Origin of the sequence: Nocardia sp. NPDC056100 (assembly GCF_042266325.1) — a bacterium.
Taxonomy (GTDB): domain Bacteria; phylum Actinomycetota; class Actinomycetes; order Mycobacteriales; family Mycobacteriaceae; genus Nocardia.
This window is the reverse complement of the sequence record NZ_JBHJVY010000002.1, coordinates 1,472,046-1,585,985: the sequence shown is the minus strand read 5'-3', so window position 1 is coordinate 1,585,985 and position 113,940 is coordinate 1,472,046. Positions and strand designations below refer to the sequence as shown.

Genomic DNA, 113,940 nt, shown 5'->3' with positions numbered 1-113,940 from the left:
CCCGGGTCACCGGCACCCTGACGGCCTCGGACGGACGACTGGTCGCGGTGTGCCAACCGGTCGAAGCATCGCTCGCCGCAGGAGCTTTCGCGGCGGGGGAGTACGCACCGGAATCGGCCGACCTGCTGTTGCAGGCGGCACTGATACAGGTGCACGCGGCCACCGGACTCAACAGCCTGCCGACGGCGATCGGTGCGGTCGAGATCTACGACGCACTGCCTCGAACCGGTGAGTTCCTGGTGGTGGTGGATCCCCTACAGGTGAATGGCTCGGTAGCGAAGGGTGCGGTCACGGCCTGCACGCCCGACGGGCGGGTACTGCTGCGCTTCGATGCGGTGCAACTGGTCGCCGACGCGGCGCTGGGCGCGAAATTCCTGACAGATCAATCGGATCGGACAGCGTGACTTAGCATGTCGGACACATACAGCGGCACACCGATCGCCATTGTCGGCATCGGCTGTCTGCTCCCGGGCGCCAATACGCCCCAGCAGTTCTGGGACAACCTGCTCACCGGCGCGGACCTGCGCCGGCCGGGCGGTGCCGAGACCTTCGGCACCGACCCCGCCACACCCGGCGGCTGGGGTGACGAGACGCACGGAATCACCTCCGTACGAGGCGGTTTCGTCACCGAGCCGGTCATGGACCACGCGGGACTGCGCATCGACGCGCAGCTCGTCGAGGACCTGGGAGCGGTGGTCCGGTGGCCGCTGTACGCGATCCGGCAGGCGTTGACCGACGCCGGGATCGCCGAGGACGACCCGGTGCTCGATCGCACCGGGCTCGTCCTGGGCAACTACTCCTTCCCCACCGAGGAATCGGTCCGACTGTGCCTGCCCTTCTTCGAGGAGGGCGTCAGCCGTGGTTTGCGACAGGCCGGACTGTCGTTGCCGGACAATGGATCCGGGCCGTGGCAGCCGCACGAACAGGTGCGGTCGCTGTGGCCGTCGGGTCTGCCCACCACGGTCGTCGGCGATGCGCTCGGATTGCACGGGCCGCGGCTCGCACTGGACGCGGCGTGCTCCTCTGCGCTGTACAGCATGAGCCTGGGCCGCGACTACCTCGCCACCGGTGCCGCGGATGTGGTGCTCGCCGGTGCGGTGTGCGCCCCCGATCCGACGCTGATTCACCTGTCGTTCAGTGACTTACACGCCTATCCGGGCAATGGGGTGAGCCAGCCTTTCGACGCGGCTTCCACCGGCATCGTCACCGGCCAGGGCGCGGGTGTGTTCGTGCTCAAGCGGCTGGCCGACGCCGTGCGCGACGGCAACCGCATTCACGCGGTGGTCGAGTCCATCGGCCTCGGCAACGACGGTGCGGGCGCACATCCCTTGGTGCCCAACATCTCCGGGCAGCTGGCCGCATACCGGCAGGCGTACGACGACCGGGTCGACCCGCGCACGGTCGACTACATCGAATGCCATGCCACCGGTACTCCGGTGGGTGATCCGATCGAGTTGCGGGGGCTCACCGAATTCTTCGGCGCGGCGGGCATTCCGCTGCTGGGTTCGGTGAAAGGCAATGTGGGCCATCTGCTCACGGTCGCGGGCTTCACGAGTGTGCTCAAGGCGATCATGGCCATGCGGCACGGTGTCATCCCCGCGACGCCGACGCAGACCGAGCCGATTCGGCCCGCGGGCGCGGAGTCCGCTGCCGATCGCCTCGTCACCGAGAACCGGACCTGGCCCGACAATGGCGATCGTCCGCGCCGGGCAGGGGTGTCCGCATTCGGATTCGGCGGCACCAACGCACACCTGGTGCTGACCGACACCGTGCGTCCCGGGCCGGAATCGGCCGATGTGAACACCACGCCCACCTCGTCCGGCGCGAATCTCGCACCCGGCTCGGCCGCGAGCGACGCGCTGGGATCGACTGTCGCGCACCCGGTTCGGATGGCGATCACCGGCCTCGGCGTGCGCGTCGGGGAAGTCGCCGGTCTCGCGGCGCTGCGCCGCACACGGCGTGCGGGTCGACCGGCGTTGACTACGCGCCCCGAAACCCGCTGGTACGGCTCGGAAGCGCTCGGGATCGAGGAGCTGGAACAGGACTCGGCGGCGGGCTACGCCGACAGTGTCGAGGTCGATGTGCGCGGTTATCGGATGCCGCCCGCCGAACTGCGACAGGCCAATCCGCAGCATCTGCTGCTGTTCGAGGCCGCGGATGAAGCCCTCGCGGAGGCCGGATTGACCGCCGCCCCGAACCGGCCGGATCGGCGCATCGGTGTTGTCGTGGCCATGGAAATGGAACCGCGTTCGCACGCACACCGCGCCCGCTTCGATATCGGCGCGCACGTGCGGGCCGAGTGCGCCCGCACCGCAATGGATCTCACTGCCGACGAGCTTGATCGGCTCGAGGCCGCCGTGCGCGCCGGACTGCACGATCCCATCGGCGCGAACGAGGTATTGAGCTACATCGGCAATGTGATGGCCGCGCGCATCGCCTCCGCGCACAATTTCACCGGTCCGGCTTTCACTGTGTCGGCCGACGCGACCGGCGGCGCTCGCGCCCTTGAGGTCGCCGGACTGCTGCTGCTGGATCCCACCGTGGAAGCGGTGCTGGTCGGTGGCGTCGAACTGGCCGCGGGCTATGAGAACACCCTGGTCCGAACAACTCTCGCCGACGGTGTGCGCCCGATCCTGGGCGACGGCGCGGCGGCGGTCGTGCTGACCCGCGCCACCGACGACTCCGCACTCACCCTCGACGCGGTGGCCACCACCGTCAACGGCGTCGAATCGATTGCGCGCCAAATCCGCTCGACACTGGCCCACCACGGCCTGACACCCGAAGACATCGGATACCTTGAACTCGCCAGCGGCCTGGACTCCGCGAGCCTGACCGACCTGACCCGCCTGTACGGCGACCGCGGTGCGGATGCCCCCGGCTGTGCGTTGGCCGGGCACCTACCACTGGTCGGCGACACCCAGCAGGCGAGCGTGCTGGTCGGCGTGGTCGCCGCCGCACTGAGCCTGCGCCACCGCGAACTACCCCCTGCCACACCGGAGCTGCGCGAGATCGCCGGTACCGCCGCCGAATTCACCGACTCCGCACTGCGCCTGCTCGACGCCGCGGTCCCGTGGCTGGGATGCGGCGTCGACGACCGCCTCGTCGCCGCCGTGCACGCGGTCGACGGCCCGCGCACCGCACACATCGTGCTATCCGCCGCTCCCGCACGCCCCCCGGTCGAGACGATCGACTGGCCGGGCGCGACTGCCCCGGTGCTGATCCCGCTCTCCGCCGACAGCGGACCGGACTTGGCTGCCGCCGCGCTGGATTGCCTCGCGGCGCTCGACGCCGGAGTCCCGGTGATCGACCTGGCCCGCGACCGGATCACGGCCGCGCGCCCGCAGCTCGATGACGCCGCGCGCTCGGGGCTCGAGACCGCCGCGCTCTCGGAGCGTCCTGACGCCGCGCGCCCGGGCCGCTATACGGCCGTCATTGTCGCGACTGACTCGGAGGGAGCGCGTCGCGAGCTCAATGCGGCAATAAAGCATCTTCCGGAAACCATTGCTGCGGAGCGTGATTGGACGACACCCTCGGGTAGCTATTGCACCGCGCGCCCGGTCGGTGCGCAGGGCCGGATCGCCTTCGTCTATCCGGGCGCGTTCACCGCCTACCCCGGAGCGGGCCGCGACCTGTTCACCGCATTCCCCGGCCTGCTCTCGGAGTTCGAACGCGACGCCCGAGCACCGTGGTCGGAGTACAAGCATGCGGCCGTGTTCCCCAGCGGTACACTGGGATTCGACCGCACCGCCCTCATGCGGCACGAGGGCGAGCTGATCGAGTCGATCCCGACCATGCTCGCCATCGGCACCAATGCCGCGGTGCTCTCGACTCGAATGCTGCGTGACGCCCTGGGCATTCGCCCGGACGGCGGTTTCGGCTACAGCCTGGGGGAGAGCAGCATGCTCTTCGCCATGGACGTGTGGGACGCCGCCGTCCGCGATGACGCCGCGCTGAATCGCTCGCCGCTGTTCATCGATCAGCTGCGCGGCCCCAAGCGACTCATCAGGTCGCTGTGGCAGCTGCCCGACGAGACACCGGACCGCGAAGTCTGGACCACCCAGGTCCTGCTCGCGGATGCCGAGCAGGTGCGCGCGGCCCTGGCCACGCTGGACCGGGTCTACCTGACCCACGTCAACACCCCTCGGGAAGTGGTGGTCGCCGGTTTCCCCGAACAGGTTCGCGAGCTCATCGCAACACTGGGATGCAAGGCCGCCAAGGCTCCGGCGAATCACGTCATGCACTGCGCCGCAGTAGAATCCGAGCGAGCCGAATTCGCCGCGCTCAACGACCACCCACTCGGTGCCCCTGCCACCGGCCTGGAGCTGCTCTCCAGCTTCGACTACGCCACCGTGGATATGTCCGACCGCACCGTCATCTCGGACCGCATCGCTGAAACCCTCTGCACCACGGTGGATTTCGCCAAGCTCACCGAGAACGCGTACGACCGCGGTTTCCGGGTGTTCATCGAAGTCGGTCCCGGGGCCACCTGCACCCGCTGGATCGGTGAAACCCTCGGCGCGCGCGAGCATGTCGCGGTCGCGGTGGACCGCCGGGGCATGTCCGTCGGTCAATCGGTATCCGCGGCCCTGGCCCGGTTGGTCAGCCACGGTGTCGACGTCCGCCTGGACCGCCTGTTCCCCGCCGCGCCCGCCGCACCGGCGCGCCCGGCCTTCCGCGCCACGGTCACCTGCGGAGGGGAATCCCTCGTCGAGCGGGTGCGCGAGCGCGCCCACCCCATCCTCGCCGAATCGAATGCGCGTCGCGCCGCTCAGGAAGTCGAGGCGCAGTTGCTCATGCCGATCACCATCGAACCCGATGCCATCATCATCGAGGGGGAACCCTTCGTGTACCTGCCGCAACGTCGTCCCGCCGTGGCTGCCACCCCGTCCCGATTCATCCCCGCGCCCGCCGCCGCGTTGGCCGCGACATCCCAGCCCCCGGCCTCCACCGCGCACCAGTTCACTCCGGGTGCGGCGGCGGTGTCCCAGTTCGCCTCCGGGGCCGCCGCCTCACCCGCTGCCGCGTACGCCCCCGGTGTCAATGCGCCGCAGCCTGCTTCGCCCTACGTGGTCGCGGCGCGCACCCGCGTCCTGCAACCGATGCGCCACAGCGTCACCTACGCTCACGAGTCGTTCCTGCGCGTGCAGGGCGCACTCGCGCACGCCAGTCTCGACGCCCTCGAAGCGAGCCGCGGATCGGTGCCACCTTCCGATACGCTCCCGGCCGCACCGTCACAGCCCGCCCGCCCGGTGATCTGGGATGAGGCGCAACTGCTCGAATTCGCCTCGGGCCGAGTCGAGAACGTCTTCGGCCCCGACTTCGCGGTCTATGACACCTACCCGGTCCGCGTCCGATTGCCTGAGCCGCCGTACCACTTCGTCACCCGTGTCACCGAAATCGACGGCACCCCAGGCGTTTACGAGCCGTCCTCGATCACCACCGAATACGACGTCCCGGTCGGTGCCTGGTACACCGTGGACGGCCTGGTGCCCTGCGCGGTCACCATCGAAGCCGGACAGTGCGATCTACTGCTGATCAGCTACCTGGGCATCGACTTCCGCAATCAGGGCCAGCGCGTCTACCGGCTGCTGGACAGCGAACTGGTCTTCCACGGCGGCCTGCCGCGCGAGGGCCAGACCCTGCGCTACGAGATCAATATCGCGCGCTTCGTCTGGAACGGCGACAGCCTGCTGTTCTTCTTCAACTACCGCTGCTACGCCGACGGCGTGCTCATCCTCGAACTGCTCAACGCCTGCGCCGGCTTCTTCTCCCCGCTGGAGCTGGAGAACTCGCTCGGCGTGGTGAGCAATATCGCGGACCGCCGACGCCGCGAGGCCATGACCCGCACCTGGTTCAAACCGCTGGCCCGCACCGATCGCACTGCCCTGACCGGCACGGACCTGGAACTGCTCGCCCAGGGCCGCCCCGCCGAGGTATTCGGCCCCGCCTGGGACCAGACCGCCGACGGCTGCAATCGTTCACTGCGCCTGCCGGATTCGATGCTGCGCATGATCGACGAGATCACCGAGATCGATCGCCTCGGCGGTCCGTGCGCACTCGGCGAGATCAGCGCCGTGAAATATCTCGACCCCGAGGGCTGGTACTTCAAGTGCCACTTCCCCGGTGACCCGGTGCTCGCCGGTTCACTCGTCGCCGAAGGCGGCGTGCAGCTGCTCCAGGTGTACGCGATGTACCTGGGCATGCACCTGGTGCTGCCCGATGCCGAATTCCAGTCCATCCCGGGACTGAAGACCCAGGTGAAGGTGCGCGGCCAGATCACCCCCGGACAGCGCCAGATCCGCTACCACGTCGAGATCACCAAGCTGACCATGCTGCCGCGCCCGGCCGTGATCGCCGATATCACCGTGTACGACGGCGACAAGGCGATGATCAGCATGCAGAACTTCGGTGTGCAGGTTCGCGAGAAGCCCGGCACCCCGTACCGGCCCGAAACCGGCGGCATCCCAGCGTTTCTCGGCCGCCGCAACGCCCACGGCGAACCCGCGTTCATCAACGAGCTGCACCTGGCGCACGCCGCCAAGGGCGATCTGGCCACCGCCATGGGCCCGGAATTCGAAATCTACGCCGACCGCAAGGCCCCCTATATCCCCAACGGGGACTTCAGGTTCGTGGACCGCATCATGCGATTCAGCGGCGTGCGTGGGCAATTGAGGTCCGGTTCCACCATGGAGACCGAATACGACTGCCCGCCCGAAGCCTGGTACTTCCACGAGAACGCTTTCCCGGGCATGCCCAACTGCGTCTACATGGAATCCTCGCTTCAAGCCGCGATTCTGCTCGGCTACTACCAGGGTGCGAGCCTGGCGACCCCGGACCAGGAACTCAATATCCGCAACCTGGACGGCACCGCCAGCCTCGTCAAGCAGATCGACTTGCGCGGCAAGACAATTCGCCAGCACACGCGCATGACCTTCAGCCAGATCATGCCCGGCACCTCGCTCCAGAAGTTCGCGTACGAACTGTTCGCCGACGGTGAGCTGTTCTACCGCGGTGAGTCCATGTTCGGCTTCCACACCGCCGACGCCCTGTCCAACCAGGTCGGCCTGGACGGCGGCAAATACGTCGGACCGTGGCTGGACGAGCAGGAAGAGCTGCCCGCCAACGCGATTCGCACGCTCGCCGTACGCGGCCGGGACGACTGGTTCACCCGGTCGGGCCTGCGCTTGGCCGATGGCCACCTGCGCATGGTCGACACCGTCGACATCGTCTCCGGCGGCGGCAAGTTTGACCGGGGCTACCTGCGCGGACACCGCGAAATCGACCATGACGACTGGTATTTCGAATGCCACTTCTACCGCGACCCGGTCATGCCCGGCTCGCTGGGCGTCGAAGCGCTGATCCAGGCCCTGCAGGTCTACGCCATCGAACAGGGCATCGGAACCGAACTCGACGATCCGGTCTTCGCCATGCCGCTCGGTGTCCCCATGACCTGGAAGTACCGCGGCCAGATCTTGCGCACCGAGGGCCCGATGACCTTCGACCTGCACATCAAGGAAATTCGCCGCGAGGACGACCGCACGCTGGTCATCGCCGATGCCAATGTCTGGAAACCGGGCATGCGCATCTACGAGATCACCGATATCGCCGTCGAGGTGCACAACCGCCGAGAGGACGAACGATGAGTATCACCGTCGGAACCGAACACGCCGTCGAACCCGCAGTCCACACCACCGTCCAGGGCTGCTACGACACCCTCGTCGACCTCGACGCTCCGATCTACGTCGTGCACACCGCGGACGGTAACGGCATCGGACTGAGCACCCACCGCCCCCTCGATGACGCGACCGTGATCGCCGCCGTCGGGCCACTGTCCCCGGATCGCCTGGGCTCCGCGGCTTTTCGCGCGCACCACGGCGTGAAGTACGCCTACATGGGCGGTGCGATGGCCGGTGGTATCGCCTCGGCCGACTACGTGATCGCCCTCGCACGGGCCGGATATCTCGGTTCGTTCGGCGCGGCGGGCATGCTGCCCGCCCACGTGGAGGCCGCGCTGCAACGCTTCGCCGCCGAGATTCCCGGACTTCCCTACGCCGCCAACCTGATTCACAGCCCCAGTGAAGCCGAACTGGAGCGCGCGGCGGTGGAGCTGTTCCTGCGCTACGGCGTGCGCTGCGTGGAGGCGTCGGCGTTCATGGATGTGACGCCCAATATCGTGCGCTACCGCGTGGCCGGGCTCGCCCGCTCGGCGGACGGCGGTCTGATCATCGGAAATCGGGTGATCGCCAAGGTTTCTCGTGCCGAGGTGGCCGAGAAGTTCATGCGGCCCGCACCCGAGGCCATGGTGGCCGAACTGGTCGCGGCCGGACTGGTCACCGCCGAGCAGGCGGAGCTGGCCCGGCTGGTACCGCTCGCAGATGACATCACCGCCGAGGCCGACTCCGGCGGTCACACCGACCGCCGCCCGCTCACCACACTGTTCCCGTCGCTGGTGCGCCGCCGTGATCAGCTGCGCCACGAGCTGAACCTGCCGGTGCGCGTGCGGGTCGGAGCGGCGGGCGGTATCGGCACCCCGATCGCCGCGGCAGCCGCGTTCGCCATGGGCGCGGACTACATCGTCACCGGCTCGGTGAACCAATCCTGCTTGGAGGCGGGCACTTCCAGTGAAGTGCGTCATCTGCTCGCCCAGGCCGGGGTCGCCGATGTGGAGATGGCTCCCGCCGCGGACATGTTCGAACTCGGTGTGGAGCTTCAGGTGCTCAAGAAGGGCACCATGTTCGCGATGCGCGCCAAGCGCCTGTACGAACTGTATTGCGCCTACCCGGGTTTGGACGCGGTCCCGGCCGAGGAACTGGCCAAGCTGGAGCGCCAGATCCTGCGCCGCACCGTCGATGAGGTCTGGCAGGACGTGGTGGAGTACTTCACCCGCCGCGATCCCGATCAGCTCACCCGCGCCGCCGGTGACCCGAAACGCAAGATGGCCTTGATCTTCCGCTGGTATCTCGGCATGGCCTCGCGCTGGGCCGTGGTCGGCGACGGTGATCGTGGTCTCGATTACCAGATCTGGTGCGGGCCCGCGATGGGCAGCTTCAACGAGTGGGTGCGCGGGTCCTACCTGGCCGCCGCGGAGAACCGCCGCGTGGTCGATGTCGCCCGAAACCTGTTGCACGGGGCCGCCTTCACTACGCGCGTGCAGCAGCTGGCGCTCGCGGGTGTGCGGCTGCCGCTCGATTGCGGCGACTACCGTCCGGCCCCGGCCGAACAGATCGGTGACGAACTGTGACCGCCGTCGTCGAAACCACCGCCGTTGAAACCGTTGCCGCCGAACTGTATTCGGCGGCGGCGGAACTCGACGCCACACTCGGGGATACCGACGACCCGCACAACGCGTGCGGATTCGCCGCGATGATCACCCGGGCCGAATCGGGCCGATTCCCCGACGCGCTGTCCGACGCGGTCGGCCCGCTGCTGCGGCTGGCATACGTGCCCGAATCCGCGGGCGGTGAACTGGTGCGCTACGACGAGACCTACGCACTGGTGCGCGTGGCGGCCCGGCGCGATCTCACCCTCATGCCCGCCACCATGATCGATATCACCGCGGCCACGTGCGTACTGCTCGCTGGTTCGGAGGCGCAACGCCGCTGGGTCGTGGACCTGCTGCGTCGTGGCCGCTCCATCGGCTTCGCGTTCTCCGAACCCGAGCACGGCAGCGATCTACTGGCCAATACCTGCGCGCTGACCCGATCCGGCGACCACTGGCGGCTCGACGGGGTCAAATGGCTGGTCGGCTTCGGCCGCGAGGTCGAGGCGGCCCTGGTGATCGCGCACACCGGCGGCCGGGGTCCGGCCGCGTTCAGCGCGGTCATCCTCGCCGACCCGCTCGACGTGCCCTCTCGCACCACCGAACCCGGTGCCTCGATCCGATTCCAGCGGGTCGCCGGCATGCGCGGCGCGCGCTACGCCGAATTCCACTTCGACGATATTCCCGTCGAGGCCGACGCACTGGTGGGACCGCTCGGTCGCGGTATGGAAACCGCCATGAAGGCCATGCAGATCGTGCGCGCCACCAGCACCGCCGCCAATCTTGCCGGTGCGGACAGCGCGCTGCGGCTGACCCTGGACTTCGCACGCGGGCATATGGTCGCCAATCGCCCGGTCGACAATCACGCACCGAACCGCCGCGAACTCGGCACCGCGGCAGCGGCATTGATCGCCGCCGATGCGGCCGCGCTCGGGTGCGTGCGGGCGATGCACACCTTCCCGGAGGTGCAGAGCCTGTGGTCGGGCACCCTGAAGACGGTGCTGACCGGACTCTCGGAAGAGGTGTTCACCCGCTGCGCCGATGTGCTGGGCACCCGCAGTGTGCTGCGCGAAGGCGCGGCGGGCGCATTCGATGTACTGCGCGCTGACAATGCCGCGGTGCGGTTCTTCGACACCAGCCCGATGGCGAATCTGCGCCTGGTGTCGATGCAGCTGAACTGCTTCGCCGATCCCCGGCCCGCGCCGGATGATCGCGAATTGCTCGCCGCCACCTTCGATTTGGGGCGCGAGCTGCCGCCGTTCGATCTGGGACGGTTCACGCTGTCCGCGCGCCGCGATGTGGTGATCGGTGCGCTTTCCGGCGTGCTCGCCGAGATGCGGGCGGTGCTCGAACCCACGGCGCTGGATCGCGGCATCCTCGAAGGCGATGCGACCCAGCTGCTCGAGGAACTCGAGTTGCTCGAACTCGAGGTGCGCTCGGCCGTGGCCGATATCCGCCGTCTCGGCGAACTGCCGCCCGTGCAACGCGGTGTCGCACAGCTGGATCTGGCCCGCCGCATCAGCTATCTGACCGCCGCCGCGTCCTGCGTACACCTGTGGTGGTTCAACCGGGACCGCTCGCTGTACCGCTGCCCGCCCGGTGCGGTCGGCTGGCTGACCGCCGCCGTGGCCCTGCTGCTCGACCGGTCCAGCGAGCGCACCGCACGACTGCCGATTCCCTTGGCGGGCACCGCGTTCGCGGTCGTCTCGCGCCTCAGCCAGGAACGGCGGCTGTTCTCCGCCGTGCCGATCCCCTTGGCCGGACCGCACGCCGATCCGGTGCGGGAGAAAGGACACCCGCTCTCATGACCGCCCAGCACAACCTCACGATCGCCGAACAGCTCGAACGCGACCTCGGTGACCCGCACGACCCCGCGAGCCTGCTGTCCTTCCAGCGGATCCTGCGCTACGACGAGCTCGAGGAATTCCCGCACGAACTCGTGGGTGAACTCCAGCGGCGCGCGGTGCACGAATACTGCCTGCCCGCCGAATGGGGCGGGCGCGCAGGCGATGTCGAGACCGGATTCCTGCTGCTGCGCCTGGTGGCCCGGCGCGACCCCACCACCGCCAGCGCGCTCATGCTCACCGATCTGGCCTTCATGCCTACCTGGATCGGTGGCAGCGACGAACAGCGCCTGCGGTTCGTATCGATGATCAACAATGGCGCGAAGATGGCCTGGGGCCTGTCCGAACGGCACCACGGCAGTGATGTGCTCGCCAATGACACGCACGCGGAGAAGGTCGACGGCGGCTACCTGCTCACCGGCGAGAAGTGGCTCATCGGTATGGCCACCCTCGCCGATGTGGTCACCGTGCACGCCCGCACCGGTGCGCGCGGCGGTCCCGGCGACTGGTCGGTGTTCGCGATCGAAAAGCGTTTGTGCTCAGCGGGTTCGGTGCGGGAGGTGCCGGGTGAGCGTCTGCACGGGCTGCGTGCGCTGGATCTGAGCGGTATCCGCCTGGACGAGGTCTTCGTCCCCGAAAGCCACCGCATCGGCACCGAAGGCCAAGGGCTGGAACTGGTTCTGAAGAGCGCCCAGGTCGCGCGCACCACCATCAGCGGTATCGCGCTCGGTGCGGCCGATACCGCGCTGCGGGTGACATGCGATTTCATCGTCACCCGCGAGATCTTCGGCAAGACCGTCGACCAGATCCCGTACACCCGCCGCCAGATCGCCGAGAGCTTCGCCGATCTGCTGCTGGCCGAGGCGGTCGCCACGGGCGGTGTGCGCGGACTGCAAGCGTGCCCCGAACAGGCCGGTGTGCTCTCGGCGATCGTCAAGTACTTCGTGCCGACCTCGCTCGAGCGCACCCTCGCGCAGCTGTCGCTGGTGCTGGGCGCGCGGCTGTACCTGCGTGAACATCCGCACTACGGCATCTTCCAGAAGATGTTGCGCGACATCCTGGTATCGGTGTTCGCCGATGGCAATACCGTGGTGAACCTCAAGAGCGTCGGCGCGCAGCTGGAGACGATTCTCTCGCGCGGGCAGACCGCGACTCCGGAGCAGCGCGAGGCCGCCGCGGCCAAGGTCGCGCTGATGTACGACATCGACGCGAAGCTGGAGACCTGGGTTCCTGCGCGACAGCAGTTGTTCTGCCGCGACGGCGATATCGCGCTGGTGGCGCTGCCCGCGGCCATCGAGCGACTGCGCGAGCTTGCCTTGACCCGCGACGGCGAGCAGCGCGGCTGGCTGGAACGTTCGGCCGACCTCGCCGAACGGCTACTGGGCCAGGCGGATCGGCTCGCGGCCGAGCAGCGTGACGCCCAGCAGCGCCTGGGCCGCGACTACGGTTCCTCGGCCGAGCTGTATCGCCTCGCCGAACAGTACTGTGCCCTGCACGCCGGTGCGGCGATCATCCACCTGACGGTCAATTCCGCTGCGGCGCTGTCGGATCCGTTCCCGGACGGCGCGGTGCTGCTGCTGTGCCTGGAACGGGTGTGGCGCATCTTCCACCCCACCGAGACCAGCACCGGCGTCGCCGAGATCGATCGCGTCGCCGAGGTGCTCCTACTTCTGCATCGAGACCGGAAGCTGTTCTCGCACTGGCAGATCCAGCTACAGGCATCCGGCGACGCCGGAACCACGGAATGAATGGAATTGGCATGGTGTATTCGATGACCACGCGGCATGCGGTGTCGTGCGGGGCCGAACAGGTGTGGGACGTCCTATTGGACTACGCCTCTTTCCCGGAATTCATGACCGGCGTCAACGAGGTCGAGATCCTCGATGACGAGCAGGGCCGGCGCACCAGCAGCTGGGTGGTCGAGCTCAAGGGCTCCGAGATGGAGTGGGAGCAGGAGGATGTCATCTCCGTCGAGACCCACCGCATCGAATTCCGCCAGACCGACGGCGATCTCGCGGTCTACCACGGGTACTGGCAGGTGCACCCCGACGCGCTGGAACTGAGCGTGCTGTTCGATATCGGCATGCCGCTGGTCGCGGAAATGATCCATCCCGCCGTGGCCAAGGCGCTCGAAGGCTACGCGGGCTCGGTCGTGGCCCGGGCCGAGCAGTAGGGGAGTGCGATGAGCGATATCAAGGCATCCGACGCCAAGGCCACGTTCAAGCGGGTCAAGCGGCACTTCTCACCGTCGATGGCATTGGCGGGCAAGTTCACCGGACAGGGTGCGGTCGAGGCCGGTTCCAATGGCTGCCGGATCACACTGTCCGACGGGCGTGAAGCGCTGGACTTCGGCTCCTACGCGGTAGCGCTGCTCGGACACCGTCACCCCGCCGTCGTGGACGCCGTTCGCGCACAGCTGGATTCGATGCCAACCTCTACCCGCTCGGTGCTCAACCCGGTGCCCGCACTGGCCGCGGAAAACGTGGTCGACTATCTCGGTGGCACGCTGCCGAAGGTGTACTTCGGCGGCAGCGGAGCCGATGTGGTCGAGGCCGCGGTCAAGCTCGCCCGCGTTGCGACGGGCCGGAGCACGGTCATCGCGGTGCAGGGGTCCTACCACGGCAAAACCCTTGGCGCGCTTGCACTTACCCACCATCCCCGATTCCGCGGCAATCTCGACGCGCTGCTCGGCGGTGCGGTGCACGTCGATCCCGAGGACGCCGAGGCGGTCGCGCGGGTGCTCGCCGAGACCGAGGTGGCCGCGCTGATCTTCGAACCGGTGCAGGGTGAGAACGGTGTCACCGCACTGGATCCGGAGATCCTCGAACGCTGGTGCGACGACGCCAAGGCCGCCGGGGCCTTCGTCATCGCCGATGAGATCCAGGTCGGGCTGCGCCGCTGCGGTGAGCGCTCCATCGCGCTCGCGGCCGGATTGCCGGTGGACGCCGTGCTGCTGGGCAAGGCGCTGGGCGGTGGCATCGTGCCGGTGTCCGCGCTGGTGTGCTCGGAAGAGCTGTACGCGCCGCTGGCGGCCGATCCGGTGCTGCACACCGCGACCTTCTCCGGGCATCCACTGTCCACATCCGCCGTGATCCCCGCACTGACCGCGATCGAGGAACACATCGCGGACGGTGTACGCATCAGCGCCGAAATGGCCGCCGGGCTCGCCGGAATCGTTGGTGATCACGACACCGTCGTCACCGATGTGCGCGGCCGAGGTCTGCTGTGGGGCATCGACTTCCACACCCCCGAATTCGCCGGAGAGGTACAGGTCGGATTGGCCCAGCGCGGGCTGGTCGTCTCGACCTGCCTGAGCCGTCCCGAGGTACTGCGCCTGATCCCACCGATCGTGGCCACCTCGGCGGATGTGGCGCAGGCACTGTTCCTGCTGCGCGGATCCATCGAACAGGCATGCGCCGCAACGGCGTGACGAGAGCGCGGAGGACCAGGACATGACATCCCTCGAAATCGAAGGCGACGCCGAACAACTCGCCGCCGACAGCGTGCTGGCGGCGGATATCCGCGGCTTCATCCCGCGCACCTCCGCTGCGGCGGCGCGGTCGGTGCTGCTCACCGGCGCGACCGGCTTTCTCGGCGCGTTCCTGCTGCGCGAGCTGCTCGCGGCAGGCCTGACCGTGCACTGCCTGGTCCGCGCGGACTCGGTGGAGGCGGGCCGGGAACGATTGCGCGCCAACCTCGCAACCTACGACCTGACCGCCGCCATCGCGATGGAGCGGATCGAAATCGTGCCGGGCGATATCACCCTGGAGCGATTCGGCCTGTCCGAGAACGACTATCGCGATCTCACCGGTCGCGTCGAGGCGATCTATCACACCGCGGCCAAGGTCAATTTCCTCACCCCGTACAAGTGGCTGCGCAAGTCCACCGTCAGCGGAATTCACGAGGTGCTGCGCTTCGCGTGCGCGTCTTCTGCTCCGCTGCACCATATTTCGACCACGGGCGTGTTCAGCGGCCAGACCGGTGACAACACCACCCCGCGCGGCGAGCAGCATCGCACCGGTCCCGCGGCGGGCATGCCGCTGGGCTACACCAAGAGCAAATGGGTCGCCGAACAGCTGATCGCCCAGGCGCGCGAACGCGGTGTACCGGTGACCGTGCACCGGCCCACCCAGGTATGGGGCGATTCGCGCTCCGGCGCCTGCCAGCGCAATGATTTCGTATGGCGCTTCGTGATCGGCTCGATTCAGGCCGGTGCGTACCCGCGCAAATTCCGGCTCAAGATGAATCTGGTGCCGGTCGACTACGTGTGCGCGGCCGTGGTGGCGATCTCCCGGCAGGACACCGCGATCGGCGGCATTTATCACCAGATCGGGCCGGTGGCAATCGATTCCGCCATGATCCGCGACTTCATTCGCGCCGCCGGATACGACCTGCGCGAGGTCAGCATCATCAAATGGATGAAGGCGATCACCGCCGACGTCGAGAACGTCATGTTCCCGCTGCTGCGCACCACCATGCTGATGGAGCACGAGGAACAGCCGCCGTTCGACGATGAGATCACCCGCCGATTCCTGCACGGAACCGGACCCGATGGCGGCGATGTGAGCTGCCCGCCGATCGACGCGGCACTGTTCACCACCTACGCGGAATTCTTCGTCCGCAGCGGGTTCCTGCCCGCACCGTAAGACACTCGAGCAGCAGGAGAGTTCGATGACCATCGTATCGTTCGCCACCCAGCGCGATACCTCCGCCACCCTCACCCGCCGCGAGCGCGTGATCGTGGCCCTGGCGGCGCAGGGCATGCCGAATCGCGAGATCGCCGAACGATTGTTCATTTCGGTACGGACAGTCGAAAACCACCTGCAACGTAGTTACATCAAACTCGGAATCCACAGCCGACAGGAACTCGGCGACGCCGCGGTGCGCGCATCGGCCGCCGTATGAACGGAGGGGTCATGGCACAGAGCGAATCCGTACTGGGTGCGCTGCTAGAGCCGATTCGATGGCGGGTGCGCGCGGCGATGCTCGCACAGGGGCTCGGTGCGATCGCGGGGGTGCTGCCCTTCATCGCGATCGCCGAGCTGGGGCGGGTGCTGGTCGGCACCGGGCCGGACCGTGCGCACGATGCGTGGCGCTGGGTGCTGGTCGCGGTGGTCGCGCTGCTGGTGCGCACGATTCTGCTGCTCACCGCGGGCGGCATCACCCACTTCGCCGACAATGAACTGCAACTCCATATTCGGCGGCGGTTGGTGCAGCGGCTGCGTGAGGTGCCGCTGGCGTGGTTCTCCGACCGGAATTCGGGGACCGTGAAGAAGGTCGTCACCGATGACGTCGAGGCGATGCATCATCTGGTGGCGCATTCGATGCTCGAGCTCACCTCCGCGGTGGTGGTTCCGGTGACTTCGCTGGCATACCTCGTGTGGGTGGACTGGCGGATGACGCTGGTGACCATCGCTCCGCTGGTGGTCGGGTTGGGGCTGTACACCATCACCATGGCGGCGATGGGGCCGCGCATGGGGGAGTACGACCAGGCGATGACCGAGATCAATAGTCGCGCTGTGGAATTCGTGCAGGGGATCGGGGTGGTGAAGATCTTCGGGCAGACCCGGCGGGCGCATGCGCGCTATGCGCGGGCCGCGGACGATTTCGCCGCCTTCTTCACCGCGTGGGTGCGCTCGACCTTGAACTCCAAGACCGCGGCCGAAGTGGTCTTGTCGCCGGTGGCGGTATTGGCGGCGGTACTGGGCGGCGGAGCGATCTTCGTGACGCAGGGCTGGTTGACCGCGGTCGACCTGCTGCCGTACGCGCTACTGGGGGTGGGCCTGACCGCTCCGGTACTGGCGCTGTTCTACGCCAGTTACGAACTGCGACTTGCCAAGTCGGCCGCACAGCGGGTGAGCGAGACGCTCGCCGCCGAGGTGCTGCCGGTGGCGGCGAACCCGCTTGTGCCGCAGGGCAACGACATCGAGTTCGACGGGGTGCACTGCTCCTACGACGGCGACACCGAGGTGCTCGCCGGTATCGACCTCGAACTCGCTGAGGGGACCGTGACCGCGCTGGTCGGACCGTCCGGTGCGGGTAAGAGCACCCTGGCGACGCTGGTGCCGCGATTCCGAGATGTGAGTGCGGGTGCGGTCACCGTCGGCGGTGTAGACGTGCGCGAGATCGCGCCGTCGGAGCTCTATCGCCGAGTCGCCTTCGTATTCCAGGATGTTCGGCTCACCCGCGACACCATCGCGGCGAATATCGCCATGGCCCGGCCCGAGGCCGACCACGAAGAGATCGAGGCGGTCGCGAAGGCGGCCGGGGTGCACGAGGAGATCGAGGCGCTGCCGCGCGGCTACGACTCCATCTACGGGGTGGACGTCCAGCTGTCAGGCGGGCAGGCGCAACGGGTGTCGATCGCGCGGGCGCTGCTCGCGGACACCCCGATCATCGTGCTCGACGAGGCCGCGGCTTACGTCGATCCGGAATCGGAAGCGGTTGTGCAGGAAGCACTCTCGCGACTGACGGCGGGCAAGACCGTGCTGATGATCGCGCACCGGCTCTCGACCGTGACCGGGGCGGACCAGATCGTGGTCCTGGACGGCGGTGTGATCGCCGAACGCGGTACGCACCGCGAACTCGTCGAGGCCGACGGCCGCTACGCCCGCATGTGGGCGGCATACGAACGCACCAGCGAGAGGACCGGGGCATGATTCGCAAACTGTTGAAAGCCGTTGGCGCCGAGCATGACCGGGCGCTGCGGCGGATGCTCGCCGTACTGGTCGCCGGTGCGGTGCTACAGGGCATCGCGTTCGCGCTGCTGGTGCCGATCCTGAAGGCGCTCTTCGGATCCGATCCCGGATCGGTATGGCCGTGGGTCTATCTGCTGCTCGGCGTCACCGCGGCGTACTCGGTGGCGTACTACGTGAGCATGCGCCTGGGCGTGGACGTCGGTTCGGCGCTGTCCAAGAGCCTGCATCAGCGGCTGGGCGATACCGTGTCCACGCTGCCCCTGGGCTGGTTCGGGGCGGAGCGGGTGGGTCAGCTCGGTCAGCTCGCCACCAAGAGCGTCATGGACATCATGGGCGTGCCCGCGCATCTGCTGCGGCCGCTGGTGACGACCGTGGTCACACCGCTCACCGTGGTCCTCGCCATGTACCTGTTCGACTGGCGGCTCGCGATTGCGCTCACGGTGATGGTTCCGCTGATCGTGGCGGTCTATCGCTGGAGTGTGACGCTGAGTGCGAAGGCTGATGCCGGGCGTGCCGAATCCCGGTCCGTCACCGGTGGCCGGGTCGTCGAATTCGCTCAATTGCAGCCGGTGCTGAGGGTTTTCGGGCGAGGTGAGAGCGACGGGTTGCTCGATGACGCGCTGCGCACCGATCACGCCGCGTCCCGGCGGGTGCTTGCCGCCACGGTGCCCGGCCTGGTCGGATTGAGCGTCGCGGTGCAGACGACCTTCACCGTCGTGATCGTCCTGGGCGTGTACCTGGTGCTCGACCGCGGCCTCGAGGTCGCGACCCTGCTCGCGGTGCTGGTACTGGCGGCCCGATTCACCGAGCCCATCGCCGAATTGGCGATCCTGGGCTCGACCCTGAAGTCCGCCACCGGCGCCCTCGATCGCGTCATCGCGCTGCTGGACGAACCGGTGCTGCCCGAGCCGCTCACGCCGAAAGAGCTGTCCGGCAATGAGATCCGCTTCGAGAAGGTCGAATTCGGCTACGGCGACAGCTCGGTCCTGCGCGAGGTGACCTTCACCATCCCCGAGGGCACCACCACCGCCCTGGTCGGCCCCTCCGGTTCCGGAAAGACCACCATCGGCCGCCTGATCGCTCGCTTCTGGGATGTCAATGAAGGCCGAATCCTCCTGGGCGGTGTAGACATTCGCTCCCTGGCCGGCGCCGACCTCATGTCCCGAATCTCCGTCGTCTTCCAGGACGTCTACCTCTTCGAAGACACCATCGAGGAGAACATCCGCCTGGGCCGCCCCGGCGCCACCGACGCCGAAGTCCGCGCCGCCGCCGACGCCGCCCGAGTCACCGAAATCGTCAACCGCCTCCCCGACGGCTGGTCCACCCGCGTAGGCGAAGCCGGTGCCTCCCTGTCCGGCGGTGAACGCCAACGAGTTTCGATAGCCCGAGCCATCCTCAAGAACGCCCCCATCGTCATCCTCGACGAAGCCACCGCGGCCCTGGACCCCGAAAACGAACAAGCCGTCCAAGAGGCCCTGACCACCCTCACCGCCGACCGCACCGTCCTGGTCATCGCCCACCGCCTGCACACCGTCATGCGCGCCGACCAAATCCTGTTCCTGGACAACGGTTTCATCGTCGAACACGGCACCCACCCCGAACTCATCGCATCCAAGGGCCGCTACGCGGGCTTCTGGGCCCAACGCGACCGAGCCCGCACCTGGTCCCTGACCTGAGCGGCCCAAGTCGCTAGTGGTCGACGTATTGTCCGAGCATCAACCGGCCCACTCGCCCGCCCAGCCCCCCGCAACGCCGCCACCACCGTGGAATGCGGCGGCGCACCGACAAACACGCCATTTATGGTGAAGACCCCTCAGCTCGCTGTTCCCCACAACAGCATCACTGCGCTTCTGGCGCTGCGGATTTGACGGTGCCGGGCGCAGCGAGTCGGCCTCCGCATCTGTCGGTCACGTTTGCTTGAATACCGGCAGTTGTTCGCGGTATTGAAGAGGGGGGCCGATGGCCACTGGGATAGAGCGTGATCGTGGCGATCTGGATGAGGATGCGTGGGAGGTACCCGCGGCCTGGAGTGTGGTCTCGCCGCCGGTGCGCGGGTTCGGGACGGATCGATCGTTCACGCCCGCTCCGAGCGCTGTCGAACTGTACGGCAAGCTGATTGGGGATCGACAGGACGCGCTGCGTAATGCGCTGGCGGCCTCGTGGCCTGCCCGGTCGGCAGAGGCCGGGGCGGCCGCGTTGGCCGATCCGGGCTCGGCGACAGCGGTCGGGGCCGCTGCGCTGGCGGTGGTGGCAGAGCGTGAACACCTACACGGTGACGGTTTCGACTGGGCCACGATCGTCGACGCGTGGGTGGCCGAGCGCGGTGTGGTGATCGCCGCCGAAGCCGCGGTTATCGCGACCACGATGATTCGCGCGTACCGCGACGGACCGGCTGGCCGTGGTTACGACCTGACGCCTTTGTATGCCGGACGGTATTTCTACCACTTCAGTTCGCTGACCGCTTTGCAGCGCGCACGCGAACACCTGGCTGCCGCCACCGACCTCGACTACCGCGCCGTCATTGCTCGGCTCGGCGAAATACGTTCTGCGTCAGGGATACTTCAGGTCCGCATTGCTACGAGCTATCTGGTGCCGACGGAGCAGTCCTGGGTCGCTGCCGACCTCGACGAACCGCCTGCGGACGACTATTGGCCTCACACCATGTACGCGTGCCTGGCCGGTGCCGTGACGACAGCACCTCAACTGGAGACTTTCATCGCGCGTTTGCGGCCACGCAATCGTGGTTCGGTGCCGACCGCCGAGTACATCGGTATGGCCGCGCGCGTCGGCCCGGAGGCAGCCAAAACGATTGCGGCGGTTGCCTTCGTGGATCACCTGACCGGATGGTATCGGGAGAATACGGCCGACTTGGCCGACATACTGTCGTATCTGCCCACGGACGAGGCGTTCAGCCTGCTGTCGCAGAATCTGGACCGGTACGGAGTGCCGACCGCGGCAATGGCTGCGGCACAACGTTTCCCGCGCCGGGCCATGCGGCTGCTGTCGGCGGGCTCCGAGCAGTCGGCGGCAGTCGGCACACTGCTGCGGATCCATGCCTGGCGGCATCCGCACCTGGCCGCGGAATTCGGCGTTCGGCTGCCCGATGTTCCGGTTGTCGAACCAGCGGAGTTGCCCGATGTGTTTCGCCCGCGCCGGAAACCGGCCGCGGTACCGCCATGGTTGACAGTGCCGGTGCTGCCGCCACTGCTGACCGTCGATTCCGCGCGGGCCCTGCCGGAGTCGGCAGTGCACGTCGTGTGTGGGTTGCTGGCCAAGCGAACTCCGGATCACGCTGCGGTCGAGCAGCTTTCGGCGGTTGTCGATCCGATGTCGATGGCAGGCTTCGTGTGGGGTCTGTTCCAGGCGTGGGTGTTCGCCGAATACCCGGCGGGTGGAATATGGACATTGCGCGCTGTGGGTTTGTTCGGTGACGACGAGGCCGCACGGCTGCTGGTGCCGCTGATCCTGCAGTGGCCGCGGCAGTCGGCGTCGGCCCGCGCGGTCACCGGTCTCGATGTGCTGGCCGAGATCGGCACTCCGGCCGCCCTCGGGCACCTGCGCGACATCGGCCTGCGCGCCAAACAGCGCGGATTCCGAAAGACCGTGCGGGCCAAGCTCGATGCCGTCGCGGCCCGGCACCACATCACCACGGACGAATTGGCCGATCGGTCCATACCGACATTCGGTATTGGCAAGAATGGCCGACTCACCCTGGACTACGGATCGCGCGGTTTCGTCATCGATCTCGATGAACAACTCAGACCCGTCGTCCTCGAGGGCCGCCGAGCGGATGACGGCTCCTGGACAGCGGGCCCGCGCCGCAAAACACTGCCCAAGCCCGCCGCGCAGGACGACCGCGCCCTGGCCGCGGCGGCCTACAACCAGTTCACAGTGCTGCAGGCGGAAGCGAAAAAGGTTGCTCGCGAGCAGGTTCGACGCTTGGAACAGGCCATGATCGCGGGACGACACTGGTCGGAGCAGGCATTCCGGGAACTGTTCGTCGATCATCCGATGCTGCGCCAGCTCGCCCGCCGACTGGTTTGGGCCACGTTCGGCCCCGACGGCGGCATCCAGCAGTCTTTCCGCATCGCTGAGGACCTCACTCTCGCCGACGTGAACGACGACCTGGTCGCCATCGCCGACGACGCCGAGGTGGGCATCGCCCATCCGCTGCAACTGGCCTCATCCGCCTCCGCCTGGGCATCGATATTCACGGATTACGCCATGCTGCAACCATTCCCGCAACTCGATCGGTCGTTCTGGCCCCCGGACTCCGCCGTGTTCGCCACGGGCCTGAGCGGATACCACAACCTCGACACCGCACCGGGTCGCCTGCTGGCGCTCTCGCACCATGGCTGGAGACGGGAATCCTCCGACGGCGCCATCGACCGAATGGTGCGACCACTCCCGGCCGGTGGGTCGGTCCATCTTCGGATCTCCCCGAGCCTCGAATGGCGCGACCTGATGCGGTATTCCACCCACACCATCATCGGCGTCGAGCTGACCGGCACCCATCTGCATGCCGTCGACCCGGTCACCGCGTCGGAGCTGATCCGCGAACTCGAGGCACTCCGTGTTGGATGAGAGCGACAGATCGATACCGGTTGCAGAGCTGCGTCACACGGATCAGTCGGGCAACCAGGCCCGATCGGCGTGCTCTCACTCGCTGACTGTGAACGGGACGAGGTAAGGGGAGACGCTGCTGAGTTTTTCGCAGGTTTCCTCGAATTCTCGGTCGGGGGTGGATTGGGCGATGACGCCCGCTCCGGCGCGGAGCCAGGTGGAGTCGTCGGTTTGGTAGACGGCGCGCAGGACCAGGGTGGCTTCGAGTTCACCTGCGGCGGAAAACGTCAGTACCGCACCGGAATACAGGCCGCGGGCGGTGTTGTCGAGGCGGAAGATGGCGTCGACGGAGGGGCGTTTGGGGATGCCGGAGGCGGTGACGGAGGGGAAGAGGACTTCGAGGGCGTCCCAGGGGGTGTGGTGGGGGGAGAGGTGGCCTTGGACGGTGGAGGCGAGGTGTTGGACGCTGCCTCGTTCGCGGACGGACATGAAGTCGGTGACGGTGAGGGTACCGGGGTTGGCTACGGTGGCTACCTCGGTGCAGGAGGCGCGGACCGAGACCGCGTGTTCGACAATCTCTTTGGGGTCGGATTCGAGGTCGGTGCGGGCGGCGGAGTCGGAATCCCGGCCGCGGCCGAAGGCGCGGGTGCCGGCGAGGGGTTCGGTGGTCACCGTGCCGTCGAGGTCTACGGCTACCACCAGTTCGGGGCTGAAACCCGCCGCTTCGAGACTGCCCAGGCGCAGCAGGAAAGAGCGGGCGGGGGTGTTGTGGGCGCGGCCGAGGCGGTAGGTCTCGGCGAGGTCGACTTTGAAGGGTACGGGGACGCGACGCGAGAGAATGACCTTGTCGTACTGGCCATTTCGGATCTCCCCGATGGCGGTCGACACTCGCTCGCGGTATCCGGTCTCGTCGAGCGTGACATCGATCGGGCGGGCGGTCGGCATGGGCTCGGCAGGGGTGCCGAGCACATTCGCGATGTAGGCGGATTCGGCGTCCGATGCGCCCGCCACCGTCGTGCCGAGCTCGGTCAGGACTACCTCGATGCGCGGAAGCATCAAGTGCGCCAGCTGGATTCCCGGAGCGAGATGATGCTCCGCGTCGAAGGAATGGGCGCAGAATTCGAAACCGATCCAGCCGTAGACGGTTCCGGTCGCAGCCGTCGGATCGCTCATGCGGAGTTGGTCCAGGGTGCGTTCGAGCACCGTGACCGGACGGCCGGTCCAGGGCTCGTCGGTGACTCGGCCGCCCGCGATGACGCGGATGCGGTCGGTGTCCAATTCGATGGTGGCGAGCGGGTCGGCGGCGAAGACCACCGCGCCGGGGCGTTCGTAGACCACGTATTCGCCGAATAGCCCGGATCGCGCCAATCGGCTGACCGCGGCGACCTGGTCGGCGGTGGTTCCGGGCGCGGCGAACTCTGTTGTTGTCACGTGCGTACTCCGTCGTTGAAATCGGTGTCCCGGCGAAAAGCGCTGGGTCACTGGTACATGAGGGCTTTGTCCCACGATTCGTGTGGGCCGAAGAGGTAGCGCGCCTTGAGAATGTCGCGTTCGGAGGTCAGGACCTCGGTCGGCACGAGGGTGCCGGGCGGCAGCGCGGTGAGGCGGTGCGGGATGTCGAGGGATTCGGAGATCGCGGCGCTCAGTTCACGGGTCGCCTTATCGCGCACATTGTCCGGGGCTTCGAATTCCAGGATCACCGCGTCCGGGGTGGCCTGGGCGCGCCAGAACATCACCTGGTAGTCGAGCGGAAGCCCGAATATCAACTCCTCCAATTGATTCTGCGTCACGGTGCGGCCATTCACCGGATAGCCGAACCCGGCCCGGCCGAAGACCCGCACCGTGGGCAGGGCCAGTCCGCACGGGCACGGGGAGTAGCTGATCTCGACGTCATCGGCGAGGTTGTAGCGCAGCAGCGGCATGGCTTCGCGGTAGAGCGGCGTCACGACCAGCTGGCCCCGGCCCGCCGAGCGAATCTCGCCGGTATCGGGCGAGTACACCTCGAAAATCGCCCGGTCCGCCCACAGATGCAGACGTCCGTCCGGACATTCCCCCGCCACCGTACCGGTCTCGGTCGAGCCGTACTCCTCGACAATCGCTGCCCCGCCCCAGATTTCACCGAGCCGACGTTTGCGCGCCGCCGTCATCGGCTCCGCCGCGACGAAAAGCGCACGCAGTGAAGGGAAGTCGACCTCCGGCCGCAACCCGACCGCCCGCGCCGCCGCCGCGATCATCACGGCCTCGGTCGGATTGCACCAGGTCAGACTGACCTCCAGCGCGGCCATCAACCGCACGATGCGCGAGAGCGGCAGCGCCAGCGAGCGCGCGTCCCCCGGCACCACGGTCGCCCCGCGCAGCCGCCCGGCCGCCTGCGCCAGATGCCCGGTGATGACCAACGCGTACGGCGTGCGAACCAGGAACGTGTCCTCGGGAGTGATCCCCACCCATTTGCGGGCATATCGCTCGGCCAGATCAACCCAGTCGTTCTCGGTGTAATACGACGCCGTCGGCTGCCCCGAAGTGCCGCTGGATTCGTGATAGGTGGCCAATTCCCGCCGGTCCACCGCGAGCAGTCCGAAGGGGTAGGAATCGCGTAGATCCTGCTTGCTGGTGATCGCGACGGAATCGAAATCCGCTGCTGTAACAGGTGCCCCGCCCGCGGCATAACGCCGCGCGTAGAACGGTGATCGCAGCGCCCGATCGAACAGTTCCGGCAGGCGGGACCGCTGTAGCTTGGTGAGTTCGTCGAAGTCCGACCAATCGCCGAGTTCCGGGCGCTCACGAGTTTCGGTGCGGTCGGCCGATAGTTGCGTCATGAATACTCCTTCAGCGAAACACATTCATGACTACCCGGTGCACCCGCCGCTGCCCAGAGGGTAGGCTACTCAAACTCCGTCGCGGCCTACTCAATTTGCGGAATGTTTTCCCGTGCACAGAAATTGAGTACCGACTACTCATGATTTCTCGGCACTCCTAGTGGTCGTATGGTGCTCATGCGGACCCAAGACCTCTTCCTCGCAGGCATCGGAAGTCAGGTGCCGGAACTGATTTCGACCGAAACGGCCGTCGCCGAGGGCCGGTACGACGAGGCGGCGCGCAAGGCCTCGGGCCTGCTCTCCATCGCGGTGAGCCCAGATACCGCCGCACCCGATCTGGCGATCGACGCCGCGCGGATCGCACTGTCGGCCAGCGGACATTCCGCCGACGATATCGGCGCGCTGCTGCACAGCTACACCCACCACCAGGGCCCCGACGGCTGGTCCGCGGCGCACTACATTCTGAACAACACCGTGGACCGCCCGGTGCCCGCCATGGAGATCAAACAGGGTTGCCTGGGCATGCTCGCGAGCCTGGAGGCCGCCGCGAATCGCTTGGCGGCCAACCCTTCTCACGATGCGGTCCTGATCACCACCGGCGATAACTTCTCCACCCCGTTGGTCGACCGCTGGCGCGCCTCGAAACTGTTCGTGCTCGCCGACGCCGGATCCGCCGCCGTGGTCTCGCGCCGCACCGGTTTCGCACAGGTCCTCGCGGTCGGCTCCCTCTCGGACTCGTCGATGGAGATCCTGCACCGCGCCGGCGAGGACCTCTTCCCGCCCGGCGTCACCCGCGGCATCGGCCTCAACTTCGACGACCGGGCAATGAAGGTCCGCGAGCAGTGGGCCGCGGGCCAGGCCCCGCCCATCCGCAACTTCGGGCTCCGGGTGGCCGAGATCGCGGGCCGCACCCTGGACGAGGCGGGCGTCCCCATGGACAAGGTCGCCAAGGTCTGCCACATCGGCTTCTCCCGCGACTCCCTCGAGGCCATGTTCCTGCTGCCGCTGGAAGTCGAAGAGCACCAAGAGGTCTGGGACCACGCCCGCACCATCGGCCACACCGGTGCGGCCGATCTGTTCCTCGGACTCGAACACGTATGGCGCACCGGGCAGGTGCAGCCCGGCGATCACGTGCTCATGATCGCCGCGGCCACCGGTATGGAAGCCGGTGCCGCAGTGGTCGAGATCCTCGCTCCCGCACCGACCGAATAGGAGATCGTGATGCTGGCCGGATGCACCCCGTGGCCCGACGACACCGCCGCTCGCTATCGCCGCCTCGGCATTTGGCGCGGCGAAGCCCTCGATACCGTATTGACGCGCTCGGCCGAACGCGACCGCGATGCCATCGCCCTCGTCCACGATGACCGCCGAATCTCGTTCGGTGAGCTGGATGCCTGGGTGACCCGGTTGGCCGCGGGTTTCGCCCGAAACGGCGTGGTCCCGGGTGATCGAGTGCTGGTGCAGCTGCCCAACATTCCCGAATTCGTCGCGGTCGTGTTCGCGCTGGTGCGGGCGGGCGCGATTCCGGTGTTCTCGCTGATCGCGCACCGGCACACCGAGATCAGCCACCTGGTACGGCTGTCGGGTGCGACGCACTATGTGTTCCCGGACGCGCACCGCGGCTACGACCATCGCGGACTCGCCACGCGAATCAAGGACGAAAACAGCGCGCTTCGAACGCTTTTCGTCATCGGTGAGCCTGTCGACGGAATGACCACGGTTGCCGACCTGGCGGGCGCGGACACCTGGACGCCCCCGCCCGCCGACCCGTCCGATATCGCGTTCTTCCTGCTCTCGGGCGGCACCACCGCCCTGCCGAAACTCGTGCCCCGCACGCACGACGACTACCTGTTCCAGGTGACGCAGGCGGGCACCCTGTGCGGACTCACCGACAAGGATGTCTACCTGGCGGTGCTGCCCATCGAATTCAACTTCGCCTGGGGTTGCCCGGGTGTGGTGGGCACCCTCGCTGTCGGCGGCACCGTGGTGCTGGCCGACACCCCGAACCCCATGGCCTGCCTGCCGCTGATCGAGCGCGAGTGGGTATCGATCACCTCCCTGGTCCCCTCGGTCCTGACCCTGTGGCTGGAAACCGCCGAATGGACGACCTCGGATCTGACCAGCCTGCGCCTGGTTCAGGTCGGCGGCGCGAAGCTCGCCCCCGATCTGGCCGCCCGCGTCATGCCCGCCCTCGGCTGCGATCTGCAACAGGTCTTCGGCATGGCCGAGGGCCTGCTGTGCTTCAACCGCGCCGACGATCCGGTCGAGGTGAAGGTGAACACGCAGGGCAAACCGATCTCCTTCGCCGATGAGATCCGCATTGTCGACGGCCTCGAACCGGTGCCGCTCGGCGAGGTGGGTGAGTTGATCACGCGCGGCCCGTACACGATTCGCGGCTACTACCGGGTCCCCGAGCACAATGCCCGCGCGTTCACCAGTGACGGTTTCTACCGCACCGGCGATCTGGCCCGGCTCACCCCGCGCGGCGATCTGGTGATCGAGGGCCGCATCAAGGATGTGATCATCCGCGGCGGCGACAAGGTCAATGCCGCCGAGGTCGAGGACTATCTGCTCGCGCACCCGGCCATCGCCGCGGCGGCAGCGGTCGGCCTGCCCGATGAGCTACTCGGCGAACGCATTTGCGCGTTCATCGTCCCCTGCGGTCCCACCCCCGCGCTCGCCGAACTCCGATCGGCGATGCACGCGCGCGGCGCGGCCGATTACAAACTGCCCGATGAGGTCCGAGTCGTCGGTGAACTGCCGCTGACCCCGCTCGGCAAGGTCGACAAGAAAGCGCTGGCGCGCGTAGAGGAAGGAGTGCCGTCATGACGAACGGTGCGGTGCAAGCGATTTCGGCCATTCCCGAGGAACCCGAGCTGCGAGCCATGCTGGCGGCGGCGCTGGAGCTGGCCGATCCGGCCGAGCTCGACGCCGATGCGAATCTCGTCCTGCTGGGTTTGAGTTCGCTCGAGGTCATGCGAATGGTCGGGCGCTGGAACAAATCCGGGGTGCGCGCGGATTTCGACGCTCTGATCGAAACCCCCACGCTGCGGGCCTGGCTGATCTACTTCACCGAATTGGCGCAAAGCTGATGGGCGAGAAAGCGATTCTGCTCGAAAACGGTTGCGTCTATCCGGCCGACACCGGCGGTAGCGTGATCCCGCGCGGCTCGGTACTGATCGTGGGGGAGCGCATCGCGGCGGTCGGCCCGGCCGAAGACGTCCGCGCTGCCGTCGCGGCCCTGGACCAGGACCTTCGCGAGAGCCTGGAAGTCATCGACGCGCGCTCGATGATGGTGCTGCCCGGTTTCGTCAACGCGCACTGGCACGACATGTTCGCCATGGGATTCCCGCTGCGCGGTGCACTGCGCCCGGCCTCGGACCGCGCCGACGAAGTCGGATTCTTCGGTGGCGGTGGCGATATGCACACCATCTCCCGCACCTTCGATTCGTTCGACGGGCTGATCGCGGGTCTGACCGCCGATGAGGCGTACGACATCGCCAGATATTCGATGTGGACTCAATTGCGCGGCGGCGTCACCACCATCGGTGACGTCGGCTCACTCAATCGGCCGCTCGAAATGGTAAGAGCCGCACAGGATCTGGGTATCCGGCTGAGCACCACCACGTGGGCGGGCGATGCGATCTGCCCGCCGGGCGGCGACCGATTCCAGCGCACCAAGGACACCGACACGGTGCTGTCCGCGGTCGAAGACCTGCTGCGGCACTGCGCCTCCGACACCACCGGCCGCATCCGCTGCCGTCCGACCATCGCCTACGTCACCAATATGACCGATGAACTCGGCCGCGGCTTCGCCGATCTGATGCGGCGGCACGATGTCGGCTTCGCCACCCATGTCGGCGCGGTACGCAATGAGCCGGACACGCTGCGCAAGTACTACGGCACCTCCGGCGTGCGCCGACTGCACGACCTGGGCCTGCTCACCGACCGATTGATGGCCGCGCACTGCGCCTTCGTCGACGACGAGGAACAGAAACTGCTGCTCGCCGCCGGAGTCCACATCAGCCATTCGCCCGGAAAATACGGTCCCGCAGGCGAATCCACGCTCACCGAAAGCGGAGTGGTGCCGGTACTGCGCCGCGCCGGACTCGATGTATCGCTCTCCACCGACGGTGCGTCACTGCCCAATGCCGGTATGGCCGAGACCATGCGGGCCGTCTGGCAGATGTACAACGAGATGGCCGCCAGCCAAATCGACGTGCTGCCCACCGACGCGCTGGCCATGGCAACCCGCATCGCCGCCAAGGGCCTGGGCTGGTCGAAGGAGATCGGCAGTCTCGAGCCCGGTAAACAGGCCGACCTGGTGCTGATTCGCGCCGACGACTGGCGCTACCTGCTCAATCCCCGTCCGCTGGAAAGCTTTCTGTGGCTGGGTGGTTCGGCCGATATCGACACCGTCATGGTCGCGGGCCGCACCCTGATCGCCCAGGGGCAGCCGGTCGGCGTGGACTACAACGAACTGCGTGACCGCTACCTCGACGCGCTGGCCGGTTTCACCACCCGCTGCCTGCGCGTGCCCGGCGACGTGGTCACCGGCGTGCTCTCCGGAGTGGTGCGATGAAAGTCGCCCTGGTGACCGGAGCCGCGGGCGGTATCGGCGCGGCGATCGTCCGTGAACTCGCCGCGGCCGATATAGCGGTGGTGCTGGTGGATCGCGATGCGAGCGAATTGGACAGGGTAACAGCCGGATTGACCGGTCGCACGCTGTCGATCGTCGCCGATGTCAGTTCGATCGAACAGGTCGAAGCGGCGGTGCTCGAAGCCGAGGCCACCCTGGGACCGATCGACTTCCTGGTCAATGTCGCCGGTGTGCTGCAATCGGGCTGGATCACCGAAATGTCCGACGCCGATTGGTATTCCACCCTGGCGATCAACGCCGGCGGCGTCTTCAATGTCAGTCGCGCGGTGGCGCGCGGCATGATCAGCCGCACCGGCGGGGCCATCGTCACGGTGTCCTCCAACGCCGGATCGACCCCGCGTGTGGGCATGGCCGCCTACGCGGCGTCCAAGGCCGCCGCCACCATGTTCACTCGCTGCCTGGGCCTCGAACTCGCGAAGTACGGCGTCCGCTGCAATGTGGTCGCTCCCGGATCGACCGCCACCCCGATGCTGACCGACCTGTGGAAGGACGAGGCCGGGGAACGGGCCGCGATCGAAGGCGTCCCCGAATCGTTCCGAGTCGGAATTCCCCTGGGCCGCATAGCGCAACCCGAGGACATCGCCGCGGCCGTGCGCTTCCTGCTCTCCGACGCCGCATCCCATATCACCCTGCAGGAGCTCGTCGTCGACGGCGGCGCGACGCTGGGTACCTGACCAACCGGAGGACCGTCGCCGTGGCGATATCACCCATAGCCCCCTATCCCATGCCGACCGAGTCCGCTCTGCCCGAGAACATGGTCGACTGGCCCCTCGACGCGCACCGGACCGTCCTGCTCGTACACGATATGCAGCACTACTTCCTCGCGCCCTTCGACGACGCCCATGAACCACTGAGCACTCTCATGCGCAATGTGCGCTGGCTGCGGGGACGCTGTGCGCAACTGGGCATTCCGATCGTCTACACCGCACAGCCCGGCAGTATGACCATCGACCAGCGCGGTCTGCTGCTGGACTTCTGGGGACCGGGCATGTCCGCCGATCCCGAACATCGTGGCATTCCGGTCCCGATCGCACCGGCCGTCGGCGATGCCGTGCTCACCAAATGGCGGGCCAGCGCCTTCCATCGCACCGAACTGCTCGAACTGATGCGGATTCACGACCGCGACCAGCTGCTGATCTGCGGTGTCTACGCCCACGTGGGGGTCATGCTCACCGCCGCCGACGCGTTCGCGAACGATCTGCGGGCCTTCGTCGTCGCGGACGCAATCGCGGACTTCACCCCCGAATTCCACCGCATGGCAGTGGATTACGTGGCGGGCCGCTGCGGGCGTGTGCTCAACGCCGCACAGGTGGCCGCCGAGTTCGCGCGTTCCGAGACGAGAGTGTCTTGAACTCGCTCGAACAGCAGCTGATCGACGAATTATCTTGCGGTGGCGCACCGTTCGCGCTGCTGTGCCGTTCCGAGGCCGAATCGGGAGCGGTCATCGAGCTGCTGCGCGGTGAGCTGCACGACGTCGCGTCCACGGCGGAACTGCCCGACACCGCATCCGGCCCCTCGGACAGTCACGAACTGCTGGCGATCCTGCCCTACCGCGTGGTGGGCGAACGCGGCTTCGCGCACCGCCCCGATGCCGAGCCCATCTCGTATCTGCGAGTCACCGAACAGTTCCGCCTCGATCGGGACCGCTTCCGGGCTGCGGTCCCCGACCGCGACATCGAGGTCGCGGACGGCGAATTCGACCTCGGCGATACCGAATACGCCGACCTCGTCGCCCGCGTGATCGCCGAGGAGATCGGTCGCGGCGCGGGCGCGAACTTCGTGCTGCGCCGTACCTGGCAGGGCCGGATCCAGGACTGGGATGTGCGCACCGGTCTGGCGCTGTTCGCGCGCCTGCTGGCCGGTGAACGCAGCGCCTACTGGACCTTCCTGGTCTACACCGGCGATCGCATGCTCATCGGTGCGAGCCCCGAACGGCATGTCAGCCTCGATCGGGGTGAGGTGGTGATGACCCCGATCAGTGGCACCTACCGCTATCCCCCCGGCGGCCCGACCACCGGCGGCGTGCTGAACTTCCTGGCCGACGGCAAGGAAGCCAACGAGCTGTACATGGTGCTCGACGAAGAGCTCAAGATGATGTGCCAGCTGTGCGACGACCCCTATGTCCGGGGCCCGGAACTGCAGGAGATGGCGCATCTGGCGCACACCCGCTACGTCATCTCCGGCCGCAGTGATCGCGACTATCGCGAGGTGCTGCGCGCGACGCTACTGGCCCCGACCGTGACCGGCAGCCCGCTCGAGAACGCCTGCCGGGTGATCGCCCGGTTCGAGCCGGACGGACGCGGCTACTACGCCGGGGTGCTCGCCCTCATCGGCCGCGACGAGCTCGGTGCGCGGCGCATGGATTCGGCGATCATGATCCGCACCGCCGATATCGACCGATCCGGCGGTATGCGAATCGGCGTGGGAGCCACCGTGGTTCGCGATTCCGATCCGGCCGCCGAAGCGCAGGAAACCCGCGCCAAGGCGGCCGGACTGCTGAACGCCCTCCAGCACAATGTGATTCGGCCGATCTATCCCGATGTCGGCGGCCGCGACGCCGTACGCCGGGCGCTCGCCGCGCGCAACCGCCCGCTCGCGCCGCTATGGCTCGCACCCGCCCCGGCCTCGCCGGAGTACGCCGGTCGCACGGCGGTCATCATCGACGGTGAGGATACGTTCACCGCGATGGGCGCACGGCTGCTGCGCGCACTTGGATTCGCCGTCACCGTAACCAGATTCGACGCACCCGTGGATCCGCTGGGCTTCGATCTCGCGGTCGTCGGCCCGGGTCCGGGCGATCCCCGCGATACGCACGACCCCAAGGTCGCTCGGCTGCGCGCGCTCACCCACGAGCTGCTCGAGAACGACAGGCCGTTCTTCTCGGTATGCCTGGGTCATCAGGTGCTCAGCGGGGTCCTGGGCCTGCCGGTGCGCCGCCGATCGGTATCGAACCAGGGTGTGCTGCGGGTGATCGATCTGTTCGGGGCCGCCGAACCGGTGTACTTCTACAACGCCTTCGAAGCGCACAGCGAGACCGACCTCTTTGTCACCGCACACCGCGCCCGCCCGGTGGAAGTGGCCCGTGACGTGCGCACGGGCGAGGTGCACGCATTGCGCGGCGACGGGTTCGCCTCCCTGCAATTCCATCCCGCCTCGGTCATGTCCCGCAATGGTGCGCGGATCGTGGGACAACTGGTGTCGGGACTGTTAACTCCGGCTGAACTGTCCGCCGCAGCGGTTGATCAGGTAGGTGAGTGCTCACTAAACTAAGGACATGAGTTCATCGGCTCGAGTGCGAATGTCAGCGGCCGCGCGGCGCGAACAGGTGTTGGCCGCGGCTATCGCAGAATTCGCCACCGGTGGCTTTGCGGCGACGTCAACGGAGTCGATCGCCCGGCGGGCCGAGATATCGCAGGCCTATCTCTTCCGATTGTTCCCGACCAAGAAGTCGATCTTCCTCGCCGCGACGAATCACGCGTTCGACGCGGTCGAGGTGGTCTTCCGTTCGGCGGCCGCGCAGAGCGGGGAAGCCGACCGCTGGGACGCGATGGCGGACGCCTACATCGAAATGTTGAGCGATCGCCAATCGCTGGTCTTCCAATTGCAGGTATACGCCGCCGCGGGCCTCGACGATGAGATCCGCGATCTGGCCCGAGACCGCTTCCACCGCCTCTACCAGCTCGTTCGTGACCTGTTCGGCACCGATTCCGGTGGTGCGCTCGACTTCATGGCGCAGGGCATGCTGCTCAATGTCACGAGCGCGCTGGATCTGGAACTGCTGGAACCGCCCGCCGACGAATAGCATCCCATTCTCGGTAGGTTCCTGGCGTATTCGTATTCATGTGACACGCGAAATATCCTCACAAGGAAATACCGATGACAAACACGGACAATCGTCGCGTGTTGTGGACCTTCGTGGTCAGTGGAATCGCGATCTTCATGGTTTCGCTCGACAATCTTGTGGTCTTCAATGCCCTGCCGACAATTCGGACCGAACTGCACACGGGCCTCGACGGCCTGCAGTGGATTATCAATTCCTACACTTTGACCGAAGCGGTATTGCTGCTGGCCGGTGCGTCACTCGGTGATCGGTTCGGCCGCAAGCGCATGTTCATCGCCGGCCTGGTCGTCTTCACCGCGGCCTCGGCGGCCTGCGCGCTGTCCACCTCCATTGAAATGCTGATCGCCGCGCGGGCGGTGCAGGGCCTGGGCGCGGCCATCGTCATCCCGCTCACCCTGACCGTTCTCATCCAGGCGGTGCCGACCGCCAAACGCGGTGCGGCCATCGGAATGTGGAGTGCGGTAAGCGGTTTGGCGGTCGGTCTGGGTCCGGTCGTCGGCGGCGCGATCACCAATAGCGCGTCCTGGGAATGGATCTTCTGGATCAATGTCCCGATCGGCGCGGTCCTCATTCCCCTGGCGATCAGTGCATTGGCCGAGAGTTTCGGCCCCGATACCCGACTGGATCTGGTCGGCAATGCGTTGATCGCGGCGAGCCTGTTCGGGATCGTCTTCGGCCTGATTCGCGGTAACGATCACGGCTGGACCAGCGCCGGTGTGCTCGGCTCGCTGCTGGCCGGAGCGCTGCTGCTGATTCTGTTCGTGGTCTGGATCAACCGCACGCCCGAACCGATGGTGCCGCCGGTGCTGTTCACCAGTCGCGGGTTCTGCCTGACCCTGCTGGCAGGGCTCGGCATGGCGGTCGGCATGTTCGGCGCGGTCTTCTTCCTGGTGCAGTTCCTGCAGACGGTGCAGCACTATTCGGCGCTGTCGGCGGGCGTGCACACCCTGGCGTGGACGGCCATGCCGACATTGACCGCTCCGATCGCGGGCGTACTGATCGACCGGGTCGGCGGCAAACCGCTGCTGATCGCGGGTCTCGCACTGCAGGCCATCGGTCTGGGATGGCTGGCCGCGGTCACCACCGCCGACGTCTCCTATGCGGTCCTGGTCCCGGCCTTCGTCATCAGCGGCGCGGGTATGGGTCTGTTCTTCCCGCCCATCGCACGGCTGGCGCTGGAATACGTTGCCCCGCAATACGAAGGCGTCGCCTCCGGATTGTCCAGTGCGGTCCGCTATTTCGGCACCGTGCTCGGAATCGCGGTGCTGGGCGCGATTTTCGCCACGCACGGCAGCTACGCGAACCGCGACTCGTTCACCGCCGGATACCTGCCCGCGCTGTGGTGGGCGTGCGCCTTCCTGGCGGCCTCGACGGTCATCGCGCTGTTGTTGCCGCGCCGTCCGGCCCCGGCCGCCGCTGCGGACGTAGCGGCCGAACTCGAAACACCCGATCTCCCCGTCATCGAAAAGTCCACGGCTCATTGATCTTTCACGCTCGAAAGGGGTAATGCCATGTTGGAACGATTAGGACACTTCGTCCACAGACGCCGACTCGCCGTGCTGTTCGTCTCGGCCGTGATCGCGATCCTGTCCGGCGGCTACGGCCTGGGCGTGTTCGGCGATATGGTGCCGAACGGCTTCGAGGCGCGCGGCTCGGAAAGTCGCCACGCGGCCGAGCTGGCCGACAAATCATTCGCCCAGCGCAGCCCGGACGCGGTGATCGTCTACCGCAGCGCCGACCGCACCGTGGACGATCCCGGTTTCCGCAGCTCGGTCGAGAATGTGCTTACCGCGCTGCCGGATTCGGCGGTCACCGGATCGGTCGACTTCTGGCGCTCGGGCCTGCCCGAACTCGTCAGCCATGACCGGCACGCGACCTATGTACTGCTGAACTTCGTGGGCGGCGACGACAACGCCAAACAGGACAGCTACCTGAAGATCAAGGACAAGCTGTCCGCCCCGGGCCTGGAGACCTTCCGCGGCGGCAACACTCCCGCCGGATACGAGGCAGGGGACCAGGTGGGCAAGGACCTGGGCATGGCCGAAGGTCTGTCCTTCCCGGTGCTGTTCATCCTGCTGGTCATCGTCTTCGGCGGTTTCGTCGCCGCCAGCCTGCCGCTCGCGGTCGGCGGTCTGTCGATCCTGGGTTCGATGGCGGTACTGCGCATCTTCGCGCAGTTCACCGATATCTCGGTATTCGCCATGAGTCTGGTGACCATCATCGGCTTGGCCGTGGCCATCGACTACGGCCTGTTCATCGTCAGCCGCTTCCGCGAGGAGATGGAGCAGGGCCGCACCGGCGCCGATGCGGTGGGGCGCACCCTGGCCACCGCCGGGCGCACGGTGGCGGTCTCGGGCATCACCGTGGCGGTGGCGTTCGCCTCGATGAGCTTCTTCCCCTTCGTATTCCTCAAATCCATGGCCTACGGCGGTATCGCGGTGGTCCTGCTGGCGATGTTCTTCTCCCTGATCGCGCTGCCCGCCACGCTGGCGCTGCTCGGGCACCGGATTAACGCGCTGTCGCTGTGGAAGCAGCGCCCGGGCGCATCCGGGTCGACCGGATTCTGGGATCGGCTCGCCCGCGCGGTCATGCGCCGTCCGATTCTGGTCGCCACGGGTGCCATCGCACTGCTGCTGGTGCTCGCGGCCCCGGTGCTGCGCATCGAGTTCGGTGTGAACGACGCGCGGCAGCTGCCTGATTCGGCGCAGGGCCGTCAGGTCTACAACATGCTGGAGAAGGATTTCCCGGCCGGTGGTGCCAAGACGATCGATGCGGTGATCCAGCTGCCCGGTGCGGCAGATCAGCCGGATCAGCAAGCCGCGCTGGCGGATTACACGCAGCGGCTGATCGCGGTGCCCGGCGCGAGTCGCGCCGAGATCACCGGTGTCGGCGGCAGTGTCGCGCGCATCTCGGTGGACTACGACGGTGCGGCGGTGTCCAAGCCGAGCCGGGAGCTGTTGCACCGCTTGGAAGATCAGCCCAGACCGCCGGGGTCCACGGTGTACTTCGGTGGTGAGACCGCGACCTACGACGACACCCTGAACAGTCTCGGCGATGCGCTGCCGGGCATGCTGCTCTATATCGCGGTGGCCACGTACCTGCTGCTGTTCCTGGCCTTCGGCTCGGTGCTGTTGCCGCTCAAGGCGATCGCGATGAACCTGCTCTCGCTCTCGGCCACCTTCGGTGTGCTGGTGTGGGTGTTCCAAGACGGTCACTTCTCGGATCTGCTCGGATTCCAGCCCACCGGCAATATCGAACCGAACATGCCGATCATGTTGTTCGCCCTGATCTTCGGACTCTCGATGGACTACGAGGTCTTCCTGCTCTCGCGAGTGCGCGAACAATACGACAAGCTCGGCGATCCGACCGCGGCGGTGGCGACCGGTGTGCAGCGCACCGGCCGGCTCATCACCAGCGCGGCGCTGCTGATGTGCGTCCCGCTGGCCGCGATGTCGTCGAGCAAGATCCTGACCATGATTCTGTTCGGCGTCGGCATGGTGGTGGCGATCGTCCTCGATGCCACCGTGGTCCGAATCCTGCTGGTGCCCGCCATCATGCGGCTGCTCGGCCACCTGAGCTGGTGGGCCCCCGGCCCGCTGCGCCGCATCTACGACCGTTACGGCATTCACGAGTCGGACGGCGATATCGAAGCACCCGAACCCGACGCCACACCCGAGCTGGCCTCGACCTCCTCGGTGTGAGGGTTTCGGTCCATCCCCAATTCGGTCTGCCGACACAGGAGTGGCGATGCCGCAGAAGATTCGAATGATCAGCGAGTTCTCCTTCCCCGCAGCGGTTCTGCACGCGGCACTGGTCAGTGCCGAGTACTGGCAAGCCCGGGTCGAGGAGCTCGACGGCCCGCACGCCGAGCTGTCGATCCACCACGACGATGACGGAACGCTGGTCGCGTCGATCTCCAAACCGGTTGTCACAGAGCGAATTCCCCCGCGACTGCTGCGGTTCTGGCCGTCCGGGTTGCGGCTGGACTACTCCGAACACTGGCCACTGCTGGTGGACGGGGTGGCCCGGGCCGAGATCAGCGGTGGTATCGCCTCGGTCGGCTCCCTCACCGGAATCTGTGAGCTCAGTGACGGCGCGACCGGGTGCCTCTCGGAGTACTCGGTCACGGTGGAATCCGGAATTCCCATGGCGGGCAAGCTGATCGCGGGCGCGTTCGCCAAGGGCATCATCGAGGATTCGGGCGCGGTGGACGCCTTCACCGAACGCTGGCTCCGTATGCGGCAGGAGCGGGTGTGAGCACCGAAGACGCGTTCGCGCGCTGGACACGGCGCATGCGGCGGGCCGAACCCGGCCGGACGGCACTGGTGTGCTTTCCGCCGGGAGGCGGCGCGGCCGGGGGATACCGGGCCCTCGCGAACCACATCGGCTCGGGCACAGGCGTCTACGCCGTCCAATACCCGGGCCGTCGAGATCGCCTCCGCGACACACTGATTCCCTGTCTGATCGAACTGGCGGACGAGGTGACCGCGGCCATCGAGCCGCTGTTCGGCGGCGAGCTGGCGCTGTTCGGGCACAGCATGGGCGCGACCGTCGCCTTCGAGACCGCACGACGTCTCGAGGCACGGGGGCAGAAGGTGACCGCACTGTTCGCCTCGGGCCGGACAGCACCGTCCGAGCCGGTATCGGACCGGCTCGCCGATACCGGCGACGCCGCGCTGATCGCCGAAATGGAGCGTCTGGCAAACGATCCGGCGTCCGTGGCGGTCCTGCGCACGGATCCCGCACTCGCGGCGGCGGTTCTCCCGGCGGTGCGCAATGACTACCTCGCCATAGAGAAGTACGGGTACACACCCGGAGAACCCTTGCGCTGCCCGATAATCGCCCTGACCGGCGAGTTGGACCCGGTGGTGACACCCGCCCAGGTCGAGCGCTGGAGCACCCACACCACGGGCTGGTTCGAAATGCACACCTTCCCCGGTTCGCACTTCTACCTCGACGCCCAGCCCGCTGCGATCGCCCAGGTGATCAACAGCTGTATCTGATCCGAGCGCGCTTGCCGCTGTATTTCGGCAGCGGCAGGACAGCCCGCGAGAGGAGCAGCGGTGACCCGCACCCGGTTATCGGCCGAGGAGCGCCGTCGGCAGATCACCGTCGAGGCGATCGAGGAATTCGCCGCGAAGGGATTCGCGGCGACGACGACCGATGCCATCGCACGTCGCGCCGGTGTCAGCCAACCCTATGTATTCCGGCTGTTTCCTTCCAAGACAGCGTTATTCATCGCGGCGTCGCAGAATGTATTCGAACAAATGGGAGCGCAGCTCGAAATTATCGGTCGCGATTCGGCGACCACCGCGGGATCGCCCTGCGTCACGGCCTGCCGTGCCGCGCTGGCAGACGGGGTCAACTCGCTGTTCCTGGTGCAGCTCTACAGCGTGGCCTGCATCGACGATGAGGTTCGAGCGGTAGCGGCACAGGGGTTTTCGCAATTGTGCGCGCATTTGCTGGCATTGCTGGAAAACGATATCGCGCTGGTGCGCACCCTGGTCGCCCACGCGCTGATGTCGCGTATTCATATCACTTTCGAGGTATGCGACTACCCCCAAAGGGGACTCCAGCTCGCGTGCGAGCCCACATAACCTGAGACATAAGTTATTTCGGACAATGAAGGTTGGATATGACTGAGGACGATGGCTCGGCCGGTGCGCGGCAACGCCTGATCACGCGTCGCATCGCCGGAATTCTCTTGCTCGTTATGCCGTCGGTGGAATTCGGCGGATACTTTTTGACACTGGTCGACACCGGCAAGGTGCCCCAGACCGCCTTTCAACAGAGCTTCGATCGCGCCGGGCACGCACACGCCGGTGTGCTATTGATCCTGTCGCTGGTCACGCTGCTGTTCACCGAGTCGATGCGACTGTCCGGCTGGTACGGCATGGCCACCCGAGTGGCGATTCCCGTTGCGGCCGTGCTGGTCTCGTCCGGATTCTTTCTCTCGGCGCTCGGCCAGGGACGGACGCAGCCGAACGCGTTCGTCACGGTGCTGTGGCTCGGTGTGGTCGTACTGGCCGCCGGGTTGATCAACCTCGGCGTGAACCTGTTGCGCCGCTAGCTTTCTCGATTTCCCGTTCCGAAGTTTTCCGGTTGGAGTCCTGCCATGTTCACGCGCATCGCGATCGTCAATCGTGGGGAGGCGGCTCGCCGCCTGATTCACGCTGTCCGGGAATTCAATTCCGAACATCGTGATAGTGCGCCGCTACGGACGATCGCGCTCTACACCGAGGGTGAACGGCACGCGGGATTCGTGCGAGCCGCCGACGAATCGTATGACCTGGGACCGGCTGCGGCGCGGCCTTACCTGGATCTGGCGGTGCTGGAACGGGCACTGGTCGAGACCGGGGCCGACGCGGCGTGGGCCGGTTGGGGTTTCGTGGCCGAGGATCCGGCGTTCGTGGAGCTGTGCGATCGGCTCGGGGTGCGGTTCCTGGGTCCGAGTGCGGCCGCCATGCGGTCCCTGGGCGACAAGATCGGCGCGAAACTGCTGGCCGAAGACGTCGGCGTGCCCGTCGCGCCGTGGAGCCGAGGCCCTGTGGAATCGCTCGAGGCGGCATTGGCGGCTGCTGCCGATATCGGGTATCCCCTGATGCTCAAGGCAACCGCCGGTGGCGGCGGACGTGGCATCCGGATCGTGGCCTCACCCGAGGAACTGCGCGAGGCGTACACCCGCACCAGCGCCGAAGCCGAGCGGGCCTTCGGCAGTGGGGTGGTGTTCCTGGAACGGCTTGTCGAGGGCGCGCGGCATATCGAAGTACAGATCATCGCGGACGCTCACGGCACCGCCTGGGCGCTCGGGGTGCGCGACTGCACCGTACAGCGGCGCAATCAGAAGATCATCGAGGAATCCGCGTCGCCGCTGCTGAGCGCGGAACAGATTGCGACGGTGAAGGATTCGGCCGAGCGACTGGCCTTGACCGTCGGCTATCACGGCGCTGCCACGGTGGAATTCCTCTACCAGCCCCAGGAACGGCTGTTCGCCTTCCTCGAGGTCAATACCCGGCTCCAGGTAGAACACCCGATCACCGAGCTGACGACCGGCTTCGATCTGGTCAAAGCCCAGATCGAGATCGCTGCCGGGCTGTCGTTGCGCGGTGAGCGACCGGCCGAGCGCGGGCACGCCATCGAGGCCCGGCTCAATGCCGAGGACGCCGATCGCGATTTCGCCCCCGCGCCCGGGCGTATCGAACTGCTGCGCTGGCCGTCGGGCCCCGGCATCCGCATCGACACCGGCGTGGTCGAAGGTGATGAGATCCCACCGGATTTCGATTCGATGATCGCGAAGATCATCGCCTACGGCCGCGACCGGAACGAGGCGCTCGCCCGCCTGCGCCGCGCGATCACCGAGACCACCGTGGTGATCGAGGGCGGAGCGACCAATAAGAGTCTGCTGCTGTCGCTGCTGGACGCGCCCGCGGTCGTGGAGGCCACCGCCGACACCCGATGGGTCGATCGCGCACATGCGGCCGGTGATCTCTCGCCCGTGCAGCAGCCTGGTATCGCACTCGCGATCACCGCCATCGCCGGGTATGAGCGCGATGAACAGGCGCGACGCACCCGACTGTGGGAAACCGGTCGCGGCGGCCGACCGCAGGTATTGGATGAGGGGATTCCTGCTCTCGAGGTCGAACTGGCCGGTCGCGGCTATCGGGTGTCCGCGTCCCGTCTTGCGGCCGACCGATACTGGATCACCGTCGGCGACACCGGTTTCCTCGCCGAGCTCGACCGTCGTGACCGCTACTCGTGCGGTCTGCGGGTCGGCGACCGCGATTATCGGATCGTCACCGCGGTGCACGGCACTGTGCGCATGGTCGAGGTGGACGGTATCGCCCATCGGGTGAGCCATGACGAGGGCGGCGCGGTGCGCGCGCCCGCACCGGCGCTGGTGGTCGCCACCCCCGTATCGGTAGGTGACGAAATCGTTTCGGGAGCGCCGGTATTGGTGCTGGAGAGCATGAAGATGGAGACCGTGCTCCCGGCCCCGTTCGACGCACGGGTGCGCAGGCTGCTGGTCTCGGTCGGCAGTCAGGTGACGACCGGCACGCTGCTGGCTCAGCTGGAGCCGGTGGGGGAGGGCTCGGCACAGATGTCGACCGAACCCGTCGATCTGCTGCTGCCGCCGTGCGTCCACGACGGGTCCGGGATGCGGGACGCACGCACCGCGCTGAGCGAGTTGGCCGGTGAGATAGCGGGTTTCGACCGCAGTGACGAACAGGATTCGGCGCTGGAGCGATACCTGCGCGAACGCGATCGGCTCGTGGCAGAGCAGGGCGCACCGCTCGCGGCAGAAGCGGCGCTGATCGACGCGTTCTGCGATCTGGCCGAATTGTTCGACCCGGCACCGGAAGCGGATTCGCACCGCAGCCATCGCGAACAACTGCACACCTACCTGCACAGCCTCGATCCGTGTGCCGGAGGGCTTTCGGCCGGATTCCAGGCCGCGCTGACCGCGATCCTGCGGCGCTACGGTGTCGACGGGACCGACCGCACGCCCGACCTCGAAGCAGCCGTCTATCGAATCATCTTGGCAGGCAAACGATTCGAAGACAGCGCCCACATCATCCAAGAGCTGCTCAAGGTATGGCTCGGTGAGCCGCACCCCGGTGACGACCCCGCCATTCGCGCCGCACTGGCTCGGCTGACCCGCGTCGGCGCGGTACGCACACCGATCCTGGCGGAGCTGGCCCGCAGTGCCGAGTTCCGCTGGTATCTGCAACCCGAGGCGCAAGAGGCCCAGGCCGCCGCAGTGTCTGGCGTCGCCGACGAATTGCGCGCGCTCGCGGGAACACCCGAGTCGCCCGAACGCACGCGGCGAATCACCGCGATCGCCGATATCGCCGAATCGCTGGACCACATTGTCATTTCGCGATTGCGGCAGGACGGTGTCGGTCCCGCCGAACCGATCCTCGAGGTGCTGTGCCGTCGCCGCTACGGTGAGCAGCACCTGGGTGCGGTGCGCGCGGAAACCGTTGCGGGACGGGCTTTCGCGGTCTGCGACTATCTGCTCGAGCTGCGGCCGGACCATGCGGTGCCGACCACCTGCGTTGCCGCCCTGGGCCGGATGAGTGATCTCCGGGAAGGCCCGACGGGCGCGCTCGCGACCGCATTGCGCGGCCTGCTCGACCGAGCACCCGAGGATCACGTGCACGTGGTCGATCTGCTGCTGTCCTGGCCGTACGCCCCCGCTTCGATCGAGGAACGCGCGAGCGGCCTGCTCGAGGTGCTGCGCGATACCGGACTCGCGGCGCACGCGCGCCGCATCACCGTCGCGCTCGCTCCGTCGGAGGGGAACTCGCTGGAGCACTTCACCTTCCGGACGCGATCCGGAGAACTGGTGGAGGACACCGTGATTCGCGGTGTGCACCCGCTGGTCGGGCGGCACCTGCACCTGTGGCGACTGCGCGAATTCGAACTCGAGCGCAAGCCCGCGCCGGCGGACATGCTGGTGTATCATGCGGTGGCCAAGGACAACCCGCACGATCAGCGCCTCGTCGCGCTCGCCCAGGTCCGGCGCTTCGAACCGATCCGGGACGGTGCGGGCGCGATCCTGACCGTGCGTGGCGCGGAAACGGTGCTCAATGCCTGCGCGGAGGTGGTGGCGCAAACCCGGCGCGAAATCGACCCAGTCGGAACGCGACTCGAACTCAATCACGTCTGGCTCGATATCCGCCCGGTGATCGATATCGATACCACCGCGCTGGCGGATTGGCTGCACGCGACCGCACCGCAGATCGTGCGGGCCGGTATCCAGGAAGTCGTCGTGCACGGGCGGATTCGCCGCCCCGACGGCTCGTACGAATTCCAGGTCACCCGCTTCCGCTACGACCTGACCGGCGGCACCGAGGTCACCATGGACGCGCCGCCATCGGAACCGCTCGCACCGCTCGACGACTACGACCAGAAGGTGCTGCGGGTGCGCCGTCGCGGTGCGGTGTACCCGTACGAGCTGATCGACCTGGTACGCGGATCCGGCGGCGGATTCACCGAACTCGATCTGGACCCGGAGGGTTCCGGCCTGATCGAGGTGGATCGGCCACGCGGCCGCAACACCGCGGGCGTGGTCGCAGGTGTGGTCAGCACCCCCACCGCACTGCATCCCGAGGGCGTGCGTCGCATCGTCCTGCTCGGTGACCCCTATCGCGAACTCGGCGCGCTCGGCGAACCCGAATGCGCCCGCATCGAAGCCGCGCTCGATCGCGCACAGCGCGAAGGTCTTCCGCTGGAGTGGTATTCGCTGTCCTCCGGTGCCCGAATCTCGATGGAGTCCGGCACCGAGAATATGGACTGGGTGGCGCGGGTGCTGCGCGCCATCGTGCGGCTCACCCAGAACGGTGGCGAGATCAATATCGTCGTCGCCGGCATCAATGTCGGAGCGCAGCCGTACTGGAACGCCGAAGCCACCATGCTCATGCACACCCGGGGCATCCTGATCATGACCCCCGCCAGTGCGATGGTGCTGACCGGTAAGCAGTCCCTGGACTTCTCCGGAGGGGTATCGGCCGAAGACAATTTCGGCATCGGCGGCTATGCCCGCGTCATGGGCCCTAACGGCCAGGCCCAGTATTTCGCCCCGAATCTGCCTGCCGCGCACGAGATCCTGATCGGTCACTACGAACACACCTACGTGGCGGCCGAAGAGTCCGGCCCGCGCCGGGCCGAGACCACCGATCCTGTGCACCGTGACGTCACCGTCTTCCCGCACAGTCATCCCGACAGCGACTTCACCACGGTCGGCGAGATCTTCTCCGCCGCAACCAATCCCGATCGCAAGAAGCCGTTCTCGATCCGCGCGGTACTGCGCGCGGTATCGGACCAGGACCACCTGCTCACCGAGCGCTGGGCCGATATGGCCGAAGCCGAAACCGCGGTGGTGGCCGACGGCCGCATCGACGGACGCTCGGTATGCCTGATCGGCATCGAATCCGCCGTCGTCGCCCGGCACGGCTTCCCACCCGCCGACGGACCGGAATCCTTCACCGCCGGAACACTTTTCCCCATGTCCTCGAAAAAGGTCGCCCGCGCGATCAACGCCGCCAGCGGCAATCGCCCCGTCGTGGTGCTGGCGAACCTCTCGGGTTTCGACGGCTCCCCGGAATCGATGCGCCGCCTCCAATTGGAGTACGGCGCCGAAATCGGCCGCGCCATGGTGAATTTCGAAGGCCGGATCGTATTCTGCGTCATCTCGCGCTACCACGGCGGCGCGTTCGTCGTCTTCTCCAAGGCCCTCAACCCCGAGATGACCGTATTGGCGGTCGAAGGCTCCTTTGCCTCGGTCATCGGCGGAGCCCCCGCCGCCGCCGTGGTCTTCGCTCGCACCGTCGATGCCCGCACCGCCCAGGACCCCCGAATCCGCGATCTCGAACAGCACATCGCCAGCACCGACGACCCGGGCAAACGCGCCGAACTGCTCACCGAACTCGCCGAATCGCGCACCTCGGTCCGCGCGGAACAACTGTCCGCACTGGCCGCCGAATTCGATGGGGTGCACAGCATTCAACGTGCCGTACAGGTCGGTTCCGTCGACGCGGTCATTTCCGCCGCCGAATTGCGCCCCCGTATCGCCGCCGAAATTGCGCGGGTGTAATAGCCGTCACGTATTGCGCTGGGACAAATGTCCCTACCGGGTTCCTGTCCGCAGTCTTAGCGTTTCCTTGTCAAACACTGAATGTTTCAGCGAATTCGAAGCAGTAGGGGTTGAAAGGGGAATCACGTGATCAAGGTCAAGTATGCGGCGGTAGCGGCGCTGGTGGCGCTGGTGGCGGTGGCATCGGTGGTGTCGGCCGGAACGGCGAACGCGGCGACAGGATCGGCCGGTGACGTGATTCACTACAACGCCTCGGCCACCGATCGTTCGGCAACCATCTCCACCGATATCGGTTCCATGGACATCGCCGACGGTGTCTTCGAAATCAAGGCTCCCAATGGCGCCGTGGTCGCCGGAACCCAATTATCGTTCCGCGTGGACGATTTCGTCTTCCCCATTGCCGCGACCATTCGCGACAATTCGGCAACCCTCACTCCACTCTTCGACCTACAGCACGCGAGCTATCAGCCCGTCGCCCTGCCCTATCAGGAGGGCGCACCGTGGAAGACTCCCTACGACCGGGAGCAGGCCGCGTGGAATCGCATGAAAGACACCATCACCCTCGGCGCGACCATCGGCACCCTGGTCGGCGGAATCGGCGGTGCCGCCGTCGGATGCGCACTCGGTGGCATCGCGGTCGGCGCGGGCGCCAGCATCGCCACCGGCATCATCGGCGGCCTGTTCTTCTTCCTCCCGGGCGCTGTTGTGGGCTGCCTGGCAGGTGCCGCCGCCATGGGCGCACTGGGCGCGGTCGCGGGCATGATCCTGGTAACCGCACCGGTGGCCATAGCCGCAGCGGTGCAGTACTTCACCACGATCAACGAACCATTCACCCCGGCGCCTGCGAAATAACGTTCTGCCTGCTCTGCCCCTTCGGCCGCACAGCCGAAGGGGCTCTTCGATACCCGCCCAGCGGTTTTCAGCGCTTGGCGCAGGTGAACTGCACGACGTCGATCAGGCCGGAGCGGAAACGATCGGCGCATCCGGTGAGGTAGCGCATGTAGGTGTCGTAGTTCGCCCGTCCGCACATGTCGACCGCCTCGTCGCGGTGATCCTGCAGGGCTTCCGCCCAATGATCCAGTGTGCGTGCGTAATGCGGTTGCAGCGCGTGCATGCGTTCGACGTCGAAGCCGCCTTCCTCCGCGTATTCCTTGACGCCCTTGAACGCGGCGCTGGTGGGGAAGGGCAGACAGCCGTTCGGGAAGATTTCCTTGCGGATGAACTTCAGGAACTCGACGTCGTCACGGGTGTAAGAGATTCCGCGGTCGTGGAGATAACCCTGGGTATTCATGACTATGGTGTGCAACAGCATTCGGCCGTCGGCGGGCATGGCGGCGTGGGCGAAATCGAAAAAGTCCGGATACCGTTCCTTCCGGAAATGTTCGAACGCGCCGATGCTGACAATTCGATCGACCTGTCCGTCGAATTCTTCCCAGCCTTGTAATCGCACCTCGGCGTGCCTGCCGCCGCCCGGGCGGCGGGCGAGCTGAGACTGGACATAATCGTGCTGGTTGCGGCTCAGTGTCAGGCCGATGACGTTGACGTCGTAGGCGTCCAGGGCGCGCAGCATGGTCGCGCCCCAGCCGCAGCCGACGTCGAGCAGGGTCATGCCCGGGCGCAGATCGCACTTGCCCAGTGCGAGATCGACTTTCGCGCGCTGGGCCTGTTCGAGGGTGTAATCGTCCTGGTCGAAGTAGGCGCAACTGTAGGTGCGGGTCGGGTCGAGAAACAGTGCGAAGAACTCGTCGGACAGGTCGTAATGGGCCTGAATATCGTCGAAAAACGGCGTGTGACGGCTCACGGGTGAATTGCCTCCGGATCGTAGGACAAACGGCGAGTCATTCAATTACCTACGAGTCGGTTTGTCAGATGAAAACGCTTGGTCAATTGATGTGATCTGTATCACGTTTGATTATTCGGAAATGCGATCCGCCCGGTCGAGCAGATAACGCTGTTCCGGCAGGCTCGTCGTGCGCCGGGCGGCGAGCAGATATGCCTCTCGCGCGGCGGAGTTGTCTTCAGCCAACTCCAGTAGGTGGGCGCGCACGGCGTGCAGGCGATGATGACCGGCCATGCGTGGGTCGGCGTCCAACTCGGCCAGCAACTCCAGCGCCGCGCGCGGTCCGTCGGTCATCGCCACGGCGACCGCGTGATTGAGGGTCACCATCGGATTCGGCGCGATTCGGCCCAGGATCCGGTAGAGCGTGCGGATCTGCTGCCAGTCCGTGTCCTCGGCCCGGGCCGCTTGCACATGCAGTGCCGCGATTGCCGCCTGGAGTTGATACGGCCCGAGCGGCGAGCGTCCCATGGCATCGCTCACCAGGGCCGCGCCCTCCTCGATTCGCGCTGTGTCCCAACGGGTTCGGTCCTGTTCGGCGAGCGGGACTAAACCTCCGCCGGCATCCACCCGAGCCGAACGCCGGGCGTCGGTCAGCAACATCAGCGCGAGCAGGCCCGCTACCTCACCATCGTCGGGGAGCGCGCGATGTACCGAGCGGGTGAGCCTGATTGCCTCGGAGGCGAGTTCATCACGTCGCAGCGCCGGTCCGGAACTGGCGGTGTAGCCCTCGTTGAAGATCAGGTACAGCACATGCAACACCGCACCCAGCCGCTCGGTGTACTCCTCGCCGGTGGGAATTTCGAACCGCGAGCCCGCCGCCCGAATCCGCTGTTTGGCCCGGCTGATTCGCGGGCCCATCGTGGCCTCGGGTACCAGAAACGCACGCGCCACCTCCGCCGTGCCGAGCCCGCCCACCGCGCGCAGGGTGAGCGCGATACGGGATGACTCGGTCAGCGCCGGATGACAGCACAGAAACAGCAGGGTGAGCGTGTCATCGTGGTTGCCCGCCCTTGAATCATCAGGTGCGGCAGCGAGATACGCCTCCGGACCATCCCGAACAGCGGCGGCCTCCTCGCGGCGGCGGCGCGCCTCCTCACTACGAATATGGTCCACCACCCGGCGCGAGGCGACCGTGACCAGCCAGGCGCGCGGATCATCAGGCATCCCGTCCACCGGCCACTGCCGCACCGCCGCGAGCAGCGCCTCCTGAACCGCGTCCTCGCAGGTATCGAACGCCTCATAGCGTCGCAGCAGCGCCCCGAGAACCTGAGGTGCCAACTCGCGCAACCGGTTTCCCAGGTTCTCGGGGTCCACGCTCACATCTCCCAACCGGCGGGTGTCATGAGCGGCCGGATCTCCACCGCGTCGAATTGCGTTGCGGGATAACGTGCGGCCAATTCCACCGCCCGGGCGAGGTCCTCACAGTCGAGCACGTAATAGCTGCACGCCCGGGCCCCCATTTCGAGGTACGGCCCCTCGGTGAGCGACGGCTCCCCATTCCTGACCCGCACCACCGTGTACGTCGACGGGTCGGCGAACACATGCCCGTCGACCAGTTCCCCGGACCGCCGCACAGTGTCCGCGAAATCCGCCTCCTGGGTCGAATGAGCCCGAGCCGCTTGCGAATCCGAAGCGTCGAGATACACGTTCAGCAGGAACTTCACGGCGTATCCAGATCACCACGATCGCTGGCGAACACCACTCGGCGCACCTCGATCCCGAGACCTTCGACCTTGGCATCGGGAATCATCCCCGCCAACTCCAGCGCGCGTTCCCGGCTCTCACACTCGACCAGGTAGTAACCGCCCAGGTACTCCTTGGCCTCGAGGTACGGTCCGTCCGTCACCGTCCGCGCACCGTTCCGGACACTGACCACCACGCTCTCGGAGACATCGGCCAGCGCCGCCGTGCCGATCATCTCCCCGGATTCGCGGATCGTATCCATGAACGCCCCGTGCCCGCTCATCACCTCATTGCGCTCCTCATCGGTGAGCGCGTCCCAGATCAACGGGTTCGAATGCATGATCAGCATGAATTTCACGATGTTTCCTCCTGGCCGATGCGATGCCCCGATGGCGCCGCTCACCCATGAGTCGGAGCAGCCCACTCGATCTTGACATCCCACCCGGGCACAATCGCCGCAAATTTCGCGAGTCCGCTCCGACCACAGGGTGAGCGTGCCGAACCCGGCACCCACGGACGAACCGGAGACACCATGACCATCCCCCGCATCGGCATCGGCCTGCCCAGCTTCGGCCCGCACAGCGGGCCCGAGGCGATCACCCTGATAGCCCAGGCCGCCGAGCGGTTCGGCTATCACGCCATCTCGGTCAATGAGCGACTTCTGCTCCCGGTCGCACCGACCACGAACCTCAAAGACGGTCTGCCGGAGTCCTACGTCTGGGATCCCCTGGAAGTCCTGACCTGGGCCGCCGCCCACACCAACCGAATTCGGCTGACCTCGGGGGTCGTGAACTCACTATTCCAACCCCCGATCGTGCTCGCCCGCCGCCTCGCCACCCTCGACCGCCTCTCCCGCGGTCGCCTCGAAGCCGGTATCGGTCAGGGCGGCGGCGGAGCAGAGGACGCCTCCTGGATGATCCCCGAAGAATTCATCGCAGCGGGCATCCCGCGTACCCACCGCGGCGCGGGATTCATCGAACACGTCGCCGCCATGCGCGCCTGCTGGGGACCGGACCCCGTGGAATTCACCGGCACCCGCTACCGAATCCCGCGCTCCACCGTCGGCCCGAAACCCTGGGGCGACACGATCCCCCTCTACTTCGGCGCAATGGTCCGCTCGACCATCGAACGAGCCGCCACCGTGGCCGACGGCTTCATCACCGTCGGCCTGGACTGGACCGAAACCCCCACCAGAATCGCCTGGTACCGAGACGCGGGCGGCCCCGGCCCCGTCATCCTCAACACCCTCCAGACCTACCCCGGCGGCGAACCCGCCACCCCCACCGTCTTCACCGACACCATCTGCGCCGACCTCGACCGGGCACAGAAGGCGGGTGCCGACGAAATGCACCTGACTCTCAACCTGGCCTCGGTCCACCCCGAACGCCAGATGGAACTGCTTGGCGCACTTGCCGACACGCTCGGTCTGGAGGCGCAACGCGTCGCACCGAGCTAACCGGCACAGGCCGCGTCTTCCTCAGAGGTCGTACAGCGTGCACGACGAACTCACAGTGTGGAACCACGCCACGACAGATTCAGCTGGTTCGTGCCTATCGCAGAGCGAAACGCGCACAGTGCTGGGCCGCAAGCGGTTTCGAAGGCGGCCGCCCGAGACGGTGGCTGCCAGGATTGGTCACCGTCGAATGACGAGTACCAGATTTCCGGTCCGCTGGCGGATTTCCAGGCCAGATGCAGGCGGCCGTCATGGGCGGCGAGTGCGGGTGCGAGATCGGAGTAGGCGTCCGGGGGATTGGCTCGTGATGTCCATGAGACGCCATTGGTGGTGCTCCACAGGCGAATCCACTTGTCATCGTCGAGCATTGCCTTGGTTCCGCGATGCGCGAGGTAGAGGGTATCGCCCAGCACAGCGAGCGCGGGGCTCTCCACCGACGCCATCCCCGCCAGCATCATCGGTGCGCTCCAACCGGTTTCGTTGTGAACGGCGGAGTAGAGATTCTGGTTCGAGGTGATCAGATGTTCACTGCCGCGCCAAAAAGCTTGCAGGACACCGCGAAATACGATCAGGTTCGGGCCACGCGAGGTCTCCGCGCCACCGAGGATCTGCTGGTCCTCCCATTTGTGACCGTCGGCGGAGGTGGACCAGTAGATGCTCTGATCGTGGTGCTGCCCCTTCCATGCCAGATAGAGCGTTTCGGCTCCCGCATCGGGCAGGGCGCAGAGCGCGGGCCGATCGGAGGTGCCGACATAGGGCAGGTTCCACGGTTCGCCCCAGGCCAGGTCGTCGCCGGTTACGGAGAACCAGATGCTGTCGGTGCTGTCCTGCGCACGCCATGCCATGTGCAGGCGATGCTGGAACACCGCCAGTGCCGGGCCGGTGGGCGAGGTCGCGCCGGGAACAGGCGCTTGATCGGCCCAGGCGCCCGGCTGGGCTGTGCCGGAAGTCCATAGTCGAGTGTCGGGTTGCGGACGAGATAGTGGTGACATCAGAACTCACCGCAGCTTTCTGCGCTGGAGCGGTTGGAGTCGAGCGATGCGACGACGGCATTGTGCGTCCGAGGGCATCAGTCTAGTTGCGGCACCCAGTGATCACCTGAAAATGGCTCGCGCAGAACATATTTCGATAATTTGAGACCGCCTGGTCGGTTCGTCGTCAACCGCGTCCGGGCCAGAACGTGCTGACGGCGTCGAGGGGAGGTTCGCTCACCATGTCGTTCCTCCCTCCGATGGCGCGGGAACTCGGTGCCCCGGGCAGCCACGGTGCCCAGCCCGGATCGCCTTTCCAGAGGAAGGCCCGCCACGCGTCGACCAGCGTGGTCTGCGCGGCCAGATGAGCCGGGGTAGCCGCGTCGACCTGGGACAGCTTGTCGAAGATGAACAGCAGGTCCGAGCCGTGGAACGCGCCCATCTGCGGGCCGCACGGTTCGTCCTCCAGGAGGAAGTGGTGGGCGGTCCCGCCCGCCGCGAGCTGGGCCCGGACCAGGTCGATCGCGGGTCTGCGGTAGGCGGCGTCGCTCAGGAAAGCGACTCGAAGGTCCGCTGGATCGGCGGAGCCGATGCGGGCCTGGTACGCATCTGCCAAAGCGGCTGGGTCGGTGACCCCGATCCGCCGCATTTCCTCATGGAGTTGCGTGAGGGGAACCTCGAAGCCGTCACCGGCAAGGAGGCGGAATATCTGCACCTCATCGCGGGTGGTGCCGACCAGCAGTGCTACTTCACCGGTGAGCGCGTGCAACGGGTGAACGGGAACCACGGTGCCGTCCACGACGGTGCCCCAGGCCCGCCCACCCGGCAGGTTGCGCTCTCCGATGTCCCCCGATACAACGGTGCTTTGCAGATCCAGAATCGATTGCAGTGGGACGGAACGCAATTGCCGCGGTTCGTCGACGTGCAGCGCGTCGAGCAGGTCGGCCGCCATGACGGCGGCCACCTGCCGGTCGATGATGCGAGAGGCATTGCCGCTGTGCAGAATTGCCTTGCCGAACAAGCCGCGCGCGCTCGGCATACCGAGCAGCGCGCCGATCGAGAACGCCCCCGCGGACTGCCCGCCCACGGTGATGTTGTCCGGATCGCCGCCGAAGCCCTCGATATTGCGCTTCACCCAGCCGAGAGCGCAAACCTGATCCTGCAGTGCGAGATTCGACGAATACCCTTCCAGAAACAGGTGACCCAGCGCGGCGAGACGGTAGTTGATCGTCACCACGATCGCGCCGGTCAGACGGGACAGCGCCGATCCATCGCTGTACGGCGGATTGGCAGACCCGGCCTCGAGACCGCCCCCGAAAATCCACACCACCACCGGGAGTGGTTCGCTGCTCGGTGCCGGAGTCCACACATTCAGATACAGGCAGTCTTCCGACGTCGTGGTGATGGCCGCTGTCGGAAACGTGGGAAACGTCGACCCTCCGTCACCGGCCAGCCCGCCCGTGCCCTGCGCCGGGGCCGGGGGAAACTGCTCGGCCGAACGGACATCGGCCCAGCGCTGAACCGGTTGAGGCGGCTGGAAGCGAAGCTCGCCCACCGGCGGCATCGCGAACGGAATGCCACGAAAACACCGGCCATTCCCATCCGCGACGCCCCGCACCGCGCCCTCGGCCGTATCGACTACCAATCGGTCTTCCATCACACCGCCCTGGATCGTGAACCGAATCAAAGGTCAGCATCTCGGCAACGTCGCTCGAGGCACGCGCCATCATCGATCTTGAACGACAGTACCGGGCGATCTCGGCCCTTCGTCGGATCCGATGCGACTACACCGAGTGGGCGAGGCGGCGTGCGCGGTCGTTGAGGTATCGCTGTTCGGGGATGCTCGCGGTGAGTTGGGCGGCTCGGCGGTAGCTGTCGATGGCGGCGGGTCGGTCGCCGACCATCTCCAGTAGGTGCGCGCGTACCGCGTGAGTTCGGTGATGACGCAGTACGGAAGGGTTGTCGAGCAGCGGTGCGATCAGGTCCAGGCCCTGCTGTGGACCGAAGGCCATACCGACGGCGACGGCGCGGTTGAGGGTGACGACCCAGCTGGGCGCGACGCGATCCAGCATGGCGTAGAGGATGCTGATCTGCCGCCAGTCGGTGTCCTTCCAGGTGGGTGCCTCGGCGTGCACGGCGGCGATCGCGGCCTGCAACTGGAAGCGGCTGACATGGCCGCGGGGCAGGATTCGCTCCAGGATGGCGACGCCTTCGGAGATCAAATCCCGATCCCAGCGGGCTCGGTCCTGTTCGGCCAGCGGAATCAGGTTGCCGCCCTCCGTGCGGGTCGCGGCCCGGGCGTGGGTGAGCAGCATCAGCGCGAGAGCGCCCGCGACTTCATCGTGATCCGGTATCGCACAATGCAATTGACGGGTGAGTCGGATCGCCTCCTCGGTCAGGCCCCGATCCACGAGTGCGCCACCGGCGGAACGGGTGTGGCCCTCGGTGAACAGCAGATGGCATACATCGAGTACGGATGCGATACGCGCGGGCAGGTCCGCGTGCCCCGGAAGCTCGAACGTCGCACCGGCCGATCGCAGCGTCGACCGCGCCCGGCTCAGGCGTTGCGCCATGGTGCGTTCGGGAACGAGGTAGGCGGCGGCGATCTCGCTGGTTCCCAGACCGCCAACCGCGTGCAGGGTCAACGCGACCTGAGACGAGCGGCTCAGACTCGGATGGCAGCACAGAACGAACAGTTGCAGCATGTCGTCGCGGTCGCCCACCGGCTCCTGATCCGCCGGGCGCGCGAGGGATGAGTCGCGGGATTGCGCGACCGCCACTGCCTCCTCGCGCCCGGCCCGTGCCCGGTCTGCCCGCAATCGGTCGATCAATCGCCGCGATGCCACGGTGATCAGCCAGCCGCGCGGATTGTCGGGCACGCCGTCGCGATCCCACTGCACCGCCGCCGCCTCGGCTGCCTCCTGGGCGGCATCCTCGCAGTCCCCGAGATCGCCGTGCCTGCGCAGCAGGGCGGCGAGGACATGCGGCGACTCGCGCCGCCACACGTCCTCCACCACCCGGTCGCTCATTGGTCGTCGCCGCCCGGCCACATCGCGGGCCGCAGTTCGATGGTTTCGCCCGGCCCGGCGAACCTCGCGGCGATTTCCTCTGCGCGAGCCTGGTTTTCGACATCGATCAGGAAGAACCCCGCCAGATGTTCCTTGGCCTCCGAATACGGTCCATCGGTCATCAGCGGCTTTCCATCACCCCACCGGTACAGCCGCGACGACTCGGGCGCGCCCAACGCCTCCCCGGTCAGCAGCTCACCCTTCTCGTGCATCTCGCCGAGCAGGTTCTCGAAATCGGAGGTCATCCGATCCCGCTCCTGCTGAGTCATCGCCTGATACTCGGGCAGGTAATCACCCGTCGGATGTCCCCACGGCTGCGGGTTGGAGTGAATGAGAATCACGTACTTCATCACGGCTCCTTCGCGATCACGGATGCGCCCGAATGACCCATCCTTACCCGAACGTCGGAGCCGATGTCACGCTGTCGACATCCGAGCCCCTCGGCGACGAGAATCTGTTCGGAGTCGAGAGGGAGAGATGTGACGTCGCCTGAAGCAGTGCGGGTGTGGCGCGATGGCGGACGGCTGATGCCCACTTCGGTGGGCCGGGTGTTCGTACGGACGGGGTCCGGGACGGGATCGGCAGTGCTGCTGTTGCACGGATATCCGTCGAGTTCCTACGATTTCCGCCGCATCGTCGATGATCTCGGGGGCAGGTCGTGGATAGCCCTGGACTTCCCGGGCTTCGGGCTCTCCGATAAGCCGCGCCCGCATCGATACAGCCTGTTCGAGCACGCCGATATCGTCGAGGAGGTGCTCGCCACCCTCGATCCCGGGCCGGTCGCGGTGCTGGCTCATGACATGGGGACCTCGGTGCTCACCGAGCTGCTCGCCCGCGATATCGAAGGCGCGCTGTCGTTTTCGATGGATCGCGCCGTGCTCGGCAACGGCAGCGTGATCCTGGAACGGGCTTCGCTGCGGCCGATTCAGCAGATCCTGCGCGGCCCCCTCGGTCCGATCGCGGCCCGGCTGGCCAATCGCCCGGTATTCACTCGCGAGTTCGCGCAACTGTTTTCGGCACAGCATCCGCTGACCGCGCAGGAGGCCGCGGCGCAGTGGGCGCTGCTGAGTTCCGCGCGCGGTCACCGCATCGCACATCTGCTGACCGCGTACCTCGATGAGCGCGTGACCCATGCCGAACGTTGGCACGGAGCCGTTCGCGACTGGCAGGGGACGCTCGGATTCCTGTGGGCCACAGGTGATCCGGTGGCGACCACGGCGGTCCTGGACGGACTGCGTGCGCTTCGGCCCGGCGGCGCGGTCATCGAACTGCCGGGCCTCGGGCACTATCCGCAGATCGAGGACCCCGCCGCATACGCGGCCGGTGCCCGGCGACTGCTGGGAATCGACCCCGAATGAGTTGCGCTGAAACCGAACTCGCAGAGCCGGTCGGCCGGAAACGACAGCAGCCCCGCACCGTTGGGTGCGAGGCTGCTGACAAGTCTGAACGAATCAGATAGCGCGGACGTCCTGCGCCTGCGGGCCCTTCTGGCCCTGCTCTACCGCGAACTCGACGCGCTGACCCTCTTCGAGGGATTTGTACCCCGAGCCGCTGACGGCCGAGTAATGCACGAAGACGTCAGGGCCGCCTCCGTCTTGGGCGATGAAGCCGAAGCCTTTTTCGCCGTTGAACCACTTAACGCTGCCTTGAGCCATGCTGTTTACAACTTCTTTTCTGTAGTGAGCCGGGCAAATTTCTTGGTAAGACGCCCGTGCTCACCAATGACTATGTCACTGTTCGCGCCGGGGAACCGATCCTGTGACCCAACAGACAGCGGCGCTATCAGCCGGCGACGTGAGCGGTGTTGTCGAGCCAGTGCTGCGCGAGCGTGGTGTCACCGACGACGGTGATGCCGCTGTCGGAGAGCGGGAGTCGCCGGGTCAAGCTCAACAGCAGCGATCGGGCCGGGCCGCTGATCGTGACGTCGGCGGGATGGGATCCGGGCTGCCAGTTCGCGCCGTCGGGTCGCCGTTCGACGAACCACGCGCCCACGTTGCCGTCGAGATCGGTTGCGGCCCATTGCAATCGCTGCCCGGTGCCGCGAATGGCGTGAGCGGACTCGGACCGTTGCATTTCCCAGTTGGGCGAGGTGAGCATCGCGAAGTGGTTGGTGATGAGCGCGGCCGCGATATCGGCGTCGATGTCGACCGTTCGCTTCGCCGCGCCTGCGGCGTCCGCGCCGTGTACGACCGCTTCGTTCAGCAGGCTCGCGAGCCAGAATCGAGTCCCGGACCGCTCATCCCCGGCGGGGTTGAACACCGGCGCGTCGAGCGCGTCATCAGAGCAGGCGTTCGCGACCCGCCGCGCGGATTCGGACAGCCATGCCGACCATTCCTGCGGGTCGGTGGGGAGAACAGCCATCTCCCTGGGCAATTGCATGGGGTCGGTGATGCGCCGCTCGATGATCTCCGCGACCCAGTGCTGGGTCTGACCGACATGTTCGACCAGATCGGAGACGGTCCACTGCGGGGCTGTCGGCACCACGGCATCGGGTCCGGCCGCGGCGGCGGCTTCCGCGAGGCGTCGGGTGTGCTCGACAATCGCTTGCCTGGCGTGCTCGGCGTTCAACTCGGTCATTCGGACGGTCCTTTCGCGAATTCGGTTGCAGGGGATATGACCGGTCCAGTCGGCAGAACTCATCGGTGCGGGTTTCGGCCCCCGGTAGAACCCCACGACAACGATCGCACCAGCGCGTCCAGTGCGGCCGGGTAGGCGCTGTCCGAGGGCGCGGCGAATCCCACCACGATGCCCTGCGGACGGTCGGGTTGGATTGGCGTGAGCCACATTTCGGTGAGACCGGCCAGTTCGAGTCCGTATTCGGCTGCGCGGGACAGGACTTCGTCCTCGGTGAGTCCGGCGGGTTCGAGTCGGATCAGCGCGTGCAGTCCGGCGGCGATACCGCCGAGGGCGAAGCCGGTCAGCGGGCGGCCCGCTCGCGGTTTGAGGCGGTCCGCGAGCAGGTCGCGGCGGCGGCGATAGCGCAGGCGGGAGGATCGGATATGTCGGTCGTAGGCGTGTGAGGTGATCATTTCGGCCAGGGTCAGTTGGCCGAGGGTCTCGGAGTGCCGATCGGCGAGCAGCTTTGCCTCGGTGACCGGGCCGACCAGATGTGGTGGGAGCACCATCCAGGCCAGGCGCAGGCCCGGGCCGAGGGTTTTGGACGCGGTGCCGAGGTAGACGACGTGATCGGGGGCGATGCCCTGAATCGCGCCGACGGGTTGGCGGTCGTAGCGGAATTCGCCGTCGTAATCGTCCTCGATGACCAGGTGCCCGGCGCGTGCCCAGTCGGCCAGTTGCTGGCGGCGCGCCGGGCTCAGCGTTGAGCCGATGGGGAACTGATGGCTGGGTGTAATGACTGCTGCGCCAACGTTTTCGAACTCGCCGGTGGTGAGTAGATCCACCCGTGCGCCGTCATCGTCGACCGGCAACGGTCTCACATCGGGCCCCGCCGATCGCACCGTATCGCGGAACGAGGGAATGTACGGGTCCTCCATCGCGATCGTGGATGTGCCCGAATCCAACAGCGCGGTGGCGAGCAACGCCAATGCCTGCTGGACCCCGGTGGTGATGATGATCCGGTCCGGCGTGGCCAGCACGCCCCGCGTGCGTCCGAGATACTCGGCGAGCGCGGACCGCAGTTCGATCCGGCCGCGGGGATCGCCGTAGCCGAACGCTTCCGAGGGCGCGCTGTTGAGTGCCTTGCGAGCCGCCTTCAGCCATGCGGCCGTGGGGAAGCGGTTGACGTCGGGAGTGCCCGCGCGCAACGTATGCCGCACTGCCGCAATCTGTTTCGGATCCCGGCTGATATGCGGCGTCGCGGCGTCGCGGGTTGTGACGGTGGCGGCCACGCGTGTGCCCGAGCCCTGCTTCGCGATCAGATGCCCCTCGGCGATGAGCTGGTCGTACGCCGAGCTCACCGTTCCACGAGAGAGCCCGAGCTCGGTCGCGAGCGTCCGGGTGGACGGCAGCCGCGCGCCTGCGGCCAACCGGCCGTCCCGGATGGCCTCGCGCAACGCATGCTCCAACCCGACCCGGCGACCCGCGTCCGGTTCGAGGAGAAGGTGCAGGTCGACATCCAAAGTGGACCAATAATCAGGCATTCAATTGGCTCCTTACAGTGATCCATTATCGACCTATCGTTGAAGCATGACAACGACATCGAGCACCTTCGTCCAGCCGACCACCCGCCTCGCGATCGACGAACTCGCCCCGGGAATGGCCAAAGCCCTCAACGGACTCGAGCTCGCCGCCCAGCGAACCACGCTCGAAAAGCCGCTGCGGGAGCTGGTGAAACTGCGCGTCGCCCAGATCAACGGCTGCGTCTACTGCGTCGATATGCACTCGCGGGACGCGATCGCGGGTGGTGACACCTGGCGTCGCGTGAGCCTGGTCGCGGTATGGCGTGAAGCCCCCTTCTTCACCCCGCGCGAGCGCGCCGCGTTCGACCTCGCCGAAGCCATGACCCGCATCGCGGACGGCGAAGTGAGCCAGCAGATCTGGGACGAGGCCGCAGCTCACTTCGAGGAAAAGGAACTCGCCGAACTGGTTTGGCACATCGCCATCATCAACACCTGGACCCGCCTGGGCGCGACCGCTCGCCCGTGGACCCTGTCCGGCGACGAAAACGCCTGACCCGCAACCCGATCCGATTATCGAATACGTCAAGGAGTCCGATCATGTCCGAGGTCGTCATCACCTACTGCAAGCCGTGCGGATATTTGAAGCGCGCCCAGGCCGCCGCCGAAGCGCTCGGCACCGAACTGGGCATCGCCCCGGAGCTCGTCCCGGGCAAGGGCGGCGTCTACCGCGTCACCGTCGACGGCGAGGTCGTGGCCACCAAGTCCCGCCAGGGGTTTCCCGCCCCCGACGCGATCGTCGAGGCCGTTGCCGCCGCGATCGCCTGAAACGCCAGCGCGGCCACCACGAATTCGTGGTGGCCGCGCTAGCAGCGTTCGGGACCGGCGTGGATCAGTGCACCGCGCGCCGACCCATGACGAGATTGACCAGGAACAGCAGGATCACCGCGCCACCCAGGCAGGTGAAGAAGCTGAACCACAGCCCGCCACCTTCGACATCGACGCCGAAGAGCTTCAGCAGGAATCCGCCGAGCAAACCACCGACGATGCCGACCACGATGTTGAGCAAAATGCCCTGCTGCGCATCGGTTTTCATGAACTTGCTGGCAATCCATCCGGCGAGTCCGCCGATGATGATCCAACCGAGAATACCGAGACCGAGCATGATGAACTCCTAAGGTACTGGTCAACCGGCGGCTGATCTTGTGTCCTCACATCCCGGATGCCCTGAACCGGCGAATCGAAACGCTGTCGACGGACTGGGTGTCAATGATTCGCTGCGGCAAAATTCAAAATATCGATTCTGTACGGCAGTGCGGTGCCGAGTCGATGGAAATTAGCTTGGGTAAGTATGTTTAACCGCAGGTCAGAGAGCATATTTCGCTGAATATTTCGAAGGCGCTGACTTCGGTTCGTTTCTCGAGGCATGCTCAGCGGGGTAGTGTACTGAGAATTACCACCTATTTTCGAAGCAGAATTTTCCTTTTTGCCCGGCAAACCTCATTGAGAGGTCGAGATGTCAACTGAATCCGCAGCACAACCGGCAAGCACTCATCGCGCACCGACGGGCGGCGAATCCTACGACGACATCGAACCCCTGCTGCATCGGCTCGCGGACCTGGCTCCGGCCGATCCGGAGCGTGAGCCCCTGCGGCAGAAGATCATCGGCAATTGCCTGCCCCTGGGGCAGCACATCGCGCGCCGGTACACCGGACGCGGCGTGGAGTACGAGGATCTGGCCCAGATCGCCGCGGTCGGAGTAGTCCTCGCGGTGGATCGATTCGACCCCACCAACGGCGCTTCGTTCCTGGGGTTCGCGGTCCCCACGATCATGGGCGAGGTCAAGCGCTACTTCCGTGACAGCACCTGGGCCGTCCGGGTGCCGCGCCGCACCAAAGAACTCCAGCAGCAACTCGGAGTCGCGATCCCGAGCCTGTCGCAGACATTGGGCCGCGAACCCACCGCACGCGAATTGGCCGAGCATCTGCAGGCCGAACTCACCGAGATCACCCAGGCGCTCATCGCCCGCAACAGCTACACCGCCGCCTCCCTCGACGCCCCGCAAACGGCCGAGCGCGACGGCACCTCACTATCTCCGATCAACAGCCTCTGCGAGATCGACCCCGGATACGTGCTGATGGAGGATTCACTCACCATCGGCCCGCTATTGGCGGAACTGCCCGACCGCGACCGCGCCCTCCTGATCATGCGGTACGGACAGGAGAAGACCCAGGCCCAGATCGCCAAGGCCATGGGCGTTTCCCAAATGCAGGTTTCGCGCTTGCTGACCCGGATCCTGACCGACCTGCGCGCCCAAGCCCTGCAGGCCGCCTGACTCGACGACTGGCCGGTCTCAGCGAGATCGGTCGGTCAGGGCAGCGGTGATGCCGTCCACGAAATCGGGCAGATCGTCCGGTTTGCGTGAGGTGATCAGCGGCCAGCCCTTCTCGTCATTTCGCACCACCGCCTCGTCCACCCAGCTGCCACCGGCATTGGTGATATCGGTGCGCACCGACTCGTACGAAGTGAGTGTCTTCCCCGGCAGCACGTCGGCCTCCACCAGCAGCCAAGGCCCATGGCAGATCGCGGCGATCGGTTTGCCTTCGGTGGTGAAGGCGCGCACCAATTCCCGAGCCCGTGCGTCCATGCGCAGCTTGTCCGCGTTGACGGTCCCGCCGGGAACGACCAGAAGATCGAAGTCGCCGGTACCGATACCGTCGAGGCCGATATCGGGCTCGATCGTCTCGGCGGGTTCGAGGTCATGCCGATAGGTATGCACGGGTTCGGCTTTCACGGCCGCGTGCACCACATGCGCCCCGCGTTCGCGCAACCGGTCACGCGGAACCACAAGCTCGTCGTGCTCCACCCCGGTGTTCGAGGTGATGATCGCAATACGCCGTCCGGCGAGTTCTGCTGACATGTCTGCCGGTTGCCCGGCAACGCGTATCCCAAACCGGCGTGCGTCGGCGCGCACGGGTGTGGGCAATACGGCGGGGCCGTGAGCAGCAGTGCTGCTCACGGCCCCGCCGTGCTCACGGTCTATCAGTAGTAGTGGCTACGCCCGCCGACCGCGCGGCCGGTGGCGCCGAGCAGTGCCAGTACTGCGCCGACGACGAGCAGGATTACCCCGAGCGTGGTCAGGATGTTGATGCCGAGCAGGAAGCCGGCGATCAGGAGGATGAGCCCGAGGGCGATCATGGTGTGTCCTTCGGTAGAGCGGACTTGTCTCCAGGGCTATGCCCGGTACGTGGGCGCTCAAACGGAGGAGATGTGAAATGGTCTGCCCTGCAATGATTTCACGTCCGGCCGTTTGTGGGCCCGGTCACGCTTGTCGCCGATTGCGTTGGCGGGGAGGCGATTCCGAAGGGCGGTATGTCCGTCAGCTGCTGATGTCGACCTTGTTCGCGTAGAAGGCGACGTAGCCCTTGATATTTGCCGCGGCGTCCATGGGTTCGGGGTAATACCAGGCGGCATCGGTCAGGGGAGCGCCGTCACCGATGTCCACGGTGTAATAGCTTGCCGTGCCCTTCCATCCGCACACCGTGTGCGTGTCGGTGGGCGTGAAGTACTCCTGTTTGATCGCCGCGGGCGGGAAGTAGATATTGCCTTCGACCGTCTCGTAGTCGTCGGTCTCGGCGATGATGACGCCGTTCACGGTTGCCGTCGCATGTGCCATGCCGCGATTGTGCCAGCGGCGCAGCCGATCCGGTGTCAGGACTCCAGTCGGCCGTAGATCAGGCGCAGGATCGCCTCGGTGAGATCGTCGATGCCGTGCGTCACTTCGGCGCGGGGTGCGGCGGACAATTGCGAGAGTCGCCCGTCCCGCATGAGGGTGACGAGGGTGGCCAGGGTCGCCGAATCGATTCCGGTGGGAGCGAGCCCGGCCGCGCGGTCGCGGTCGATCTTGGCGGCGAGCGCGCTGGTGAACCGGGTCTGCATGCCGAGGAGGAACTCCTTCAACGGCGGATAGCTGTTGTCGTACCCCTCCAGCGAGCAGACCAGGATCTTGCTGTTGTCATGCCAGATCTCCGCGGCCCCGGTGAGCTGGGCGTGCAGCAGTTCGCGCTGTGGGCCGGTGGACGGCAGCCAGACGTGGGTCTCGGCATAGCGGTCGCTCACGTCCTCCATCAGGCGCGCGAGTACGGCCTGCTTGGACGGGAAATAGAAGTAGAAACTCGTGCGGGAGATGCCGGTGGCCCCGGTGATGTCGTCGATGGTCAGTTTGGCCATCGGCTTGTTCATCAGCAGTTCGCGGGTCGCGTCCAGGATCTGGGCCTCGCGCTGATCGCCCTTGGACAGGGTGCCGCGCCGCCGCACCGCCTCGGTCGTGTCTCGGACCTGGTTCACCTGGGGTCCGCCCTTCTGCGCCATGGCCACACCATAGAGCGATTTGCCTATCGATACTGGACGTGGCGTCTATCATAATCGACACTGTGTCGATTCTCGCGTAGGGTACCGGCAATGACCTCCCCGCTCGAGCTTCGGCGAACCGCGTCGCCGACCGCGATCGTGCTGACCATGGCCAGCACCGTGTTCCTTCTGGCATTGGTTCAGACCCTGCCCGTGCCCGCGCTGCCGCAGATCGGTCACCAGCTCGGCGTCTCGGCCACGACCGTCGGCTGGGTGACGACCGCGACCATGCTGGCCGCCTCCGCGCTGACGCCACTGCTCGGTCGCCTCGGCGATGTCTACGGCCATAAGCCGGTGGTACTGGCGACGCTGGTCGTGACGCTGGCGGGCAGCGTGCTCGCCGCTTCCGCGAGCAGCATCGAGCTACTGATTGCCGGAAGGGCTTTGCAGGGCGCGAGTTTCGGCCTGTTCCCGCTGGCGATCAGCGTGCTGCGCCATGAACTTCCGACCGAACGCCTGACCGGGGCGCTGGCCGTCACCGCATCGACCCTCGGTGTGGGCAGCGGTGTCGCACTGGTGGCGACGGGCCTGCTGACCCAGGGCGGCGCGGACTACCGCCGCATCTTCTGGCTGACCGTCATCCTGACCGCTGTCGTGCTGGTACTGGCGTTTCGCGTCCTGCCGCGCCGCGCGGGCCAGGGCGGTCGCGTGGACTACATCGGTGCCGCGGTGCTGGGGCTGGGCCTGGTCTGCCTGCTGCTGCCGATCTCCCAGGGACACGAATGGGGTTGGGGCAGTGCACAGGTGATCGGCCTGTTCGTGGCCGCCGTCGTCGTGCTCGCCGGATTCCTGCTGCTGCAATCCAAACTGCGTGAGCCGCTCGTCGCGACCTCGCTGCTGGCGCACCGCCCCGTCGCGGTGACCAACCTGGCCAGCTTCTGCGTCGGTTTCGCCATGTTCAGTGTCTTCCTCGGCGCGACCTACTTCGTTGCCACCCCACATGGGTTGGCGGGCTTCGGATTCGACGCCTCGGTGCTGCGCACGAGCGTGGCCTTCATGCTCCCCGGCGCGGTCGTCTCGGTGCTGATGGGCCCGATCGCCGGTCGCCTGGTCGGCCGCATCGGCCCCCGCTACGTGCTGCTGCTGGCCAGCGTCATCGGTCTGTGCGCCCTGACCGCCCTGGCGGTGCTGCACTCGACCAGCGCGGAAGTCGTTGTCGCACTGGTCGTCGCGAATGCCGCGATCGCCATCGCCTACTCCGCCATGCCCGCGCTGCTGGTCGCCAATGTCGCCCCGCACGAAACCGGCATCGCGAACTCCATCAACTCGATCATGCGCACCGTGGGCGGTGCCATCGGCAGCGCCCTGGTCGTCACCATCCTGACCAGCGACACCCTGCGCCACACCCTCCCCGGCGGCGGATCGATCGTCCTGCCCGCGGAAAGCGCCTACCGCATCGCATTCCTCACCGGCGCAGCCTTTTTCGCGGTAGCGGCACTGCTGGCCGGATTCGGCCTGCGCAACACCGGCCGTCCCCTGACCCAGCACGAGGTCGAAGAGGACGTCGCCTTGGCGAGCGCCGGCGAATTCGCCACGGTGTCCACCAGCCTCTGATCCACCGCGAGGCGCGGCGACAACTGGATGAACCGAATCGCGGGGCCGTGAGCTTGCTTGATGCAGCTCACGGCCCCGCGTGGTTGTCGGGCGACGTCAGAAGTAGTGGCGGCGGCCTCCGACGGGGCGTCCGGTCGAGCCGAGCACCATCAGCACCGCGCCGATGATGAGCACGACGACGCCGATGGTCGTCAGGATGGGGATGCCGAGCAGGATTCCGGCGATCAGGAGTATGAGTCCGAGGACGATCATGAGAGTTCCTTCACACGAGCGGATTGATACCGCCGCGATGCCCGGTTTCCGCCTGTTCAAACACGATTCGCGCGGGTTGAGCATAGGTATCGGCGTGTCGGGAAAGAACGTGGCCGGGAATTCGATTCGCAGCGATGCGGTGGTTGCGAAGTCCGCTTGAGCGGCGGCTTACGGGGTAGAGCAAACATATGGTCGACCAACCGCAGCGATAGTGGAGGCGAAACCTCATGCGGCGCACTGTGTTTCTCATAATTCTCAGTCTCACCGCGGTGGCTGCCCCGGCCTGCGACGGAACGGCCGGTCCCGGTGTTCCGGCGACGTCGCCTACCACCCCGGGACCCGAAACGCATTCCAGCGCTTCGGTAATCGTGCCGCCGGGCAATTCCCGGTCGGTGTCGGTGCCCTCGCCGATCTCTCCGGCGAAGCTGCGGCACAAGACATGTGAGGATCTGCTACCGACCTTACGGGACATCAGGGACAAGTCCGGGCAGGACGGAGTCGATCGGGCCGTGGCCGACACCATCGCCGGCTATCCCGGTACCGCGGATTGGTCGGTGTTCTCTCCCGAGCAGCAGGACGCGGCGATCAACGGCGCGCACGATGCGGCAACGGGGACCTGTACGCCGTAATCGGGACCCGCCGACGTTTAACCGGAGAGGATCGCGGCATACTGGACATGTCGAGTCGGGTTCAGCAGTGTGCCTGCGCGGCGAACTCGGACGCAGGAGACCATGATGGCCGCGTCAGTAGCACCCGCTCCAACTCCGCCCCTCGATGCCCGAACCGGGTCGCCGCGACGCGACGAGGGTTACGAAGACCTGGAACCGCTGTTCACGGTTCTGTCCGAACTGGCTCCCGACGATCCGCGCCGGTCCGTACTTCGCGAGGACATTCTGTGCCGCGCGCTCCCGCTGGCTGAGCACATAGCCCGCCGTTTCACCGGGCGCGGGCAGGAATACGACGATCTGCTGCAAACCGCTCGGGTCGGTCTGGTCAAAGCCGTCGACGGTTTCGATCCGAATCACGGTGCGACCTTTCTCGGCTACGCGATTCCGACGGTCATGGGTGAGGTGCGCAGGTACTTCCGCGATCGCACCTGGGCCGTGCGCGTCAGTCGCACCGTCAAAGAACTCCACGTCCGCATCGGACCCGCTACCGAAGTGCTCGCGCAGCGACTCGGGCGGATGCCCACCGCACGTGAACTCGCCACGGAGCTGGACGTCGAGCTGGGCGAAGTCACGCTCGCGCTGGTCGCGGCGAATTGCTACACCACCGAATCCCTGGACAACCCGCGCGGTGACAACCCGGAGCAGGATGCCTCCCCGGTGGCCGAACGCCTGGGCAAGCCCGAGCCGTGCTACGAGCTGCTCGAAGGCGCGATGGCGGTCCGTCCCTTACTCGCCGCACTGCCCGAGCGCGAACGGCAAATACTGGAGTGGCGCTACTACGGTCAATTGACTCAGCGGGAAATCGCCGCGCGCCTGGGCATTTCGCAAATGCAGGTCTCACGCCTGCTGACCCGCACGCTGGACACCCTTCGCCGAGAGGCGCTCAGCGAGTCCCCGTCGCAGTCGTAACTGCTCCGAACATCTTCGCGGAGAAGGCGATTCGGCCGATCGTCACTCGCCGCCCAAGGCCTGCTCCAGCGTGTCGTACACCTCGAGCACCATGTCGAGGCCGGTGACCTCGATGGGGCGCCGGACCTGTGCCGACGCGATCACCTTCAATCCCAGATCCGGGGCCGTCTCACGCGCCCCGACCAGAACGCTGAGCCCCGCCGAACCGAAGAACTTCACCTGCGAGAGATCGACCACGAGCAGTGTCGATGCCGACGAAGCCGCGTCGGCCACCGCCGCCGCCAATTTCGGCGCCGACACCACATCGACCTCACCGGCCACGGACAAAACCACTGCTGACCCCACGGTACGGGTACCGATGATCAGCTCACCAACTTCATTGCTCACGGTGGAACTATCTCAGCCCACGCCGTGCTCCGCATCGATTAGGGTCGCACTTACCGGTTCCGGGTGAACTTCACTTCCGCCGGATAGCCGGATACGCGAGGATCGAAGGCTTTCCGCGTCGTTTCGAGCGTGTCCGTCACCGCCCGCAGCAGTCGCCAGCCCAGCTCCGCACCGCTGAAAGCTGTTGCGTCCCGGGAAATCGAGATGACTCGGACCACTATCGACTGTTTGTCGTAGGCGAACTCACATGTGATGTTGGTGCTGGGCGTGCGATGCGGCACCATCGCAGAGGCCGCCTCATCGACAGCGAGGCGAATGTCATTCGCCACACCGATGCCGAAACCGGCCGTAAGACACAGCGTTTCAGAAAGTGCCCGCAACATCGAGAGGCGTGCGGGCTCCGCCGGGACCGCGACGATGGTCGCGTCACCGGGCGCGGTCTGGATCCAAAGAGATTCAGCCGCATGGTTTTCGATCGAAGAGCCTGAGCGATGCGGTTGCCCGTCATTGCCGACGCCGCGATGGGTTGGTGGTGGACCGGTCATTCGATCACCCCCGAAATCTGTAGCGATCTGCGCGATCTGTCAATGGAGGCGTCAAGTGCCTCTGAACTCGGTCTACCCGCCGAGGGGCGGGGGAAACGGAGTCCGGCCCATCGAGGCTCAGATCAGTGCTTGCTGGAGGTGCAGCACCGTGCCCTGGGGACCGGTATGGATGCGCACCAGTTCCGCGAGTTGATTGACCAAGAGCAACCCGCGACCGCCCGGAACGCGCGGCGGTGCGGGCAGTCGGCCCGCGAGCGGGTTGGTGATATGCCCCGCATCGTGGACCTGCAAGCACAGCTGGCCATCGCGGGTCCATGTGGACAGCGTGCCCCGCCCGCCGCCGTGTACGACCGAATTGGTGATGGTCTCGGCGATGATCAGCTCCGCGTCCACCAGCCGGTACTCGGACATTCCGATATCGCGCGCGTACGCCATGGCCGCATGCCGAACCCGCGTCAGTGTGCTCGCCTCGAACTCGAACACCATGGCATCAGCCGGGGGAGCGGGCAGCGGGCGATTGTACGAAGCCACGATCGAGTCGGGATCGTATGCGCCGCTGTGGTTTCGGCCGCTGTGGTCGATCAGAATCGGATGGGTGGCGTGCGCGTCGGCCACCATATGCGCCGGCAACTCAGTCATGTTGTACGGACACAGAATGCTGACTTCGCGCCCGGCGAACGCCGTGTTGATCAATGCCTCGTGCTGGGCGCAGGCCGGATACTCGGATTCGGACCGATCGGCCCAGACCGGTTCGCCGACTATGCGGACCCGCTTGCCCGGATGGGTATCGGTGAACGCGCGTAGCACCCCGGGAATGATGCGCCCGGGATTGCGGCCTTCGACGGTCATATCCATCAGCCGCACCGCGTCCGCGCTCGCCCCGAGCGCCGCGCGGATGAGTTCCAGATTGGCCGTGGGCACCGCTACCGCGACCGGCTCGTCGCGGACCAGACCCTCGTAGATGAAAGCGAGTGTGCCGGAGAGATACTCGTCGGCGTCGCGGTAGAACAGCGCGGGGTGCTCGAATGGCTCGGTGCGGTCATCGGCCGTTACTGTGGCAAGCATCAGCGGGCAACCTCGATCGTCGGCACCGACGGCCAGAATTGTTGCAGCACACGCAACATCGCCGCGGGTGGGTGATGGAGAACGAATCGCCGGTCGGCCCCGGCGTCCTGTGCGGCGGCCACCAGCAACGACGTGCCGTGAGCGTCGATGAACCGCACCTGGGACAGATCCAGGTGCACATCGCTCGCGCGGGGCAGCTCTCCCAACACCGCGCTCCACTCGTCACGAGTGGTGAAGTCGACCTCCCCGACACACCACCAGCCGGTGGGGTCCACCGAATGCGCCGCCCACAACAACCTTCCGAGCGGCATCGCCGCCGATGCTCCGGTGTGTGGCCTGGGCCGCTGCGTCACTGCGAGGTCTCTTCCTGCCTGGAATGGGCTGGAGTTCCGGCGATCATCCCGGTGGTGCCGCGCTACGAGACGCCGTCAACTCCCATCGTGCCCTTGATTAACCAATTGATCGCAGGATATGCGCCCGACCATCGAGATTCTTGTCGTAGCCGTTCTGGTTATGCTCGTGACCTCGGTTCGTCGGCCACCATTGCGGTGAAATGCGGACCGGCCGTACCCGGCCCGGTAGCCCCGTCCAATGGACGGGGCTACCGGTGAATCCTGGGGATACGGCCTATTTGTCGGGCCAGGTTCCGGTCAGGCGCTCATACCCCGAGGTGCCGGCGGTTCCTCCGGTGGATTCGGCAGTACGTCCGTGTGAAAGTTCAGGTCGATGTCCTGGGGGTTCAGGTCGAAGTGCACCCGCAGGTCATTCATGACGCCGCTGAGGCGCATGAGGCGCGGATGCACCCCATTCCGCTTGCCGCTGAACGGTTCTCGCGAGTTACTCTCCGCCTCGTGTTCGACGGCCCTGCGCAGTAGTTCGACGGCGATCAGGGCCGAAGCCGCCAGCCGCGATTCGGCAGATTGCATCAATTGCTCCTCGAATAACCGGGGCGTCAGAAGTAGTGTCGGCGGCCGCCGACCGCCCGGCCGGTGGATCCGAGCAGCATCAGAGCCAGCCCGACAACGAGCACGATGATGCCGAGGGTGGTCAGGAGCGGGATGCCGATCAGAATTCCGGCGAGCAGGAGAATGATTCCCAGGACGATCATGTGAGTTCCTTTGGGCGAGTTGCGATGACAGGACCGCTGTTCCCTGAACGCAACGGCCTAAACGTGGCACGGTGGACGAACTTTCAGGAGAATCATTCAGTGGAACAACGCGATTCGAACAACTCGACGGTGCTGTCGATCGGACTGCATCCCAGTGCGGTCGACTATGCCCGCTATCCGGGCATCGACGAGGCGACCCTGACCGCCCGCATCGAAGCGGGCGAAGCCGCATTGCGCGCCGCCGGATTCGACCTCGTCTCATGCCAGGTCCCCGCCGATCCCGACGCCGCCGAAGCGAAACTGCGGGACTGCGCATCGAACGGATCGTTCCGGGTCGCCATGATCGGGGCCGGAGTGCGCATGGCGGGCGAGCACACGCTGCTGTTCGAACGCCTGGTGAACACGATCACCGAGGTCTCACCCGGAATCCGCCTGTGTTTCAACACATCCCCGGAAACGACGATCGATGCATTGCGCCGCTGGGTGGAGCCCGCCGATCGCTGACTGCTGCCGCTTGTGCGGCGACCCAGTACTGTCGCGCCGATGTCGATTTCCGTTGCGGCACTTCGCACGTCGAGCAGCTCACCTAGTCTCGGTACATGGCAGACACCTCCGACGCGCCGATGACAGACGCCGAAATCAAGCAGTTCTACCGGCTGCTGCAACGTTGGTGCGAAACCGAGCTGGACCAGTTCGCCCACTTGATCGTCCCAACCCGCTGGGGTGAGGTGTATGCCCATTTCGGTCGCGCGAGACCCGACGATGATTCGGTGGAATGGTACGAACACCTGCCCGCCGACTGGTTGGGCGAACCCGAATAATGAACTGCGCACGTGCCCTTGGATCGCCGTGACAGTTTCGGGCGACCCGAGGCCGCTACTCGTGGCTGCGGTGTGCGGTCTCCGGCCCGACATTGCGCAGCAGTTCGAGTGCCTCGATGCTCGCCGATTCCGGAGGCGGGGTGAACAGGCGCAGGCGTTGATCGGTGGCTTGGGTCTGCAAAACTTCGAAGTCGAATTCGATGGGCCCGACCGTGGGATGCACGACGGATACGCGATGACCGCGGCGCAGGGCGACCTCGTGCCGGTGCCAGAGTGCTGTGAATTGCTCGCTGGCCGCTTCGAGGCGTTCGATCAGCGCGGTCGCGGGTTGGTCGTAGCCGCGGTGCGCGGCGGCGGCACGCAGATCGGCGACGAGTTCGCGGCCGAGTTGGTCGTGATCTTCAACCCGGTACAGCGCGCGCATACGCGGGTCGGTGAACCAGCGCCACATGATGTTTCGATCCCGCTCCCCGATCTCGCACACGCATCCGAACAGTGCGTCAGCCAGGGCGTTCTGCGCGAGTAGATCGCCGAGATCGGTGACGAGCTGGGCCGGGGTGTCGCCGAGGCGATCGAGCAGATAACGGAGTGCGGGACGGACCTCATGCCCGGCACCCGATCCGGCGGGCGGACGGTGGCCTGCGAGCAGATAGAGATGATCGCGTTCGTCTTCGGACAATCGCAAGGCGCGGGCGAGGGCGGCGAGCAGTTGTGTGGAGGGCTGCGGGCCGCGCGCCTGTTCCAGGCGCATCACGTAGTCGGCTGATACCCCGGCCAATTGGGCCAGTTCCTCGCGCCGCAGGCCGGGTGTGCGACGCCGCGGACCGACCACCAGGCCGACCTCCTCGGGCCGAAGCCGCTCGCGCGAACGGCGCAGGAACTCCGCCAGTTTGGCCCTGTCCACTGTCATGTCACCTCTCTCCGGCGCTTCGAACCGCGTTGGCTAGGACTGCCGATCCTAGGGCAACCGCTCCACTGCTCATTGCCACCGGATGCTGGCACCGTCTGTGGGGCAAGCAGTTCGACATGAGGAGACGAAAATGCGAGAGATCACAGTGGGCGCGGCGCGGATTCCGTACCGGGTATTGGGCACGGGCCGACCCGTGGTTCTGGTGCACGGCGGCAGCCCGGGCTCGCAGGTGTGGGATGGTGTGGCGGCGACCTTGGCCGCAACCAGAACGGTTGTGCTGCCGGATCTTTCGGGCAGCGATGCGGCGCACGACGACGGCGGCGCATTGACGGTCGAGCTGCTCGCAGAGCAGGTGGCAGCCCTCATCGACGATCTCGGGCAGGGCCCTGCGGATGTGGTCGGACATTCCATGGGCGGTGCGGTCGTCTCCAGGCTCGCAGCGGTTCGTCCAGATTTGGTCACTCGCCTCGTGCTGGTGTCGGGCTGGACCGGACAGGGCGGCGCGTTCCTGCGCGAGAAGATGTCGCTCTGGCGGGATCTCGCCGATGACGCGAACACTTTCGCCCGCTACACCATGCTGATCGCGTTCAGCCGCGCCTATCTGGAAGCCCTCACCCCGCCGGTCCTGGCAGGGCACGCGGCCGCCTACCAGCCCGCACCCGGCAGGCTCCGCCAGATCGATCTGGCCAACAGTCTGGATGTCCGCGATCTGCTCCCGCAGATCCAGGCGCCCACACTGGTGATCGGATGCACCAATGACGCATTGATCTCCCCGCAGTACTCCCGCGAGATCACCGCCGATATCCCGGACGCCACCTACGCGGAAATCGATTCTGGTCACATCACCATGGCCGAACAGCCCGCCGAGCTGGCCAAACTCGTCGGCGACTTCCTCGACTGAGCCAACTCATCGGGCACCGGACCAAACCGCCGGACGCCGCATGGCGAACCTCCTGTGGTGCTGCTTCAGGATGCCGTGTTCGCGAGGCATCGCGCGCCTTCGTTCCACACGTGCCTGATGAAAGCTCATGAGAGGGACCGAGATTGAGAACACGGCGATTGAGACCCACGACAATACTGCGCTGGATGTGCGTGAGTGCGCTGGTGGCGGGCGGTATGGCCGGTGCGGCCACGACCGCCGCCGCCGCCGACCCGGAAGGCGCGGGTGTGGTGTCGGTGGAACAGGTGAACGACCGGCAGCAGACGGTGATGGTGTTCTCACCCGCCATGAGCAGGGCGATCCCGGTGCAGGTCATCCGTGCGGCGGAACCCTCCCGCCCGACGATGTACCTGCTCAACGGTTCCGGTGGCGGCCCGAATCAAAGCGGCTGGGACGCCCAGACCGACGTCGTGAGCTTCCTGCGTGCCAAGGACATCAACGTGGTGACCCCGTACGGCGGCAGCAATTCCTATTACACCGACTGGATCCGCGATGACGCGGTGCTCGGCCACAACAAATGGCAGAGCTTCCTCAACGACGAACTACCCCCGGTAATCGAGAAATTCTTGGGGGCCAACGGAACTCGCACACTGGTCGGCGTATCGATGAGCGGCACATCGGTGTTGAACCTCGCGATCGCCAAACCCGGATACTGGAACAGCGTCGCCTCCTACAGCGGCTGCGCGCAAACCTCGGACCCCATCGGCCACGAGTTCGTGCGGATCACGGTGGAGAACTGGGGCGGCGGCAAAAGCGTCGAGGACATGTGGGGCCCGGCCGACAACCCGCTGTGGCGCGCCAACGACCCGTTCGTAAACGCGGATCGACTGCGCGGAACCGCCGTCTACCTGAGTTCGGGCACCGGAATCCCGGCGGCCCCGCATGACACCCCGACCGACCGCCGAGTCCTCGAGGGCCTGATCCCACTCCCCGTGCAGGTAGCCTTCGGCGGCCCCATCGAAGCCGCCATCCACTACTGCACCGAGAACCTCGCCAACCGCCTGCATGAGCTGAATATCCCTGTGACATTTGATGATCGGCCCGTCGGCACCCATTCCTGGGGCTACTGGGAGGACGATCTGAAGCAGTCCTGGCCATTCCTGGCCCAATCCGTCGGCAGCCGCGTCAACTAGCGACGGCTACCCGATCGGGTACGCGCGGCGGTAGCCTCGGAGGTGGTCCTTCGATCTGACGAGGCCTGCGATGCATGAGATGGCGATCACCGAGAGCGTTGTTGCCGCGGTGTGTGAGCACGCGGCGGGCCGGACGGTGTACAGCGTCACCGTCGCGGTCGGTGCGCTCTGCGCCGTTCTTCCCGATGCCATGCGGTTCTGTTTCGAACTCGCCACCGAGGACACCGTCGCCGCCGGAGCCACGCTCGAGATCGAGCTGGTTCCGGGCGCGGCGCACTGCCGTTCCTGCGGCGCGGACTTCACATTGGCGGATCTGATTCTGTTGTGCCCCTGTGGAAGTGCCGATCTCGAAGTGACCTCCGGGCGGGAACTCAGAATCCGGTCGATGGAAGTGAGCGAAGAATGTGCGCAACCTGCGGATGCGGCAACGACAACGCGGCCATGATCACGATCCCGCACGAGCACGGTGCGGGGCACGATCATGATCACGAACAGGGCGGGCACGATCATGAACACGGTGGGCACAGCCATGAACACGGGGCGGATCACGTGCACCTGCAGGTGACCGAGACGATCACCCTGGAACAGAAGATCCTGGCCAAGAACGACCTGCTAGCGGCAGGTAATCGGCAATGGCTCGAACAGCGAAATATCGTGGCGTTCAATATGACCAGCTCGCCCGGGGCAGGTAAGACGTCTCTGCTCGAGCGCACCATCCGCGAGTTCGGTCCCGCGCCGATCGCGGTGATCGAGGGCGATCAGGAGACCCTGCTCGATGCGCAGCGGATCAAGGCGACCGGCTGCCCCGTCGTGCAGATCAACACCGGTGCGGGCTGCCACCTCGACGCGGAGATGATGCACCGTGCCCTGGACACCCTCGCGCCCGCCGACGGCACGCTGCTGTTCGTGGAGAATGTCGGGAACCTGGTGTGCCCCGCGCTGTTCGACCTGGGTGAGCGGAGCAAGGTCGTAGTCATCTCGGTGACCGAGGGAACCGACAAACCGCTGAAATATCCACACATGTTCGCAGCCGCCGGACTCGTCATCGTAAACAAGACTGATTTACTTCCCTATGTGGACTTCGACCTGGAGAAATGCCGCGAATACGCACTCTCGGTGAACCCCGGCGTAGAAATTCTGCCGATGTCGGTGACCACCGGAAAGGGTATTTCGGCCTGGTATGCGTGGCTGGCGAAGGAGCGCGGATAAGTTGCTCCGACCGGCCTTGATCACGCCGACACGCGGGCATAGACTCGTGTGATCGGGGTCACGTCCGGTGATGATCTTCCAAGCAGCGAGAGGTCACCGCCCGCGTGTTCATGCTCCAGAAGGGTGGCTTCCGTGCCTACTCAGGAAGCAGTCAAAGCCGAAGAAACGCTGATTCACGTTTTGTGGATCAATGCCGGCCTCAGTTGTGACGGTGACTCTGTGGCGTTGACTGCCGCCACGCAGCCGAGCATCGAAGAGATCGCACTCGGTGCGCTCCCGGGATTACCGAAAATCGCCGTGCACTGGCCGCTCATCGATTTCGAATGCGGCCCCACCGGCGGCGCCGATGACTTCCTCGAATGGTTCTTCAAAGCCGATCGCGGCGAATTGGAGCCGTTCGTCCTCGTTGTCGAGGGCTCTATACCGAATGAGAAATTGCACGAGGAGGGCTACTGGTGCGGATTCGGAAATGATCCGGCCACCGGACAGCCCATGACCACCAGCGAATGGCTGGACCGGCTCGCGCCCAAAGCTACCGCGGTGGTCGCGGTCGGCACCTGCGCGACCTACGGCGGCATCCACGCCATGGCGGGCAATCCCACCGGCGCCATGGGTGTTCCGGACTACCTGGGCTGGGAGTGGAAGAGCAAGGCGGGCATACCGATCGTCTGCGTGCCCGGCTGCCCGATCCAGCCCGACAATCTGTCCGAAACCCTGACCTACCTGCTGTATATGGCAACGGGCCAGGCCCCGATGATCCCCCTGGACGAGGCGTTGCGGCCCAAGTGGCTGTTCGGCGCGACCGTGCACGAGGGCTGTGATCGGGCGGGCTACTACGAGCAGGGCGAATTCGCGACCGAGTACGGATCGCCGAAATGCATTGTGAAACTGGGCTGTTGGGGTCCGGTGGTGAAATGCAATGTGCCCAAACGCGGTTGGATCAACGGCGTCGGCGGCTGCCCGAATGTGGGCGGTATCTGCATCGGCTGCACCATGCCCGGATTCCCGGACAAATTCATGCCATTCATGGACGAACCGCCCGGCGGGAAATTATCGTCCACGGCCTCGGGTCTCTACGGATCGGTGATCCGCAATCTGCGCCATATCACCGGTCGCACGGTCGACAAAGAGCCGCGCTGGCGGCATAAGGGCGAAAAGCTGGAAACCGGCGCGTCGCGCACCTGGTAGGAGAAGCTCCATGACACAGATCATTCCGGAGCCGTCGCACCGAAAGATCGACCCCGACAGTCTCGTCGAAATGGCGTGGGATCCGATCACCCGAATCGTCGGCAGCCTGGGCATATACACGAAAATCGATTTCGAGAATCGTGAGGTGGTCGAGTGTCACAGCACCTCGTCGATCTTCCGCGGTTACTCGATCTTCATGCGCGGCAAGGATCCTCGCGACGCGCACTTCATCACCAGCCGAATTTGCGGGATCTGCGGCGACAATCACGCCACCTGCTCCTGCTATTGCCAGAACATGGCCTACGGGGTGAAGCCGCCGCATCTGGGTGAATGGATCGTCAATCTCGGCGAGGCCGCCGAGTACATGTTCGATCACAATATCTTCCAGGAAAACCTTGTCGGCGTTGACTTCTGCGAGCGGATGGTCGCCGAGACCAATCCAGGCGTGCTGGCCAAGGCCGAGAACACCGACGCCCCGCACGCGGGCGAGCACGGCTATCGCAAGATCGCCGACATCATGCGCGCGCTGAACCCGTTCACCGGCGAGTTCTATCGAGAAGCGTTGCAGGTCAGTCGATATACGCGCGAGATGTTCTGCCTCATGGAGGGCAGGCACGTGCATCCTTCGACGCTGTATCCCGGCGGTGTGGGCACGGTCGCGACCATCCAGTTGATGACTGACTACATGTCCCGCCTGATGCGGTACGTGGAGTTCATGAAGAAGGTCGTGCCCATGCACGACGATCTGTTCGACTTCTTCTACGAGGCCCTGCCGGGCTATGACCAGGTGGGTCTGCGCCGCACCCTGCTCGGCTGCTGGGGTTCGTTCCAGGATCCCGAGGTCTGCAATTTCGCCTACAAGGATATGGAGAACTGGGGCAACCGGATGTTCGTGACCCCGGGCGTGGTCGTGGACGGCAAACTCGTCACCACCTCGCTGGTCGATATCAACCTGGGCATCCGAATCCTTTTGGGCAGTTCGTATTACGACGACTGGACCGATCAGGAGATGTTCGTCAAGACCGATCCGCTGGGCAATCCGGTGGACCGGCGGCACCCCTGGAACCAGCACACCAATCCCAAGCCGCAGAAGCGGGATATGGACGACAAGTACAGCTGGGTGATGTCACCGCGCTGGTACGACGGGCAGGATCACCTGGCGCTCGACACCGGCGGCGGGCCATTGGCCCGGTTGTGGTCGACGGCGCTGGCCGGTCTGGTCGATATCGGCTACGTGAAGTCCACCGGGCACAGCGTGCAGATCAACCTGCCCAAGACCGCGCTCAAGGGCCCGGTCAGTTTCGAATGGCAGATCCCGGTATTCGGCAGCAATACCCTCGAACGCAATCGGGCGCGCACCTACTTCCAGGCGTATGCGGCCGCGTGCGCACTGCATTTCGCCGAACAGGCGCTGGTGGAGATCCGCGCGGGTCGCACCAAGACCTGGGAGAAGTTCGAGGTGCCGGACGAGGCCATCGGCTGCGGTTTCACCGAGGCCGTGCGCGGGGTGCTCTCGCATCACATGGTGATCCGGGACGGCAAGATCGCGAACTATCACCCGTATCCGCCGACGCCGTGGAATGCCAACCCGCGCGACAGTTTCGGCACGCCGGGACCGTACGAGGACGCGGTGCAGGGCCAGCCGATCTTCGAGGAGAACGATCGCGAGCATTTCAAGGGCATCGACATCATGCGCACCGTCCGCAGTTTCGATCCCTGTCTGCCCTGCGGTGTGCACATGTATCTCGGCGAGGGCAAAACGCTGGAGAAGCTGCACTCACCGACACAGACGCTCACCGCGGAGTGAGCGGCGCGCCGGGCGAGGGGAGAGCTGAAGTGGAGAATCGCCCGGGGGACCGAGACGGCGGCTTCGACGAGAACCATTGGCGCGCTGCGGGTGAGCGCATCGAGACGCTGCTGGACGCCAGCTCGGCGGGCGGCGCGGTCGCTCGCGAGCGGGCCGAACAGTTGGTGCGCGAAGTCGCCGACCTGTACGGCGCGGCGCTGGAACGGTTGCTGGGCCTGATCGACGCGCACAGTGTCGACCGGATCGCCGAGGACGATCTGGTGGCGAGCCTGCTGCTGGTGCACGGTCTGCACCCGCACGATGTGCACCGCCGGGTGCAGACGGCCCTCGACAGCGTGCGGCCCTACCTCGGCTCGCACGGCGGCGATGTCACACTGCTCGGCGTCGCCGAAGGCGTGGTGCGGCTGGAACTTTCGGGTAGCTGCCGCACCTGCCCGTCTTCGTCGGTCACCCTGGAACTGGCGGTCGAGGATGCCGTGCGCGCCGCGGCCCCGGAGATCGAATCCATCGAAGTCGCCGCGGCACAGGCGGAATCGACGAGCGGATTGATCGCCGCCGACTCACTGTTCTCGCGGGTGCATGCGAACGGTCAGGCCGGGGGCAGCTGGATCGCCGTACCGGAACTGGCGCAGTTGAATCCGGGTGAGGTGGGCGGCTTCGCGATTGCCGGACTGCCCATCCTGGCCTGCCGGGTCGGGGAGGAGCTGTTCGCCTACCGTGACCGGTGTCCGGCCTGCGACACCTCGCTGGCCGGTGCGGTCCTGCACCGCCGCCCCGGCTACCCGGTCGGTGACGCGGTACTGCGATGTCCCACGTGCCGTGCGCATTTCGATGCCGTACACGCCGGCGCGCGCATCGACGGCGATGGTCACCTCGAACCGCTGCCGGTGCTGGTTCGTTCCGGTGAGCTATCGGTCGCGGTGCCCCTGGGGGTGAGCGGATGAGTTCGCCCTTCCAGGTATTGCGGCGCATCACCGCCGATCGCAAGCCCGCCGTACCGGCGGGCGAGCGGTGTGAGATGTGCGCGGAGACTATCGCCGATGCGCACCAACATGTGGTGAATGTCGAAGGCAGACAGCTCATGTGCGTATGTCGTGCCTGCTATCTGCTGTTCATCGACGGCAATGCCGCGCTGCGCTATCGGGCCGTGCCCGATCGCTACCTGTCCTTCCCGGACTTCACCATCAGCCAGGGGGAGTGGGACGCGCTCGATATTCCGGTCGGACTGGCGTTCTTCTTCCACAATTCCGCGCTCGATCGCACCGTCGCGTTCTATCCCGGACCCGCGGGTGCGACGGAATCCGAACTGCCCCTGCAAGAATGGCGTGCGGTCCGCGAGCGCCATCCCGAGATCGATGTGCTCGCGGCCGATGTCGAGGCACTGCTCATCCGGGTGCCCGAACGCGGCACGGCCGAGGCCACATGCCTGCTGCTGCCGATCGACGCCTGCTACGAATTCGTGGGCCGAATGCGGACGCTGTGGCGCGGTTTCGACGGCGGGCAGGACGTGCACCGCTATATGGACGAATTCTTCGCCGCGGTATCCGCGCGCGCCCGCCCCGGCGGCGCGTGATGAGCCCGGTCTACTCCACCACCTTCGCGGTGCTGGACATCGCGCCCGAGCCGTACGCGGTCGCGCCGATTCTGTCCGCGCGCGTCGGAATCGCCGCTCTGGGTGAGGAACCGGTGCACGCCATCGCATTGCGGGCTCAGGTGCGCATCGAACCGTATCGCCGCTCCTACACCGATGCCGAGAGCGGCGGCCTGGTCGATCTGTTCGGACCGCGCGAACGCTGGCGCGACACCCAGCGGTCGTTTCTCTGGATGCATTGCGCCACTATGATTCCCGGCTTCAACGGCGGCACCGAGGTCGATCTGCCGATGCCGGTCACCTACGACTTCGAAGTGACCGGATCCAAATACCTGCACGCTCTGCGTGAGGGCACGGTGCCGCTGCTGTTCCTGTTCAGCGGGACCGTATTCTTCAAGGGCGCAACCGGTTTCGCGGTGCAGCAGATTCCGTGGGATCGCGACGACAAGTTCGATATGCCGGTCTCGGTGTGGCGAGACGTGGTGGCGGCGCATTTCCCGAACTCCGGATATGTGCGCCTGGGCGCGGAGACCCTGGCGGCGCTTGCCGCGTACAAATCCAGCCACGGGCTACTCGGCTTCGATGACGCGGTGACCGCGTTGCTCGCCGGTGCTCAGGAGCCGTCGTGAGCGCCCCCGGCTCGGCCGCCGTGCGCGCCGTCGCGGACGCGGTGCTGTACGAGGGCTATCTGCTCTATCCCTATCGGGCCAGTTCGCGAAAGAACCAGTCCCGGTGGCAGTTCGGGGTGCTCGGTCCCGACGGCGCGGCACGAGATGGGCTCGGCGAGGACTCCGAGATCTCGGCGCAATGCGTGATCGAGGCGGGCATGCGCGCGTCCATTCGCCTGGCGGTCCGCTTCCTGCATCTGCAGCGGCGCGAAGCACAGGACTCGGCTGGGATACCGGTTGACGAACTCACCGTCGGCGCGCGGTCCTGGATCACCTGGGACGAAGCCGTCGAGGCCGAAATCGCTTTCGGGCCAATGCCCCTGAGCAATGCGACCCAGCCGCTCATCCTGTCCGGCAGCACCGAGACCGAGCAGATTCCGGACGTCGAAGGAGATCCGGCCGGACGGTTGGTGCGCACGCGCCTTCCCTTGACCGGGGAGCTCAGCGCCAGCGTCGAGTCCGACGGCCCGTACCTGCGAGTGACGGTGCGGGTTCGCAACACCGGCCCGTCGGCGGCCGACACCCGAGATGCTATCGCCCGCTCCTTCATCGGCGCTCATGTGATCGCCGAACTCGAAGGAGCACAGTTCATTTCGCTGCTGGAACCCGAACCCGCCGCCGCTGCCGCCGTATCGCGCTGTGCGCACCATCGCTGCTTCCCTGTTCTTGCGGGCACACCCGGGGATCGCAGCACCCTGCTGATCTCCCCGATCATCCTCTACGACTATCCCGAGATCGCCGAACAGAGCGAGGGCGCGCTGTTCGATTCCACCGAGATCGACGAGATCCTGACCTTGCGTGTGATGACCATGACCGACGCGGAGAAGGCGCAGGCGCGCGCCACCGATCCCCGTGCGGCACAGATCATCGACCGCTGCGATGCCATGACCCCGGAATCGATGCAACAGCTGCACGGGGTGCTGCGCGATCCCCATCTCGGCGAACCACGCCTGATCCCGGAGATTCCGGACGGCATCGACTGGTGGGATCCACTCGCGGACAATGCGGTCGCTCCGGAGTCGGATGCGGTGTCGGTCAACGGCGTTCGCGTCAGCAGGGGCACCCGGGTACGCCTGCACCCGTCCCGGCGCGCCGACGCGCAGGACCTGTTCTTCGCCGGTCAACTCGCCCGGGTCACCTCGGTGCACGAGGACGTCGACGGTCAGGCTCACATCGGTGTCGTCATCGAGAACGACCCGGCCGCGGATCTGCACGAATGGTATGGCCGCTACCTGTATTTCGCCCCGGACGAGGTCGAGCCCGTCAACAGCCCAGAGGAATGAAGGGAAGTTTTCATCATGGAAGCAGTGGGAGTGATCGCCACCGTCGTGGTCGGTGTGGTCGTGGTCGCCGGTCTGTACGTCGGCGTGCGCTCGATACCGGACCTGCGGCGCTACTTGAAGATTCGTCACATGTGAGATGACCGAACGGGTGCTGGTCGCCGGGATCGGCAATATCTTCCTCGGCGACGACGGATTCGGACCGGAAGTGGTGCGGCGATTGCCGCCGCACCCCGATAGCGCGGTGCGCGTGGTCGATTACGGGATCCGCGGGATGCACCTGGCCTACGACCTGCTCGATCCCTGTGCGGCATTGGTCCTGATCGACGCGATACCGAATCGCGGTGCGCCGGGCCAGATCACGATTTTCGTCCCCGAACCGGGTGATTCGGGAGTGGCGCGCATGGACGCGCACGCGATGAATCCGGAGGCCGTGTTCGCCGGAGTGCGGGCGCTGGGCGGGCAGTTGCCGCGCACCGTTGTCATCGGCTGTCAGGTCGAATCCGTCGACGAGCGCATGGGTTTGTCCGAACCGGTCGCGGCGGCGGTCGATACCGCGGTCGCGGCGGTGGATCGGGTGCTGTCCGATCTGCTCGCCGCTCGAGAGCAGGAGTGAATCATGTGCCTCGGCATTCCCGGACGCGTCGTCGAGATTCTCGACGGGTACCACAATCAGGTTGCCCTGGTCGATGTCTCGGGGGAGAAGCGGAAGGTCAATATCGGCCTGCTGGAGGATGATCCGGCCCGTCCCGGCGACTGGGTGATCATCCATATGGGCTTCGTGATCGAGAAGACCGACGAGGCGGGCGCGACCGCGGCCATGGCCGGACTGCGGCTGCTCGGCAGCGGTGACGAACCATGACACGCGTACGGCGGCGGCTGCTGGTCGCGGGTGTGGTGCAGGGCGTGGGATTCCGGCCCTTCGTCTACACCACGGCGGCCGAATTGGCGTTGTCGGGCAGCGTCTCCAATGACAGTTCGGGCGTAATCATCGAAGTCGAGGGCGCGCCGGCGGATTTGGACGAGTTCGCGCGCCGCGTACGCGAGCAGCCGCCACCGCTGGCCGTCGTCGAATCCGTGCGCGAAAACGATATCGCGGTCCGCGGCGGCACCGGATTCCATATCGCCGACACCTCGCGCACCGGCGGTGGCCGCACCCTGGCCTCACCCGATGTCGCGATGTGCGCGGATTGCGCGCGCGAACTTCAGGATCCGGGCAATCGCCGCTACCGCCACCCGTTCATCAACTGCACCAATTGTGGTCCGCGCTTCACCATTATCGCGAGCCTGCCGTACGACCGTGACCGCACGTCGATGGCTGACTTCGCCATGTGCGAGCGGTGCGCGGCCGAATACGCCGATCCCACCGACCGGCGTTTCCACGCCCAGCCGATCGCGTGCCCCGACTGCGGACCGACCCTTATGTTTGTCGCGCGGTCGTCGAGTGACGTGGTGCCCAAGACGGTTTCGAGAACCGTGCCCGCACCGGATCCGGAGGGCGTGCCCGCACCGGGCTCGGGGGCCGAGCGCGCCCCCCACCGTGGCATGGTCGACCACACCCTGCCGGGCTCATCGCCCTCCGGCGCTGCGGCCCTGCGGCAGGCGCGAGAGCTATTGCGCGCCGGCGGGATTCTCGCGGTCAAGGGTATCGGCGGCTATCACCTGGCCTGCGACGCCGCCGACGAGAACGCGGTAACCGAGCTGCGCCGCCGAAAGCGGCGCGGGGACAAGCCATTCGCCGTCATGGTGCCGGATCTGGCGACCGCCCGCAGCATCGTCGAGGTCGATGACTCGAGCGCCGCTCTACTGAGCGGGCCGCAGCGCCCGATCGTGCTGCTTGCCCGCAAGGACCGGACATTGGCCGCTTCGGTCGCACCCCGCAATCCGGATCTCGGCGTCATGATCGCCTACACCCCGCTGCACGTACTGCTCTTCGGCTGCGCCGGTGACGATCCCGGCCCGCGGGTGCTCGTCATGACCTCGGGCAATCTCGGCGGCGAACCGATCTGCTACGACGACGCGGACGCCCGTACCCGCCTGGCCGAACTCGCCGACGGCTGGCTCTCGCACGATCGCCGCATCCTCGTACCGTGTGATGATTCGGTGGTCCGCATGGTGGACGGGACCGAACTGCCGATCCGCCGATCGCGCGGTTACGCACCCTTGCCCGTAGCGCTTCCGTTCGCGGTGCCGCCCACCCTCGCGGTCGGCGGCGACCTGAAGAACACCTGCGCGGTCGCGGACGGCCGCTATGCCTGGCTGAGTCAGCACATCGGCGATATGGACGATCTGAATACCCTGCGCGCCTTCGATGACGCCGAGCGGCACCTGGAGGAGCTCACCGGCGTGCGCCCGGAACATCTCGCGGCCGACGCGCATCCGCTCTACCGCTCCACCGCGTGGGCGCGTCAGCATGCCGGCGACCGACCCGTGCGCACGGTGCAGCATCACCACGCCCATATTGCGGCCGTCATGGGGGAGCACGGACTCGGCGAATCGGCCACCGTGGTCGGATTCGCCTTCGACGGAACAGGATTCGGCCCCGACGGTGCGGTGTGGGGCGGTGAGGTGCTGCTGGCGGGCTACAAGGGTTTCCGGCGTCTCGCGCACCTGGCGTACGTACCGCTGGCCGGTGGCGATGTGAGTGTGCAGCGGCCCTATCGCATGGCGCTGGCCCATCTATGGGCCGCGGGCATCGAATGGTCGGCCGATATTCCCGCGGTGGCGGCCTGCCCACCGCGCGAAAGGCGAGTGCTGGCACATCAATTCGCGACCGGACTCGGTTGTGTTCCGACCTCGAGCATGGGCCGATTGTTCGACGCGGTGTCCTCGCTGGCCGGTGTGCGGCATATCGCCGACTACGAGGCCCAGGCGGCGATCGAACTCGAAGGCCTGGCACGCGGTGTCGATTCGGCGGTCAGCCCGGATATCTCGGGCTATCGATTCGGAATCGACCGTGCCGCCGATCCGATCGCCATCGATCCCGCGCCGGTGCTCGCGGCCGTCGTGGCCGACGCCGCCGCGAGCGTGGACCCCGGGCTGATCGGTGCGCGTTTCCATCGAGCTATCGCACACCTGGTGCTGGAGCTGGCGATCATCTGCGCCGGTGAATGCCGGACCGTCGCCCTGTCCGGTGGCGTCTTCCAGAACGCCCTATTGCTCTCGCAGTCACGAGCACTGCTGGAGGAGAACGGATTTCACGTCCTGAGTCATCGGCGGCTGCCGCCGAACGATGGTGGACTCGCGTTCGGGCAGATCCTTGCCGCGAGTGCGGGCTGAGCGAGAGGAGAGCCGATTATGTGCCTGGCAGTTCCAGGGAAGGTGCTCAGTCTGCAGGAGCGGGACGGCACGCTGATGTCCGTCGTCGACTTCGGCGGGGTGCGCAAAGACGTATGCCTGCAATACATTCCGGACGCCGCCATCGGCGACTACGTGGTGGTGCACGTGGGTTTCGCCATCCAGCGGCTTGACGAGGAGTCCGCGCTGCGGACATTGGCCGAATTCGAGCACCTCGGTGTGCTGAAGGAGGAATTCGGCGATGGATTCGCCTTCGCCGCCAAACAGGCGGGCCTGGCCGATCCCACCGCCGCCGAACCCGCACGGCCACAACCCGATACAGAGGTGACGCCATGAAGTATCTCGACGAGTTCAGCAATCCGGATCTGGCGGGGAAACTGCTCGAACAGATCCGCGCCGTCACCACCAGGCGCTGGGCGATCATGGAAGTCTGTGGCGGCCAGACGCATTCGATCATTCGGCACGGCATCGACCAGCTGCTGCCCGATCAGATCGAGATGATCCACGGACCGGGCTGCCCGGTCTGCGTCACCCCGCTCGAGGTGATCGACAAAGCCTTGGAGATCGCCGCGCGGCCCGGGGTGATCTTCTGCTCCTTCGGTGACATGCTGCGGGTGCCCGGCAGTGCGAAGGATCTGTTCCACGTCAAGAGCGAGGGCGGCGATGTGCGGGTGGTCTACTCACCGCTGGACGCGCTCACCATCGCCCGGGAGAATCCCGACCGGCAGGTGGTGTTCTTCGGCATCGGCTTCGAAACCACCGCACCGGCCAACGCGATGACGGTCTATCAGGCGAAAAGGCTTGGTATCGAGAACTTCTCGCTACTGGTATCGCATGTGCTGGTGCCACCCGCCATCGCCGCCATCATGGAATCGCCGACCTGCCGGGTACAGGGTTTCCTCGCGGCCGGGCATGTGTGCAGCGTGATGGGCACCGACGAATATCCACCGCTGGCCGAGAAATATCGGGTGCCGATGGTGGTTACCGGCTTCGAACCGCTGGACATCCTGGAAGGCATCCGCCGCACCGTCATTCAGCTCGAATCGGGCAGGCACGAGTTGGAGAACGCCTATCCGCGCGCGGTGATGACCGAGGGCAATCCGGCCGCGAAAGCCATGCTGCGCGATGTCTTCGAGGTGACCGACCGGGCCTGGCGCGGTATCGGCGTCATACCGCTGAGCGGATGGCGGCTCTCGGAGCGCTATCGGCAATTCGACGCGGAACGGCGGTTCGCGGTGGGCGATATGCACACCGAGGAATCCTCGATCTGCCGATCCGGCGAGGTACTCCAGGGCCTGATCAAACCGCACGAGTGCGCGGCCTTCGGCAAGGAGTGCACGCCGCGAAATCCGCTGGGCGCCACCATGGTGTCCTCCGAAGGCGCCTGCGCCGCGTACTACCTGTATCGGCGTCTCGATCAACCGGCGGAGGTGGCTCATGCCTGACGATATGGCAATGCCGATCGCTATCCCGGCGGTCGACATGGACAACTGGGTCTGCCCGCTGCCACTGCGGGATTCACCCAATATCGTGATGGGACATGGCGGCGGCGGCGCGATGTCGGGTGAGCTGATCGAGCACCTGTTCCTGCCCGCCTTCGGCTCGGCCGCCGAGGCCGGAATGGGCGACTCCGCCGTAATCACTTTGGGCGGTGCCCGATTGGCGTTTTCGACCGATTCATTCGTGGTCAAGCCGCTGGTATTCCCCGGTGGTTCCATCGGTGATCTCGCGGTCAACGGCACCGTCAACGATCTGGCCATGTCCGGTGCGCGGCCGATGGTGCTCTCCACCGCGTTCATCCTGGAGGAGGGAACCGCGCTGGCCGATATCGCGCATATCGCAAAGGCATTGGGCACCGCCGCGCTCGCGGCCGGGGTCAAACTCGTCACCGGCGACACCAAAGTGGTCGACTCGGGTCACGGCGACGGCATCTTCATCAACACGGCCGGCATCGGCATCGTCGACGATGGTGTGGACATCCGCCCGCAGCGGGCCACCCCGGGCGATGTCGTGATCGTCAGCGGTGACATCGGCGTGCACGGTGTCGCGGTGATGAGCTGCCGCGAGGGCCTGGATTTCGGCACGACGGTGGTCAGCGATACCGCTCCGCTGAACGGTCTGGTCGCCGCGATGCTCGCCACCGGCGCGGATGTGCACGTACTGCGCGATCCGACCCGCGGCGGTGTGGCCGCCACCCTCAACGAGATCGCCGGAGTCGCGAAAGTCGGTGTGGCACTGGATGAGAGGAAGCTTCCGGTCCCCGCTGAGGTGCGCGACGCGTGCGGGCTGCTCGGGTTGGATCCGATGTACGTGGCCAATGAGGGCAAACTGATCGCCTTCGTCGCACCCGAGGAGGCTGACCGCGTGCTGGCCGCGATGCGCGCGCATCCCCTCGGTGCCCGCGCCGAGGCGATCGGCGTCTGCGTGGCGGAGCATCCGGGCATGGTGGTGGCGCGCACCGCCCTGGGCGGCACCCGGGTGGTCGCCCTGCCCGCCGGTGAGCAACTACCCCGGATCTGTTGAGACGGGCGGTGATTCGGTGCGCGACGCGTGGGCCGGGTTGGATCGGCGACAGCGCCTTGGCCTCGCCGGAATGGGCTGCGTCATCCTCGCGCTGCACATCGCCGGTTGGGCCACACTGCTGTTGCTGGTAGTGCCCGGCAACTATGCGGTACAGGGCACCGTGTTCGGCGTCGGTCTCGGCGTCACCGCCTACACCTTGGGCATGCGCCACGCATTCGATGCCGACCATATCGCTGCGATCGATAACACCACCCGAAAGCTGTTGGCGGACAAGCGGAAACCGCTGACCGTCGGATTCTGGTTCTCGCTCGGTCACTCCACTGTCGTGTTCGCACTCGTCGCCCTGCTCGCGCTCGGGGTCAAAGCGCTTGCTTCGAATATCGAGAATCAGGACTCGGCCCTGCAACGCTGGACCGGCGTATTCGGCACCGGCGTCTCCGGAGTTTTCCTGATCCTGATCGGACTGTTGAATCTGGCGTCCCTGATAGGGATTTGGCGCGTCTTCCGTCGCATGCGCAGTGGCGCCTACGACGAAGCCCAACTGGAACACCAACTGGATTCCCGTGGCGCGTCGAACCGCATCTTCGGCCCGGTGGTGCGTTCGGTGCGCAAACCCTGGCAGATGTACCCGGTCGGCGTGCTGTTCGGCCTCGGCTTCGACACCGTCACCGAGGTGAGCTTGCTCGTCATCGCGGGCGGCGCGGCCGCCACCAACCTGCCCTGGTACTCGATTCTCGTTCTCCCGGTGCTGTTCTCGGCGGGCATGTCCCTCTTCGACGCCCTCGACGGCGCTTTCATGAACTACGCCTACGGCTGGGCCTTCGCCCACCCGGTCCGCAAGATCTACTACAACATCGTGGTGACGGGCCTCTCGGTCGCGGTGGCCCTGCTTATCGGAGCGCAGGAAGTCATCTCGATCCTCACCACCAAACTCGACGTGGGCTCGGGCCCCCTCGCCTGGATCGGCAACCTGGACCTCGGCGCAATGGGTTTCATCGTCGTCGCCCTCTTCGCCCTGACCTGGATCATCGCGATCACCATTTGGCGCGTCAGCGACGTCGAGGGCCGCTGGCAACGCGACCTCACCCCGAAACGGTGAGACTGATGGACACCCGCGGCACCGACATGTTCGCCCGCTACGCCCACGCCCCCAACCACCTCGGCTACTGCGGCCCACCCGAAGCAGATGCCCTGCGCACCGGGTCACCCGACCAGGTGCGCGCCCTGGCCCGGCGTTTCTCCGGCGCCTGGCCCTATCTGCGGGTGATGGCCGATATGACCGGCATCGCCGATCCCCTGGACTACCGCCTCGTCGAATCCTATTGGCTGGGAGGCGGTATCGGCGCACAGCTCGATCGGGGCGACTTCACCGCTCACCTGCTCGCGATGATCACCCCGCTGGCCGGACAGTACTGGTCCCACCTGACAGCCGATCTCGCCACCGAGTCGGCCCCCAACCACTGCTTCCACGTCTTCGGCGTCTACCCCTGGTCCCGCTTCCTCGGTCGCGGAATGGACGACCACCCGATACACGTCCTCGACAGCTGCCGTATCAGTTGGGCAACCCTGGTGCACCGCAACGGAAAGGATCTGACGATCCTCGGCCCGAGACTGCTCTGGGACCACGCGGGGCTTCGACTTTCCGACCCGTCGGTGCGCCACATCGAATGCGACGACTTCGGTATCGAACCCGCGCTCCGAATCGGCGATCAGGTCGCCGTCCACTGGGATCGGCTCTGTGGCCGACTGGAACCCGCCCAGGTCCACGACCTGCAAGCGAGCACCGAGCGTCAACTATTCGTCACCAATCACCGACTTGCGGAACAGCATTCGCCACCGCGCGGGTCACCCATGTGACTTTGGGCAGCAACACCACCACCTTCGATATCCTGGCACCCGATGACCCCGCTGTCGCGAAAGTCGACTCGGCGCCGAAATGCGTTGGGCTATTCAGCGTCCAGTGCGGCGAGACGGGCAGTCAGGAACGCTCGTTCGACGTCGTTGCCGGTGAGCAGGATTGCCTCGTTGTAGGCGATGCGGGCCTCCGCGGTGCGGCCCAGGCCCGCCAGGAAGTTGGCGCGGGCGGCGGCGAGGTAGCCGTATCCGGCGAGTTGCGGTTCGGCGGTGAGGGGTTCGAGCGCGGCCAGGCCCGCCGCGTCGCCCTCGGCGAAACCAACGGCGACGGCGTGATTCAACGTGACGACCGGCGATGGCCAGAGTTGACCCAGAACGTCGTAGAGGCCGACGATTTCGGCCCAATCGGTATCGGCCCAGGTGTGCGATTCGGCGTGCACGGCGGCGATGGCGGCCTCGAGGCCGTATCGACTCGGGTTGCGGCCCAACGATTCCCGAACCAACGCGATGCCCTCGGTGATGCGGTCGCGATCCCACCGGTCGCGGTCCTGGTCCGAGAGAGCCACCATATTGCCCGCCACGTCGGTGCGGGCGTCGCGTCGCGACTCCGACAGCAGCAGAAGCGCGAGAAGTCCTGCGACCGAAGCGTTCTCGGGGAGCAGCGCGCGCATCATGCGGGCCAGATCGACCGCGCGCTCGGTGAGGTCCCGCCGGATCAGATCGGTGTGATACGGCGCGGTGTGGCCGCTGGTGTAGAGCAGATGCACGACGGTCAGCACGGATTCGACACGCTCGGGCAGGTCTGCCGGGCCGGGAACGCGGTAGGGAATGCGGGCGGCGGCGATCTTCTTCTTGGCGCGGGTGATGCGCGCCGCCATGGTGGGTTCGGGTACCAGAAAGGCCCGCGCGACCTCGCCCGTGGTCAAACCGCAGACCAGGCGCAGGGTCAGCGCGACCTGGGCTTCGCGCGAGAGCGCGGGATGGCAGCAGGTGGTGATCAGGCGCAGCCGGTCATCGGGGATGGCCTCGTCGAGGTTCCGCGCGACGGTGTCGGCGATGTCATCGGCCGGTTCGTCGGAAATCAGCAGCGGCAGCGCACGGGTCATCGTCGCCTGCCTGCGCAGCAGATCCAGGGCGCGATTGCGCGCGACGGTGGTCAACCACGCACCCGGACGGGCGGGAACGCCTGCGACCCAACTGGTGAGGGCCTGGGCATAGGCATCCTGGACGCATTCCTCGGCAAGATCGAGGTCGCGGGTGACGCGCACCGTCGCGGCGAGCACGAAGGCCCACTCGCGGCGATGCGCGTGCGCGACCGCGGCCGAGACCGCGGCGGCGGTCATGACTCAGCCGAAGACGTGGATCGGCCGGACCTCGACCCCGCCCTCGGCCATCGGAACCTGCTTGGCGAGCACCAGCGCCTCGTCCAGGTCGGCGGCCTCGAGCAGGTAGTACCCGCCGATCTGTTCCTTGGTTTCGGCGAAGGGCCCATCGGTCACCGTGAAGCCGCCCGCACCGTCTGGACGAACGCTGGTGGCGGCGTGGCTGTGCTCCAGGGCGTTGCCGCCACGCAGGGCCGCCTGATTGTTCGTCTGGAAGCTCTGGTGGTCGCGCATCATCTCGGGGTCGTTGAGGTTGGTGCGCTCTTGCCGTTCGTCCTGGTAGATCAGGACCAAGTACTCAGCCATGGGTAATCCTTTCATCCGCCGGTCCGCCTTCGGGACCATTCAACTCTTCGACGCGCACCCACGGCCCGAATCGACAGACCCGTCGAATCCGTTGCGGGAAAGAGTTGGCCCGGCCGGTCCGGCGGCGAGCGGCGAGGGTGCGCTAGCGCGATCCCTCGGGCGGGATGAGGGACCCGATCATGGTGGCCAGCAATTGGATTCGGCGTTCGGTGAGTTCGGGGTACGGGCGCACGTGGCGGAAAAGGTGTTCGGCGTCGAACATATCGCTGATCATGAAGACGGCGGTCATGAAGTCGGCGGGGTCGAGTTCCTCCGGGGGATCGATGATCTTCAGCGCGAGTTGCAGGATCGCCGAGCCGTAGGCGACCAGCGCGGGCTGCAGTCCCGCGCGGAGCTGCTCATCGGTGCGGGCGGCGAGCTGCAATTCGTAGATCACGGTGTTGGTGCTGTTGCCCGCGATCTCGTATTGCAGCCGCAGCACCGCCTCGATGGTTCGTTCGGCCTCCGGGATCGTCTGGAATCGCGCGTCGAAGACTTCGAGCTGCCGCCGGAACGCGTCCTCGGCCACCGCGATCATGAATTCGGTCGTGGTCTCGAAGTGCCGGAACAGTGCGCCGTAGGACATGCCCGCCTCGGTCGCGATCGTTTTGACCGAGGCCCGGACATAGCCCTTCTCGGCAATGGTCACCATCGCCGCGTCGATCAGCTTGGCGATGGTGGTCTCGCGCCGTTCGCGTTGTGTGCGGCTCACAGCCGCCGATCCTAGGGCTGCCGACATAGCGGCTCACTCACCGACCGACCGGTAGCCGTCGCTCGGCGGGCTTACGGGCGGACTGACCGGTGCGCAGGAACTGCCCCGTGCCCCACTCGGCTCCGAATCCGGTGGCGAATTCCCCACCGCGATAGACGGTTACGCCATTGATGAGGGTGGCAGCCACCGCGGCGTCATTGCGATTGACCATGCGGGTCAGCCCGAACTCCGGCATCGCGTTCTCATGCAGCCCGTGCACGGACTGATCGAGCCCGGCCGGATCGATGATCACCAGATCGGCCCGATCGCCCTGACGCAGGTAGCCTGCGTCGAGCCCATACCACTCCGCCAGCTCGCCGGTGAGACGGTGCACCGCGCGCTCCACGCTCATGAACGGATTGCGCTTGCCCTGCGCGGCTTTCACCCGTTCGAGCAGTCGCAGGTGATAGTTGTAGAAGGCCATATTGCGCAGGTGCGCGCCCGCGTCCCCGAACCCCATCTGCACACCGGAATTGGTCGCCAGCTTGTCAAGATACTTGGGCCGATCATTGGCAATCGTGGTGCGCCAGCGCAGTTTCCGGCCGTACTCGATGACCATATCCAGGTAGGCGTCCACCGGATGCAATCCGCGCTCGCGGCCCACCTGGCCGATGGTCTTGCCGATCACGCTCTCATCCGGGCATCCCACGATGGTGGCGTCGAAGAAGTTCCGATGCCAGATCCGCGGACTGAACTTGTTGTCGTAGTCCTTACGGAACTGCCGCCGATACTCCTTGTCGCGCAACAGTTCATTGCGTTCGACCTCATCCTTGAGATGCAGCGCCGCGGCCCCCGCCCCGAACTCCTCGAACACCACCAGATCGATGCCGTCGGCATAGACGGTGAACGGCACCGGCAGATGCTGCCAGCGGAAGTCGGTGCGCGCGAACCGATTCAGCAGCGGCGCGGCGTACATCATGAAGTACACGACCGGGGGATAGGCCTTCGAATCCGCCGCCGACAGCAGCGAAGTCCGCAGCGCGGGCCGCCGGAACAGCCCCGAACTCGCGGCGAAGTACTTCCACACATTGGGCCGGAAATTGATGGTCGGCGCACTCTGCAGAATCCGCCGCCGCCGACGCAGCACCCCGTTGAGCGCCCGAAATTCCTTGCCCCGCGCGTACGTCGAAGGCAGCGACCGCGAGCGATAGATCTCCCCGTCGATCTTGTCGAGGGTATTGCTCATCGACGACATGCCGAGCATGCCCGCATCGATAGCGTCCTCCAAAAGCGTTCGCATACGCTCGATTTCGACCGCCGACGGCTTGGTATCGCGAGTCACCGCCCGATCCAGCCCCAGCACAGCGGTCCGCAAATCCGAATGCCCGAGGAACCCGGCCACATTCGGCCCGAGCGGAAGCCGCTCTACCGCCGCGACGTATTCGGCCGGACTGCGCCAGTCCCGATGCTCTTCGAGTACATCGTGCACCGCATCGCGCGGCACCGCCTCCACCCGGCTGAAGAAGTCCGCGCAATCGGCGTTCGACGCCAGAATCGTTGACAGCGAACAGTTTCCGATGAATACGGTTGTCACCCCATGCCGCACCGACTCGGGCAACCCCGGCTGGGCGAGCACCTCGGCGTCGTAATGGGTGTGCACATCCACGAACCCCGGTAGCACCCACTCGCCCGCCGCGTCGATCACCTCGGTATCGCTGCCCGCCTCGAGCGGTTCCGCGGATACGACTTCGACGATGCCGTTCCGGATTCCCAGGTCGCGGCGCTGCGGGGGCGCTCCCGTCCCGTCGAACCAGAGTCCGTCGCGCACGATCGTGTCGAACATGTGGCATGCCTTCCGGTAGGTCGTCCGGAGTCACCGTAGCAAAGATAGTAAGTGATCACCATCTTTATCTGACCAGGTAGATCAAACCTTTGCCAGGCTGGAAGAGACATGTGTCGCGGGGCACTGTTTGTACTCAATAGTGACAAACACTACAGTACCGTACTCATGGGTACCGAGCCGTCCGGCTCGATGCCGGCACATCTGTCCAACGGAGGGCGGTCTATTCATGGGGTTGTCGTTGCGAAGGTCGTTCAGCGGCCTGGCCGTCGTGGCGGCGGTGGTGGCCGCGGCGGCGGCCACGCCGGTCGCGCAGGCCGCTCCGGACGGCAGCGTCGGCGGCGACCCGGGCTGGACCCTCACACAGGACGCACCACCGAAATACCCTGGCGTGCATATTGATTGGGATGTCCCGATCACCATGAGCGACGGTGTGGTGCTCAAGGCCAATGTGTACCGGCCGATGGACGCGGACAACCACATCGTGGATACCCCGCTGCCGACGATCCTGAATATGACCCCGTACACGAAGCTCGTGTCGATGCTGGAAACCTCGGCGATCGCGATTCCGGGGCTGTACGACGCGATCGTCTCCCTGATGAACCGGTTCGATCTGTTCAACCTCACCGGTACGGGGCTGGGGGGACTGGGGGATCAGATCAAGCTGCTCTCCGGCGGCGCGGGCCGAACCTTCGCGGCCGATCCCAACCTCATCCGCAGCGGCTACACCCAGATCGTCGCCGATGTGCGGGGAACGGGATTCTCCCAAGGGGATTGGGGGCTGTTCAGCCCGCGCGAACATCAGGACACGGTCGAGATGATCGACTGGGCGGCTCAGCAGCCGTGGTCCGACGGCAACGTGGGGATGAGTGGTATCTCCTATTCGGGCATCAACCAGCTCTACGCGGCCGAGGAGAATCCGCCCGCGCTCAAGGCGATCTTCCCGATCGTGCCCGGCAGCGATATCGTCCGCGATGTCGCGGCCCCCGGCGGAGCGCTGGGAATCGGCTTCGCGCCGCTGCTCGCGACCGCGGTCGATGCCACCAAACTTCTCCCGGATCTGGTGTCGATCCTGAACGGCCGATTCGATTGGAAGTGGCTGGCCGATCGGGTCCAGAACCCACTGACCCTGTTCGATCTCATCCTGGCCGCGCTCACCACGCCCTCTATCGACAATCTGCCGCCCTCGATCGCCCCGGTATTGGATCCGGGGACCCCGTTCCGTTCCGGCTTGCTCGGGCATCCCGAAAAGATCAAGGTGCCGACCTTCGTGGTCGGCGGCTGGCATGACATCTTCAGCAACTCCGAGCCGCGCATTTTCGAGGCCATCTCATTGCCCACTACCGAGAAGAAACTCCTCATGGGCGACTGGTACCACAGCACCCCCGGGGCCGGTCTGGGCGTTGCGGGAGCACCACCGCGCATGGATGTGTTGCAGCGCGCCTGGTTCGACCACTGGCTCAAGGGCATTGACAACGGCATCGAGAACTACAGCCCCGCGACCCTGTTCCAGCAGGGCGGTGGCTGGACCACCGACACCGAATTCCCCCGTGCCGGTATGACTTACGCCCGGCAGTACCTGTCCGCGGATGCGAGCGGCTCAATCGCGACCCCCGTCGCACATGATGGTTCGCTGTCCTCGTCGCCTCCCACATCGACTACGGCACTGACGGTTTCGCCCGGCCTGTCCACGGTGTGCTCGCGCGACGCCGCCCAGGGCACCGCCGGTGCGCTGGGGATCCTCGACGTCTGTGCGAAGGACAGCCGGATATCCGAAGTCGCGGCGCTGACGTTCACCGGAAACCCGGTCACCGTGCCGACCCTGATCTCGGGGTCGGTGAACGTACATCTCAACACCGTGCTGGACGCCACCGACGGATACTGGACCGCGACTCTCAATGATGTTGCGCCCGACGGACAGTCGACCGTCCTGACTTCGGGGCAGTTGACCGCGTCACTGCGGGCCAATGACGAGACCAGGAGTAAGCGCTCGGCCAGCGGTGACTACAGCGACCCGTACCCGATCCTGTCCCTGGCCACGCGCCAACCGATCGTGCCCGGAGAGCCGACCGTGCTCGATATCGGCCTCGAGCAGACCGACGCGGTCCTGCAACCCGGGCATCGTTTGCGCGTGGACATCTACGCCTCGAATTTTCCGAGGGGCCTCCTGCTTGGTCCGATGCTGAACGAATCCGGCCTTACGCCACAGCGACTGGTGCTGGACCCCAGTTCACCCAGCTTCATCAACCTCCCGTCGAGCCGTCCGATCTGATCGAAAACCGCGGTCTTGCACTCGATTTCGCCGGATGCGAGACCGGGTGATCCCCGTCGGGTGACCTGACGAGCTCGTCAGGTCACTTGACGACCGCGCCCGCCGGTGCGGGTGTGCCGTGCTCGCGGAACTCGATCAGCTCGGAGGTGTACTGCGCCACGGCCCAGGGGTTGGTGAGCGGGGTCCAGTGGCCGACGCCGACCGTGCGCCGCCACAGCGACGGCACCGCGTTCTCCAGGCCGTTGAAGTAGACCGGGGTGACGAAGGGGTCGATCGACGGGCGGATCTGCTGCACGACGGGGACCTCGACATGGTCGTAGGTAGGGTTGAGCAGGCGCTGGAACATATTGGCGCGGTACAGGTTTGTCTGCGCGGCGCCATCGCGCCCGCTATATTCCTCGTGCTGTCCGCCTTCGAGGCCGACATAGGCCCGCATCAATTGCGCGCCGAGGCCCGAGTTCCAGAATGCCTCCGGCAGTACGGGCAGATAGTTGAACGGCACGTAGCTCGAAGCCATGGCTTGGTAGTACAGCGCGGGCCAGGCGGTGATGTTTCCGAATTCCCGCTGCAGCGAACTCGACAGCAGATCCAGACTGGGCCCGGAGATGAAGGTGAACGACGAGAACTTCTCCGGAATGCGCGCCGCCGATTCCCAGGTCTGGATCGCACCCCAATCATGCGCCAGCACATGCACTTTCACACCCGGAGCGGTTCGGTCGACGACCGCCTCGAAGTCCTGCGACAGCTTGGGCAGTTCGTAATCCGATACCGCGTCGGGATGGTCGCTGGCCCCAGATCCACGCGGGTCGTAGTTGACCACGTGATAGCGATCCGCGAGCAGCGGGATGACCTTGTTCCAGACATCGGAATTGTCCGGCCAGCCGTGCACGAGCACGACGGTCGGGGCCTGGTCGTAGGCGGGACCGTACTCCTTGACCGAAATCGTCGTCCCGTCGGCGGAGATGACCGAGGACTCGACGGGCTGGCCGAGGGGTTCCGCGGTGGCCATCGGCACGGGTAACCCCGAGGTGAGCATGATGAGCAGTCCGGTCGACACGGCGGCTCGCAGCGATCTGCGCTGTTGAATGCGGGGCATGAGCACTCCTCGGTGAACCTGGTCGGAACTTACTGAGGAGTAAGATACGGAGCCGCCGAGGGCGTAGCCAATCCGTCCGAATGGCGGACGCGTTCGAAAATTGCTGTGGCCCAGGTGCTCCCGTCGTGGTCGCGGGCTATTTCGGTGAACTTGTCCCCATGTGAGCGCTGGCCCGAAAAGTGACAAACATCAATGTTTTCTGATCGAGGTAATCAAGGATGTGGCGGGCCGCGCGAATCGTTCTGCGTCGCAAGAGGGCTCGATCTCATCTGGGACGACGTGTGAACGGATATGTCGCCCAGTGCAATCGAACGCTCTCAGCGGTGCCTGAGATGATCAGTAGTTCACCTCGGAGCCGACCATGGGAGGCGCGGAATCGGCCGGGGGCTTCTTCCTCGAAGCGGGTCTCGCTTGCTGCGGGGTTTGCGGTGAGGTGGGCGTGCAGCCCGTCATGACGCCATTCGAACACCGTCTCCTCCGATTCGGACCACCAGCTGCCGAGAATCGGTCGTAGGTGGTCCGGGCAGGGTGCGGCGGGTTCCCACGCCAAGGTCGGAGTTGCGGCTGCGGAGGCGATCGAGTCAAGGACGGCTCGTGTGGTGAGGTCGCTCAACACGGTGCCGTGTGTGAGGTTCGAAAGAGCCACTGCGACAGTGGAACTGTCACGATGCAAGGTCAGCGCCGCCTGGAATCCCGGCATGGCCCCGGTGTGCCCGGCGAGAATTCCAACGTCGTGGCGCTCGAGGATCAGCCCTAACCCCCAGCCCTGTTTCCACGATCGGGTATCGACCATGACTTGCAGGGTGTGCATGGCATCGACGACCGCGGTCGGAATGATGTCGGGCCGGTTGCCGCACAGGACATCTCCCCACCGCAGTAAATCCTCTGCGGTGGACCACAATTGACCACCCACACCGACCGCGCCCTGCTCCAAGGCGGGTTCCCGGTAAACGGCGTCCGCAAAGGGATCCAGGCGATAACCGATCGCTGCTCCATCGGGCATCGACCAGTTGGTGGCGGTCAATTCTAGAGGCGCGAGCAGCATTTCATCGATCAACAGTTCGCAGGACACGGTGGTGACCTGCTCGATGATCTGGCCGAGGACGGCGTAACCCAGATTCGAATAGTGCCATCGCTCCCCGGGCGCTGCGATCAATTCGATCCGGCCGAACGCTTCGCGAAGTTCCTGGCCCGAGGGTCCTTTCATGGATTCCCACATGTCGACAGGGGCCTCACGCTGCATACCGCTGCTGTGCGAGAGCAGCATTCGCACCGGCAGCCGCCCGAACGGTGTTTCCGTGAGATACCGGCCCACCGGCGCTTCGAGCTCGAGCTCACCCCGCTCGCGCAGCAGCAAAGTCACTGCGGCGGTGAAGGTCTTGGTGATCGAGCCGATCCGGTACCGGTGCCCGAGGGTGGCGGGAACCCGGTTCTCGATATCGGCGAATCCTGCCGCGGCCGCCGCGAGAGGTACGCCGCTGCGGCCGACCATCGCAGTGAGACTGGGTAATCTCCTGGTGCCCTGCTCATGTGCCACGCTGGCCGCGAATGCTGTTTGAAGGTCGGCGTCCATAGGTCCCTCATATCTCTCATCGGCTCAGCCCTCGTTCTAGTGAGACAGATTCGCCCGGCCGCGGTGGGCTAATTCGGCGCGAGAATCCTCATCCGCACCTGACTCGAGGAGTTGGGGCTACGCCCTCCGGGTGTGAAGGACGGCGAACGCGCCGCCCGCGCTCGCGGCGATAAGTACGACAATGCCGAATGCGGTGGCACCCGCGGTCAAACCGACCGCGTCACTGATGAATCCGGTGATTGTCGGTAACGCCGCGGCAGGCAGGTAGCCGCCGACGTTCTGGGCGGCATTGGTTTCCGCGAGTCGGTCAGCGGTGACGGAGGCGCTGATCGCGGTCAGACCGCCCAATTGTCCCAGGCCCTGGCCGATTCCGGCGAAGACCGCGGCCGCGCCGAACAGGGGCACTGACGACAGGTGCAGTGCGGCGATCAGCGCGGCCATGCTGGTTGCCGTCGCCACCGCCCCGCCGACCAGCACTGCACGTAGCGACAGCCTCCGGACGGCGAACTGAATCGCGGTGGCGGCCAGGAACATTCCGAACGCCAGCCCACCGGCGATCACCCGATTCGTGGCTCCGAGCAGGTGCGAGAGCACCGACGGGCCCAGTGACAGCACGAAGGACGTCGCCGTGATTCCCGGCGCGAATACCGCGATGCCGAGCGCCACCGCGACCCGTCCGCTCGCCGGTACCGCCGGGATCCGGATCCACGGCCCTCGTCCGCCGGTGCCCCGTGGCAGATCCCAGCGCGCCACCATGACGAAAGCCGAAGCGAGCAGCGCGATTTCGACCACGAAGATGGTCACCGTCGGGCCGGGCAAGGTCTCGGACAAGATGCCGGCCAACAGCGGCCCGGAACCCGCGCCGAGCACCATGGCAGCCGAAGCCGCCAGTGCGGCAACCTTTTTGCGCGCCGGTCCGCCCAGGTCGGTCACCGCGGCCATGCCCGCAGACACCGTCGCGCCAACGGCGACCCCGGTCAGCAGCCGGGCCACCGCCAGCATCGCGATCGAGTTCGCGGTGGCGAACAGCACCGCGGCGAGCACGGCCAGCGCGATGGCGGGGAGCAGCACCGGCTTGCGGCCGACTCGATCCGAGACCACGCCCGCGACCAGCAGTGCACCGAGCAATCCGACGATGTAGCAGGCGAAGATCGCGGTCAGGGTGCCCGCGGAGAATCCCATCTCGCGCTGCCAGATCCCGTACAACGGTGTGGCCGCGTTCGACAGCGCGAAGACCGCGAATACCGGCCACGCCGCCAGCCACACGATGCCGTTGCCGTCTCGCGTTTCCGATCGTGCCAGGAGTGTCGTCATCCCATCCTCCACTAGTTCGAGAATTGTCGTACTAGTACGACAGTGTTCGAACCTAGCACCTAGTACGATAAAACACGTACTAGTGCCGCACACCCGGGAGACCCCATGCCATCGGCGACCGAAGCCGCCACCCACCTGCCCGAACCCGCACGCGCGGACCTGCGGCTCGAACACATCATGGCCGCGCTCAGCGATCCGCTGCGCCTGACCATGGTCCGCAAACTGCTACTCGAATCCCCCGACACCGACCGCTCATGCGGCTGGTTCGGCAGCGACCGCCCGAAGTCGACCCTCACACACCACTTCCGCGTACTCCGCGAGGCAGGCGTAACCCGGCAGCAGCAGTACGGACTGGAACGCCGCAGCCGCGTACGCGTCGAAGACCTCGACGCCCGCTTCCCGGGCCTGCTCAACCTGATTCGCGCGTGGACACCAGCCGACTGAATCGGCTCGCCACGCCGGTCGGCCCTAGCTCGGTGGGCTCACGTTGGTCATCAAAATTGCGACGGCCACTTCGGAGCCGAGGGGCCGGTCGGCATATCGCGGATCTCGAGCATTAGGGCTTGGACGGTCGCGGTCGTTCCTTCGGTCGGCGCGCTGAGTGGCTGCCAGCACTGAATACTGTTGTGGTTAAGGGCATTCGGTTCAAGCAGAGGTCATTCGACAGTCGACGGAAATGCCTCGATTCAAGAATTGGCGCGTCGCATGTTCGTGAAATGCACCGCTGGTTCCCGCGTGATCAACCCGTACCCGCGGTCCGGAATCGTCGCGAACGGGGCGGGCAGGTACAGCACCGGCAGCACCTCACCGATCAACGGCCGCTGCTCGCGTGTGATCCGATACCTGGTCTCGACCGCCTCGGGCACGTCACCATCCACAACCGCACCGCCGTCGTGCCGGATGCACCGATATGGCTCGAGTCGCAGCATCCGAATCGCCGTCCGCGTCCATCGGAACAGCACGCACGCGCTCGTCCCCGGGCGCGCATATTCCACCAATCCCACACCGTCATTCCAGAAGACGAACTGCTCATCCTCTGTCGCGCTGTGGTATCCAGCATCCACACTCCACTGACCGATGATCTCGTCACCACGCATCGAGCGATTGAACCATCCCGTCACCACGGCCTGCGAGCACTTCTGCCGCTGCCGCTTACCCGTGGCAGGTGTGGTCACCCTTGTGCGGGAACGATGGGGTTGCCGCGAGCGGGACCGGGTGTCGGGGGTATCAGTGCTGCGGCCGGGGGATTGGTGTTGGGTTTGTTCGGCGGTGGAGTGGGTGGCATCAGCAGTGGCGCGGGGGCGTTCGCGGGGGGTGCCACGGGTCTGGGTGGTGCGGGGACGTTTTCGCATGGTGCGCCCGAGTCGACGGGCTGACATGCCGGCGGCGACACGATCGGTTCCGCGTGTGCTGTGACGGGCAGCCCGAGTGCGGCGCACGATGCGATGGTCGCGATGGCGCGAGCTGTCGATGTCAGGTGGGTTGGCCGCATGGCATTCACAGCTGGATCGGGTCGCCGTAAACCGCGACCGAGCTGTCCGCGGTGCGCGTGGATATGTTCGCGATGACGTACGACCGCAGGCTGACCGGTCCGAGGCATCCATCGATCTTGATCTGCACTGCGCTGGTCTCGATCGAACCATGTGCTCCCGCAAGAGTTTTGGTGCCGAAGGGGATCGAGGTGATCGTCCCCGGCTTCAATGTCGTGGAAATGCTCGGCAGCACCATCGCGCTGCCTCCGACATTCAGCCCCGGCACCGGTGCGACCGATACTCCAACATTAGGCCCCATCATCATGGAGGACCCCAGCGAGAGCCCATTGCCGACGTCGATCTGGCAGCCGATCTGATAACCGACAGTAAGACTTCCGGAGTCCACCGCCACCAGCCCCGCACCCGCGATATCGGCGACCCCCTTGACGGTCACGAACCCTTCACGCGTGAACGGCGAACCAGCGAGATTCGGTACACGATCAAGGATTTCAGCCGCCTTGGTAACCCGCAGTTCCCACCCGTCCTCGGTGGTCACCACCCGCGATCGATCCGGCACCTCATCCGCCGTTGCGATGGAGGTCGAACCCACCCACAGGACGGCCACGGCCAGCGGAACAATCGAATACGGCGTAGCGCGTTCGATTCGAGGGTGGCGCAGGGCCAGCGAGGTCATGTTCGTCCGATCGGCAAAATACAAGATCAAGTTCGCGGAGGGTAGCAATGGACGGGCATTTGCCGACGGCGGCGTATCCCCAACGCTGGGAAGAGATTGCGCGTGTGGATGCGTCGCGAAGGTCTGCCAAGCCGCGGGAACACGGCGAGATCGCATCCTAAAACGCTGCGGTCCAATAAAATTGGCTGGCACTTTGCCAACTCATCCGAGGAGTAGCCATGGCGATTGTCACGGGGATCGAAGGTATGACCGAGGTGCCGACAGCGGATGGCGGTACAACGCTATTGGTCAAAGGATCTGGATTCGGTAGGGCCACCGACGTCGTCTTCCGTGATCCGAACGGGAAAACCTATCGCGCACAAAGCTATACGATCGACAGTGATTCTCAGATCACGGTGGTGAGCCCGGCGGTGGAGAACCACGGCACCTACGACATCCTCGTCATGACGGGTACGGAGGCATCCACAACCCCGCGGGTGCAGGCGTACGCGGCAGCGGGCGATGGTGACGTACGTCCGGGAGCCGGTTCCAGCGGCCTCACGCTGACCACGCAGTACTCTGCGGTCGACCAGATCCGCATCGAACGCAAAATGTCCGAGTGGGAGCGGAATAAGGCGGCCAGGGAAGCGGATCTCTACACCAATGCCGACGGAGTCGATGTTCACCTGTCCTCACTGCAGGACTGCAAGGGCCGGGAGCCCGGGAACTATCTGCACCCGGACGACTGCACGAAGTTCGTCGCATGCACTCCCGATGAGCAGGCGATCGTGTACGAATGCCCGTCGTGTGAGAACGAACCGGACCGTTGCACACCGGTGGGCCGGATGGTCTACAACGTTCGAGCCGATGCGTGCATGTGGGCGGATCTGACCGAATGCTTCAGCAACTGACCGAATCTCGGGCTCAACCGGTCGCCCGCTGCGCAAGCGGCGGGCGACCGGCACCGTCGAAGACCTCGCGGATGGCGTGGCTACCCACCGCAGGCGGCGCGGTCACCCGCCCGTCCGGATCGATCAGCACGGCCGCGGGTGTGCCGGGTATCCGGTAGTGGGCGTACACCTCGCCCTCCTGCTGCACCAACATGGTTCCGGCACCGTGCATTCGGGCCCACTCGGTGTTGGCCACCCTGTCATGGGTGCCGACCACCACGATGCTGTACTGATCGGCCAGCTCCGCTCGCCAGCGTGCCAGCTCGGCGGCAACCGTCGCGCACGGCCCGCAGCCCGGGTGTAGGAACAGCAGCGCGACCGTCCGCCCGCCGGTCAGCACATCACGCAGCGCTACGCGCCCGCCCGCCGTATCCGGCAGGTCGAATTCCGGGGCCTGGGTACCGGCCGACAGGCCCCTGCGTGGAGCCCTGGCCGCCTGAATTTCAGCAATCTCCGTGCGCATTCGCCGGATCGTGTTGCCCTGCCACAGTTGCACAGTGCCCAGCGCGACGATCGCCACCAGCCCGGCCGCATACCCGAGCGGGAGCGTCTGCGGCACGGCGCCGCCAGCCACCGAGCCGACCAGCACGGCAAGCACCAACGCGGCCAGTATCGCATTGCGCACCAAGGTTTTCGGCCCGATCGCCTGGGTGCTCGACGAACCGAAACACGAACACGACGGCCGCTCTCCCCGGCGCAGCAGCCGCGCCACCAACAGTGAGAACAACGCCAGTAGACCGAGCGCCACAATCGCCGCCGGTACCGCAGTCCACGAGGGAAGTAATGCGAGCGCCACCATCAGCTCGGCTGCGGGCAACGTCCAGATCACGGTCGGGACCCACCGATCCGACACCCCGAACTGACCAACCGCCTCACGAGTCCCGCTGGGCTCCAACAGCTTTGCGGTACCAGCCCACCCGAACACCGTCGCGGCAACCAGTCGGGCTGCCCACACTGAACTAGCCAGAATCACCGAAGGCACCGGCCAACATTACTGTCCCTGCCGGGCCTCGGCGCATCAGACCGACAGAAACGGATGGCCGAGCCGAAGGATGCCTTCTCTTGAACGACAACTTCGAGAACATCAGCAACGTTGCGTCAATGCGGTTGAGCCGGGCGGTCGCGGAGTTGGTGGTAGACATGCAACCGCACGCTGCGGTGCTCGAAGTGCGCGAATTCCTAGGGCGATGGATGGCGCGTTGACTGGTTCATTCGTTCCCGTTGATATCGTTGACAACTCGTGCACTGAGCAGAAGATATCGTTTCCTGGTGTCCTCGCTGGAGAGGCAATAGTCACGGGTTGTTCTGTGCCCGTTGGTCTTCGGTGCAGATTCAAGGAATTCTGTTCCGAGAGGAAATTGCTGCTTTGTGAGATCGACTACCGCACCATCGATGATGTTGAAGTAGTGCGATACCTGCGCCCCCGTGGGCAGTCTGGCAATCGTGTTGACGATCTCGCCGCCGAAATAGTCCTGAACCACGCATGCGGTCACAGCGCACTGCCCTTTGGCGCGATCCCGCTCACTCCATCCGGAGCTCTTGCTGGTGTCAGCGGACCACGATCGCCGCAATGCATCCTGCAGAATCTCGATGGAGACGACTCCCACGGGTACAGAATACGGATGAGGACCCGCACCATGCCTAGACGCGACTACCAGAACGATCCGAACGCACCCAAAGCGAACAGCCTGGTTCCCGCGGCCTCCGTGGTCGTCGTCAACGACCTCGGGCAGATCTTGCTGCAGCGCAGGGTCGACAACGGTATGTGGGCGCTGCCGGGCGGGAAGATGGAGCTTGGCGAATCGCTCGCCGGATGTGGGGTTCGCGAGACCAAGGAAGAGACCGGGATAGACATCGAGGTCACCGGTATCGTCGGCACTTACACCGACCCGGGGCATGTCTTCGCCTACGACGATGGCGAAGTGCGGCAGGAGTTTTCCATTTGTCTGCTCGGCAAGCCAACCGGAGGGGTGCTCGCGGTGTCGGATGAGTCTCACGAAGTAGCGTGGTTCGAGCCGGGTGAGATCGATGCCCTACCGATGATTGACGCGATCCGCCGTCGAGTGGACGACTGGCGCTCGGGCTCGTACCCGGCGATCCGCTAGATGGATGGCGGCTCGCGCGCCGAGTAGAAGATATCGCCGTCGGGTTGGATCGGTCAGCTCGTTGTGACTGAGGGGTTGACGATGATCACCTTCCGCTCATTTTGTGGCGCTGTGACATTCAGCGAGTTCTGCTGAAGAACCTCGATGATCTCGTCGAGGTGGTCGGGGCTGTACCAGCCGATCATGAGGGGGCGCAGGAGGGTGTGCCAGCGGGTGCGGCGTTCGTTTTGCATGAGGGTCCAGGCTGTGGAGTGGTTGTTGCCGATCTTCTCCCAGGCTTCGAAGATCGCGCGGTAGTCGTCGTGTACGTCTTCGGCGTCGAGGTCTCCGCGTTCGATCGCGGCGAGCGTCTCGGCGTGGTCGGTCGGGTCGATTCCTGCCGCAGCCATCAATTGCGGCTTCATTGCTTCGATTTCGCGTCTGACCGAATCGGGGACGGGCTGTTCGGCTACGCCCCAGCCCTCTTCGGCGAAGAAGGCGTCGGCGTAGGCCTGGGCGTAGCTGTAGAGGAATCCCTTTGGGCCGCGCGGGGTTTCGTGTGCTGCGTCGCCTTTGGTGAAGCATCGCCAGGCGACGTCGAAGTCTGCGCCGAAACCGCGCTCGCTCAGTTCGGCGAACGCGGTTTCGAGTCTTTCGAGGTCTGTTGGCTGTTCCACGCCACTCAGTTTCAAGTACATGACTGTGTCACACACGATTGCATTAGCCATCCCCCTAGATGCCCCACGTTTGGTGGCAGCGTAAGCATCGAGATGCTGACCGCGCGAGCCGATGTGGCGATGGTCACCTCGGGGGTTCGAGACCGGCCTCGGTGGTCAAGTCCCGCGCCGCAAGCACATTCGCCGGAGTTGGGCCAGCTCGTGTCGGGCGCGGGCCCGGGTCGGGCAGGGGCTAGGGCGCGACACAGCGGAAGCTGGTCGGGGAAGCCGGGTCTCCGTCGCCCGTATAGCGGGAGACGAATGGCAGGCGGCAGATATCGCGCGAGACCGTCTGGCCGGTTGCGGTGGTCAGTGTGGCCTGGAGGACATCCGGTGCCTTGCCGTGCTCGACCCAATCCGTCAGTGCGGTCATATCGTTGCTGCCGGTGAGGGCGCAGTGTGCGACTCCCGGTGCCAGGAAGACGCGGTAGAAGTCGTCGACCCGGGTGGTACCGCCCAGCAGCGCGTCCACGCGCTTACGGTAGTCGATGGTGCCCGCGGTCGGGATGAGCTGGTCGGCGTCGCCCTGCCAGGTGAGCAGCTTGCCGCCCGCGTCGCGGAAGGCCGACAGGTCCGGGTCCGAGGTGCCGATGATCGAGTCGTATTCGGAGCGGGCCTGCTGAAAGATCCGATCGAACTGCGCGTAGGTGAGATTCGCGGAATCGAACGACCGTTGCTTCTGGACGAACGTCGAAACCCATTGTGCGGGAACGGTGAACGGTGCCCCCGTGGTGATGCCGTTCGCGTCGGTGGCGCCGGCGGTCAGTGCGCTGAAGTCGGCGCCGGTCGGCAGGCCGAACCGCAGCTGCTTGCCGTTCGCATCCCGCGGGCCGTCCCAGATCTTGCGGACCACATCAGCGACGGTCTCGCTGATCGTGTATTCCTTTCCGTCGCATTGCACCTTGGTGCCGATCAGACGGCGCGGGTCGAAATCGCATCGGCCCGGGTCGCTGATCAGGCCATCCGCGAGGCCGTCCTGCGGATCGCATTGCTTGACCGCGGCCTGGTTGAAGGCGTTGAACTCGCACGTGGTCGGGTAGGTGTGCGCCTCACTCATCACCACTTGCGGCCAGAGCGTGGCGACCTCGAATTGGTTCCAGTTGATGGCCGGAGCGTCGGCATTGATGCCGTTGAAGTCGGACGGATATTTCTGGGCCTCCATATAGCCCTGGCGACCGCCCGTCGAGCAGCCGTTCCAGTAGGCATAGGACGCGGCTTGATCGTAGACGTCGTGCACGACCTGCTTGCCCACGATCGCCAACTCGTGCACCGAGCGGGAAGCGAAGTTCTCCAGTAGCGCGGTGTTGACCTGACCGGCCGAGTTCAACCCCCAACTGGTGTCCAGGCCGGTGGTGTCCACACCGGCGTCGGTGGTGGCGGCCGCATAGCCCTGCTTGACCGCCGTGGCCACGCCGCCGATGTTCCCGGCGGCGTAGGCGGCGCCACCGACCGCCTGGAAGCGCCCGTTCCAGCCGGATTCCGGTAGCCAAACCTGCACCGTGGCATGGTCGTTCGCGCCGGGGTGGGTGAGCGTGATGGTTACTTCGCAGTGTGCGGGGACGTCTGGTACGGGGTAGCCGCCCAGCGGCGGGCTGCCGGGAACCTGAAACGCTCCCGCGGGGACATCTTTGGCGGTCAGGGACTCCACGGTGGCGCCGTCCGGCGCCGGGATCTGAAATGTGGAGCAGTTGAAGGCGTTTGCGCTCGCGGGGGTGGCCGCGGAATCGTTCGACCTGTCCACCACTGCGTAGAGGGCGGCGGCGCCTGCGACGGTGATGCCCACGGTCGCGAGTGCCAGAATTTGTCGTTTCAAGATCTCTCCTCGGTTGGAACTGCTTACTTACTGTCGCCAGCGCACCGGCACCGCCACATCAGTCACCTGACGCCCCGGCCGACGTAATCCGATGCGTCACGCGGTCCGCTGGAGCTGCTCGGCGAAGAAGCCGGTGAGCTGATCCACCGCCGGACCGACGTACTGATCCCTGTCGTAGAGGCCGACATGACTCGCACCCTCGATCCAGTGAATCCGCGTGGGCCCCAAAGCCTTCTGGAAGGCTTCGAGGCCCCATCCAGGCGGTGATGGCGCGGGTGCCCATGATCATGAGCAGCGGGTGTTGGCCGATCAGCGGCAGCGCCGCGAAGGCATCGAACATCGCGAGCTTGTCGATGCTGGTCCAGTCGAATGCCTTCGCGGAGCGTGGATGCCAACCGCGCGGATCTTGGCCATGAGATGCTCCGTTTCACGGTGATTTCCGAAGGTGTGGTTCGAGCTAGGACGGTCGCAGCAGCTCCGCGGCGCGTTCGGCGATCGCGTATACCGTCGCGTTCGTATTGGCCGAGGGAATGACTGGAATGACCGATCCGTCCGCAATCCGCAGGCCCTCCACGCCGTGCACTCGCAGTTCGGAATTCACGACGGAGTACGCGTCCTCACCCATGGCGCAGGTGCCCACCGGGTGGCAGTAGGAGCCGAAGTTCCTTCGTGCGTAGTCGCCGAGCATCGCCCTGTCGGTCAAGTCGACGCCGGGCGCGACTTCGGCTACGCCCCAGCGGGCCAGCGCCGCCGAAGCCGCGATCTCGCGGGCAGCCTCGATACCGGCCACCACGACCTCGACATCAGCGGCGGCGGTGAAGTATCCGGGGTCGAGTACCGGTGGCGCGGAGGGGTCGGCCGAGGTGATGCGCATGGAGCCCCGGCTCACCGGAAGCATGGGGGAGACGCCGATGGTGAAGCCGTTCGACACTGCGGCAACAGGATTGGGCAGTGGGATATCGATGAAGATGATCTGCACATCCGGTCCCGTCAGGTGCGGGTCGCTGCGCAGCAGGCCGATGATCTCGCCGTGATTGGCCTGCGGTGTGGGCACCGGGCGCTGGGAACTGTGCACCAGGTTGATCCGGGGGTGGTCGTGGAGATTGCGACCCACCCCGGGCAGCGGATGCACCACCTCGACATGCGCCTCCCGCAGCACGGTCTCCGGTCCGATGCCCGAGCGCATCAGCAGTTGAGCGCTTCCGATGGTTCCGGCGGTCAGTACAACCTCGGAAGTGGCAGTGGCGCGGTGGATTTCGCCGTCCACGCGGTACTCGACTCCGGTGCAGCGCTGACTCTCGAACAGCAGTCTGTGCGCGAGCGCGCCGGTCTCCACGGTGAGATTGGGCCGTGCGAGTGCGGGTGTGAGATAGGCATCCGCGGCGCTCTGGCGTTGTCCGGCAACGATGTTGAGGTCGACCGGACCGAAGCCGTCCTCGAGCCCGCCGCTGATGTCGATGGCCCGCGGGAATCCGACTTCGATCGCGCCGTCCAGGCAGGCGAGCAGGATCTCGTTGGGTCGCGTGGTTGGGCCGACGGTCAGCGGCCCGGCGGTGCCGCGACCGGGCGCGCCGCTCACGGCGGACTCGCTGCGCTGGAAGTAGGGCAGCAGATCATCGTAGGTCCAGCCCTTGGCGCCGCGATTGCTCCAGCCGTCATAGGAGGTGTGATGCCCACGCGCGAACACCATCGCATTGATGGCAGACGAGCCACCCAGCCCCCTGCCACGCGGAAGCGGCACCGGTGCGTTCGAAAACCGCTGTGGCACGGTGAGATCGCCCCATCCGGCAGGCGAGTTGGCGAGTGTCGGCCAGGCCGGAGGATATGCGACCGCGTCGGGCAGGTCCGCGGCACCGGCCTCCAGCAGCAGCACCCGGAGGTTCTCGTCCTCGGTGAGGCGGGCCGCGAGCACGCAGCCCGCGGTACCGCCGCCGACGATGACGAAATCGTAGGAATCATGTGCGGGCATCTCGATTGTCCTTTGTGTAGAGCGCGGCGAATTCTGGTTACGGGGGTCAGTGGGTTCTTTGTTTCCAGGCCAGCAGCGCGGCCTGCGCGATGAAGAAGACACCGCCGCCGGTCGCGTAGATGGCCAGGACATCCAGGGCGGGGGAATCGCCGATGGCCTGGGCGATGTAGGTCGCGCCGACCAGGAATGACAGACCGCCGGAGATCAGGGTCGGCCACTGTTTGCCCAGGACGGGACCGCGCCGGTATACGCCGACGGTTAGTTGGGCCGCGCCGGAAAGGATTGCCCAGGCACCGAATACACCCAGTACCGCCGCCATGCCACCGGTGGTCCCGGCGATACCGAGCGCAGCGGCGATGACCGCACTGAGTACGCCGTTGAATGCCGTCACGCGACGTTCGGCGCCTAACGGGACCGCGAGAAAGTCGATCAGAGAGGACACGGCGTCGATGAGCGGATAGAGGACCAGCAGTGTCACCGCGATGGCATCGAGGGTGTTATGGACCGCGGCGAAGGCTATAGCCCAGGCGATGGCGAGTACGCCACGGCTCAGGTACAGGCGGATCAGGGACGAGCGCTCGGAGTTGGTCACGGGCAGTGCGGTTGTGGTGTTCATGGACACTACCCTCACGCCGGGCCGGATGCCGCCGCATCCGTCGACTGACGGTCCGCGCTACGTAGGTCATCGGGGCGCGAGGTGACGTACGTAGCGCTCACCGTCACCTGACGGATGTGCCGCACGGGCCTCGGCGACGACAGTGGAATCGTACAACTCGCTCCCACCTGCTAGAAGGACGAAATCCCATGGTCGACAACGGATATGGCCGCAACCGGCGACGCGCTACCCGGATCGCCGCGGCGCTCGCGGCCGGTATCACCGGCGTCGGTGTCGCGGTCGCCTGCTCCGCGAACACCGTCACCCACGCCGGTCCCGATGAGGACGCGCCGCGGCCGACCATTGTGCTCGAGCACGGCGCCTTCGCCGACGGATCCAGCTGGAACGATGTGATCGAGAAGCTGCGTCGGGACCGGTATCCCGTGGTGGCCGCGGCCAATCCGCTGCGCGGTCCCGCCGCCGATGCCGTGGCGCTGCGCAGCGTGATCAGCCACATCGATGGACCCGTCATCCTGGTCGGGCATTCCTACGGCGGTTCGGTCATCAGCGCGGCTGCGGCCGGAAACGACAAGGTCAAGGGGCTCGTCTACGTTGCGGCGTTTCTGCCCGCGCCGGGTGAGACCGCACTGGAGCTGACGAATAAATACCCCGGCTCCACCCTGCCGGGCACCTTGAATCCGGTGCCGTTCACCAATACCGACGGCAGCACCGGTACCGACCTCTACATCCAGCAGGACAAATTCCGCGACCAGTTCGCGGCCGATGTGCCCGAGGATCGCGCCGCTCTGGCGGCGGCGTCGCAGCGGCCGATCGCGCAATCCGCGCTCGAGGAGAAGGCCACGGTCGCGGCCTGGAGCGAGAAGCCCAGCTGGGACATCGTCACCACCAAGGATCTGAATATTCCGGTTGCGGCACAGCGCTTCATGGCCGAGCGCGCCCACGCGCACGTCACCGAGGTCGATGCCTCGCATTCGGTCGCCGTCTCCCATCCCGATGTGGTCGCCGACGTGATCGAACAAGCCGCCAAAGCCACCCGCTGACCACGAAAACCCAAGCACCACAGGAGAACACGACCATGGATATGAAACTCGAAGTCATCGTGCTGCCCGTCGCGGACGTCGATCGCGCGAAGGCGTTCTACGCCGACCGGCTCGGATTCCGGCTCGATGCCGACTTCACCGTGGACCAGGACTATCGCGTCGTCCAGGTGACCCCGCCCGGCTCGGCCTGCTCCATCATCTTCGGAACCGGCGTCACCGCCGCCGAACCCGGTTCGGTCGATGGCCTGCACCTGATCGTCACCGATATCGAGCAAGCCGTCGCCGACCTCGCCGAACGCGGCGTCGCCGTGGACGGGCCGTTCCGGGACGCGACCGGCGTATTCCATCACGCCGGAACCACCGCTCGCATCGCGGGTGTGCACCCCGAGCGCCGCAGCTACGGATCCTTCGCCGCCTTCGCGGATCCGGACGGCAATAGCTGGTTCCTGCAGGAAATCACGCAGCGCGCACCCGGCCGCTGACCACGGATCTGAGAGAAAATACCATGTCTGACAACAATATTCAGTCCTACGACGTCATCGTCATCGGAGCCGGACCGGTCGGGGAGAATGTCGCCGACCGCACTGCCGCCGCCGGTCTGAGCACCGTCATCATCGAATCCGAACTCGTCGGCGGCGAATGTTCCTACTGGGCTTGCGAACCCAGCAAGGCGCTGCTGCGTCCCGCGCTGCTGTACGCCGAGGCCGCACGATTTCCCGGCGTCGCGAACGCGGTGACCGGACCGCTTGACGCAGCCTCGGTGCTGAAACACCGGGACCGCATGGTCGCCGACTGGAACGATCGCGATCAAGTCGAATGGCTTGACTCAGAGGGGATTTCGCTCATTCGCGGTCACGGCAGTCTCGATGGGGTGCGGCAGGTGACCGTCCGGACTCCGGACGGTGGCACCGTGCGATTGCGTGCCCGGCACGCGGTGGTGGTCTGCACGGGCACCCGTGCGGCGCTGCCACCCATACCGGGACTGGATACGGTGCGCCCGTGGACAAGTCGCGAGGCCACCAGCGCCCGCGAGGTGCCGCGTCGGCTGGCGATACTGGGTGCCGGGGTCGTCGCGGTCGAAATGGCAACGGCCTGGCGGGCTTTGGGCTCCGAGGTCACCCTCATCGCCCGTGAGTCGCGATTGCTCGGCCGCGTCGAACCTTTCGCTGCGGACCTGGTGAGCGATCGGCTCCGGGCGGCGGGCGTCGATCTGCGCTTCGAATCGGGCATCGCCACCGCCGAACGCGCGGGCGGCCCCGATGACGGTATTCACCTGACCCTGGTCGACGGCACCCGCATCGTCGCCGACGAACTCCTGCTCGCCACCGGCCGCGCACCGCGCACCGATGACATCGGTTTGGAGACAGTCGGTTTGGTCCCGGGGGAGTGGCTCGCCACCGATGACAGTTTCGCGGTGACCGCGGTCGACGGCGACTGGCTCTATGGCGTAGGCGATGTCAATCACCGGGCTCTGCTCACCCACCAGGGCAAGTACCAGGCGCGCATCGCGGGCACAGTCATCGCCGATCGGGCAGCGGGACAACCGCTGGACACCACCGCGTGGGGAAAGCACACCGGCACAGCGGATCTCGCAGCCGTCCCGCAGGTGGTCTTCACCGATCCGGAGATCGCCGCGGTCGGCCTCACCACCGAGGACGCCGCCAGGGCGGGCCGCGCGGTCGACATCGTCGACTACGACATCGGCCGGGTCGCCGGTGCACTCCAGCACGATCCGGACTATCGCGGCCGCGCGCGCATCCTCATCGACCCCGAGCGCCAGGTGATCGTCGGAGCCACCTTCGCCGGTCCAGGTGTTGCCGAACTCCTGCACTCGGCCACCCTCGCCATCGCCGGTGAGATCCCCCTCGACCGCCTCTGGCACGCCGTACCCGCATTCCCGACCATCAGCGAGGTGTGGCTGCGCCTGCTCGAGACCTATCGCGATCAGTCCGCGCCACACACCTCCTTCACCCCACCTCTGAAAGCAGCGTGATCGCGATGTCGAACCAGAACTCCGGCGCTCTCGATCGCGGCGCGCATGCCTTCGACTCGGACGGTGTCCTACAGCGGTACCACGTGTACGGCAGTGGACCGGTGTGCCTGGCGCATCCGGGCGGACCGGGTATCCACTGGGAGTACCTGCGCATGCCCGAACTGGAACAGCACCTGACGATGGTGTACGTCGAGGCACTCGGCACCGGTGGCTCCGGACGACTGCCGACGCATCCGAACGGCTATACCCGTGAGCGCTACAGCGTTGCGCTGCAACGGATCATCGATCATCTCGGTGTAGCCGAGGTGTATCTGCTCGGCCACTCGCACGGCGCGTTCGTCGCGGCGTATCACGCCATTCATCGCCCCCAACGGCTCGCCGGGATCATCCTGTACGAGGGCGCGTCGGTCACCGGTCCCGAACACGGCGCGGAGGCCGCACGGCGGCTACAGGAGTTCGCCGCCGCACACGCCGATCGGCCCGGCCTGGCCGATGTTCTTGCGACATTCGCTGGTATGCAAGACATTTCGAGCGATGAACAGACCCTGGCCGTCGCCCGCGGCGTCCTGCCCTCGTACATCGCCGACTACTGGGGTGATGAGCAGCGGTGGGCTCCGCTACGGGATGCGTTACGCGCCAGCTACATCTCGGGCCTGGACGCACTCGGCGCGCCCGATCTCATCGACGACCGCGCCGATCTGCCGAAGGTGACAATCCCCGCCTTGGTCATAGTCGGCCGCTTCGATGTCATCTGCGGACCCCGCTGGGGCCGGGAACTGGCCGCCCTCATCCCCGATTCGCGCCTGGTGATCCTGGAGCGCAGTGGTCACCTCGGGCATCTGGAGGAACCCGAGCGATTCGCCGCCGCAGTTCGGGATTTCGCCCTCTCCGCAGGTCGGTCCGAGCCTGCTGTGCCGGAGGGCCCGGAACCCGCTGCGCGGACGCACATGGGCTAGTGCCTCGGGGCTTGCGACGAGGAATCGAGCGGCACCGGCGTTGCCCGGATCGCTAAATAGGTTGACAGCGAGCGGGATTACGACAGGGTGTCGCGCACCTGCGACTTTTGGGCCGCGCCGATTTGTCGGTGGGTGGTCGTAAGGTCGTTTACATGAGCATTTCGACGTGCCGGCGCGCAGGGCCGGATGAATTCGGTTGCGTTAACAGTGGTTCGGAATGCAGTGTGTTCGTCGTAAGTGTTGCAGGAGCAGGGTCATGGGGAGTGACCCTCCGGGGGAAGGAACAAAAGCTATGAATCACAACATGATTCGCGGGTCGCGGCGCGGTCCGAGATTCGCCAAGAGCACGTTCAGCTACAACGGCGACTGTGTCGAGGTCGCATACCATGAGGGCCGAATCGCGGTGCGCGACTCCAAGGATCGGCACAGCCCGACGCTGTGGTTCACGAGCTCGGAATGGCGTGCGTTCACCTCGGGCGTGCGGGCCGGCGAATTCGATTTCGGTGAGTGACAGCCCCGGTGGTGGGGGGCCCCCTTTGCGGGGCCACCCCCCCCCCCCCCCCCCAAACAGGTGACAAACACCGAAGGCACACACCGAACCAAAGCGAAACCCAACCTCCCAAACATCCCAAACAAGCCAGAAACGACAAAAACCAAG

At 66.1% G+C, this 113,940-nt stretch carries 109 protein-coding genes (1 of these 109 cut by a window edge); 66 read left to right on the top strand and 43 right to left on the bottom strand.

Annotation, left to right across the window (positions count from 1 at the left end):
• From ACFC0O_RS19600 to ACFC0O_RS19545, 12 genes are all read left to right on the top strand, one after another.
• Positions 1-404, top strand: the end of a protein-coding gene (locus tag ACFC0O_RS19600; RefSeq protein WP_375959709.1) for an SDR family NAD(P)-dependent oxidoreductase. The gene continues 5,671 nt to the left of window position 1, outside the view; 404 of the gene's 6,075 nt are visible here — the last part of the coding sequence; its start codon lies off the left edge, out of view; the stop codon is at positions 402-404.
• A gap of 6 nt (positions 405-410) precedes the next feature.
• The gene (locus tag ACFC0O_RS19595; RefSeq protein WP_375959707.1) at positions 411-7,643 is read left to right on the top strand and encodes a beta-ketoacyl synthase N-terminal-like domain-containing protein; all 7,233 of its coding nucleotides are present in this window, start codon (positions 411-413) and stop codon (positions 7,641-7,643) included.
• Entirely contained in the window at positions 7,640-9,241 is a 1,602-nt protein-coding gene (locus ACFC0O_RS19590) for a PfaD family polyunsaturated fatty acid/polyketide biosynthesis protein (RefSeq protein WP_375959705.1), read from the top strand. Before ACFC0O_RS19595 ends, ACFC0O_RS19590 begins: the two co-directional genes overlap by 4 nt.
• Positions 9,238-11,067 carry an acyl-CoA dehydrogenase family protein gene (locus ACFC0O_RS19585; RefSeq protein WP_375959703.1) on the top strand — a complete coding sequence of 610 codons (1,830 nt, stop codon included), beginning with the start codon at positions 9,238-9,240 and terminating at the stop codon, positions 11,065-11,067. The genes ACFC0O_RS19590 and ACFC0O_RS19585 overlap by 4 nt, the downstream gene beginning before the upstream one ends.
• Positions 11,064-12,851: an acyl-CoA dehydrogenase family protein gene (locus ACFC0O_RS19580; protein ID WP_375959701.1), complete on the top strand. Its 1,788-nt coding sequence runs from the start codon at positions 11,064-11,066 to the stop codon at positions 12,849-12,851. Before ACFC0O_RS19585 ends, ACFC0O_RS19580 begins: the two co-directional genes overlap by 4 nt.
• Before the next feature lie 23 nt (positions 12,852-12,874).
• Positions 12,875-13,276 carry a type II toxin-antitoxin system RatA family toxin gene (locus tag ACFC0O_RS19575; RefSeq protein WP_375959699.1) on the top strand — a complete coding sequence of 134 codons (402 nt, stop codon included), beginning with the start codon at positions 12,875-12,877 and terminating at the stop codon, positions 13,274-13,276.
• A 9-nt stretch (positions 13,277-13,285) separates the two neighbouring features.
• Positions 13,286-14,533 (top strand): aspartate aminotransferase family protein, encoded by a 1,248-nt coding sequence (locus tag ACFC0O_RS19570; protein ID WP_375959697.1) that lies wholly within the window; start codon positions 13,286-13,288, stop codon positions 14,531-14,533.
• A gap of 22 nt (positions 14,534-14,555) precedes the next feature.
• Positions 14,556-15,749 carry a thioester reductase domain-containing protein gene (locus ACFC0O_RS19565; RefSeq protein WP_375959695.1) on the top strand — a complete coding sequence of 398 codons (1,194 nt, stop codon included), beginning with the start codon at positions 14,556-14,558 and terminating at the stop codon, positions 15,747-15,749.
• A gap of 25 nt (positions 15,750-15,774) precedes the next feature.
• Positions 15,775-16,008 carry a response regulator transcription factor gene (locus tag ACFC0O_RS19560; protein ID WP_375959693.1) on the top strand — a complete coding sequence of 78 codons (234 nt, stop codon included), beginning with the start codon at positions 15,775-15,777 and terminating at the stop codon, positions 16,006-16,008.
• Between the two features lie 11 nt (positions 16,009-16,019).
• On the top strand, positions 16,020-17,762 hold the full coding sequence (locus tag ACFC0O_RS19555) for an ABC transporter ATP-binding protein (protein WP_375959691.1): 1,743 nt from the start codon (positions 16,020-16,022) through the stop codon (positions 17,760-17,762).
• On the top strand, positions 17,759-19,477 hold the full coding sequence (locus ACFC0O_RS19550) for an ABC transporter ATP-binding protein (RefSeq protein ID WP_375959689.1): 1,719 nt from the start codon (positions 17,759-17,761) through the stop codon (positions 19,475-19,477). The genes ACFC0O_RS19555 and ACFC0O_RS19550 overlap by 4 nt, the downstream gene beginning before the upstream one ends.
• A gap of 283 nt (positions 19,478-19,760) precedes the next feature.
• Positions 19,761-22,385: a DUF4132 domain-containing protein gene (locus ACFC0O_RS19545; protein ID WP_375959687.1), complete on the top strand. Its 2,625-nt coding sequence runs from the start codon at positions 19,761-19,763 to the stop codon at positions 22,383-22,385.
• A gap of 75 nt (positions 22,386-22,460) precedes the next feature.
• Here the strand turns inward: ACFC0O_RS19545 and ACFC0O_RS19540 are convergent, their stop codons facing one another.
• Together ACFC0O_RS19540 and ACFC0O_RS19535 are read right to left on the bottom strand one after the other, a co-directional pair.
• Positions 22,461-23,795 (bottom strand): salicylate synthase, encoded by a 1,335-nt coding sequence (locus tag ACFC0O_RS19540; RefSeq protein ID WP_375959685.1) that lies wholly within the window; start codon positions 23,793-23,795, stop codon positions 22,461-22,463.
• 47 nt (positions 23,796-23,842) lie between these two features.
• Positions 23,843-25,180, bottom strand: coding sequence for a phenylacetate--CoA ligase family protein (locus tag ACFC0O_RS19535; protein ID WP_375959683.1), 1,338 nt, complete (start codon positions 25,178-25,180; stop codon positions 23,843-23,845).
• A 177-nt stretch (positions 25,181-25,357) separates the two neighbouring features.
• On the opposite strand from ACFC0O_RS19535, the gene ACFC0O_RS19530 reads away from it, so the two are divergent.
• The 16 genes from ACFC0O_RS19530 (at position 25,358) to ACFC0O_RS19455 (ending at position 46,129) form a co-directional block, all read left to right on the top strand.
• A complete protein-coding gene (locus ACFC0O_RS19530; protein ID WP_375959681.1) occupies positions 25,358-26,392 on the top strand; it encodes a ketoacyl-ACP synthase III family protein in 1,035 nt (344 codons plus the stop codon).
• A gap of 9 nt (positions 26,393-26,401) precedes the next feature.
• Positions 26,402-28,009, top strand: coding sequence for a (2,3-dihydroxybenzoyl)adenylate synthase (locus ACFC0O_RS19525; RefSeq protein WP_375959679.1), 1,608 nt, complete (start codon positions 26,402-26,404; stop codon positions 28,007-28,009).
• Positions 28,006-28,272 carry a phosphopantetheine-binding protein gene (locus ACFC0O_RS19520; protein WP_375959677.1) on the top strand — a complete coding sequence of 89 codons (267 nt, stop codon included), beginning with the start codon at positions 28,006-28,008 and terminating at the stop codon, positions 28,270-28,272. The genes ACFC0O_RS19525 and ACFC0O_RS19520 overlap by 4 nt, the downstream gene beginning before the upstream one ends.
• Positions 28,272-29,762: an amidohydrolase family protein gene (locus tag ACFC0O_RS19515; RefSeq protein WP_375959675.1), complete on the top strand. Its 1,491-nt coding sequence runs from the start codon at positions 28,272-28,274 to the stop codon at positions 29,760-29,762. Before ACFC0O_RS19520 ends, ACFC0O_RS19515 begins: the two co-directional genes overlap by 1 nt.
• On the top strand, positions 29,759-30,514 hold the full coding sequence (locus ACFC0O_RS19510; RefSeq protein WP_375959673.1) for a 2,3-dihydro-2,3-dihydroxybenzoate dehydrogenase: 756 nt from the start codon (positions 29,759-29,761) through the stop codon (positions 30,512-30,514). The genes ACFC0O_RS19515 and ACFC0O_RS19510 overlap by 4 nt, the downstream gene beginning before the upstream one ends.
• 50 nt (positions 30,515-30,564) lie before the next feature.
• Complete coding sequence (locus tag ACFC0O_RS19505) at positions 30,565-31,191, top strand: isochorismatase family protein (protein ID WP_375960762.1); 627 nt, start codon at positions 30,565-30,567, stop codon at positions 31,189-31,191.
• Positions 31,188-33,110, top strand: coding sequence for an anthranilate synthase family protein (locus ACFC0O_RS19500; protein ID WP_375959671.1), 1,923 nt, complete (start codon positions 31,188-31,190; stop codon positions 33,108-33,110). The genes ACFC0O_RS19505 and ACFC0O_RS19500 overlap by 4 nt, the downstream gene beginning before the upstream one ends.
• Positions 33,111-33,114: 4 nt before the next feature.
• Positions 33,115-33,642, top strand: a complete 528-nt coding sequence (locus ACFC0O_RS19495) for a TetR/AcrR family transcriptional regulator (protein ID WP_375959669.1) — start codon at positions 33,115-33,117, stop codon at positions 33,640-33,642.
• A gap of 74 nt (positions 33,643-33,716) precedes the next feature.
• Positions 33,717-35,165 carry an MFS transporter gene (locus ACFC0O_RS19490; RefSeq protein WP_375959667.1) on the top strand — a complete coding sequence of 483 codons (1,449 nt, stop codon included), beginning with the start codon at positions 33,717-33,719 and terminating at the stop codon, positions 35,163-35,165.
• Positions 35,166-35,192: 27 nt separating this feature from the next.
• On the top strand, positions 35,193-37,382 hold the full coding sequence (locus ACFC0O_RS19485; protein WP_375959665.1) for an MMPL family transporter: 2,190 nt from the start codon (positions 35,193-35,195) through the stop codon (positions 37,380-37,382).
• Between the two features lie 46 nt (positions 37,383-37,428).
• Positions 37,429-37,938, top strand: a complete 510-nt coding sequence (locus ACFC0O_RS19480; RefSeq protein ID WP_375959663.1) for a DUF2505 domain-containing protein — start codon at positions 37,429-37,431, stop codon at positions 37,936-37,938.
• The gene (locus ACFC0O_RS19475) at positions 37,935-38,684 is read left to right on the top strand and encodes a thioesterase II family protein (protein ID WP_375959661.1); all 750 of its coding nucleotides are present in this window, start codon (positions 37,935-37,937) and stop codon (positions 38,682-38,684) included. Before ACFC0O_RS19480 ends, ACFC0O_RS19475 begins: the two co-directional genes overlap by 4 nt.
• Before the next feature lie 60 nt (positions 38,685-38,744).
• Positions 38,745-39,278, top strand: a complete 534-nt coding sequence (locus ACFC0O_RS19470; RefSeq protein WP_375959659.1) for a TetR/AcrR family transcriptional regulator — start codon at positions 38,745-38,747, stop codon at positions 39,276-39,278.
• 38 nt (positions 39,279-39,316) lie between these two features.
• Positions 39,317-39,751: a hypothetical protein gene (locus ACFC0O_RS19465; protein WP_375959657.1), complete on the top strand. Its 435-nt coding sequence runs from the start codon at positions 39,317-39,319 to the stop codon at positions 39,749-39,751.
• A 45-nt stretch (positions 39,752-39,796) separates the two neighbouring features.
• Complete coding sequence (locus ACFC0O_RS19460; RefSeq protein WP_375959655.1) at positions 39,797-45,277, top strand: carboxyl transferase domain-containing protein; 5,481 nt, start codon at positions 39,797-39,799, stop codon at positions 45,275-45,277.
• Between the two features lie 126 nt (positions 45,278-45,403).
• On the top strand, positions 45,404-46,129 hold the full coding sequence (locus tag ACFC0O_RS19455; RefSeq protein WP_375959653.1) for a hypothetical protein: 726 nt from the start codon (positions 45,404-45,406) through the stop codon (positions 46,127-46,129).
• 67 nt (positions 46,130-46,196) lie between these two features.
• On the opposite strand, the gene ACFC0O_RS19450 is transcribed toward ACFC0O_RS19455, so the two are convergent.
• The 4 genes from ACFC0O_RS19450 to ACFC0O_RS19435 form a co-directional block, all read right to left on the bottom strand.
• Positions 46,197-47,078, bottom strand: a complete 882-nt coding sequence (locus tag ACFC0O_RS19450) for a cyclopropane mycolic acid synthase family methyltransferase (RefSeq protein ID WP_375959651.1) — start codon at positions 47,076-47,078, stop codon at positions 46,197-46,199.
• Between the two features lie 111 nt (positions 47,079-47,189).
• Positions 47,190-48,437: an RNA polymerase sigma factor gene (locus tag ACFC0O_RS19445; protein ID WP_375959649.1), complete on the bottom strand. Its 1,248-nt coding sequence runs from the start codon at positions 48,435-48,437 to the stop codon at positions 47,190-47,192.
• Entirely contained in the window at positions 48,434-48,781 is a 348-nt protein-coding gene (locus ACFC0O_RS19440; protein ID WP_375959647.1) for a YciI family protein, read from the bottom strand. The genes ACFC0O_RS19445 and ACFC0O_RS19440 overlap by 4 nt, the downstream gene beginning before the upstream one ends.
• Positions 48,778-49,149 (bottom strand): YciI family protein, encoded by a 372-nt coding sequence (locus ACFC0O_RS19435; protein ID WP_364648139.1) that lies wholly within the window; start codon positions 49,147-49,149, stop codon positions 48,778-48,780. Before ACFC0O_RS19435 ends, ACFC0O_RS19440 begins: the two co-directional genes overlap by 4 nt.
• A gap of 183 nt (positions 49,150-49,332) precedes the next feature.
• Here ACFC0O_RS19435 and ACFC0O_RS19430 point away from each other — a divergent pair, with 183 nt between their 5' ends.
• Entirely contained in the window at positions 49,333-50,256 is a 924-nt protein-coding gene (locus ACFC0O_RS19430; RefSeq protein ID WP_375959645.1) for an LLM class flavin-dependent oxidoreductase, read from the top strand.
• Between the two features lie 50 nt (positions 50,257-50,306).
• Here the strand turns inward: ACFC0O_RS19430 and ACFC0O_RS19425 are convergent, their stop codons facing one another.
• The 4 genes from ACFC0O_RS19425 to ACFC0O_RS19410 all read right to left on the bottom strand — a co-directional run bounded on the left by ACFC0O_RS19425 (position 50,307) and on the right by ACFC0O_RS19410 (position 54,642).
• Complete coding sequence (locus ACFC0O_RS19425; RefSeq protein WP_375959643.1) at positions 50,307-51,245, bottom strand: hypothetical protein; 939 nt, start codon at positions 51,243-51,245, stop codon at positions 50,307-50,309.
• A 166-nt stretch (positions 51,246-51,411) separates the two neighbouring features.
• On the bottom strand, positions 51,412-52,881 hold the full coding sequence (locus ACFC0O_RS19420; RefSeq protein WP_375959641.1) for a carboxylesterase/lipase family protein: 1,470 nt from the start codon (positions 52,879-52,881) through the stop codon (positions 51,412-51,414).
• Between the two features lie 127 nt (positions 52,882-53,008).
• The gene (locus ACFC0O_RS19415) at positions 53,009-54,253 is read right to left on the bottom strand and encodes an RNA polymerase sigma factor (protein WP_375959639.1); all 1,245 of its coding nucleotides are present in this window, start codon (positions 54,251-54,253) and stop codon (positions 53,009-53,011) included.
• Positions 54,250-54,642 (bottom strand): YciI family protein, encoded by a 393-nt coding sequence (locus ACFC0O_RS19410; protein ID WP_375959637.1) that lies wholly within the window; start codon positions 54,640-54,642, stop codon positions 54,250-54,252. The genes ACFC0O_RS19415 and ACFC0O_RS19410 overlap by 4 nt, the downstream gene beginning before the upstream one ends.
• Before the next feature lie 129 nt (positions 54,643-54,771).
• On the opposite strand from ACFC0O_RS19410, the gene ACFC0O_RS19405 reads away from it, so the two are divergent.
• Positions 54,772-55,650: an alpha/beta fold hydrolase gene (locus ACFC0O_RS19405; protein WP_375959635.1), complete on the top strand. Its 879-nt coding sequence runs from the start codon at positions 54,772-54,774 to the stop codon at positions 55,648-55,650.
• 93 nt (positions 55,651-55,743) lie between these two features.
• On the opposite strand, the gene ACFC0O_RS19400 is transcribed toward ACFC0O_RS19405, so the two are convergent.
• The 3 genes from ACFC0O_RS19400 to ACFC0O_RS19390 form a co-directional block, all read right to left on the bottom strand.
• Positions 55,744-55,947 (bottom strand): cold-shock protein, encoded by a 204-nt coding sequence (locus tag ACFC0O_RS19400; RefSeq protein WP_375959633.1) that lies wholly within the window; start codon positions 55,945-55,947, stop codon positions 55,744-55,746.
• Positions 55,948-56,074: 127 nt separating this feature from the next.
• Positions 56,075-56,869 carry a maleylpyruvate isomerase family mycothiol-dependent enzyme gene (locus ACFC0O_RS19395; protein WP_375959631.1) on the bottom strand — a complete coding sequence of 265 codons (795 nt, stop codon included), beginning with the start codon at positions 56,867-56,869 and terminating at the stop codon, positions 56,075-56,077.
• A 59-nt stretch (positions 56,870-56,928) separates the two neighbouring features.
• On the bottom strand, positions 56,929-58,392 hold the full coding sequence (locus tag ACFC0O_RS19390) for a PLP-dependent aminotransferase family protein (protein WP_375959629.1): 1,464 nt from the start codon (positions 58,390-58,392) through the stop codon (positions 56,929-56,931).
• A 46-nt stretch (positions 58,393-58,438) separates the two neighbouring features.
• On the opposite strand from ACFC0O_RS19390, the gene ACFC0O_RS19385 reads away from it, so the two are divergent.
• Positions 58,439-58,924, top strand: a complete 486-nt coding sequence (locus ACFC0O_RS19385; RefSeq protein WP_375959627.1) for a carboxymuconolactone decarboxylase family protein — start codon at positions 58,439-58,441, stop codon at positions 58,922-58,924.
• A 44-nt stretch (positions 58,925-58,968) separates the two neighbouring features.
• Entirely contained in the window at positions 58,969-59,196 is a 228-nt protein-coding gene (locus tag ACFC0O_RS19380) for a SelT/SelW/SelH family protein (protein WP_375959625.1), read from the top strand.
• A 64-nt stretch (positions 59,197-59,260) separates the two neighbouring features.
• Here ACFC0O_RS19380 and ACFC0O_RS19375 read toward each other — a convergent pair whose 3' ends face one another.
• Positions 59,261-59,533, bottom strand: a complete 273-nt coding sequence (locus ACFC0O_RS19375; RefSeq protein ID WP_375959623.1) for a GlsB/YeaQ/YmgE family stress response membrane protein — start codon at positions 59,531-59,533, stop codon at positions 59,261-59,263.
• Between the two features lie 351 nt (positions 59,534-59,884).
• Between ACFC0O_RS19375 and ACFC0O_RS19370 the strand changes: the two genes are divergently transcribed.
• On the top strand, positions 59,885-60,703 hold the full coding sequence (locus ACFC0O_RS19370) for a SigB/SigF/SigG family RNA polymerase sigma factor (RefSeq protein ID WP_375959621.1): 819 nt from the start codon (positions 59,885-59,887) through the stop codon (positions 60,701-60,703).
• A gap of 18 nt (positions 60,704-60,721) precedes the next feature.
• Here ACFC0O_RS19370 and ACFC0O_RS19365 read toward each other — a convergent pair whose 3' ends face one another.
• The 4 genes from ACFC0O_RS19365 to ACFC0O_RS19350 form a co-directional block, all read right to left on the bottom strand.
• Entirely contained in the window at positions 60,722-61,288 is a 567-nt protein-coding gene (locus ACFC0O_RS19365; RefSeq protein ID WP_375959619.1) for a type 1 glutamine amidotransferase domain-containing protein, read from the bottom strand.
• Between the two features lie 122 nt (positions 61,289-61,410).
• Positions 61,411-61,566 (bottom strand): DUF6131 family protein, encoded by a 156-nt coding sequence (locus tag ACFC0O_RS19360; RefSeq protein ID WP_364648067.1) that lies wholly within the window; start codon positions 61,564-61,566, stop codon positions 61,411-61,413.
• Positions 61,567-61,747: 181 nt separating this feature from the next.
• Positions 61,748-62,044: a DUF427 domain-containing protein gene (locus ACFC0O_RS19355; RefSeq protein ID WP_375959617.1), complete on the bottom strand. Its 297-nt coding sequence runs from the start codon at positions 62,042-62,044 to the stop codon at positions 61,748-61,750.
• Positions 62,045-62,079: 35 nt separating this feature from the next.
• Positions 62,080-62,739, bottom strand: a complete 660-nt coding sequence (locus tag ACFC0O_RS19350; protein WP_375959615.1) for a TetR/AcrR family transcriptional regulator — start codon at positions 62,737-62,739, stop codon at positions 62,080-62,082.
• A gap of 90 nt (positions 62,740-62,829) precedes the next feature.
• Here ACFC0O_RS19350 and ACFC0O_RS19345 point away from each other — a divergent pair, with 90 nt between their 5' ends.
• Positions 62,830-64,332, top strand: a complete 1,503-nt coding sequence (locus tag ACFC0O_RS19345; RefSeq protein WP_375959613.1) for an MFS transporter — start codon at positions 62,830-62,832, stop codon at positions 64,330-64,332.
• Positions 64,333-64,428: 96 nt separating this feature from the next.
• Here ACFC0O_RS19345 and ACFC0O_RS19340 read toward each other — a convergent pair whose 3' ends face one another.
• Together ACFC0O_RS19340 and ACFC0O_RS19335 are read right to left on the bottom strand one after the other, a co-directional pair.
• Positions 64,429-64,584 carry a DUF6131 family protein gene (locus ACFC0O_RS19340; protein WP_375959611.1) on the bottom strand — a complete coding sequence of 52 codons (156 nt, stop codon included), beginning with the start codon at positions 64,582-64,584 and terminating at the stop codon, positions 64,429-64,431.
• Positions 64,585-64,594: 10 nt separating this feature from the next.
• Entirely contained in the window at positions 64,595-65,020 is a 426-nt protein-coding gene (locus ACFC0O_RS19335; RefSeq protein ID WP_375959609.1) for a hypothetical protein, read from the bottom strand.
• A gap of 298 nt (positions 65,021-65,318) precedes the next feature.
• On the opposite strand from ACFC0O_RS19335, the gene ACFC0O_RS19330 reads away from it, so the two are divergent.
• Positions 65,319-66,161 (top strand): SigB/SigF/SigG family RNA polymerase sigma factor, encoded by an 843-nt coding sequence (locus ACFC0O_RS19330; RefSeq protein ID WP_375959607.1) that lies wholly within the window; start codon positions 65,319-65,321, stop codon positions 66,159-66,161.
• A 42-nt stretch (positions 66,162-66,203) separates the two neighbouring features.
• Here ACFC0O_RS19330 and ACFC0O_RS19325 read toward each other — a convergent pair whose 3' ends face one another.
• The 6 genes from ACFC0O_RS19325 to ACFC0O_RS19300 form a co-directional block, all read right to left on the bottom strand.
• On the bottom strand, positions 66,204-66,548 hold the full coding sequence (locus tag ACFC0O_RS19325; RefSeq protein ID WP_375959605.1) for an STAS domain-containing protein: 345 nt from the start codon (positions 66,546-66,548) through the stop codon (positions 66,204-66,206).
• 50 nt (positions 66,549-66,598) lie between these two features.
• On the bottom strand, positions 66,599-67,093 hold the full coding sequence (locus tag ACFC0O_RS19320; RefSeq protein WP_375959603.1) for an ATP-binding protein: 495 nt from the start codon (positions 67,091-67,093) through the stop codon (positions 66,599-66,601).
• A gap of 117 nt (positions 67,094-67,210) precedes the next feature.
• Entirely contained in the window at positions 67,211-68,158 is a 948-nt protein-coding gene (locus ACFC0O_RS19315) for an anti-sigma factor RsbA family regulatory protein (protein ID WP_375959601.1), read from the bottom strand.
• Positions 68,158-68,469: an STAS domain-containing protein gene (locus ACFC0O_RS19310; protein WP_375959599.1), complete on the bottom strand. Its 312-nt coding sequence runs from the start codon at positions 68,467-68,469 to the stop codon at positions 68,158-68,160. Before ACFC0O_RS19310 ends, ACFC0O_RS19315 begins: the two co-directional genes overlap by 1 nt.
• 339 nt (positions 68,470-68,808) lie before the next feature.
• Positions 68,809-69,084 (bottom strand): hypothetical protein, encoded by a 276-nt coding sequence (locus ACFC0O_RS19305; RefSeq protein WP_375959597.1) that lies wholly within the window; start codon positions 69,082-69,084, stop codon positions 68,809-68,811.
• Between the two features lie 26 nt (positions 69,085-69,110).
• On the bottom strand, positions 69,111-69,266 hold the full coding sequence (locus ACFC0O_RS19300) for a DUF6131 family protein (protein WP_375959595.1): 156 nt from the start codon (positions 69,264-69,266) through the stop codon (positions 69,111-69,113).
• 99 nt (positions 69,267-69,365) lie between these two features.
• On the opposite strand from ACFC0O_RS19300, the gene ACFC0O_RS19295 reads away from it, so the two are divergent.
• Positions 69,366-69,770 carry a hypothetical protein gene (locus ACFC0O_RS19295; protein WP_375959593.1) on the top strand — a complete coding sequence of 135 codons (405 nt, stop codon included), beginning with the start codon at positions 69,366-69,368 and terminating at the stop codon, positions 69,768-69,770.
• Between the two features lie 95 nt (positions 69,771-69,865).
• Complete coding sequence (locus ACFC0O_RS19290; protein WP_375959591.1) at positions 69,866-70,087, top strand: hypothetical protein; 222 nt, start codon at positions 69,866-69,868, stop codon at positions 70,085-70,087.
• Positions 70,088-70,142: 55 nt separating this feature from the next.
• Here the strand turns inward: ACFC0O_RS19290 and ACFC0O_RS19285 are convergent, their stop codons facing one another.
• The gene (locus tag ACFC0O_RS19285; RefSeq protein ID WP_375959589.1) at positions 70,143-70,997 is read right to left on the bottom strand and encodes a helix-turn-helix transcriptional regulator; all 855 of its coding nucleotides are present in this window, start codon (positions 70,995-70,997) and stop codon (positions 70,143-70,145) included.
• Positions 70,998-71,127: 130 nt separating this feature from the next.
• Between ACFC0O_RS19285 and ACFC0O_RS19280 the strand changes: the two genes are divergently transcribed.
• The 19 genes from ACFC0O_RS19280 (at position 71,128) to ACFC0O_RS19190 (ending at position 88,490) form a co-directional block, all read left to right on the top strand.
• On the top strand, positions 71,128-71,898 hold the full coding sequence (locus tag ACFC0O_RS19280) for an alpha/beta fold hydrolase (protein ID WP_375959587.1): 771 nt from the start codon (positions 71,128-71,130) through the stop codon (positions 71,896-71,898).
• Positions 71,899-72,083: 185 nt separating this feature from the next.
• Positions 72,084-73,070: an alpha/beta hydrolase gene (locus ACFC0O_RS19275; RefSeq protein ID WP_375959585.1), complete on the top strand. Its 987-nt coding sequence runs from the start codon at positions 72,084-72,086 to the stop codon at positions 73,068-73,070.
• Between the two features lie 70 nt (positions 73,071-73,140).
• A complete protein-coding gene (locus ACFC0O_RS19270; protein ID WP_375959583.1) occupies positions 73,141-73,515 on the top strand; it encodes a hydrogenase maturation nickel metallochaperone HypA in 375 nt (124 codons plus the stop codon).
• On the top strand, positions 73,473-74,279 hold the full coding sequence (gene hypB / locus ACFC0O_RS19265) for a hydrogenase nickel incorporation protein HypB (protein ID WP_375959581.1): 807 nt from the start codon (positions 73,473-73,475) through the stop codon (positions 74,277-74,279). The genes ACFC0O_RS19270 and hypB overlap by 43 nt, the downstream gene beginning before the upstream one ends.
• A gap of 132 nt (positions 74,280-74,411) precedes the next feature.
• The gene (locus tag ACFC0O_RS19260) at positions 74,412-75,467 is read left to right on the top strand and encodes a hydrogenase expression protein HypE (protein WP_375959579.1); all 1,056 of its coding nucleotides are present in this window, start codon (positions 74,412-74,414) and stop codon (positions 75,465-75,467) included.
• A 10-nt stretch (positions 75,468-75,477) separates the two neighbouring features.
• A complete protein-coding gene (locus ACFC0O_RS19255; RefSeq protein ID WP_375959577.1) occupies positions 75,478-77,274 on the top strand; it encodes a nickel-dependent hydrogenase large subunit in 1,797 nt (598 codons plus the stop codon).
• A 29-nt stretch (positions 77,275-77,303) separates the two neighbouring features.
• Positions 77,304-78,218, top strand: coding sequence for a NifU family protein (locus ACFC0O_RS19250; protein WP_375959575.1), 915 nt, complete (start codon positions 77,304-77,306; stop codon positions 78,216-78,218).
• Positions 78,215-78,847 (top strand): DUF5947 family protein, encoded by a 633-nt coding sequence (locus tag ACFC0O_RS19245; RefSeq protein ID WP_375959573.1) that lies wholly within the window; start codon positions 78,215-78,217, stop codon positions 78,845-78,847. The genes ACFC0O_RS19250 and ACFC0O_RS19245 overlap by 4 nt, the downstream gene beginning before the upstream one ends.
• A complete protein-coding gene (locus tag ACFC0O_RS19240) occupies positions 78,847-79,494 on the top strand; it encodes a DUF6084 family protein (protein WP_375959571.1) in 648 nt (215 codons plus the stop codon). Before ACFC0O_RS19245 ends, ACFC0O_RS19240 begins: the two co-directional genes overlap by 1 nt.
• Positions 79,491-80,816: a hypothetical protein gene (locus ACFC0O_RS19235; protein WP_375959569.1), complete on the top strand. Its 1,326-nt coding sequence runs from the start codon at positions 79,491-79,493 to the stop codon at positions 80,814-80,816. The genes ACFC0O_RS19240 and ACFC0O_RS19235 overlap by 4 nt, the downstream gene beginning before the upstream one ends.
• A 15-nt stretch (positions 80,817-80,831) precedes the next feature.
• The gene (locus ACFC0O_RS19230) at positions 80,832-80,951 is read left to right on the top strand and encodes a DUF6893 family small protein (RefSeq protein WP_375959567.1); all 120 of its coding nucleotides are present in this window, start codon (positions 80,832-80,834) and stop codon (positions 80,949-80,951) included.
• Between the two features lies 1 nt (position 80,952).
• Entirely contained in the window at positions 80,953-81,429 is a 477-nt protein-coding gene (locus ACFC0O_RS19225; protein ID WP_375959565.1) for a hydrogenase maturation protease, read from the top strand.
• 3 nt (positions 81,430-81,432) lie between these two features.
• Positions 81,433-81,675 carry a HypC/HybG/HupF family hydrogenase formation chaperone gene (locus ACFC0O_RS19220; protein ID WP_375959563.1) on the top strand — a complete coding sequence of 81 codons (243 nt, stop codon included), beginning with the start codon at positions 81,433-81,435 and terminating at the stop codon, positions 81,673-81,675.
• Complete coding sequence (gene hypF, locus ACFC0O_RS19215; protein WP_375959561.1) at positions 81,672-84,092, top strand: carbamoyltransferase HypF; 2,421 nt, start codon at positions 81,672-81,674, stop codon at positions 84,090-84,092. The genes ACFC0O_RS19220 and hypF overlap by 4 nt, the downstream gene beginning before the upstream one ends.
• An 18-nt stretch (positions 84,093-84,110) precedes the next feature.
• Positions 84,111-84,446, top strand: coding sequence for a HypC/HybG/HupF family hydrogenase formation chaperone (locus tag ACFC0O_RS19210; protein ID WP_375959559.1), 336 nt, complete (start codon positions 84,111-84,113; stop codon positions 84,444-84,446).
• On the top strand, positions 84,443-85,555 hold the full coding sequence (gene hypD, locus ACFC0O_RS19205) for a hydrogenase formation protein HypD (RefSeq protein WP_375959557.1): 1,113 nt from the start codon (positions 84,443-84,445) through the stop codon (positions 85,553-85,555). The genes ACFC0O_RS19210 and hypD overlap by 4 nt, the downstream gene beginning before the upstream one ends.
• Positions 85,548-86,633 carry a hydrogenase expression/formation protein HypE gene (hypE, locus tag ACFC0O_RS19200; protein WP_375959555.1) on the top strand — a complete coding sequence of 362 codons (1,086 nt, stop codon included), beginning with the start codon at positions 85,548-85,550 and terminating at the stop codon, positions 86,631-86,633. The genes hypD and hypE overlap by 8 nt, the downstream gene beginning before the upstream one ends.
• 70 nt (positions 86,634-86,703) lie before the next feature.
• Positions 86,704-87,732 (top strand): HoxN/HupN/NixA family nickel/cobalt transporter, encoded by a 1,029-nt coding sequence (locus ACFC0O_RS19195; protein ID WP_375960760.1) that lies wholly within the window; start codon positions 86,704-86,706, stop codon positions 87,730-87,732.
• Between the two features lie 5 nt (positions 87,733-87,737).
• Positions 87,738-88,490, top strand: coding sequence for a DUF6390 family protein (locus ACFC0O_RS19190; RefSeq protein WP_375959553.1), 753 nt, complete (start codon positions 87,738-87,740; stop codon positions 88,488-88,490).
• A gap of 89 nt (positions 88,491-88,579) precedes the next feature.
• On the opposite strand, the gene ACFC0O_RS19185 is transcribed toward ACFC0O_RS19190, so the two are convergent.
• From ACFC0O_RS19185 to ACFC0O_RS19170, 4 genes are all read right to left on the bottom strand, one after another.
• The gene (locus ACFC0O_RS19185; RefSeq protein ID WP_375959551.1) at positions 88,580-89,830 is read right to left on the bottom strand and encodes an RNA polymerase sigma factor; all 1,251 of its coding nucleotides are present in this window, start codon (positions 89,828-89,830) and stop codon (positions 88,580-88,582) included.
• A gap of 3 nt (positions 89,831-89,833) precedes the next feature.
• A complete protein-coding gene (locus ACFC0O_RS19180; RefSeq protein ID WP_375959549.1) occupies positions 89,834-90,175 on the bottom strand; it encodes a YciI family protein in 342 nt (113 codons plus the stop codon).
• A gap of 142 nt (positions 90,176-90,317) precedes the next feature.
• Positions 90,318-90,926, bottom strand: a complete 609-nt coding sequence (locus tag ACFC0O_RS19175) for a TetR/AcrR family transcriptional regulator (RefSeq protein ID WP_375959547.1) — start codon at positions 90,924-90,926, stop codon at positions 90,318-90,320.
• A 37-nt stretch (positions 90,927-90,963) separates the two neighbouring features.
• Positions 90,964-92,748 (bottom strand): amidohydrolase family protein, encoded by a 1,785-nt coding sequence (locus ACFC0O_RS19170; RefSeq protein ID WP_375959545.1) that lies wholly within the window; start codon positions 92,746-92,748, stop codon positions 90,964-90,966.
• Between the two features lie 226 nt (positions 92,749-92,974).
• Here ACFC0O_RS19170 and ACFC0O_RS19165 point away from each other — a divergent pair, with 226 nt between their 5' ends.
• On the top strand, positions 92,975-95,017 hold the full coding sequence (locus tag ACFC0O_RS19165) for a CocE/NonD family hydrolase (protein ID WP_375959543.1): 2,043 nt from the start codon (positions 92,975-92,977) through the stop codon (positions 95,015-95,017).
• A gap of 82 nt (positions 95,018-95,099) precedes the next feature.
• Here ACFC0O_RS19165 and ACFC0O_RS19160 read toward each other — a convergent pair whose 3' ends face one another.
• The 3 genes from ACFC0O_RS19160 to ACFC0O_RS19150 form a co-directional block, all read right to left on the bottom strand.
• Entirely contained in the window at positions 95,100-96,113 is a 1,014-nt protein-coding gene (locus ACFC0O_RS19160) for an alpha/beta fold hydrolase (protein ID WP_375959541.1), read from the bottom strand.
• 265 nt (positions 96,114-96,378) lie between these two features.
• Positions 96,379-97,686, bottom strand: coding sequence for a serine hydrolase domain-containing protein (locus ACFC0O_RS19155; RefSeq protein ID WP_375959539.1), 1,308 nt, complete (start codon positions 97,684-97,686; stop codon positions 96,379-96,381).
• Between the two features lie 117 nt (positions 97,687-97,803).
• The gene (locus tag ACFC0O_RS19150; RefSeq protein WP_375959537.1) at positions 97,804-99,000 is read right to left on the bottom strand and encodes an MFS transporter; all 1,197 of its coding nucleotides are present in this window, start codon (positions 98,998-99,000) and stop codon (positions 97,804-97,806) included.
• Between the two features lie 105 nt (positions 99,001-99,105).
• On the opposite strand from ACFC0O_RS19150, the gene ACFC0O_RS19145 reads away from it, so the two are divergent.
• Positions 99,106-99,444, top strand: a complete 339-nt coding sequence (locus ACFC0O_RS19145) for an ArsR/SmtB family transcription factor (RefSeq protein WP_375959535.1) — start codon at positions 99,106-99,108, stop codon at positions 99,442-99,444.
• Positions 99,445-99,686: 242 nt separating this feature from the next.
• Here the strand turns inward: ACFC0O_RS19145 and ACFC0O_RS19140 are convergent, their stop codons facing one another.
• Both ACFC0O_RS19140 and ACFC0O_RS19135 read right to left on the bottom strand, forming a co-directional pair.
• Positions 99,687-100,175 carry a hypothetical protein gene (locus ACFC0O_RS19140; protein WP_375959533.1) on the bottom strand — a complete coding sequence of 163 codons (489 nt, stop codon included), beginning with the start codon at positions 100,173-100,175 and terminating at the stop codon, positions 99,687-99,689.
• Between the two features lie 322 nt (positions 100,176-100,497).
• Complete coding sequence (locus ACFC0O_RS19135; protein WP_375959531.1) at positions 100,498-101,358, bottom strand: MspA family porin; 861 nt, start codon at positions 101,356-101,358, stop codon at positions 100,498-100,500.
• 26 nt (positions 101,359-101,384) lie between these two features.
• On the opposite strand from ACFC0O_RS19135, the gene ACFC0O_RS19130 reads away from it, so the two are divergent.
• Positions 101,385-102,056 carry a chitin binding peritrophin-A domain-containing protein gene (locus ACFC0O_RS19130; protein WP_375959529.1) on the top strand — a complete coding sequence of 224 codons (672 nt, stop codon included), beginning with the start codon at positions 101,385-101,387 and terminating at the stop codon, positions 102,054-102,056.
• Between the two features lie 13 nt (positions 102,057-102,069).
• Here ACFC0O_RS19130 and ACFC0O_RS19125 read toward each other — a convergent pair whose 3' ends face one another.
• Positions 102,070-103,050, bottom strand: coding sequence for a peroxiredoxin family protein (locus ACFC0O_RS19125; RefSeq protein WP_375959527.1), 981 nt, complete (start codon positions 103,048-103,050; stop codon positions 102,070-102,072).
• A gap of 107 nt (positions 103,051-103,157) precedes the next feature.
• On the opposite strand from ACFC0O_RS19125, the gene ACFC0O_RS19120 reads away from it, so the two are divergent.
• The gene (locus ACFC0O_RS19120; RefSeq protein WP_375959525.1) at positions 103,158-103,298 is read left to right on the top strand and encodes a hypothetical protein; all 141 of its coding nucleotides are present in this window, start codon (positions 103,158-103,160) and stop codon (positions 103,296-103,298) included.
• Between the two features lie 5 nt (positions 103,299-103,303).
• Here ACFC0O_RS19120 and ACFC0O_RS19115 read toward each other — a convergent pair whose 3' ends face one another.
• Positions 103,304-103,702 (bottom strand): hypothetical protein, encoded by a 399-nt coding sequence (locus ACFC0O_RS19115; RefSeq protein WP_375959523.1) that lies wholly within the window; start codon positions 103,700-103,702, stop codon positions 103,304-103,306.
• 30 nt (positions 103,703-103,732) lie between these two features.
• Between ACFC0O_RS19115 and ACFC0O_RS19110 the strand changes: the two genes are divergently transcribed.
• Entirely contained in the window at positions 103,733-104,200 is a 468-nt protein-coding gene (locus tag ACFC0O_RS19110; protein WP_375959521.1) for an NUDIX hydrolase, read from the top strand.
• 53 nt (positions 104,201-104,253) lie between these two features.
• On the opposite strand, the gene ACFC0O_RS19105 is transcribed toward ACFC0O_RS19110, so the two are convergent.
• The 5 genes from ACFC0O_RS19105 to ACFC0O_RS19085 form a co-directional block, all read right to left on the bottom strand.
• Positions 104,254-104,871 (bottom strand): hypothetical protein, encoded by a 618-nt coding sequence (locus tag ACFC0O_RS19105; protein ID WP_375959519.1) that lies wholly within the window; start codon positions 104,869-104,871, stop codon positions 104,254-104,256.
• 217 nt (positions 104,872-105,088) lie between these two features.
• Positions 105,089-106,708, bottom strand: coding sequence for a tannase/feruloyl esterase family alpha/beta hydrolase (locus tag ACFC0O_RS19100; protein WP_375959517.1), 1,620 nt, complete (start codon positions 106,706-106,708; stop codon positions 105,089-105,091).
• 96 nt (positions 106,709-106,804) lie between these two features.
• Entirely contained in the window at positions 106,805-106,936 is a 132-nt protein-coding gene (locus ACFC0O_RS19095; RefSeq protein WP_375959515.1) for a hypothetical protein, read from the bottom strand.
• Positions 106,937-107,165: 229 nt separating this feature from the next.
• Positions 107,166-108,677: a GMC family oxidoreductase gene (locus tag ACFC0O_RS19090; protein WP_375959513.1), complete on the bottom strand. Its 1,512-nt coding sequence runs from the start codon at positions 108,675-108,677 to the stop codon at positions 107,166-107,168.
• A 46-nt stretch (positions 108,678-108,723) separates the two neighbouring features.
• Positions 108,724-109,293, bottom strand: coding sequence for a DUF308 domain-containing protein (locus tag ACFC0O_RS19085; protein ID WP_375959511.1), 570 nt, complete (start codon positions 109,291-109,293; stop codon positions 108,724-108,726).
• Between the two features lie 188 nt (positions 109,294-109,481).
• Here ACFC0O_RS19085 and ACFC0O_RS19080 point away from each other — a divergent pair, with 188 nt between their 5' ends.
• From ACFC0O_RS19080 to ACFC0O_RS19060, 5 genes are all read left to right on the top strand, one after another.
• On the top strand, positions 109,482-110,333 hold the full coding sequence (locus ACFC0O_RS19080) for an alpha/beta fold hydrolase (protein WP_375959509.1): 852 nt from the start codon (positions 109,482-109,484) through the stop codon (positions 110,331-110,333).
• A 35-nt stretch (positions 110,334-110,368) separates the two neighbouring features.
• Positions 110,369-110,815 (top strand): VOC family protein, encoded by a 447-nt coding sequence (locus ACFC0O_RS19075; protein ID WP_375959507.1) that lies wholly within the window; start codon positions 110,369-110,371, stop codon positions 110,813-110,815.
• Between the two features lie 23 nt (positions 110,816-110,838).
• Positions 110,839-112,326 carry a dihydrolipoyl dehydrogenase family protein gene (locus tag ACFC0O_RS19070; RefSeq protein ID WP_375959505.1) on the top strand — a complete coding sequence of 496 codons (1,488 nt, stop codon included), beginning with the start codon at positions 110,839-110,841 and terminating at the stop codon, positions 112,324-112,326.
• 5 nt (positions 112,327-112,331) lie between these two features.
• The gene (locus tag ACFC0O_RS19065) at positions 112,332-113,282 is read left to right on the top strand and encodes an alpha/beta fold hydrolase (RefSeq protein WP_375959503.1); all 951 of its coding nucleotides are present in this window, start codon (positions 112,332-112,334) and stop codon (positions 113,280-113,282) included.
• A 292-nt stretch (positions 113,283-113,574) separates the two neighbouring features.
• Positions 113,575-113,793, top strand: coding sequence for a DUF397 domain-containing protein (locus ACFC0O_RS19060; protein WP_364647937.1), 219 nt, complete (start codon positions 113,575-113,577; stop codon positions 113,791-113,793).
• Positions 113,794-113,940 lie beyond the last annotated feature (147 nt).

What these genes read in the sequence shown, in the direction of transcription:
- ACFC0O_RS19595 (WP_375959707.1), top strand. Translation starts at nt 411, where the DNA reads ATGTCGGACACATACAGCGGCACACCGATCGCCATTGTCGGCATCGGC.
- ACFC0O_RS19590 (WP_375959705.1), top strand. Translation starts at nt 7,640, where the DNA reads ATGAGTATCACCGTCGGAACCGAACACGCCGTCGAACCCGCAGTCCAC.
- ACFC0O_RS19580 (WP_375959701.1), top strand. Translation starts at nt 11,064, where the DNA reads ATGACCGCCCAGCACAACCTCACGATCGCCGAACAGCTCGAACGCGAC.
- ACFC0O_RS19575 (WP_375959699.1), top strand. Translation starts at nt 12,875, where the DNA reads ATGACCACGCGGCATGCGGTGTCGTGCGGGGCCGAACAGGTGTGGGAC.
- ACFC0O_RS19570 (WP_375959697.1), top strand. Translation starts at nt 13,286, where the DNA reads ATGAGCGATATCAAGGCATCCGACGCCAAGGCCACGTTCAAGCGGGTC.
- ACFC0O_RS19565 (WP_375959695.1), top strand. Translation starts at nt 14,556, where the DNA reads ATGACATCCCTCGAAATCGAAGGCGACGCCGAACAACTCGCCGCCGAC.
- ACFC0O_RS19560 (WP_375959693.1), top strand. Translation starts at nt 15,775, where the DNA reads ATGACCATCGTATCGTTCGCCACCCAGCGCGATACCTCCGCCACCCTC.
- ACFC0O_RS19555 (WP_375959691.1), top strand. Translation starts at nt 16,020, where the DNA reads ATGGCACAGAGCGAATCCGTACTGGGTGCGCTGCTAGAGCCGATTCGA.
- ACFC0O_RS19550 (WP_375959689.1), top strand. Translation starts at nt 17,759, where the DNA reads ATGATTCGCAAACTGTTGAAAGCCGTTGGCGCCGAGCATGACCGGGCG.
- ACFC0O_RS19545 (WP_375959687.1), top strand. Translation starts at nt 19,761, where the DNA reads ATGGCCACTGGGATAGAGCGTGATCGTGGCGATCTGGATGAGGATGCG.
- ACFC0O_RS19535 (WP_375959683.1), bottom strand. Translation starts at nt 25,180, where the DNA reads ATGACGCAACTATCGGCCGACCGCACCGAAACTCGTGAGCGCCCGGAA.
- ACFC0O_RS19530 (WP_375959681.1), top strand. Translation starts at nt 25,358, where the DNA reads ATGCGGACCCAAGACCTCTTCCTCGCAGGCATCGGAAGTCAGGTGCCG.
- ACFC0O_RS19525 (WP_375959679.1), top strand. Translation starts at nt 26,402, where the DNA reads ATGCTGGCCGGATGCACCCCGTGGCCCGACGACACCGCCGCTCGCTAT.
- ACFC0O_RS19520 (WP_375959677.1), top strand. Translation starts at nt 28,006, where the DNA reads ATGACGAACGGTGCGGTGCAAGCGATTTCGGCCATTCCCGAGGAACCC.
- ACFC0O_RS19515 (WP_375959675.1), top strand. Translation starts at nt 28,272, where the DNA reads ATGGGCGAGAAAGCGATTCTGCTCGAAAACGGTTGCGTCTATCCGGCC.
- ACFC0O_RS19510 (WP_375959673.1), top strand. Translation starts at nt 29,759, where the DNA reads ATGAAAGTCGCCCTGGTGACCGGAGCCGCGGGCGGTATCGGCGCGGCG.
- ACFC0O_RS19505 (WP_375960762.1), top strand. Translation starts at nt 30,565, where the DNA reads ATGCCGACCGAGTCCGCTCTGCCCGAGAACATGGTCGACTGGCCCCTC.
- ACFC0O_RS19495 (WP_375959669.1), top strand. Translation starts at nt 33,115, where the DNA reads ATGAGTTCATCGGCTCGAGTGCGAATGTCAGCGGCCGCGCGGCGCGAA.
- ACFC0O_RS19490 (WP_375959667.1), top strand. Translation starts at nt 33,717, where the DNA reads ATGACAAACACGGACAATCGTCGCGTGTTGTGGACCTTCGTGGTCAGT.
- ACFC0O_RS19485 (WP_375959665.1), top strand. Translation starts at nt 35,193, where the DNA reads ATGTTGGAACGATTAGGACACTTCGTCCACAGACGCCGACTCGCCGTG.
- ACFC0O_RS19480 (WP_375959663.1), top strand. Translation starts at nt 37,429, where the DNA reads ATGCCGCAGAAGATTCGAATGATCAGCGAGTTCTCCTTCCCCGCAGCG.
- ACFC0O_RS19465 (WP_375959657.1), top strand. Translation starts at nt 39,317, where the DNA reads ATGACTGAGGACGATGGCTCGGCCGGTGCGCGGCAACGCCTGATCACG.
- ACFC0O_RS19460 (WP_375959655.1), top strand. Translation starts at nt 39,797, where the DNA reads ATGTTCACGCGCATCGCGATCGTCAATCGTGGGGAGGCGGCTCGCCGC.
- ACFC0O_RS19435 (WP_364648139.1), bottom strand. Translation starts at nt 49,149, where the DNA reads ATGCTGATCATGCATTCGAACCCGTTGATCTGGGACGCGCTCACCGAT.
- ACFC0O_RS19430 (WP_375959645.1), top strand. Translation starts at nt 49,333, where the DNA reads ATGACCATCCCCCGCATCGGCATCGGCCTGCCCAGCTTCGGCCCGCAC.
- ACFC0O_RS19425 (WP_375959643.1), bottom strand. Translation starts at nt 51,245, where the DNA reads ATGTCACCACTATCTCGTCCGCAACCCGACACTCGACTATGGACTTCC.
- ACFC0O_RS19420 (WP_375959641.1), bottom strand. Translation starts at nt 52,881, where the DNA reads ATGGAAGACCGATTGGTAGTCGATACGGCCGAGGGCGCGGTGCGGGGC.
- ACFC0O_RS19415 (WP_375959639.1), bottom strand. Translation starts at nt 54,253, where the DNA reads ATGAGCGACCGGGTGGTGGAGGACGTGTGGCGGCGCGAGTCGCCGCAT.
- ACFC0O_RS19410 (WP_375959637.1), bottom strand. Translation starts at nt 54,642, where the DNA reads ATGAAGTACGTGATTCTCATTCACTCCAACCCGCAGCCGTGGGGACAT.
- ACFC0O_RS19400 (WP_375959633.1), bottom strand. Translation starts at nt 55,947, where the DNA reads ATGGCTCAAGGCAGCGTTAAGTGGTTCAACGGCGAAAAAGGCTTCGGC.
- ACFC0O_RS19395 (WP_375959631.1), bottom strand. Translation starts at nt 56,869, where the DNA reads ATGACCGAGTTGAACGCCGAGCACGCCAGGCAAGCGATTGTCGAGCAC.
- ACFC0O_RS19390 (WP_375959629.1), bottom strand. Translation starts at nt 58,392, where the DNA reads ATGCCTGATTATTGGTCCACTTTGGATGTCGACCTGCACCTTCTCCTC.
- ACFC0O_RS19385 (WP_375959627.1), top strand. Translation starts at nt 58,439, where the DNA reads ATGACAACGACATCGAGCACCTTCGTCCAGCCGACCACCCGCCTCGCG.
- ACFC0O_RS19380 (WP_375959625.1), top strand. Translation starts at nt 58,969, where the DNA reads ATGTCCGAGGTCGTCATCACCTACTGCAAGCCGTGCGGATATTTGAAG.
- ACFC0O_RS19375 (WP_375959623.1), bottom strand. Translation starts at nt 59,533, where the DNA reads ATGCTCGGTCTCGGTATTCTCGGTTGGATCATCATCGGCGGACTCGCC.
- ACFC0O_RS19370 (WP_375959621.1), top strand. Translation starts at nt 59,885, where the DNA reads ATGTCAACTGAATCCGCAGCACAACCGGCAAGCACTCATCGCGCACCG.
- ACFC0O_RS19365 (WP_375959619.1), bottom strand. Translation starts at nt 61,288, where the DNA reads ATGTCAGCAGAACTCGCCGGACGGCGTATTGCGATCATCACCTCGAAC.
- ACFC0O_RS19360 (WP_364648067.1), bottom strand. Translation starts at nt 61,566, where the DNA reads ATGATCGCCCTCGGGCTCATCCTCCTGATCGCCGGCTTCCTGCTCGGC.
- ACFC0O_RS19355 (WP_375959617.1), bottom strand. Translation starts at nt 62,044, where the DNA reads ATGGCACATGCGACGGCAACCGTGAACGGCGTCATCATCGCCGAGACC.
- ACFC0O_RS19350 (WP_375959615.1), bottom strand. Translation starts at nt 62,739, where the DNA reads ATGGCGCAGAAGGGCGGACCCCAGGTGAACCAGGTCCGAGACACGACC.
- ACFC0O_RS19345 (WP_375959613.1), top strand. Translation starts at nt 62,830, where the DNA reads ATGACCTCCCCGCTCGAGCTTCGGCGAACCGCGTCGCCGACCGCGATC.
- ACFC0O_RS19340 (WP_375959611.1), bottom strand. Translation starts at nt 64,584, where the DNA reads ATGATCGTCCTCGGACTCATACTCCTGATCGCCGGAATCCTGCTCGGC.
- ACFC0O_RS19330 (WP_375959607.1), top strand. Translation starts at nt 65,319, where the DNA reads ATGGCCGCGTCAGTAGCACCCGCTCCAACTCCGCCCCTCGATGCCCGA.
- ACFC0O_RS19320 (WP_375959603.1), bottom strand. Translation starts at nt 67,093, where the DNA reads ATGACCGGTCCACCACCAACCCATCGCGGCGTCGGCAATGACGGGCAA.
- ACFC0O_RS19315 (WP_375959601.1), bottom strand. Translation starts at nt 68,158, where the DNA reads ATGCTTGCCACAGTAACGGCCGATGACCGCACCGAGCCATTCGAGCAC.
- ACFC0O_RS19310 (WP_375959599.1), bottom strand. Translation starts at nt 68,469, where the DNA reads ATGCCGCTCGGAAGGTTGTTGTGGGCGGCGCATTCGGTGGACCCCACC.
- ACFC0O_RS19305 (WP_375959597.1), bottom strand. Translation starts at nt 69,084, where the DNA reads ATGCAATCTGCCGAATCGCGGCTGGCGGCTTCGGCCCTGATCGCCGTC.
- ACFC0O_RS19300 (WP_375959595.1), bottom strand. Translation starts at nt 69,266, where the DNA reads ATGATCGTCCTGGGAATCATTCTCCTGCTCGCCGGAATTCTGATCGGC.
- ACFC0O_RS19290 (WP_375959591.1), top strand. Translation starts at nt 69,866, where the DNA reads ATGGCAGACACCTCCGACGCGCCGATGACAGACGCCGAAATCAAGCAG.
- ACFC0O_RS19285 (WP_375959589.1), bottom strand. Translation starts at nt 70,997, where the DNA reads ATGACAGTGGACAGGGCCAAACTGGCGGAGTTCCTGCGCCGTTCGCGC.
- ACFC0O_RS19280 (WP_375959587.1), top strand. Translation starts at nt 71,128, where the DNA reads ATGCGAGAGATCACAGTGGGCGCGGCGCGGATTCCGTACCGGGTATTG.
- ACFC0O_RS19275 (WP_375959585.1), top strand. Translation starts at nt 72,084, where the DNA reads ATGTGCGTGAGTGCGCTGGTGGCGGGCGGTATGGCCGGTGCGGCCACG.
- ACFC0O_RS19270 (WP_375959583.1), top strand. Translation starts at nt 73,141, where the DNA reads ATGCATGAGATGGCGATCACCGAGAGCGTTGTTGCCGCGGTGTGTGAG.
- hypB (WP_375959581.1), top strand. Translation starts at nt 73,473, where the DNA reads ATGTGCGCAACCTGCGGATGCGGCAACGACAACGCGGCCATGATCACG.
- ACFC0O_RS19255 (WP_375959577.1), top strand. Translation starts at nt 75,478, where the DNA reads ATGACACAGATCATTCCGGAGCCGTCGCACCGAAAGATCGACCCCGAC.
- ACFC0O_RS19245 (WP_375959573.1), top strand. Translation starts at nt 78,215, where the DNA reads ATGAGTTCGCCCTTCCAGGTATTGCGGCGCATCACCGCCGATCGCAAG.
- ACFC0O_RS19240 (WP_375959571.1), top strand. Translation starts at nt 78,847, where the DNA reads ATGAGCCCGGTCTACTCCACCACCTTCGCGGTGCTGGACATCGCGCCC.
- ACFC0O_RS19230 (WP_375959567.1), top strand. Translation starts at nt 80,832, where the DNA reads ATGGAAGCAGTGGGAGTGATCGCCACCGTCGTGGTCGGTGTGGTCGTG.
- ACFC0O_RS19225 (WP_375959565.1), top strand. Translation starts at nt 80,953, where the DNA reads ATGACCGAACGGGTGCTGGTCGCCGGGATCGGCAATATCTTCCTCGGC.
- ACFC0O_RS19220 (WP_375959563.1), top strand. Translation starts at nt 81,433, where the DNA reads ATGTGCCTCGGCATTCCCGGACGCGTCGTCGAGATTCTCGACGGGTAC.
- hypF (WP_375959561.1), top strand. Translation starts at nt 81,672, where the DNA reads ATGACACGCGTACGGCGGCGGCTGCTGGTCGCGGGTGTGGTGCAGGGC.
- ACFC0O_RS19210 (WP_375959559.1), top strand. Translation starts at nt 84,111, where the DNA reads ATGTGCCTGGCAGTTCCAGGGAAGGTGCTCAGTCTGCAGGAGCGGGAC.
- hypD (WP_375959557.1), top strand. Translation starts at nt 84,443, where the DNA reads ATGAAGTATCTCGACGAGTTCAGCAATCCGGATCTGGCGGGGAAACTG.
- hypE (WP_375959555.1), top strand. Translation starts at nt 85,548, where the DNA reads ATGCCTGACGATATGGCAATGCCGATCGCTATCCCGGCGGTCGACATG.
- ACFC0O_RS19195 (WP_375960760.1), top strand. Translation starts at nt 86,704, where the DNA reads ATGGGCTGCGTCATCCTCGCGCTGCACATCGCCGGTTGGGCCACACTG.
- ACFC0O_RS19190 (WP_375959553.1), top strand. Translation starts at nt 87,738, where the DNA reads ATGGACACCCGCGGCACCGACATGTTCGCCCGCTACGCCCACGCCCCC.
- ACFC0O_RS19185 (WP_375959551.1), bottom strand. Translation starts at nt 89,830, where the DNA reads ATGACCGCCGCCGCGGTCTCGGCCGCGGTCGCGCACGCGCATCGCCGC.
- ACFC0O_RS19180 (WP_375959549.1), bottom strand. Translation starts at nt 90,175, where the DNA reads ATGGCTGAGTACTTGGTCCTGATCTACCAGGACGAACGGCAAGAGCGC.
- ACFC0O_RS19170 (WP_375959545.1), bottom strand. Translation starts at nt 92,748, where the DNA reads ATGTTCGACACGATCGTGCGCGACGGACTCTGGTTCGACGGGACGGGA.
- ACFC0O_RS19165 (WP_375959543.1), top strand. Translation starts at nt 92,975, where the DNA reads ATGGGGTTGTCGTTGCGAAGGTCGTTCAGCGGCCTGGCCGTCGTGGCG.
- ACFC0O_RS19160 (WP_375959541.1), bottom strand. Translation starts at nt 96,113, where the DNA reads ATGCCCCGCATTCAACAGCGCAGATCGCTGCGAGCCGCCGTGTCGACC.
- ACFC0O_RS19155 (WP_375959539.1), bottom strand. Translation starts at nt 97,686, where the DNA reads ATGGACGCCGACCTTCAAACAGCATTCGCGGCCAGCGTGGCACATGAG.
- ACFC0O_RS19150 (WP_375959537.1), bottom strand. Translation starts at nt 99,000, where the DNA reads ATGACGACACTCCTGGCACGATCGGAAACGCGAGACGGCAACGGCATC.
- ACFC0O_RS19145 (WP_375959535.1), top strand. Translation starts at nt 99,106, where the DNA reads ATGCCATCGGCGACCGAAGCCGCCACCCACCTGCCCGAACCCGCACGC.
- ACFC0O_RS19130 (WP_375959529.1), top strand. Translation starts at nt 101,385, where the DNA reads ATGGCGATTGTCACGGGGATCGAAGGTATGACCGAGGTGCCGACAGCG.
- ACFC0O_RS19110 (WP_375959521.1), top strand. Translation starts at nt 103,733, where the DNA reads ATGCCTAGACGCGACTACCAGAACGATCCGAACGCACCCAAAGCGAAC.
- ACFC0O_RS19090 (WP_375959513.1), bottom strand. Translation starts at nt 108,677, where the DNA reads ATGCCCGCACATGATTCCTACGATTTCGTCATCGTCGGCGGCGGTACC.
- ACFC0O_RS19085 (WP_375959511.1), bottom strand. Translation starts at nt 109,293, where the DNA reads ATGAACACCACAACCGCACTGCCCGTGACCAACTCCGAGCGCTCGTCC.
- ACFC0O_RS19080 (WP_375959509.1), top strand. Translation starts at nt 109,482, where the DNA reads ATGGTCGACAACGGATATGGCCGCAACCGGCGACGCGCTACCCGGATC.
- ACFC0O_RS19075 (WP_375959507.1), top strand. Translation starts at nt 110,369, where the DNA reads ATGGATATGAAACTCGAAGTCATCGTGCTGCCCGTCGCGGACGTCGAT.
- ACFC0O_RS19070 (WP_375959505.1), top strand. Translation starts at nt 110,839, where the DNA reads ATGTCTGACAACAATATTCAGTCCTACGACGTCATCGTCATCGGAGCC.
- ACFC0O_RS19065 (WP_375959503.1), top strand. Translation starts at nt 112,332, where the DNA reads ATGTCGAACCAGAACTCCGGCGCTCTCGATCGCGGCGCGCATGCCTTC.
- ACFC0O_RS19060 (WP_364647937.1), top strand. Translation starts at nt 113,575, where the DNA reads ATGAATCACAACATGATTCGCGGGTCGCGGCGCGGTCCGAGATTCGCC.